This window comes from Sphingomonas faeni (assembly GCF_040407565.1).
In the GTDB taxonomy this organism is placed as follows: Bacteria; Pseudomonadota; Alphaproteobacteria; order Sphingomonadales; family Sphingomonadaceae; genus Sphingomonas; species Sphingomonas faeni_F.
Genome location: NZ_JAPZPR010000006.1, coordinates 169,301 through 280,568, shown reverse-complemented (window position 1 = coordinate 280,568; position 111,268 = coordinate 169,301). Strand labels below are relative to the sequence as shown.

General features: G+C 66.2%; 112 protein-coding genes, 2 tRNA genes, 1 pseudogene and 1 riboswitch (2 of these 116 cut by a window edge). Of the genes and pseudogenes, 54 read left to right on the top strand and 61 right to left on the bottom strand.

The window, feature by feature from the left end; all coding sequences use genetic code 11:
* The 8 genes from O6Y00_RS14425 to O6Y00_RS14390 form a co-directional block, all read left to right on the top strand.
* Positions 1-425 carry the 3' portion of a division plane positioning ATPase MipZ gene (locus O6Y00_RS14425; protein ID WP_353443270.1) on the top strand. It extends 391 nt beyond the left edge of the window, so the window shows 425 of its 816 coding nt (coding positions 392-816); its start codon lies off the left edge, out of view; it ends in the stop codon at positions 423-425.
* On the top strand, positions 422-676 hold the full coding sequence (locus O6Y00_RS14420; RefSeq protein WP_353443269.1) for a DnaJ domain-containing protein: 255 nt from the start codon (positions 422-424) through the stop codon (positions 674-676). Before O6Y00_RS14425 ends, O6Y00_RS14420 begins: the two co-directional genes overlap by 4 nt.
* Positions 677-787: 111 nt before the next feature.
* A complete protein-coding gene (gene pgmG / locus O6Y00_RS14415) occupies positions 788-2,167 on the top strand; it encodes a phosphoglucomutase/phosphomannomutase PgmG (protein WP_353443268.1) in 1,380 nt (459 codons plus the stop codon).
* A 209-nt stretch (positions 2,168-2,376) separates the two neighbouring features.
* A complete protein-coding gene (locus O6Y00_RS14410; protein ID WP_353443267.1) occupies positions 2,377-2,826 on the top strand; it encodes a PH domain-containing protein in 450 nt (149 codons plus the stop codon).
* Between the two features lie 81 nt (positions 2,827-2,907).
* Positions 2,908-3,648: an exonuclease domain-containing protein gene (locus O6Y00_RS14405; protein WP_254784341.1), complete on the top strand. Its 741-nt coding sequence runs from the start codon at positions 2,908-2,910 to the stop codon at positions 3,646-3,648.
* Between the two features lie 156 nt (positions 3,649-3,804).
* Positions 3,805-5,292 carry a sensor histidine kinase gene (locus O6Y00_RS14400; RefSeq protein ID WP_353443266.1) on the top strand — a complete coding sequence of 496 codons (1,488 nt, stop codon included), beginning with the start codon at positions 3,805-3,807 and terminating at the stop codon, positions 5,290-5,292.
* Positions 5,289-5,729: a response regulator gene (locus tag O6Y00_RS14395; protein WP_353443265.1), complete on the top strand. Its 441-nt coding sequence runs from the start codon at positions 5,289-5,291 to the stop codon at positions 5,727-5,729. The genes O6Y00_RS14400 and O6Y00_RS14395 overlap by 4 nt, the downstream gene beginning before the upstream one ends.
* Entirely contained in the window at positions 5,726-6,757 is a 1,032-nt protein-coding gene (locus O6Y00_RS14390) for a sensor histidine kinase (RefSeq protein WP_353443264.1), read from the top strand. Before O6Y00_RS14395 ends, O6Y00_RS14390 begins: the two co-directional genes overlap by 4 nt.
* A 137-nt stretch (positions 6,758-6,894) precedes the next feature.
* Here O6Y00_RS14390 and O6Y00_RS14385 read toward each other — a convergent pair whose 3' ends face one another.
* Positions 6,895-7,386, bottom strand: a complete 492-nt coding sequence (locus O6Y00_RS14385; protein WP_243650215.1) for a TetR family transcriptional regulator — start codon at positions 7,384-7,386, stop codon at positions 6,895-6,897.
* 213 nt (positions 7,387-7,599) lie between these two features.
* Between O6Y00_RS14385 and O6Y00_RS14380 the strand changes: the two genes are divergently transcribed.
* Genes O6Y00_RS14380 through O6Y00_RS14370 form a run of 3 tightly spaced genes read left to right on the top strand, consistent with a single transcriptional unit; the run spans position 7,600 to position 13,565 of the window.
* Positions 7,600-8,808, top strand: coding sequence for an efflux RND transporter periplasmic adaptor subunit (locus O6Y00_RS14380; RefSeq protein ID WP_353443263.1), 1,209 nt, complete (start codon positions 7,600-7,602; stop codon positions 8,806-8,808).
* Between the two features lie 6 nt (positions 8,809-8,814).
* Positions 8,815-12,024, top strand: a complete 3,210-nt coding sequence (locus tag O6Y00_RS14375) for an efflux RND transporter permease subunit (protein WP_353443262.1) — start codon at positions 8,815-8,817, stop codon at positions 12,022-12,024.
* 5 nt (positions 12,025-12,029) lie between these two features.
* Positions 12,030-13,565 carry an efflux transporter outer membrane subunit gene (locus O6Y00_RS14370; RefSeq protein WP_353443261.1) on the top strand — a complete coding sequence of 512 codons (1,536 nt, stop codon included), beginning with the start codon at positions 12,030-12,032 and terminating at the stop codon, positions 13,563-13,565.
* Between the two features lie 138 nt (positions 13,566-13,703).
* Here the strand turns inward: O6Y00_RS14370 and O6Y00_RS14365 are convergent, their stop codons facing one another.
* Positions 13,704-14,324, bottom strand: a complete 621-nt coding sequence (locus O6Y00_RS14365) for an NADPH-dependent FMN reductase (protein WP_353443260.1) — start codon at positions 14,322-14,324, stop codon at positions 13,704-13,706.
* Between the two features lie 202 nt (positions 14,325-14,526).
* Between O6Y00_RS14365 and O6Y00_RS14360 the strand changes: the two genes are divergently transcribed.
* From O6Y00_RS14360 to O6Y00_RS14350, 3 genes are all read left to right on the top strand, one after another.
* Positions 14,527-16,680 (top strand): transglycosylase domain-containing protein, encoded by a 2,154-nt coding sequence (locus tag O6Y00_RS14360; RefSeq protein ID WP_353443259.1) that lies wholly within the window; start codon positions 14,527-14,529, stop codon positions 16,678-16,680.
* Positions 16,681-17,025: 345 nt separating this feature from the next.
* A complete protein-coding gene (locus O6Y00_RS14355) occupies positions 17,026-18,027 on the top strand; it encodes a threonine aldolase family protein (protein WP_353443258.1) in 1,002 nt (333 codons plus the stop codon).
* On the top strand, positions 18,024-18,947 hold the full coding sequence (locus tag O6Y00_RS14350; protein WP_353443257.1) for a DMT family transporter: 924 nt from the start codon (positions 18,024-18,026) through the stop codon (positions 18,945-18,947). Before O6Y00_RS14355 ends, O6Y00_RS14350 begins: the two co-directional genes overlap by 4 nt.
* Here the strand turns inward: O6Y00_RS14350 and O6Y00_RS14345 are convergent.
* Together O6Y00_RS14345 and O6Y00_RS14340 are read right to left on the bottom strand one after the other, a co-directional pair.
* On the bottom strand, positions 18,860-19,696 hold the full coding sequence (locus O6Y00_RS14345; RefSeq protein WP_353443256.1) for an NAD(P)-dependent oxidoreductase: 837 nt from the start codon (positions 19,694-19,696) through the stop codon (positions 18,860-18,862). The genes O6Y00_RS14350 and O6Y00_RS14345 overlap by 88 nt on opposite strands.
* Positions 19,693-21,399 (bottom strand): M28 family metallopeptidase, encoded by a 1,707-nt coding sequence (locus O6Y00_RS14340; RefSeq protein WP_353443255.1) that lies wholly within the window; start codon positions 21,397-21,399, stop codon positions 19,693-19,695. The genes O6Y00_RS14345 and O6Y00_RS14340 overlap by 4 nt, the downstream gene beginning before the upstream one ends.
* Before the next feature lie 106 nt (positions 21,400-21,505).
* Here O6Y00_RS14340 and pepN point away from each other — a divergent pair, with 106 nt between their 5' ends.
* Positions 21,506-24,094, top strand: coding sequence for an aminopeptidase N (gene pepN / locus O6Y00_RS14335; RefSeq protein WP_353443254.1), 2,589 nt, complete (start codon positions 21,506-21,508; stop codon positions 24,092-24,094).
* 253 nt (positions 24,095-24,347) lie between these two features.
* Here pepN and O6Y00_RS14330 read toward each other — a convergent pair whose 3' ends face one another.
* Both O6Y00_RS14330 and O6Y00_RS14325 read right to left on the bottom strand, forming a co-directional pair.
* Entirely contained in the window at positions 24,348-24,797 is a 450-nt protein-coding gene (locus tag O6Y00_RS14330; RefSeq protein ID WP_353443253.1) for a nucleoside deaminase, read from the bottom strand.
* A gap of 39 nt (positions 24,798-24,836) precedes the next feature.
* The gene (locus O6Y00_RS14325; RefSeq protein WP_056487387.1) at positions 24,837-25,055 is read right to left on the bottom strand and encodes a hypothetical protein; all 219 of its coding nucleotides are present in this window, start codon (positions 25,053-25,055) and stop codon (positions 24,837-24,839) included.
* Between the two features lie 182 nt (positions 25,056-25,237).
* Here O6Y00_RS14325 and rpmB point away from each other — a divergent pair, with 182 nt between their 5' ends.
* The gene (rpmB, locus tag O6Y00_RS14320) at positions 25,238-25,537 is read left to right on the top strand and encodes a 50S ribosomal protein L28 (RefSeq protein WP_056053386.1); all 300 of its coding nucleotides are present in this window, start codon (positions 25,238-25,240) and stop codon (positions 25,535-25,537) included.
* A 71-nt stretch (positions 25,538-25,608) separates the two neighbouring features.
* Here rpmB and O6Y00_RS14315 read toward each other — a convergent pair whose 3' ends face one another.
* Complete coding sequence (locus tag O6Y00_RS14315) at positions 25,609-26,634, bottom strand: esterase-like activity of phytase family protein (protein ID WP_353443252.1); 1,026 nt, start codon at positions 26,632-26,634, stop codon at positions 25,609-25,611.
* A gap of 156 nt (positions 26,635-26,790) precedes the next feature.
* Between O6Y00_RS14315 and O6Y00_RS14310 the strand changes: the two genes are divergently transcribed.
* Complete coding sequence (locus tag O6Y00_RS14310; RefSeq protein WP_353443251.1) at positions 26,791-27,180, top strand: glycine zipper 2TM domain-containing protein; 390 nt, start codon at positions 26,791-26,793, stop codon at positions 27,178-27,180.
* Positions 27,181-27,393: 213 nt separating this feature from the next.
* On the opposite strand, the gene O6Y00_RS14305 is transcribed toward O6Y00_RS14310, so the two are convergent.
* From O6Y00_RS14305 to lgt, 6 genes are all read right to left on the bottom strand, one after another.
* Positions 27,394-27,912 carry a phosphoribosyltransferase gene (locus O6Y00_RS14305; protein ID WP_353443250.1) on the bottom strand — a complete coding sequence of 173 codons (519 nt, stop codon included), beginning with the start codon at positions 27,910-27,912 and terminating at the stop codon, positions 27,394-27,396.
* A gap of 164 nt (positions 27,913-28,076) precedes the next feature.
* A complete protein-coding gene (locus tag O6Y00_RS14300; protein ID WP_353443249.1) occupies positions 28,077-29,423 on the bottom strand; it encodes a cystathionine gamma-synthase family protein in 1,347 nt (448 codons plus the stop codon).
* 90 nt (positions 29,424-29,513) lie between these two features.
* Positions 29,514-30,287, bottom strand: a complete 774-nt coding sequence (gene pgeF, locus O6Y00_RS14295; RefSeq protein ID WP_353443248.1) for a peptidoglycan editing factor PgeF — start codon at positions 30,285-30,287, stop codon at positions 29,514-29,516.
* 155 nt (positions 30,288-30,442) lie between these two features.
* Positions 30,443-30,955, bottom strand: a complete 513-nt coding sequence (locus O6Y00_RS14290) for a GNAT family N-acetyltransferase (protein ID WP_353443247.1) — start codon at positions 30,953-30,955, stop codon at positions 30,443-30,445.
* Positions 30,952-32,040: a class I SAM-dependent methyltransferase gene (locus O6Y00_RS14285; protein ID WP_435368635.1), complete on the bottom strand. Its 1,089-nt coding sequence runs from the start codon at positions 32,038-32,040 to the stop codon at positions 30,952-30,954. The genes O6Y00_RS14290 and O6Y00_RS14285 overlap by 4 nt, the downstream gene beginning before the upstream one ends.
* Positions 32,041-32,091: 51 nt before the next feature.
* Positions 32,092-33,027, bottom strand: a complete 936-nt coding sequence (gene lgt, locus O6Y00_RS14280) for a prolipoprotein diacylglyceryl transferase (protein WP_056053401.1) — start codon at positions 33,025-33,027, stop codon at positions 32,092-32,094.
* A gap of 53 nt (positions 33,028-33,080) precedes the next feature.
* Between lgt and O6Y00_RS14275 the strand changes: the two genes are divergently transcribed.
* The 4 genes from O6Y00_RS14275 (at position 33,081) to phbB (ending at position 38,869) form a co-directional block, all read left to right on the top strand.
* Positions 33,081-34,769 carry a class I adenylate-forming enzyme family protein gene (locus O6Y00_RS14275; protein WP_353443245.1) on the top strand — a complete coding sequence of 563 codons (1,689 nt, stop codon included), beginning with the start codon at positions 33,081-33,083 and terminating at the stop codon, positions 34,767-34,769.
* A 156-nt stretch (positions 34,770-34,925) separates the two neighbouring features.
* Positions 34,926-37,112, top strand: a complete 2,187-nt coding sequence (locus tag O6Y00_RS14270) for a xanthine dehydrogenase family protein molybdopterin-binding subunit (RefSeq protein WP_353443244.1) — start codon at positions 34,926-34,928, stop codon at positions 37,110-37,112.
* Positions 37,109-38,116 (top strand): ferrochelatase, encoded by a 1,008-nt coding sequence (hemH, locus tag O6Y00_RS14265; protein ID WP_353443243.1) that lies wholly within the window; start codon positions 37,109-37,111, stop codon positions 38,114-38,116. Before O6Y00_RS14270 ends, hemH begins: the two co-directional genes overlap by 4 nt.
* Before the next feature lie 30 nt (positions 38,117-38,146).
* Positions 38,147-38,869: an acetoacetyl-CoA reductase gene (gene phbB, locus O6Y00_RS14260; protein WP_056066403.1), complete on the top strand. Its 723-nt coding sequence runs from the start codon at positions 38,147-38,149 to the stop codon at positions 38,867-38,869.
* A 400-nt stretch (positions 38,870-39,269) separates the two neighbouring features.
* Here phbB and murA read toward each other — a convergent pair whose 3' ends face one another.
* Positions 39,270-40,553 (bottom strand): UDP-N-acetylglucosamine 1-carboxyvinyltransferase, encoded by a 1,284-nt coding sequence (gene murA / locus O6Y00_RS14255; RefSeq protein WP_307087686.1) that lies wholly within the window; start codon positions 40,551-40,553, stop codon positions 39,270-39,272.
* A gap of 251 nt (positions 40,554-40,804) precedes the next feature.
* On the opposite strand from murA, the gene O6Y00_RS14250 reads away from it, so the two are divergent.
* Complete coding sequence (locus tag O6Y00_RS14250) at positions 40,805-41,488, top strand: Crp/Fnr family transcriptional regulator (protein ID WP_353443346.1); 684 nt, start codon at positions 40,805-40,807, stop codon at positions 41,486-41,488.
* Positions 41,489-41,646: 158 nt separating this feature from the next.
* On the opposite strand, the gene clpS is transcribed toward O6Y00_RS14250, so the two are convergent.
* The 3 genes from clpS to O6Y00_RS14235 form a co-directional block, all read right to left on the bottom strand.
* Positions 41,647-41,982 (bottom strand): ATP-dependent Clp protease adapter ClpS, encoded by a 336-nt coding sequence (clpS, locus tag O6Y00_RS14245; RefSeq protein WP_353443345.1) that lies wholly within the window; start codon positions 41,980-41,982, stop codon positions 41,647-41,649.
* Between the two features lie 192 nt (positions 41,983-42,174).
* Positions 42,175-42,888: a phasin family protein gene (locus O6Y00_RS14240; RefSeq protein WP_353443242.1), complete on the bottom strand. Its 714-nt coding sequence runs from the start codon at positions 42,886-42,888 to the stop codon at positions 42,175-42,177.
* A gap of 105 nt (positions 42,889-42,993) precedes the next feature.
* Entirely contained in the window at positions 42,994-44,712 is a 1,719-nt protein-coding gene (locus O6Y00_RS14235) for a PHA/PHB synthase family protein (protein WP_353443241.1), read from the bottom strand.
* A 315-nt stretch (positions 44,713-45,027) separates the two neighbouring features.
* Here O6Y00_RS14235 and O6Y00_RS14230 point away from each other — a divergent pair, with 315 nt between their 5' ends.
* From O6Y00_RS14230 to O6Y00_RS14220, 3 genes are read left to right on the top strand one after another with little or no spacing between them, the layout of a single operon-like run.
* Positions 45,028-46,236: an LL-diaminopimelate aminotransferase gene (locus O6Y00_RS14230; protein ID WP_093398371.1), complete on the top strand. Its 1,209-nt coding sequence runs from the start codon at positions 45,028-45,030 to the stop codon at positions 46,234-46,236.
* Between the two features lie 11 nt (positions 46,237-46,247).
* Complete coding sequence (locus tag O6Y00_RS14225; RefSeq protein WP_353443240.1) at positions 46,248-47,024, top strand: sulfite exporter TauE/SafE family protein; 777 nt, start codon at positions 46,248-46,250, stop codon at positions 47,022-47,024.
* A 17-nt stretch (positions 47,025-47,041) separates the two neighbouring features.
* Complete coding sequence (locus O6Y00_RS14220) at positions 47,042-47,467, top strand: acyl-CoA thioesterase (protein ID WP_353443239.1); 426 nt, start codon at positions 47,042-47,044, stop codon at positions 47,465-47,467.
* 139 nt (positions 47,468-47,606) lie between these two features.
* On the opposite strand, the gene O6Y00_RS14215 is transcribed toward O6Y00_RS14220, so the two are convergent.
* Entirely contained in the window at positions 47,607-48,029 is a 423-nt protein-coding gene (locus O6Y00_RS14215) for a winged helix-turn-helix transcriptional regulator (protein ID WP_353443344.1), read from the bottom strand.
* 184 nt (positions 48,030-48,213) lie between these two features.
* On the opposite strand from O6Y00_RS14215, the gene O6Y00_RS14210 reads away from it, so the two are divergent.
* Genes O6Y00_RS14210 through O6Y00_RS14200 form a run of 3 tightly spaced genes read left to right on the top strand, consistent with a single transcriptional unit; the run spans position 48,214 to position 51,766 of the window.
* Complete coding sequence (locus O6Y00_RS14210; RefSeq protein ID WP_353443238.1) at positions 48,214-48,543, top strand: CC_3452 family protein; 330 nt, start codon at positions 48,214-48,216, stop codon at positions 48,541-48,543.
* A 47-nt stretch (positions 48,544-48,590) separates the two neighbouring features.
* Positions 48,591-50,696, top strand: a complete 2,106-nt coding sequence (locus tag O6Y00_RS14205) for a RelA/SpoT family protein (protein ID WP_353443237.1) — start codon at positions 48,591-48,593, stop codon at positions 50,694-50,696.
* 47 nt (positions 50,697-50,743) lie between these two features.
* Positions 50,744-51,766, top strand: coding sequence for a glycosyltransferase family 2 protein (locus tag O6Y00_RS14200; protein ID WP_353443236.1), 1,023 nt, complete (start codon positions 50,744-50,746; stop codon positions 51,764-51,766).
* 360 nt (positions 51,767-52,126) lie between these two features.
* Here the strand turns inward: O6Y00_RS14200 and O6Y00_RS14195 are convergent, their stop codons facing one another.
* Both O6Y00_RS14195 and O6Y00_RS14190 read right to left on the bottom strand, forming a co-directional pair.
* The gene (locus tag O6Y00_RS14195; RefSeq protein ID WP_353443235.1) at positions 52,127-52,855 is read right to left on the bottom strand and encodes a class I SAM-dependent methyltransferase; all 729 of its coding nucleotides are present in this window, start codon (positions 52,853-52,855) and stop codon (positions 52,127-52,129) included.
* A gap of 30 nt (positions 52,856-52,885) precedes the next feature.
* Positions 52,886-53,311: a GtrA family protein gene (locus tag O6Y00_RS14190; protein ID WP_353443234.1), complete on the bottom strand. Its 426-nt coding sequence runs from the start codon at positions 53,309-53,311 to the stop codon at positions 52,886-52,888.
* Between the two features lie 124 nt (positions 53,312-53,435).
* On the opposite strand from O6Y00_RS14190, the gene O6Y00_RS14185 reads away from it, so the two are divergent.
* The gene (locus O6Y00_RS14185; protein WP_353443233.1) at positions 53,436-55,223 is read left to right on the top strand and encodes an AcrB/AcrD/AcrF family protein; all 1,788 of its coding nucleotides are present in this window, start codon (positions 53,436-53,438) and stop codon (positions 55,221-55,223) included.
* 96 nt (positions 55,224-55,319) lie between these two features.
* Here the strand turns inward: O6Y00_RS14185 and O6Y00_RS14180 are convergent, their stop codons facing one another.
* The 6 genes from O6Y00_RS14180 to O6Y00_RS14155 all read right to left on the bottom strand — a co-directional run bounded on the left by O6Y00_RS14180 (position 55,320) and on the right by O6Y00_RS14155 (position 59,337).
* Positions 55,320-55,940, bottom strand: a complete 621-nt coding sequence (locus O6Y00_RS14180; protein WP_056053460.1) for a MarC family protein — start codon at positions 55,938-55,940, stop codon at positions 55,320-55,322.
* Entirely contained in the window at positions 55,937-56,827 is an 891-nt protein-coding gene (folD, locus tag O6Y00_RS14175) for a bifunctional methylenetetrahydrofolate dehydrogenase/methenyltetrahydrofolate cyclohydrolase FolD (protein ID WP_353443232.1), read from the bottom strand. Before folD ends, O6Y00_RS14180 begins: the two co-directional genes overlap by 4 nt.
* Positions 56,824-57,135, bottom strand: a complete 312-nt coding sequence (locus tag O6Y00_RS14170; RefSeq protein ID WP_353443231.1) for a DUF167 domain-containing protein — start codon at positions 57,133-57,135, stop codon at positions 56,824-56,826. The genes folD and O6Y00_RS14170 overlap by 4 nt, the downstream gene beginning before the upstream one ends.
* Positions 57,132-57,434, bottom strand: a complete 303-nt coding sequence (locus O6Y00_RS14165; protein ID WP_353443230.1) for a YggT family protein — start codon at positions 57,432-57,434, stop codon at positions 57,132-57,134. The genes O6Y00_RS14170 and O6Y00_RS14165 overlap by 4 nt, the downstream gene beginning before the upstream one ends.
* Positions 57,435-57,650: 216 nt before the next feature.
* Positions 57,651-58,568: an acetylglutamate kinase gene (gene argB, locus O6Y00_RS14160; protein WP_056053472.1), complete on the bottom strand. Its 918-nt coding sequence runs from the start codon at positions 58,566-58,568 to the stop codon at positions 57,651-57,653.
* Positions 58,569-58,689: 121 nt separating this feature from the next.
* Entirely contained in the window at positions 58,690-59,337 is a 648-nt protein-coding gene (locus tag O6Y00_RS14155; protein ID WP_353443229.1) for a queuosine precursor transporter, read from the bottom strand.
* 145 nt (positions 59,338-59,482) lie between these two features.
* Between O6Y00_RS14155 and O6Y00_RS14150 the strand changes: the two genes are divergently transcribed.
* Complete coding sequence (locus tag O6Y00_RS14150) at positions 59,483-60,748, top strand: NupC/NupG family nucleoside CNT transporter (RefSeq protein WP_353443228.1); 1,266 nt, start codon at positions 59,483-59,485, stop codon at positions 60,746-60,748.
* Between the two features lie 224 nt (positions 60,749-60,972).
* Here O6Y00_RS14150 and O6Y00_RS14145 read toward each other — a convergent pair whose 3' ends face one another.
* The 3 genes from O6Y00_RS14145 to O6Y00_RS14135 all read right to left on the bottom strand — a co-directional run bounded on the left by O6Y00_RS14145 (position 60,973) and on the right by O6Y00_RS14135 (position 63,053).
* On the bottom strand, positions 60,973-61,527 hold the full coding sequence (locus O6Y00_RS14145; protein WP_353443227.1) for a fasciclin domain-containing protein: 555 nt from the start codon (positions 61,525-61,527) through the stop codon (positions 60,973-60,975).
* A gap of 83 nt (positions 61,528-61,610) precedes the next feature.
* Complete coding sequence (gene dapF / locus O6Y00_RS14140) at positions 61,611-62,549, bottom strand: diaminopimelate epimerase (RefSeq protein ID WP_353443226.1); 939 nt, start codon at positions 62,547-62,549, stop codon at positions 61,611-61,613.
* A gap of 39 nt (positions 62,550-62,588) precedes the next feature.
* A complete protein-coding gene (locus tag O6Y00_RS14135; RefSeq protein WP_353443225.1) occupies positions 62,589-63,053 on the bottom strand; it encodes a DUF6456 domain-containing protein in 465 nt (154 codons plus the stop codon).
* A gap of 85 nt (positions 63,054-63,138) precedes the next feature.
* Here O6Y00_RS14135 and O6Y00_RS14130 point away from each other — a divergent pair, with 85 nt between their 5' ends.
* Positions 63,139-63,699 (top strand): helix-turn-helix domain-containing protein, encoded by a 561-nt coding sequence (locus O6Y00_RS14130; protein ID WP_353443224.1) that lies wholly within the window; start codon positions 63,139-63,141, stop codon positions 63,697-63,699.
* Positions 63,700-63,702: 3 nt separating this feature from the next.
* Here the strand turns inward: O6Y00_RS14130 and O6Y00_RS14125 are convergent.
* From O6Y00_RS14125 to O6Y00_RS14090, 8 genes are all read right to left on the bottom strand, one after another.
* Positions 63,703-63,778 (bottom strand) — tRNA-Val (locus O6Y00_RS14125).
* 63 nt (positions 63,779-63,841) lie between these two features.
* Positions 63,842-64,783 carry a MarR family winged helix-turn-helix transcriptional regulator gene (locus O6Y00_RS14120; RefSeq protein ID WP_353443223.1) on the bottom strand — a complete coding sequence of 314 codons (942 nt, stop codon included), beginning with the start codon at positions 64,781-64,783 and terminating at the stop codon, positions 63,842-63,844.
* A 103-nt stretch (positions 64,784-64,886) separates the two neighbouring features.
* Positions 64,887-66,389, bottom strand: a complete 1,503-nt coding sequence (locus O6Y00_RS14115) for an NAD(P)(+) transhydrogenase (Re/Si-specific) subunit beta (RefSeq protein WP_353443222.1) — start codon at positions 66,387-66,389, stop codon at positions 64,887-64,889.
* A 28-nt stretch (positions 66,390-66,417) separates the two neighbouring features.
* Positions 66,418-66,735, bottom strand: coding sequence for an NAD(P) transhydrogenase subunit alpha (locus O6Y00_RS14110; protein WP_056487475.1), 318 nt, complete (start codon positions 66,733-66,735; stop codon positions 66,418-66,420).
* Between the two features lie 19 nt (positions 66,736-66,754).
* Positions 66,755-66,970: a type II toxin-antitoxin system HicB family antitoxin gene (locus tag O6Y00_RS14105; protein WP_353443221.1), complete on the bottom strand. Its 216-nt coding sequence runs from the start codon at positions 66,968-66,970 to the stop codon at positions 66,755-66,757.
* Positions 66,967-67,215 (bottom strand): type II toxin-antitoxin system HicA family toxin, encoded by a 249-nt coding sequence (locus O6Y00_RS14100; RefSeq protein WP_353443220.1) that lies wholly within the window; start codon positions 67,213-67,215, stop codon positions 66,967-66,969. The genes O6Y00_RS14105 and O6Y00_RS14100 overlap by 4 nt, the downstream gene beginning before the upstream one ends.
* A 10-nt stretch (positions 67,216-67,225) precedes the next feature.
* Complete coding sequence (locus O6Y00_RS14095; protein WP_353443219.1) at positions 67,226-68,347, bottom strand: NAD(P) transhydrogenase subunit alpha; 1,122 nt, start codon at positions 68,345-68,347, stop codon at positions 67,226-67,228.
* Positions 68,348-68,351: 4 nt separating this feature from the next.
* The gene (locus O6Y00_RS14090) at positions 68,352-68,474 is read right to left on the bottom strand and encodes an aa3-type cytochrome c oxidase subunit IV (protein WP_082441508.1); all 123 of its coding nucleotides are present in this window, start codon (positions 68,472-68,474) and stop codon (positions 68,352-68,354) included.
* Positions 68,475-68,613: 139 nt separating this feature from the next.
* On the opposite strand from O6Y00_RS14090, the gene O6Y00_RS14085 reads away from it, so the two are divergent.
* Positions 68,614-70,029, top strand: coding sequence for a sigma-54-dependent transcriptional regulator (locus tag O6Y00_RS14085; protein ID WP_353443218.1), 1,416 nt, complete (start codon positions 68,614-68,616; stop codon positions 70,027-70,029).
* Positions 70,030-70,090: 61 nt separating this feature from the next.
* On the opposite strand, the gene O6Y00_RS14080 is transcribed toward O6Y00_RS14085, so the two are convergent.
* The 7 genes from O6Y00_RS14080 to glmM all read right to left on the bottom strand — a co-directional run bounded on the left by O6Y00_RS14080 (position 70,091) and on the right by glmM (position 76,950).
* The gene (locus tag O6Y00_RS14080) at positions 70,091-70,975 is read right to left on the bottom strand and encodes a bestrophin family protein (RefSeq protein ID WP_353443217.1); all 885 of its coding nucleotides are present in this window, start codon (positions 70,973-70,975) and stop codon (positions 70,091-70,093) included.
* Positions 70,976-71,055: 80 nt separating this feature from the next.
* Positions 71,056-72,108, bottom strand: a complete 1,053-nt coding sequence (folP, locus tag O6Y00_RS14075; protein ID WP_353443216.1) for a dihydropteroate synthase — start codon at positions 72,106-72,108, stop codon at positions 71,056-71,058.
* Between the two features lie 125 nt (positions 72,109-72,233).
* Complete coding sequence (locus O6Y00_RS14070) at positions 72,234-73,373, bottom strand: site-specific DNA-methyltransferase (protein ID WP_353443215.1); 1,140 nt, start codon at positions 73,371-73,373, stop codon at positions 72,234-72,236.
* Between the two features lie 176 nt (positions 73,374-73,549).
* Positions 73,550-74,188 (bottom strand): ribonuclease HII, encoded by a 639-nt coding sequence (locus O6Y00_RS14065; protein WP_353443214.1) that lies wholly within the window; start codon positions 74,186-74,188, stop codon positions 73,550-73,552.
* On the bottom strand, positions 74,176-75,063 hold the full coding sequence (gene thiD / locus O6Y00_RS14060; protein ID WP_353443213.1) for a bifunctional hydroxymethylpyrimidine kinase/phosphomethylpyrimidine kinase: 888 nt from the start codon (positions 75,061-75,063) through the stop codon (positions 74,176-74,178). The genes O6Y00_RS14065 and thiD overlap by 13 nt, the downstream gene beginning before the upstream one ends.
* Positions 75,064-75,394: 331 nt before the next feature.
* Positions 75,395-75,610 carry a DUF1272 domain-containing protein gene (locus O6Y00_RS14055; protein ID WP_353443212.1) on the bottom strand — a complete coding sequence of 72 codons (216 nt, stop codon included), beginning with the start codon at positions 75,608-75,610 and terminating at the stop codon, positions 75,395-75,397.
* Entirely contained in the window at positions 75,610-76,950 is a 1,341-nt protein-coding gene (gene glmM, locus O6Y00_RS14050) for a phosphoglucosamine mutase (protein ID WP_353443211.1), read from the bottom strand. Before glmM ends, O6Y00_RS14055 begins: the two co-directional genes overlap by 1 nt.
* A 67-nt stretch (positions 76,951-77,017) precedes the next feature.
* On the opposite strand from glmM, the gene O6Y00_RS14045 reads away from it, so the two are divergent.
* Positions 77,018-78,289: a dicarboxylate/amino acid:cation symporter gene (locus O6Y00_RS14045; protein ID WP_353443210.1), complete on the top strand. Its 1,272-nt coding sequence runs from the start codon at positions 77,018-77,020 to the stop codon at positions 78,287-78,289.
* Complete coding sequence (locus O6Y00_RS14040) at positions 78,264-79,256, top strand: aldo/keto reductase (RefSeq protein ID WP_353443209.1); 993 nt, start codon at positions 78,264-78,266, stop codon at positions 79,254-79,256. The genes O6Y00_RS14045 and O6Y00_RS14040 overlap by 26 nt, the downstream gene beginning before the upstream one ends.
* A 147-nt stretch (positions 79,257-79,403) precedes the next feature.
* Here the strand turns inward: O6Y00_RS14040 and O6Y00_RS14035 are convergent, their stop codons facing one another.
* Complete coding sequence (locus tag O6Y00_RS14035; RefSeq protein WP_353443208.1) at positions 79,404-81,197, bottom strand: peptide MFS transporter; 1,794 nt, start codon at positions 81,195-81,197, stop codon at positions 79,404-79,406.
* A gap of 117 nt (positions 81,198-81,314) precedes the next feature.
* On the opposite strand from O6Y00_RS14035, the gene O6Y00_RS14030 reads away from it, so the two are divergent.
* Positions 81,315-81,890, top strand: coding sequence for a nitroreductase family protein (locus O6Y00_RS14030; protein ID WP_353443207.1), 576 nt, complete (start codon positions 81,315-81,317; stop codon positions 81,888-81,890).
* Positions 81,891-81,927: 37 nt separating this feature from the next.
* Complete coding sequence (locus O6Y00_RS14025) at positions 81,928-82,284, top strand: GntR family transcriptional regulator (protein ID WP_056053547.1); 357 nt, start codon at positions 81,928-81,930, stop codon at positions 82,282-82,284.
* A gap of 268 nt (positions 82,285-82,552) precedes the next feature.
* Here O6Y00_RS14025 and O6Y00_RS14020 read toward each other — a convergent pair whose 3' ends face one another.
* Positions 82,553-83,368, bottom strand: coding sequence for an arylamine N-acetyltransferase family protein (locus tag O6Y00_RS14020; RefSeq protein WP_353443206.1), 816 nt, complete (start codon positions 83,366-83,368; stop codon positions 82,553-82,555).
* A gap of 642 nt (positions 83,369-84,010) precedes the next feature.
* On the bottom strand, positions 84,011-85,723 hold the full coding sequence (locus tag O6Y00_RS14015; RefSeq protein WP_353443205.1) for an acyl-CoA dehydrogenase: 1,713 nt from the start codon (positions 85,721-85,723) through the stop codon (positions 84,011-84,013).
* A gap of 46 nt (positions 85,724-85,769) precedes the next feature.
* On the opposite strand from O6Y00_RS14015, the gene O6Y00_RS14010 reads away from it, so the two are divergent.
* Entirely contained in the window at positions 85,770-86,789 is a 1,020-nt protein-coding gene (locus O6Y00_RS14010) for an L-threonylcarbamoyladenylate synthase (RefSeq protein ID WP_353443204.1), read from the top strand.
* 96 nt (positions 86,790-86,885) lie between these two features.
* On the opposite strand, the gene msrA is transcribed toward O6Y00_RS14010, so the two are convergent.
* A complete protein-coding gene (gene msrA / locus O6Y00_RS14005; protein ID WP_353443203.1) occupies positions 86,886-87,428 on the bottom strand; it encodes a peptide-methionine (S)-S-oxide reductase MsrA in 543 nt (180 codons plus the stop codon).
* 59 nt (positions 87,429-87,487) lie between these two features.
* Between msrA and galE the strand changes: the two genes are divergently transcribed.
* Both galE and O6Y00_RS13995 read left to right on the top strand, forming a co-directional pair.
* Positions 87,488-88,486: a UDP-glucose 4-epimerase GalE gene (gene galE, locus O6Y00_RS14000; RefSeq protein ID WP_353443202.1), complete on the top strand. Its 999-nt coding sequence runs from the start codon at positions 87,488-87,490 to the stop codon at positions 88,484-88,486.
* On the top strand, positions 88,483-89,316 hold the full coding sequence (locus O6Y00_RS13995) for an HpcH/HpaI aldolase/citrate lyase family protein (RefSeq protein ID WP_353443201.1): 834 nt from the start codon (positions 88,483-88,485) through the stop codon (positions 89,314-89,316). The genes galE and O6Y00_RS13995 overlap by 4 nt, the downstream gene beginning before the upstream one ends.
* On the opposite strand, the gene O6Y00_RS13990 is transcribed toward O6Y00_RS13995, so the two are convergent.
* The 3 genes from O6Y00_RS13990 to folK form a co-directional block, all read right to left on the bottom strand.
* Positions 89,296-89,730, bottom strand: a complete 435-nt coding sequence (locus O6Y00_RS13990; protein WP_353443200.1) for a phosphatase PAP2 family protein — start codon at positions 89,728-89,730, stop codon at positions 89,296-89,298. The two genes, O6Y00_RS13995 and O6Y00_RS13990, sit on opposite strands and share 21 nt — an antisense overlap.
* Before the next feature lie 242 nt (positions 89,731-89,972).
* Positions 89,973-90,048 (bottom strand) — tRNA-Lys (locus O6Y00_RS13985).
* Between the two features lie 21 nt (positions 90,049-90,069).
* Positions 90,070-90,579, bottom strand: a complete 510-nt coding sequence (gene folK / locus O6Y00_RS13980) for a 2-amino-4-hydroxy-6-hydroxymethyldihydropteridine diphosphokinase (RefSeq protein ID WP_353443199.1) — start codon at positions 90,577-90,579, stop codon at positions 90,070-90,072.
* 22 nt (positions 90,580-90,601) lie between these two features.
* Between folK and O6Y00_RS13975 the strand changes: the two genes are divergently transcribed.
* Entirely contained in the window at positions 90,602-91,336 is a 735-nt protein-coding gene (locus tag O6Y00_RS13975; RefSeq protein ID WP_353443198.1) for a uracil-DNA glycosylase, read from the top strand.
* Between the two features lie 253 nt (positions 91,337-91,589).
* Here O6Y00_RS13975 and O6Y00_RS13970 read toward each other — a convergent pair whose 3' ends face one another.
* Positions 91,590-92,564: an MBL fold metallo-hydrolase gene (locus tag O6Y00_RS13970; protein WP_353443197.1), complete on the bottom strand. Its 975-nt coding sequence runs from the start codon at positions 92,562-92,564 to the stop codon at positions 91,590-91,592.
* Between the two features lie 131 nt (positions 92,565-92,695).
* Here O6Y00_RS13970 and O6Y00_RS13965 point away from each other — a divergent pair, with 131 nt between their 5' ends.
* Positions 92,696-93,271, top strand: coding sequence for a DUF4337 domain-containing protein (locus tag O6Y00_RS13965; RefSeq protein ID WP_060526044.1), 576 nt, complete (start codon positions 92,696-92,698; stop codon positions 93,269-93,271).
* Positions 93,272-93,379: 108 nt separating this feature from the next.
* Here the strand turns inward: O6Y00_RS13965 and aguB are convergent, their stop codons facing one another.
* On the bottom strand, positions 93,380-94,240 hold the full coding sequence (gene aguB, locus O6Y00_RS13960) for an N-carbamoylputrescine amidase (protein WP_353443196.1): 861 nt from the start codon (positions 94,238-94,240) through the stop codon (positions 93,380-93,382).
* Positions 94,241-94,413: 173 nt separating this feature from the next.
* On the opposite strand from aguB, the gene ung reads away from it, so the two are divergent.
* Both ung and O6Y00_RS13950 read left to right on the top strand, forming a co-directional pair.
* Complete coding sequence (ung, locus tag O6Y00_RS13955) at positions 94,414-95,112, top strand: uracil-DNA glycosylase (RefSeq protein ID WP_353443195.1); 699 nt, start codon at positions 94,414-94,416, stop codon at positions 95,110-95,112.
* Positions 95,109-95,408, top strand: coding sequence for an alkylphosphonate utilization protein (locus O6Y00_RS13950; RefSeq protein ID WP_353443194.1), 300 nt, complete (start codon positions 95,109-95,111; stop codon positions 95,406-95,408). Before ung ends, O6Y00_RS13950 begins: the two co-directional genes overlap by 4 nt.
* Positions 95,409-95,439: 31 nt before the next feature.
* Here the strand turns inward: O6Y00_RS13950 and O6Y00_RS13945 are convergent, their stop codons facing one another.
* Complete coding sequence (locus O6Y00_RS13945) at positions 95,440-96,315, bottom strand: hypothetical protein (protein WP_353443193.1); 876 nt, start codon at positions 96,313-96,315, stop codon at positions 95,440-95,442.
* Between the two features lie 145 nt (positions 96,316-96,460).
* Here O6Y00_RS13945 and O6Y00_RS13940 point away from each other — a divergent pair, with 145 nt between their 5' ends.
* From O6Y00_RS13940 to O6Y00_RS13925, 4 genes are all read left to right on the top strand, one after another.
* Positions 96,461-96,715 (top strand): type II toxin-antitoxin system Phd/YefM family antitoxin, encoded by a 255-nt coding sequence (locus O6Y00_RS13940; protein ID WP_353443192.1) that lies wholly within the window; start codon positions 96,461-96,463, stop codon positions 96,713-96,715.
* Positions 96,712-96,978, top strand: coding sequence for a Txe/YoeB family addiction module toxin (locus O6Y00_RS13935; protein WP_353443191.1), 267 nt, complete (start codon positions 96,712-96,714; stop codon positions 96,976-96,978). The genes O6Y00_RS13940 and O6Y00_RS13935 overlap by 4 nt, the downstream gene beginning before the upstream one ends.
* A gap of 311 nt (positions 96,979-97,289) precedes the next feature.
* Positions 97,290-97,796, top strand: coding sequence for a hypothetical protein (locus O6Y00_RS13930; RefSeq protein WP_353443190.1), 507 nt, complete (start codon positions 97,290-97,292; stop codon positions 97,794-97,796).
* 2 nt (positions 97,797-97,798) lie between these two features.
* A complete protein-coding gene (locus O6Y00_RS13925) occupies positions 97,799-98,353 on the top strand; it encodes a hypothetical protein (RefSeq protein WP_353443189.1) in 555 nt (184 codons plus the stop codon).
* Here O6Y00_RS13925 and thiC read toward each other — a convergent pair.
* From thiC to O6Y00_RS13895, 6 genes and pseudogenes are all read right to left on the bottom strand, one after another.
* On the bottom strand, positions 98,332-100,248 hold the full coding sequence (gene thiC / locus O6Y00_RS13920) for a phosphomethylpyrimidine synthase ThiC (RefSeq protein WP_353443188.1): 1,917 nt from the start codon (positions 100,246-100,248) through the stop codon (positions 98,332-98,334). The two genes, O6Y00_RS13925 and thiC, sit on opposite strands and share 22 nt — an antisense overlap.
* A gap of 39 nt (positions 100,249-100,287) precedes the next feature.
* A riboswitch (TPP riboswitch) is annotated at positions 100,288-100,397 on the bottom strand.
* 371 nt (positions 100,398-100,768) lie between these two features.
* Positions 100,769-101,839 (bottom strand): ferritin-like domain-containing protein, encoded by a 1,071-nt coding sequence (locus O6Y00_RS13915; protein ID WP_353443187.1) that lies wholly within the window; start codon positions 101,837-101,839, stop codon positions 100,769-100,771.
* Between the two features lie 70 nt (positions 101,840-101,909).
* Entirely contained in the window at positions 101,910-102,905 is a 996-nt protein-coding gene (locus O6Y00_RS13910) for a ferritin-like domain-containing protein (RefSeq protein ID WP_353443186.1), read from the bottom strand.
* 212 nt (positions 102,906-103,117) lie between these two features.
* On the bottom strand, positions 103,118-103,981 hold the full coding sequence (locus O6Y00_RS13905; RefSeq protein ID WP_353443185.1) for a MipA/OmpV family protein: 864 nt from the start codon (positions 103,979-103,981) through the stop codon (positions 103,118-103,120).
* 72 nt (positions 103,982-104,053) lie between these two features.
* A complete protein-coding gene (locus tag O6Y00_RS13900) occupies positions 104,054-104,470 on the bottom strand; it encodes a DUF2141 domain-containing protein (protein ID WP_435368632.1) in 417 nt (138 codons plus the stop codon).
* Positions 104,409-104,810: pseudogene (locus O6Y00_RS13895) on the bottom strand (sterol desaturase family protein); the annotation flags it as partial. The gene O6Y00_RS13900 and the pseudogene O6Y00_RS13895, both read right to left, overlap by 62 nt.
* A gap of 65 nt (positions 104,811-104,875) precedes the next feature.
* On the opposite strand from O6Y00_RS13895, the gene O6Y00_RS13890 reads away from it, so the two are divergent.
* The 4 genes from O6Y00_RS13890 to O6Y00_RS13875 all read left to right on the top strand — a co-directional run bounded on the left by O6Y00_RS13890 (position 104,876) and on the right by O6Y00_RS13875 (position 106,882).
* Positions 104,876-105,181: a hypothetical protein gene (locus O6Y00_RS13890; protein WP_353443184.1), complete on the top strand. Its 306-nt coding sequence runs from the start codon at positions 104,876-104,878 to the stop codon at positions 105,179-105,181.
* Between the two features lie 27 nt (positions 105,182-105,208).
* The gene (locus tag O6Y00_RS13885) at positions 105,209-105,910 is read left to right on the top strand and encodes an N-acetylmuramidase family protein (protein WP_353443183.1); all 702 of its coding nucleotides are present in this window, start codon (positions 105,209-105,211) and stop codon (positions 105,908-105,910) included.
* Complete coding sequence (locus tag O6Y00_RS13880; RefSeq protein WP_353443182.1) at positions 105,910-106,521, top strand: hypothetical protein; 612 nt, start codon at positions 105,910-105,912, stop codon at positions 106,519-106,521. Before O6Y00_RS13885 ends, O6Y00_RS13880 begins: the two co-directional genes overlap by 1 nt.
* 160 nt (positions 106,522-106,681) lie before the next feature.
* Entirely contained in the window at positions 106,682-106,882 is a 201-nt protein-coding gene (locus tag O6Y00_RS13875; protein ID WP_353443181.1) for a hypothetical protein, read from the top strand.
* Positions 106,883-106,891: 9 nt separating this feature from the next.
* On the opposite strand, the gene O6Y00_RS13870 is transcribed toward O6Y00_RS13875, so the two are convergent.
* Positions 106,892-107,425 (bottom strand): GNAT family N-acetyltransferase, encoded by a 534-nt coding sequence (locus tag O6Y00_RS13870; protein ID WP_353443180.1) that lies wholly within the window; start codon positions 107,423-107,425, stop codon positions 106,892-106,894.
* A gap of 472 nt (positions 107,426-107,897) precedes the next feature.
* On the opposite strand from O6Y00_RS13870, the gene crtY reads away from it, so the two are divergent.
* The 3 genes from crtY to O6Y00_RS13855 form a co-directional block, all read left to right on the top strand.
* The gene (gene crtY / locus O6Y00_RS13865) at positions 107,898-109,064 is read left to right on the top strand and encodes a lycopene beta-cyclase CrtY (protein ID WP_353443179.1); all 1,167 of its coding nucleotides are present in this window, start codon (positions 107,898-107,900) and stop codon (positions 109,062-109,064) included.
* Positions 109,061-110,539 (top strand): phytoene desaturase, encoded by a 1,479-nt coding sequence (locus tag O6Y00_RS13860; RefSeq protein ID WP_353443178.1) that lies wholly within the window; start codon positions 109,061-109,063, stop codon positions 110,537-110,539. The genes crtY and O6Y00_RS13860 overlap by 4 nt, the downstream gene beginning before the upstream one ends.
* Before the next feature lie 196 nt (positions 110,540-110,735).
* Positions 110,736-111,268: the 5' portion of a TIGR00730 family Rossman fold protein gene (locus O6Y00_RS13855; RefSeq protein WP_353443177.1), read on the top strand. It continues 49 nt past the right edge of the window; the window shows 533 of its 582 coding nt (coding positions 1-533); the start codon lies at positions 110,736-110,738; its stop codon lies off the right edge, out of view.

The following is a 111,268-nucleotide window of genomic DNA, read 5'->3' as shown; positions in this document are numbered from 1 at the left end:
ACGACAGCTTCGTCGACTTCGACCTGATCGGCCAGGTCGATCCCGAGACCTATCAGGTGACCCGCCCAAGCTTCTATTCCGAACTCATCTGGGACGCGCGGAAGCAGCGCGCACGCGCCGACGGCACGACGATCGACTGGGTCGTGCTGCGCAACCGCCTCCAGCATATCGAGGCGCGCAACATGCGCCGCGTGTCGGACGCGCTCGCGCAACTGGCGAAGCGCGTCGGCTTCCGGATCATTCCCGGGCTCGGTGAGCGCGTCATTTACCGCGAGATGTTCCCCGCGGGGCTGACGATGATCGATTCGAAGGCGTTCGGTAGCATGGGCCTCGCGCATGTCGCCGCGCGTCAGGAACTGCGCGAGATGATGGCAGCGTTGCAACTGCCCGAAGTTGTCGAGCAAGCGCCGGACGTCGCTGCGTGAAGTGGATCGTCGCCGCGCTGTTTATTTGGGCGGCGTGGCATTATCTCCGCCCCAAGCCGAAGCAACGCGTCGTAACGGATGAAGCCGAAGCGCGCTCGATCCTCGGCGTCGACAGCAGCGCGAACGCCGACGCGATCCGCAGCGCGCACCGCCGCCTGATCGCCTCGGTCCACCCCGACCGCGGCGGCTCGACCGAGCTGACCCGGCGCGTAAACGCCGCGCGCGACCTGCTGCTGAAGCGCACGCGCTAAGCCGTTCTCCTGCGAACGCAGGAGCCCAGGGTTACGAACGCTGTCGCTCTTGGCGCCTGGGCCCCCGCTTTCGCGGGGGAACAGCAGTGAGACATAATCGGAGAGAGGCCCATGACCCACCAGTTCGACCCGACCTCGCTCCGCGAATACGACATCCGCGGGATCGTCGGCAAAGCGCTGGGCCCCGCCGATGCCACCGCGATCGGCCGAGGCTTCGCCACCCGCATCCGCGCCGCCGGCGGCACCCGCGTGGCGGTCGGCTATGACGGCCGCAACTCCTCGCGCGAACTCGAAGCCGCGCTAGTCTCCGGCCTCGTCGCAGGCGGCGTAGACGTCGTCCGCATCGGCCTCAGCACCTCGCCGATGCTCTATTACGCCGAGGCCACGCTAGAGGTGGACGGCGGCATCCAGGTAACCGGCAGCCACAATCCCCCCGAGTATAACGGCTTCAAGATGGTGCACGCCCACGCGCCATTTTTCGGCGACGACATCCAAGACCTGGCCGCGCTCGCCGCGTCGGGTGCCTGGAGCGAAGGCGCGGGCGAAGTGACGACCGCGGACGTGCTCGACGCCTATGTCGGCCGGCTGATGGCGGGCTATGCGGGCGGCGCGTTCCGGATCGGCTGGGACACCGGCAACGGCGCCGCTGGCCCGGTGATCGAGAAGCTCGTCCAGCTCCTGCCGGGTGAGCATCATGTGATCTTCGCCGAAGTCGACGGCAATTTTCCCAACCATCATCCCGATCCTACCGAAGAGTCGAACCTTGCCGATCTGAAACGCCTGGTCGCGGAGAAGCAGCTCGATTTCGGACTGGCGTTCGACGGCGATGGCGACCGGATCGGTGCGGTCGACGGGTTAGGCCGGGTAATCTGGGGCGATCAAATTCTCTCCATTCTGGTCGAACCTGCGCTGCGCGAACACCCCGGCGCGCCGATCGTCGCCGACGTGAAGTCGTCGCAGGCGTTGTTCGACCGAATCGCCGAACTGGGCGGGGAACCGGTGATGGCCGCCACCGGTCACAGCCTGATGAAGACCGCGATGACGCGCACCGGCGCGCCGATCGGGGGGGAGTTGAGCGGGCACCTGTTCTTCGCGGGCGAATATTACGGGTTCGACGACGCGCACTACGCGGCGGTGCGGCTGATCCGCGCGGTGCATCTGTCGGGGCGGTCGCTGACCGAGTTGCGCGATGCGATGCCGGCGCTGGTGGCGACGCCGGACCTGCGGTTTCCGGTCGAGGATGTGCGGAAGTTCGCGGTGGTGGACGAGGTGATCGCGCGGCTGAAGTCGGAGGGCGCGGAGATGGACCTCACCGATGGCGCGCGGGTGACGACCGCCAACGGATGGTGGCTGTTGCGAGCCTCGAACACGCAGGCGATGCTGACGGTGCGGGCTGAGGCAAAGGACCAGGCGGCGCTGGATACCTTGCTCGGGGAAGTCGACGCGCACCTCGCGACGAGTGGCGTGACCCGCACCACGTCGGCACGATAGAATACCACCCCGGCGAAGGCCGGGGCCCAGTTGGAAAGGTGGATATAACGAAGCACTTCACTACGTTAGCGACGTCCCCCAACTGGGCCCCGGCCTTCGCCGGGGTGGTGCAGGTGGATAGGGGATCGCTCCACTTGCATCCGCTGCCGAGCCGATTGACTCACCACCACTCCAGCCTACCGTCCCGCCACCACCCAAGGAGTCCCCACGTGGAGCGCCCAGTCGACGAATTCCGCTCCAGCACGCGCCGCTGGCTGCTCGGCAGCTTTGCCGGTTGGGGCACGCTGCTCACCTGCCTCGCCGGCATCGGCTTCGTCATCATCGGCGTCCGCTGGCTCAAGAACCGCAGCGCCAGCTATGAGATCACCGACCAGCGCCTCATCATCAAGCGCGGCATCCTGTTCAAGACGATCGACGAGATCGAACTCTACCGGATCAAGGACGTTCGCCTCGGTTACTCGCTGCTCAACCAGATGACCGACATCGGCACGATCATCCTCACCTCGAGCGATCGCACCACCAGCGGCGGCGAGTTCACGCTCCGCGACATCCCGATGGCGCGCGACCGCCGCGAAGGCCTGCGCAAGCTGGTCGACCGCGCCCGCCAGCGCCGCGGCGTTCGCGAACTCGACGTGGATGACGCATACGCGCTGGATTAAGCGCGCTTTTGTCCCCACATGGCGGGCATGGCGCCCCCCTATCCCAAGCCCGCATATTCCAAGCCTAGGCCGCAACCCCAGATGATCCGGGTCGTCGACCTCGAGACCACCGGTTCGGCCCCGCCCGCGCACGGCGTTTGCGAAATCGGCTGGCAGGACGTCGCGCTCGGCGAGGATGGTCGCTGGGAGATCTATGGCGAAGGCGGCAGCCTGCTCGTCAATCCCGGCCGGCTGATCCCGCCGGTGACGCAGGCGATCCACCACATCCTCGACGAGCATGTCGCCGACGCGCCGTATTGGCATGATTGCGCGCGCCAAGTGCTCGACCCGTGGCCACGCCGGCTCGCGCTCGCCGCGCACCGCGCGGATTTCGAGCAGAAATTCTGCACCCCCGCGCTCACCCGCGATGCCGAGTGGATCTGCACGTGGAAATGCGCGCTGCGGCTCTGGCCCGACTCGCCGAGCTTCTCCAACCAGGTGCTGCGCTACTGGCGCAAGCCGCACGGCATGGAGCACGAGCGCGGTCTGCCCGCACACCGCGCGTTCCCCGACGCCTACGTCACCGCATTCCACCTCCGCGACATGCTCAACGAGGCGAGCCTTGCGCAACTGCTCGAATGGTCGCGCGATCCCGGGCTCATCCCGCGCGTCCGCTACGGCCCCGATCGCGGCAAGGAATGGTCCGAACTCGATCACGAGACGCTGATGGCGTTCATGACCGATCGCGATCCCGATATCCGCTTCACCGCGAACCACGAGATGGACCGGCGCAGCGGCGGTGGGCGCGTCGGCAAGGCGAGCGCGCAGGACTTGCTGCTTTAATCGAAATCAATACCGAGCGACCTAGCGTTTCGCGCGAACCGCGCCTACGCGCGACGAATGGACGTTGAGCCTCCGCAACGATCGGTTTTGCCGGGGACGGCTTTGCCGGGATCGCATTCTCCAGAGTTGGCCTCCAAGCCGCTTGCTGTTCTTGGATTGCGCGTCCGGGAGGACAAGATCGGCCGCGTACTGGTCGGATTCATGGCGCTGGGCTTCGTGGCGCTACTCGCTGCAGCATTGGCGATCGGCGGGATCACCGTCCGCAACCAAGGCTATACCGCCGCAGTGATCCACACGCTCGACGTCCGCCAGGCGATCGCCGACACGCAGATCAAGTTCGAACAGTCCGAAACGGCCCGCCGCGGCTATGTGCTCAACGGCAAGCCGCTATTCCGCGAGGCATATGACCGAAGCGCGCGCGCGATCGAGCCCGGGCTGGCACGGCTGCGCAGGATGACGCGCGACAACGCGACACAGACGGCGCGGCTCGACACGATCGAGACCCGGTTTGCGCAACTGCGGGCGCTGCGCACGATATCGATGGCGCTGGTCGACACCGGCCGGATCGCCGAGGCGCAGCAGCGGTTTCGCGACGACGCGAGCGTCCCGCTGATGCGCGCGATCCGCTATCGCATGCAAGCGATGACCGACCAGGAGAGCGCGCTGCTCGCGGTCCGCACCGATGTCCAGTCCCGCGCGACCGGCCTGTTCGTCGCGGTTGCGGGTGTGGCGGCGACGCTTCTCGTTCTGGTCGCGCTGCTCTCGCTGGTCGTCGTACGCCGCTACACGGGCGATCTGAGCCGCTCGCGCGACGATCTCCGCGCATTCAACGACCATCTCGAAGAACAGGTCGTGATCCGTACCGCCGACCTCAGTCGCGCGAACGAGGAGATCCAGCGCTTCGCCTATATCGTCAGCCATGATCTGCGCAGCCCGTTGGTGAACGTGATGGGCTTCACCGCCGAACTCGCCGCCGCCGCGGTGCCGCTCGCCGAGCTGATTGACCGGGTCGAGGCGGATGCGCCGCATCTGCTCACCGAAGACGCACGGCTGGCGGCACGCGAAGACCTGCCCGAGGCGATCGGCTTCATCCGCACCTCGACGCAGAAGATGGATCGTCTGATCAACGCCATCTTGAAACTGTCGCGCGAGGGACGGCGGACGATTGCGCCCGAGCATATCGATCCTGCCCAACTCGTCGATACGATCATCGGCTCGATCCAGCACGTCATCGACGATCGCGGCGCGCTGATCCGAGTCGTGCGGCCGATGCCGGCGATCGTCACGGATCGGCTTGCGCTCGAACAGATCCTGTCCAACCTGATCGAGAACGCCACCAAATATCTGCAGTCCGGCCGTCCCGGCGAGATCACGGTAAGCGGCGAGATCGCGCGCGGCCGAGTCGTCCTGTCGGTCGCCGACAACGGACGTGGCATCGAACCGCGCGATCACCAGCGCATCTTCGACCTGTTTCGGCGCTCGGGCCCGCAGGATCAGCCAGGCGAAGGGATTGGCCTCGCGCATGTCCGCGCGCTGGCCTATCGTCTCGGTGGCACGATCGACGTGCAATCGACGCTCGGCGAAGGCGCGACCTTCAGCCTCAACCTACCCACAGAATTGACGACGCAGGATATCAAGGCATGAACCAGCATCAGACCGTCGGTATCGTCATGATCGAGGACGACGAAGGCCATGCCCGGCTGATCGAGAAGAACATCCGGCGCGCCGGTATCCTCAACGACATCAAGCATTTTACCGACGGCACGAGCGCACTCGACTTCCTGTTCAACGCCGCCGATGGCCCTGCGAAGAGCGGCCCGGCGATGATCCTGCTCGATCTCAACCTCCCCGACATGAGCGGCACCGATATCCTGGCGAAGATCAAGGCGGAGGGCAGCGCGCTACGTCGTACGCCGGTGGTCGTGCTCACCACCACCGACGACAAGGTCGAGATCGAACGCTGCTACGATCTGGGCTGCAACGTCTACATCACCAAGCCCGTCAACTATGAGAGTTTCGCCCAGGCGATTCGACAGCTCGGGCTGTTCCTGTCGGTGATCCAGGTGCCCGAAGCCGAGTGAGCGAAACGCGCGTCCTCTACATCGACGACGACGCCGGGATCCGGCGGCTGGCAGCGCGTGCGCTCGAACGCCGCGGCTACCGGATGACCGTTGCCGAGACGGGGGCCGAGGGGGTCGTCAAGGCCGCTGCCGATCGCTTCGACCTGATCGCGGTCGACCATTACATGCCCGGCATGGACGGTCTCGAAACGCTCGAAGCACTCCGCCGCCTGCCCGATCCGCCGCCCGTGGTGTACGTCACCGGCTCCGAGGAAGGCCGCATTGCGGTCGCGGCGCTGAAGGCGGGCGCCGCCGATTACGTCGTGAAGACGGTCGGCGAGGATTTCTTCGACCTGCTCGCGGCGTCGTTTGCGCAGGTGCGTGCACGCGCGCTGCTGGAACAGGCCAAAGCGTCGGCCGAGGCCGATCTGCGCGCCAGCAACGCGCGGCTCGAGGCATTGCTCGGCGAAGTCAACCACCGCGTGGCCAATTCGCTGCAACTCGTCTCGGCGATGGTCCGCCTCCAGGCGACTGCATTGACCGATCCGTCCGCCCGCGAAGCGCTTGAGGATACACAACGCCGCATCCAGGCGATCGCGCAGGTCCACCGCCGACTCTACACCAGCAACGACGTCGAGAATGTCGACATGCGGGAATATCTCGGCGCGCTAGTCGACGAACTTGCCGAAACGTGGTCGACCGATGCTCTGCCGCGCGCGCTCAGCCTCGCCGCCGAGCCGATCCACCTCCCCACCGACCGGGCGGTGTCGCTCGGCGTGATCGTCACCGAACTCGTCACCAACGCTTGCAAATACGCCTATCCCACCGGCGGCGGCGAAGTCCGCGTGGCGCTGCGCCGGATCGACGACGATATCTTTATACTCGCGGTCGAGGATGATGGCTGCGGCATACCCGAAGACGCCGTCCCGCGCGGCACCGGCCTCGGCACGAAGCTGATCCGCGCGATGGCGCAGAGCCTGCAGTCGATCGTCGAATACGACCCCACCCATTCCGGCGTCCGCGCCACCCTTCGCGCGGCGGTACGCTAGCCTTCTAATCCTCCCCCGCCAGGGGGAGGTGGCGCCGTAGGCGGCGGAGGGGGAGGCACACGCAACAAGGGTTTCCCCTTACCTCCCCCTCCGTCTGGCAAGTGCCAGCCACCTCCCCCTGGCGGGGGAGGATTATCTCAGAGCGCGCGGACCGCCGCAAGGATCATCCGCCCGGTCAACCGCGCCGTCTCATCCTCCGACAACCGCGGCCGCGACAGCGTACGGTGGCCCAGCCCGAACATGAAGGCGAGGATCAGCTCCTCCGCGCCCTCCAGTTCGTTCTCCTGCAAATCGGGATTGGCGACGCAGGCGAGTTCGCGGATCATCCGCCGGAAATCGCGGCACAGGTCGGCGATCGTGTCGGCGACATCCGCATTGCGATGCGCCTCCGCCATGATCTCGAACGACAGCGCCTCGTCACCCTTCGACAGGGCACGCCGTGCGAGTTCGACGAACCCTTCCTCGATCGAGAACCGTTCCGATTTGACCGAGTCGTTCATCGTCTGCAGCTCGCCCATCTTGGCCGCTGCATCCTCCATCACGATCGCCTGGATCACCGCGTTCTTGCCGGTGAACAGGCGATAGATCTGGCCGACGGACACGCCCGCCGCCACGGCCAGTTCGGACATCGGAGTCTGGTGAAACCCTTGTGTCGCAAACAGATGTCGGGCCGACGAGACGATACGCTCTCGACTTCCCATTTCATGCTGCACTGCACTCAAAATCATATTCCCGACGCGTTTTTTGGTTGACCGGCCGCTCGCACAATCCTAGCGGGCAAGCAAGCGGAATGAACGTTCATTCCGGTGAACCTAATCTGCACGGACGTCGGGATGCTTAACATGCAGCAATTGAACCTCAAGGGATCGGTGGCGCTCTTCGCGCTCGCCCTGCTGTCGGCTTGCGGCAAGGAGCAGGCTCCGCCGCCTCCGCCGACACCGACCGTCGGCGTCGTCACCGTCGGCGAGGAAGCGGTCGTCCTCACCTCCGAGCTTCCCGGTCGTATCGCCGCGGTAGAGACCTCCGAAGTTCGTCCGCAGGTCAGCGGCGTGGTCCGCGATCGCCTGTTCACCGAGGGTGCGATGGTCAGCAAGGGCCAGGTGCTCTACGCGATCGAGGACGCCCCCTACCGCGCGGCGCTCGCCAGCGCGCAGGGCCAACTCGGCGCCGCCCAGTCGCAGATCAACGCGACCCGCCTCCAGGCGCAGCGCTACGGCCAGCTCGTGCAGCTGAACGCGGTCAGCAAGCAGGAGGCGGACAACGCAAACGCTTCCGCCCAACAGGCTCGCGCTAATGTTGCAGCGCAACAGGCGGCGGTCCAGGCGGCGCGCGTCAACCTCGGCTTCACGCGCATCAAGGCACCGATCTCGGGCCGCATCGGTCGATCGCTCGTGACCGTCGGCGCGCTGGTCCAGACCGGCCAGACCGATCCGCTCGCGACGATCCAGCGCACCAACACCGTCTATGTCGACGTCGTCCAGTCGGCGGCGCAGCTGCTCGATCTCAAGCAGGCGATGGCAAGCGGCGGCGTGACCCGCGGCGACGGCAGCGCGCGCGTCCAGCTGATCCTGCCGAACGGCACGACCTATCCGATCGAGGGCCGCCTGCAGTTCGCCGAAGTCACGGTCGACCAGACCACCGGCGCGGTGACACTGCGCGCGAGCTTCCCCAACCCCAACGGCCTCTTGCTGCCCGGCATGTATGTCCGTGCCAAGCTGGTCGAGGGCACCCGTCGCCAAGCGATCATGGCGCCCACCGCGGGCATCACGCGCGATCCGCGCGGCGGTGCGACCGCTCTGGTCGTCAACGCGCAGAACAAGGTCGAGCAGCGTAATGTCACCACCGATCGCGTGATCGGAGACAAGTGGATCGTTACCAGCGGCCTGAAGCCCGGCGACAAGCTGATCGTCGAGGGGCTGCTCAACCTGCGCCCTGGCGCGACCGTCAAGCCGGCCGCCCCGCAGCAGGTTGCCAAGCCCGCCGGCGCGGCACCCGGAGGCGGCGACGCGTCCGGTGCGACCAGCAACAGTTCCGCGCAGGCCGGGAAGTAACCGCCCATGTCACGCTATTTCATCGATCGACCCATCTTCGCGTGGGTCATCGCCATCATCCTGATGCTGGCGGGTATCCTCGCGATCCGGTCGCTGCCGATCGCGCAGTTCCCTGAGATCGCCGCCCCCAAGGTGACCGTCGCGACGTCCTATCCGGGCGCCGACGCACAGACGCTCGAGAACACGACGACGCAGATCATCGAGCAGCAGATGAAGGGCATTGACAACCTTCGCTACTTCGCCTCGACCTCGGATGGCTCGGGCAACCTCGCGATCACGCTCACCTTCGAGCAGGGGACCGACCCAGACATCGCGCAGGTCCAGGTGCAGAACAAGCTGCAGCAGGCGACGCCGCTCCTGCCGCAGGAAGTGCAGCAGGCCGGTCTCCGCGTGACCAAGGCAACCGCCAACTTCCTGCTGATCATCGCGGCCTATTCGGAAAACGGCGACCACGACCAGGTCGATCTCGGCGACATGATCGCCTCGAAGCTTCAGGATCCGCTCAGCCGCATCAAGGGCGTCGGCGACACGCAGGTGTTTGGCGCGCAATATTCGATGCGGATCTGGGTCGATCCGTTCAAGATGTCGAACCTTGGCGTCACCGTCACCGACATCACTTCGGCGCTGACCGCACAGAACGCACAGGTTTCGGCGGGGCAAGTCGGCAGTCTGCCCGCCGTGAAGGGCCAGTCGCTCAACGCAACCGTGACCGCACAGTCGCGTCTCCAGACGCCGGAACAGTTCCGCGCGATCATCGTCCGCTCGGCGACCAGCGGCGCGACCGTGCGCCTGTCGGACGTCGCCCGCGTCGAGATGGGTTCGGAAAACTACAGCTTCCAGGCCCGCTATAACGGCAAGCAGGCGGCAGGCTTCGGCGTGAAGCTGGCACCGGGTGCGAACGCGCTCGATACCGTCAAGCTGGTCAAGGCCGAGGTCAACCGGATCGCCAAGCAGTTCCCGCCCGACGTCAAGGTCGCGTTCCCGATCGACAACTCGACGTTCGTGCGGCTGTCGGTCGAGCAGGTCATCCACACGCTGATCGAGGCGATCGTCCTCGTCTTCCTCGTGATGTTCCTGTTCCTCCAGAACTTCCGCGCCACGCTGATCCCGACGATCGCAGTCCCGGTCGTGCTGCTCGGCTCGCTGGCCGTGCTCCAGGTCGCGGGGTTCACGATCAACACGCTGACGTTGTTCGGCATGGTGCTGGCGATCGGCCTGCTCGTCGATGACGCGATCGTCGTCGTCGAGAACGTGGAGCGCCTGATCCAGGAGGAAGGGCTAAGTCCGAAGGAAGCCGCCAAGAAGTCGATGGACGAGATCAGCGGCGCGCTGGTCGGCATCGGCCTGGTGCTGTCGGCGGTGTTCCTGCCGATGGCGTTCTTCAGCGGCTCGACCGGCGTGATCTTCCGCCAGTTCTCGATCACCATCGTGTCGTCGATGGCGCTGTCGGTGCTGGTCGCGTTGATCCTGACGCCCGCGCTCTGCGCGACGATCCTCAAGCCCGCCAAGGACGGCCATAGCGAGAAGAAGGGCTTCTTCGGCTGGTTCAACCGCACCTTCGACAAGGGCGTCGGCAAGTATGGCAACGGCCTGCGCCGCGTCGAGAAGGGCTGGGTCCGCACAATGCTGGTCTATGCCGTGATCGTCGTCGCGATGGCCTTCATCTTCCTGCGCCTGCCGTCGGGCTTCCTTCCCGAGGAAGATCAGGGCGTGATGTTCGCGCAGGTCTCGATGCCGTCGGGTACGCCGATGGAGGAGACCGCCCGGACGATGGACAAGGTTCGCGATCACTTCATGATCGACGAGAAGGCCAACACCGCGGGTATCTTCACGATCAGCGGCTTCGGCTTCGTCGGCCAGGGCCAGAATGTCGGCATCGCCTTCATCCAGCTGAAGCCCTGGGAAGATCGTAGCGGCAAGGAGAACGGCGTCGCCGCGGTTGCCGCCCGTGCCAACCAGGCGCTTGCCGGGATCCGTGCCGGCATGGTGATCGGCTTCGTGCCGCCCGCCGTGCAGGAACTGGGTAACGCCAACGGCTTCGACTTCATGCTGAAGGACAATGCCGGCGTCGGTCACGAGAAATTGCTCGAAGCGCGCAACATGCTGCTTGGCATGGCCAGCCAGGACAAGCGCCTGATGCAGGTCCGTCCGAACGGGCTCGAGGATGCGCCACAGCTGAAACTGAACGTCGACCAGGCGCAGGCGGGGGCACTCGGCCTCAGCCAGCAGGACATCAACACCACCGTCAGCACCGCGTTCGGTGGCGCGTACATCAACGACTTCATCGACCGCGGTCGCGTGAAGAAGGTGTTCGTGCAGGCCGACGCACCGTTCCGCACGACGCCCGCCGATCTCGGCAACTTCTACGTCCGCGGCACGACCAGCAACGCGATGGCGCCGTTCTCGTCCTTCTCGACGACGAGCTGGAACTACGGTCCGTCGCGCCTCGAACGCTATAACGGCGTAGCCTCGTTCGAGATCATGGGTTCGCCGGCGCCGGGCGTCAGCAGCGGCACCGCGATCAAGGCGATGGAGGAGATGGCGGCCAAGCTGCCCCCCGGCATCGGCTATGAGTGGACCGGCCTCAGCTATGAGGAAAACCTGTCGGGCGGCCAGTCGACCACGGTCTATGCGCTGTCGCTGCTGATAGTGTTCCTCTGCCTCGCGGCACTGTACGAGAGCTGGTCGATCCCGATCGCCGTCCTGCTGGTGGTGCCGCTCGGCGTCCTCGGCGCGGTCGGCGCGGCGATGATCTTCGGGCTGAACAACGACATCTACCTCCAGGTCGGGCTGATCACGACGATCGGCGTGGCGGCGAAGAACGCGATCCTGATCGTGGAATTCGCCGAGGAGAAGATGGGCGAAGGAATGAACGCGGCCGATGCCGCGGTCGAGGCGGCGAAGCTTCGCCTTCGCCCGATCCTGATGACGTCGTTCGCGTTCATCTTCGGCGTGTTGCCGCTCGCATTGTCGACCGGTGCAGGCGCCGGTGGCCAGAACGCGATCGGCTGGGCGGTGGTCGGCGGCATGCTGTCCGCGACCGTCCTCGCGATCTTCTTCGTGCCGCTGTTCTTCCTGCTCGTGAAGCGCGTCTTCAAGCAGGACAAGGCCGGCTCGGGGCAAGACCGCGACCAGGTGCCTGACCACGACGGCAACCGTGACGATAACCGTGACGGCGGCCATCCGCCCCACGACCAGCGGCCGCAGGAGGCCTGATCCAGATGTTCTCGACCAAGATCTCCAGCCGCACCGCGCTCACGTTCGCCGCTGGGCTCACGCTCGCCGGGTGCAACCTCGCCCCCAAATACGTCCGCCCGGACCTTCCGGTGGCACCGAGCGGACCGATCGGGCCCGCCTATGCGGCCGGCAGCGCCGCGAGCGCGATCGTACCCGCGGACACCGCGTGGGAGGCGTTCTTCACGGATGATCGGTTGCGCGGCGTGATCCGCCTTGCGCTCGATAACAACCGCGACGTCCGCATCGCGGTCGCCAACGTCGCGCAGGCGCGCGCGCAATACCGCGTCCAGCGCGCGGACCTGTTCCCAACGATCGGCGCGACCGGCAGCGCGACCTACCAGAAGTCGCCGTTCGGTGCGGTTGGCGGCGGCGTAGGCGGTGTCGGCGGCGGCACGGGCGGCGGCACGGGTGGCGTCGGCGGCGGTACCGGAACGGGCGGCGGTACCGGTGGTGGTACCGGCGGCGCGGGTACGGCCGTCACGGGCAGCGGACGCGCCGACATCTACTCGGCCAATGTCGGTATCTCGGCTTGGGAAATCGATCTCTTCGGCCGCATCCGCAACCTGACCCAGGCACAGCAGGAAGCGTATTTCGCGGCGGAGGAAAACCGCAACGCAGCCCAGGTGTCGCTGATCTCGGAAACCGCGACCGCGTGGCTGACGATGGCTGCGGACCAAGACCGTCTCAAGATCGCGCAGGATACGGAGCGTGCGTTCGGCCAGACGCTGAAGCTTACGCAGGATCGTTTCCGGATCGGCATCGCGTCCGAGCTCGAAGTGCGTCAGGCGCGCACCACCTATGACCAGGCGCGCTCGGACATTGCCGACGCGACCACGCTGATCGCGCAGGACCAGAACGCGCTCAACCTGCTTGCCGGGACGACCGTGACGCAGGACCTGCTGCCCGCAAGGATGCCGGACAAGACACCGACGCTGGAGAATCTGCCCGCCAACCTGTCGTCGGAGGTGCTGTTGCGCCGTCCGGACGTCGCCGCGGCCGAGCACAATTTGATCGCCGCCAACGCGAACATCGGTGCGGCGCGCGCGGCGTTCTTCCCGAACATCTCGCTCACCGCGGCGTTCGGTACGCTCAGCCTCGGCCTGTCGAACCTGTTCGGCAGCGGCAGCCAGCAATGGTCGGTCGCGCCGTCGATCACGCAGCCGATCTTCGATTTCGGCCGCAACAAGGGTAACCTGCAATACGCCAAGGCGACGCGCGACGCGATGCTGGCGACGTATGAGAAGAGCATCCAGACCGGCTTCCGCGAGGTCGCCGACGCGCTGGCACGTCGTGGCACGATCAACAGCCAGCTCGAGGCGCAGACGTCGCTCCGCGACAACGCGGCGGGGGCGTACAAGCTCTCGCAGCTCCGTTTTCGTGCAGGAATCGACCCGTTCCTCAACACGCTCGATTCGCAGCGCGCGCTGTACACTGCGCAACAGAGCCTGCTCGCGACACGCCTCGTCCGCGACAGCAACGCGGTCGAACTCTACCGCTCGCTCGGTGGTGGCCTGAAGTAAACTAATCCTCCCCCGCCAGGGGGAGGTGGCTGGCGCTTGCCAGACGGAGGGGGAGGAAAGGGCAACGGTCGTTGCGTGTTCCTCCCCCTCCGTCTCCTACGGCGACACCTCCCCCTTGCGGGGGAGGATTGCAGCGCCTTAGTTCGCCGGCTCGGACAAAGGCGCGAACCGAGCAACCTGCCGCCCCACCAGCCGCAACTGCTCGAGCACCGCAGGATCGCTCGCCCCGCCCTCATCGTCGAACTTCGTCACCTGCGTATTGATCGCGGCGGCAAACGGCGTCGGCCAGCCGCGCAACGCATGGACGATCGACCGCAACGCCGCGATCGTGCTCCCCGTCGCCTGCCAACCATACGCCGTCGCGATCAGCCCGACCGGCATGTCCGCCAGATACGGGCGTTCGTCGCGCGACGTCTCCTCCAGCAGGTCGAGCGCGTTCTTCACCACGCCCGAAATGCTGCCGTGGTAGCCGGGGCTTGCGATGATCACCGCGGATGCACCGCGCACCGCCTCGACGAACGCGCGTTCGTCCGCGGTCCGCGTCGTCGCCTTCGGATCGTACAGCGGCAGCCGCGCCATGTCGGCACCGCCGAACATCTGCGTGCGATAGCCCTGCTTCTCGACCGCATCGAGCGCGATCCGAAGTGCACGCTCGGTCGACGAGACGCCGCCGATCGTGCCGCCGATGCCGACGACCAGCGGCAGGACGGCGGGAGGAGTGTCGGAAGCGGCCACGGTTTCATCCTGTTCGAACGTCATGCGATGCTCTTTCCCGTTTCGTGGCGCGATGACAACAGCTTCGGTCGGTTCGCGTCACGCGGACGTCGTGCCGCTGTCGCTAAGCCCCTGTACACGTTAAGCATGCGCAGGAACGGACGGCGTAAGCGCAGGCTTGCCCGAGCTGTCATAGAACGATAATACACCTGACGTCCGCCGCTTGGCCGACCCGCTGGAACGACCGATGCGCCCCGATCCCTTCGACACCAACCGTTCCAGCCCAAGCAGCGATCGCGAGCCCTACGCCTATGAGCGCGAGCGGTTGATCACCGAGCGCGAGCGCCTGCGCCAGAAATACGAAGCGGAGCGCGACGGCGCAGACCCGGAACCCTATGATCGCGACTTCGGCGCGGCCTACGCACCCCCCAGCGCGCCACGACGCAAGCGCCCGATCGGTCGCTGGATCCTGCGCGGCTTCGGCATCGGCATCGTGCTGCTGGTGATCGCGATCATCTGGCTGGCGATCACCGCGCCGCTGTCGAAGTCGCTCCAGCCGCCGACGCCGCCCTCGATCACGCTGACCGCGGACGACGGCACGCCGATCGCGCGACGCGGCGCGATCATCGGCAAGTCGGTCGATGCCTCGAAGCTTCCGGCGCACGTCACGCAGGCGTTCCTCGCAATCGAGGACCGGCGCTTCTATTCGCACTGGGGCGTCGATCCCCGCGGGATCGCGCGCGCGGCGTGGGCGAACATGGGCTCTGGCGACGTCCGCCAGGGCGGCTCGACGATCACGCAGCAGCTCGCGAAGAACGCCTTCCTCGATTCGGATCGCACCGCGACGCGTAAAATTCGCGAGGCGATGATCGCCTTCTGGCTCGAGGCATGGCTGTCGAAGAACGAGATCCTCTCGCGTTATCTGTCGAACGTCTATTTCGGCGACAACACCTACGGGATCAGCGCGGCGGCCAAGCATTATTTCGGCCGCACGCCGGACAAGCTGAACGTGGGCCAAGCAGCAATGCTCGCCGGTCTGGTAAAGGCACCCTCGCGCCTCGCCCCCACCTCCAACCTCGAAGGCGCGCGCAAGCGAGAGGCCGTAGTGGTCGGCGCGATGGTCGACGCGGGCTTCCTCACCAAGGCTGAGGGCGAGGCGGTCCAGCCGCAGCGCGTGCTCGGCAGCCGCCCGTCGCAGCTCCCTAACGGCACCTATTTCGCCGATTGGATCCTCCCCGAAGCGCGCGACCAGGCTGGCGAGATCAAGACCGAGGCGACCGTCCAGACGACACTCGACCCGCGGTTACAGCGCGCGGCAGAACGCACCGTAGCGCGCGCGGGTCTGCGTCAGGCGCAGGTCGCGCTGGTGGCGATGCGTCCCGATGGTCGCGTTGTCGCGATGATCGGCGGCAAGAACTACGCGAAAAGCCCGTTCAACCGCGCCACGCAGGCACGCCGCCAGCCCGGCTCGACCTTCAAGCTGTTCGTCTACCTCGCCGCGATGCGCCAGGGCCTCACCCCCGATTCGACGATCGAGGACCGCCCGGTGACGATCGGCGACTGGACGCCAAAGAACAGCGACGGCCGCTATCAGGGGACGATCACGCTGCGCCAGGCGTTCGCGCGCTCGTCCAACGTCGCTGCAGCCCGGCTCACGCAACAGGTCGGCGTCAAGGCGGTGATCAAGGCGGCACGCGACCTCGGCATCTCGACGCCGATCCCCAGCGAGGCGACGATCGGCCTCGGCACCTCGACCGTGTCGTTGCTCGAACTGACCGCCGCCTATGCCGCGATCGCGCGCGAGCAATATCCGGTCCAGCCGCGCGGGCTCGCCGACGTGCGCGAGAAGGGCTGGTACCAGTCGCTGACCGGCGGCGCGACCGAGATGCCGAGCAAGATTCACGACGAAATGCTCGACCTGCTGGCGGCCTCGATCCGCACCGGCACCGGCCGCGGCGCGAACCTGACGGTCGACGCGTTCGGCAAGACGGGCACGACGTCCGACAACAAGGACGCACTGTTCGTCGGCTTCGCGCGCGATCTGGTGGTCGGCGTGTGGGTCGGCAACGACGACAATTCTTCGAACCCCGGTTTGTCGGGCGGCGGCATCCCCGCGCGGATCTGGCGCGACTTCATGCAGAGCGCGCTGGGAATCGCCCCGATCGCCGCGCCTGCTCCGGTGGTGGAGGAAGTCGATCCTGACGCACTGCCGGCAGACGAGCAGGAGAATTCGGTGTTGCCGCTGGGGGGCGAGATCGAGGGCCTCGGCTTCAACCTGAAGATGGGCGAGGACGGCACCATCTCGGTCGGCCCCTCCCGCCGCGACCGCCAGGAAGGCCCGCCCCCCCGCGACGATCGCCGGGCGCCGGAGGAAGAGCCGGGACCCGACGAGGGGCAATAGTTCGCTAGTCGACGGCACCCGCCCACTCAGCATCACCCCGGTTATCGGCACCACCCCGGCGGAGGCCGGGGCCCAATTGGAAAGGTTGCAGTAACGACACGCAGCCCTTCGCCACCCACCGCCCCCATTTGGGCCCCGGCCTTCGCCGGGGTGGAAGAGTAGAAACTTGGCCTGACGAGGGCAGTAACCTCACCCCCCGTCATCCTGACGAAAGTCAGGACCCAGAGCCACGAATGATACGTCTCGTGGCTCTGGGTCCTGGGTCGAGCCCAGGATGACGAAGTAGCGCGGGAACCTGTCGACGCCCCCGTTGACGCCACCACCGCATCGCAGCATGTCTCTCCGATGCGCTTCTTCTCCGACAACGCCGCGACGATCCACCCGCAGGTCATGGCCGCGATCGCCGCCGCCGACACGCTCGACACTGCCTATGCCGGCGACGCGTGGAGCCAGCAGCTCGACGGCCGCCTGTCCGCGCTTTTCGAGACCGACGTCGCCGTCCTCTGGGTCCCCACCGGCACCGCCGCCAACTGCCTCGCGCTCGCAGCACTCTGCCCTCCGCACGGCGGCATCGTCTGCCACCGCGACGCGCACATCCAGAACGACGAGGGCGGCGGGCCCGAATTCTACACTCACGGCGCCAAGCTGTTCCTCGCCGACGGCGAGGCTGCAAAGCTCACCCCCGACACCATCCGCACCGTCATCGACGCGATCCCCGACGACGTCCACCGCGTCCAGCCGCACGCGATCTCAATCACCAACGCCACCGAATATGGCCGCGTTTACCCGCCTCATGAGGTCGCGGAGATCGGCGCGCTGGCGAAGGCGCGCGGGCTCGGCTTCCACATGGACGGCGCACGCTTCGCCAACGCGATGGCACGCGTCGGCTGCTCGCCCGCCGAGATGACGTGGCGCGCGGGCGTCGACGCGCTGAGCTTCGGCTTCGTCAAGAACGGCGCGATGAGCGCGGAGGCGCTGGTCTTCTTCAAGCCCGAACTCGCCGCCGTCACGCAATATCGCCGCAAGCGCGCCGGGCTGTTGTTGTCAAAGGGGCGGTATCTCGCCGCGCAGATCCTCGCCATGCTCGACGACGACCTCTGGCTCGCCAACGCCAAGGCCGCCAACGACGGCGCGACGAAGCTCGCCGCCGCTGCCGGTGACCGCCTCGTCCACCCGGTCGAGGCGAACGAAGTCTTCCTCCGCGCCACCCCCGAAGAAGCCGCAGCTCTCCGCGCGAAGGGCTTCGACTTCTACGACTGGGCCGCCGGCGAAATCCGGCTCGTCACCGCCTGGGACAGCCCGGCGGACGCGGTCGGCCTGCTCGCCGACGCGATCCGGGAGTTATGACCCCCGGCCCCACCGACCCACCACAGTCGACCCGCGCGGCCGTGCTGATCCCGTTCGGCATCGTCACGCTGATCTGGGGCTCGACCTGGCTCGTCATCCGCGACCAGATCGCGGTGGTGCCGCCGAGCTGGTCGATCAGCTACCGCTTCCTCGTCGCCGGCATCGCGATGGCGATCTACGCAGGCATCAAGCGCGAGAGCTTCAGGTTCGACGCGCGCGGCTACGCGTTCGCAGCCGTGATCGGCATCGCGCTGTTCACGTTCAACTTCAACTTCGTCTACCGCGCCGAGCATTACGTCACCTCCGGGCTCGTCGCGGTGGTGTTCGCGCTGCTGCTCGTCCCCAACGCGATCTTCGGCCGTATCTTCCTCAAGCAGCGCCTCGGACGGCAGCTGATGATCGGGTGCGCGGTGGCGATGGCGGGGGTCGCGTTGTTGTTCGTCAACGAGGCGCGGGTCGATCCGCACGGGCCGCGCTCGGCGACGATCGGCATCGTCCTGACGCTGTGCGGCGTGATGGCCGCGTCGGTCGCCAACGTCATCCAGGGCAGCGCGTTCGCCAAACGCTATCCGATGGCCCCGACGCTGGCGATGGCGATGCTGATCGGCGCGAGCCTCGATGCCGCGTTCGCCTGGATCACCACCGGGCCGCCGGTGTTCGAGCCGCGCTTCGGCTATGTCGCGGGCATCCTCTATCTCGGCGTGTTCGCGTCGGCGCTCGCCTTCCCGCTCTATTTCAACGTCATCCGCGCGATCGGCCCGGCCAAGGCGGCCTATTCGGGCGTCATCGTGCCGGTCATCGCGATGCTGCTATCGACGATCTTCGAGCGCTATCACTGGTCGACGCTGGCGGTCGCCGGCGCGATCCTGTCGGGCATCGGCCTCGTCATCGCACTCAGCGCACGCAGGCCGGCACGATAGTCGGGCCAGGCGGGCGTCCAGCCGAGCACCCGCTTCGCCTTGCCGTTCGCGACCCGCCGGTTCTCGTTATAAAACCCGCGCCCCATCGCCGAGAGTTCCTCGAGCGTCACGAACGGCGGCGCGGGCATCCCGAGCAGCATCGCCGCGAACGCCACCACGTCGTTCTGCGACGCGGGCACGTCGTCCGCGAGGTTATACGCCCCCGCCGGCGCATCGAACCCGGCGATCACGCCCGAGACGATGTCGTCGACATGCGCGCGGCTGAACACCTGGCCGGGTTGCTCGATCCGGTGCGCCTTGCCCTGCCGCACCCGGTCGAGCGGCGAGCGGCCCGGACCATAGATTCCCGGCAACCGGAACGTCCGCGCACCAATCGCCAGCCAGTCCGCATCCGCCGCCGCCCGCGCGCTCCGACGGCCACTACCGATCGGCGCCGTCTCGTCCACCCACGCGCCCTGCGCATCGCCGTACACGCCCGTCGACGACAGATAGCCTATCCACGCCCTAGTCCGCAGCAACAGCGAACCGTAGCGCCCGAGCACCGGGTCCGCCTCATGCTCGGGCGGCACCGACGACAGGATATGCGTCGCCGCCGCGATCTCCGCCGTCACCGCGTCCACATCGTCGAACCGGAGCGTACCACCCCGCCCATCCCGCGTCGTGCCGACGACATGCCAGCCATCCGCCGCGAGCCGCTCGGCAAGCCGCGACGCGGTGTAGCCGAGACCGAAGACCAGCAGCCGGCTCATGGCGCCACCGCCGCGCCAGACATCGGCCCCTTGTACAACGTCCCGAAATAATCGCCCGCATTCCACACTGGTCGCTGCGCGCCATCGGCGATCTCGCACGCGATCCGGTAGTTCGCATCGACGAACCGCACGCCCTGATCCCACAGGATCGGCTGCGTCAGGTCGTCCGACGGCTTGTGATAATTGTTCGCCATGAAATACGCGACCGCGGCCTTGCCCGGCCCCTTCTGACCCGGCCACAGGAACACCGACGGGATACCCTTCTGGACGAAGCGGAAATGATCCGAGCGGACGAAGATGCCCTCCTCCGGCATCGGATCGGGCGACAGGCCGACGCCGATCGCCGCCACCGCCTTCTGCACAATCGGGCCGATCGTCGAACGCTCGGCGCCGAACACCACCATGTCCTCGAACTTGTAGGTCAGAATCGGCATGTCGAGGTTCACGTCCGCGACGATCGAGGTCAGCGGCACCGTCGGGTGGTTGGTGAAGTAATCGCTGCCGACCAGCCCCTTCTCCTCGCCGGTGACCGCCAGGAACATGATCGTGCGCTTGGGCGCCTGCCCGCTGGCCGTGAAGCGCTTGGCCTCCTCGATCAGGCTGGCGATGCCGATCGCGTTGTCGAGCGCGCCGTTGTTGAGCGCGTCGCCCTTCACGGGCTTGGTGATGCCGATGTGATCGAGATGCGCGGAGAGCACGACGACCTCCTTGCCGACCACCGGATCGCTGCCGGGGATCACACCGACGACGTTGCTGCTCGCCGCGGCCACGAAGCTCGTCTTGGTCGCGACGGTCAGCGTACCAGTCAGCGGCACCGCCTTGAACTTCGCGTTGTCGCGGTCCGCCTGCTTCACGATCCGGCTCCACGGCGTCTTCGCACCCGCGAACAGCTTGGCCGCGCCGACCATGCTGACCGTGCCGAGCGACGGCGCGCCGGGCGCTTCGACCTTGCCGGTGCCGTCGGGGTTCGCCCACGTCATCCGCGGCGTGGCATAGGAGTCGGCCAGCTTGGCGAAGGTCCGCACCTTGGCCGAGCGCGGGCTCTCCAGCGTGATCACGCCGACCGCGCCCTTGGCCTGCGCGATCGCAGCCTTGGTCCCGCCCGACCCGAAGAACGCGCGCTCCTCGCCGCCGAACCGCGCGGGCGAGCCGCCGAAATAGGCGACGATCTTGCCGCGCACGTCGACGCCCTTGTAATCGTCCTGGCCGTATTGCGGCGCGTCGATCCCGTAACCGACGAACACGACGGGCGCCGAAACGCTGGTCTCCGCCTTCGCGCCGTTCGCGGCGGGCACGTAATCCTCACCGAACACGAGCGGCTGCGCAGGCCCGCGACCGGTCCAGATGAAATCGCCCTTGCTCGCCGCCCTGTACGACACGAGCGGCACGGTCTGAAGATAGCCGCCCTGATCGCCACCGGGACGAAGCCCCGCGGCATAGAATTGCGCAGCGACATATTGCGCGGCGATGTCGAACTCGGGGCTGCCAGCCTCGCGACCCTTCATCGCATCCGACGCGAGAAACAGCACATGCGCCTTCATCGCCGCCTGGTCCGCCGGCAGCGGAGCGGCGAGCTTGGCGTTCAACTCGGCCGTATTCGGAGCGGTCACCGGAGCCGGTGCGGGGGCAGCTTGGGGCGCAGTCTGAGCAAGGGCAGAGGTAGAAAGCGCGAGCACCGCGAGCGCGCCGAGAGGACGATACATCCGGAAATCCTTGCGAAGGGAACGTGTTGCAGCGGCGTAGCATCCACCGTCACCCGCGCAAGCTTTGGCTGGCGATAGGCGGCCACGGCCCTATATTCGCAAACATATGCTCGATATCCAGAACAGTCTCGCCCACCCGCTCGTCATTCGCCGCGAGGACTATACCCCGCCCGAGTGGCTGGTCCCCGAGACGAAACTGGATTTCGACCTCGATCCCGCCACCACCCGCGTAACGGCAACATTGTCGGTGACGCGCAACGGCGATCACGCCGCACCTCTGCGGCTCGACGGCGCAGGCCAGAAGCCGATGTCGGTCACGGTCGACGGCGTCGCGATCAACGACTGGCGGATCGACGGCGAACAGCTCGTCATCCCCCTCACTGGCGCAGCACATATCGTCGAGACGCAGGTCGAGATCGCCCCCGATCGCAACACGCAGTTGATGGGGCTCTATGCCTCGGGCGGCAATCTCTGCACCCAGTGCGAGGCCGAAGGCTTCCGCCGCATCACCTATTTCCCCGACCGCCCCGACGTGCTCAGCGTCTATTCGGTCCGCATGACCGCGGACAAAAAGCACTTCCCCGTGCTACTCGCGAACGGCGACCCGGTCGCACAGGGCGATCTCGAAGACGGTCGCCACTGGGCAACTTGGCACGACCCTTTCCCGAAACCCTCCTACCTGTTCGCACTGGTCGCCGGCGACCTCGCGGTAAACCGCAGCAGCTTCACGACGATGTCGGGCCGCGAGGTGTCGCTCGGCATCTGGGTGCGCGAGGCCGACCTCCCCAAGACCGACCATGCGTTGAAGGCGCTCGAGCTCGCGATGGCGTGGGACGAGACGACCTATGGCCGCGAATACGACCTCGACGTGTTCAACATCGTCGCGGTCGACGATTTCAACTTCGGCGCGATGGAGAACAAGGGCCTCAACATCTTCAACTCGCGCTACATCCTCGCCGACCCGGATACCGCGACCGACTACGATTACGACGCGATCGCCGCGGTCGTCGCGCACGAATATTTCCACAACTGGTCGGGCAACCGGATCACGTGCCGCGACTGGTTCCAGCTGTCGCTGAAGGAAGGCTTCACGGTTTACCGCGACCAGGGCTTCTCCGCCGACCAGGGCTCGCGCGCGGTCAAGCGGATCGAGGACGTCCGCGGCCTGCGCGCGTCGCAATTTCCCGAGGATGCCGGCCCGCTCGCGCACCCCGTGCGGCCTGAATCCTACCAGGAGATCTCGAACTTCTACACCGCGACGATCTACAACAAGGGCGCCGAGCTGATCCGGATGATGGCCGCGATCCTCGGACCGCAGGGCTTCCGCGCCGGCACCGACCTGTATTTCGACCGGTACGACGGCACGGCCGCGACCTGCGAGGATTTCGTCACCTCGATGGAGGAAGGGGGGAAGGTCGACCTCACCCAGTTCCGCCTCTGGTATTCGCAGGCGGGCACGCCGCGCGTTTCGGCGAGCCTGTCGCACGACGGCGACCGCGCGACGCTACGCTTAGCGCAGCAGGTACCCGCGACGCCCGGCCAGCCGGTAAAGTCGCCGATGGTGCTGCCGTTGCGGGTAAAGTTGTTCGGTGCCGAATCGGGCGCGGCGCTGACCGACGAGCGCCTCGTCCTGTTCGACGACACGCTCGACTCGATCGAATTCGAAGGCCTCGCCGAGCGCCCGGTGCTGTCGATCAACCGCGGTTTCTCCGCCCCCGTGGTGGTCGAGAGCGACCGCACGGCCGCTGATCTCGCCTTCCTCAGCGCGCACGACGACGATCCGTTCGCACGCTACGAGGCGATGCAGCAATTGATGCTCGACACGCTGGTCGCCTCGGCGGGTGGGCATGCGGATCATGAGGGCGTCATCGCCGCGGTCGCGAACACGCTCGCCGCTACCGATCTCGATCTGGCGTTCGTCGCGGAGGCGGTATTGCTGCCGTCGGAGAGCTTCATCGGCGACCAGATGGCCGTCGTCGATCCCGACGCGATCTTCCGCGCGCGCGAGGCACTGCGCCGCGATCTCGGCACGCGGCTGGAGGCGCAATGGCGGCAGGCGTATGCGCAGGGTGAGGGTCAGCCCTACGCCTATACCCCGGAGGGCAAGGGCCTGCGTCGCCTGCGAACCGTCGCGCTCGGCTATATAGCGGCGAGCGGCGCGGCGGATGCGGCGGACCTCGCCTTCGCGCAGTTCGATTCGGCGGACAACATGACCGACCGGATGGGGGCGCTGACGACGCTGGTGAGCAGCGAGTCCGAGATCCGCACCACCGCGCTCGACATCTTCTACAGCCAATATTGCGACAACGCGCTGGTGCTCGACAAATGGTTCCAGGCACAGGCGCAGTCGTCGCGCGACGATACCGGCGCGATCGTCGCGGGGCTCGCCGAGCATGCCGACTTCACCCTCACGAACCCCAACCGCGCCCGTTCACTGATCGGCGCGTTCGGCGCGAACCAGCGGGCGTTCAATAATGCCGACGGCAGTGGATACCGGTTCCTCGCGGACCAGTTGATCGCGCTGGACCGGTTGAACCCGCAGACCGCGGCGAAACTCCTACCGCCGCTCGGCCGCTGGCGCCGGTTCGATTCGGCGCGCGCCGGGTTGATGCGCGCGGAACTGGAACGGATCGTGCGGACGCCGGGGCTATCGAAGGACCTGTTTGAGCAGGCGTCGAAGAGCCTGGAAGGCTGAACCGATTTCATCCTCCCCCGCCAGGGGGAGGTGTCTGGCCCTTGCCAGACGGAGGGGGAGGAAAGTGATTACGGCTGTTGCGGCGTCCTCCCCCTCCGTCGCCTTCGGCGCCACCTCCCCCTTGCGGGGGAGGATCACGCGATCACCCTCCCCGTTCGTGCTGAGCGAAGTCGAAGCACCCTCTCTTGGGGCATGCCCTTCGACTGCGCTCAGGGCGAACGGAAGTAGGTAGGGGCGCGCCGAGTCCGGAATCTTACCTCCGACTAGCAAAGAACTCGCGCAGGATCCCCGCCGCCTCGGTCTCTGCAATCCCCGCGTAAATGTCAGGCCGATGATGACACGTCGGCTGCCCAAAAAACCGCGGTCCATGCTCCACCGCCCCGCCCTTCGCATCCGCCGCCCCATAATAGAGCCGCGAGATCCGAGCATGCGCGATCGCCCCGGCACACATCGCGCAAGGCTCCAGCGTCACCCAGAGATCGCATCCCTCAAGCCTGTCACTCCCCAACGCCAAAGCAGCCGCGCGAATCGCTTGGATCTCGGCATGCGCAGTCGGATCGCACAACGCCCGCGGCGCATTGGCGCCGACAGCGATAATCACGCCGTCCTTAACGACAACGGCGCCAACCGGGACTTCCCCAGCCAGCGCCGCATCGCGTGCCGCGTCGAGCGCGCGGCGCATGGGTTCGGGGACCGGGAACATGGCCTCAGGCCCTGCCCCGCCGCCTGCCCCGCGTAAAGATCAGTTCGGTGCCTGGCTGTTGCCCGGCTTCTCGACGTTGATAGTCGGGACGGCGACCGTCTTGTTCTCGGTGCCGAGCGTGACCTTGGCGACGTCCGCCTGGAACTTCGGCGCCTGGACGACGCCCTGCCGGGTCTGGTCGATGTTGATGATCCCGAAATACATCAGGCCGACCACGACCAGCACGACGATCGCGACCAGTGACAAGAGCGTACGCATGAGACATCCCCTTTTATTGAACAGTTCGATAGCGTAACAACGTCGTTGATCGCCGTGGGTTGCACAATGCTCATTGCGGACGACCGTAGCCACGTTTGACGTGAATCGGTTGACGAAAGCCGGCGTGCCAGCTATCCGCGCGCCTTTCCGGGGTTCCTCCCGACACTTGAATAGGTAATCACATGTCGCGCATCTGCGAACTGACCGGCAAGGGCCGGATGGTCGGGAACAACGTCTCCCACGCCAACAACAAGACCAAGCGCACGTTTCTGCCGAACCTGCAGAACGTCACGCTGCTGTCCGATTCGCTCGAGAAGGGCGTCAAGCTGCGCGTCTCGACGCATGGCCTGCGTACCGTCGAGCACAATGGCGGCCTCGACAACTGGCTGGTGAAGGTCTCGGACGACAAGCTGTCGCTCCGCGTTCGTCGCCTGAAGCGCGAAGTCGTCAAGAAGATCGCCGCTTCGGCCGTCGCCGCCTAACAGCGACGTCGTATTGCGATCACCGCGGCCCGCCCTGCACCTAGCAGGGCGGGCCGTCGGCGTTTGTAAGGCTAGCGATCCAATCGGAACTTCAACAGCAGCGTACGCTGGAGAAACATCTGGTTGTCGTCCGACACGATCCACACGATCGTCGCGCCGTTCTCGACCGTCGTGTCGATCCCCTCGAAATTGTCGTGGATCAACGGCGCATCGATCGTCGCGATCAACTGGCCGCGTACGATCCGCCCCACTGCCACATCCCCTGCGCGAACTCGCGATATCCGGTTGGACCAGCGGAACGGCAGGCGGAAACCCCGGTCGAGCACCAGCAGGTCGCCGTTCGGCAACGCGGTGACGTCGGAGGGATCATAGCGACCATAGGGTTCGTAGGCGAAACGTCGTGGCGAGCCGCCCTGAGTCGGATCGCCCGAAAAGATCAGCGACTGTCTCGTGTGCAGGCGCTCGTCCTCGGGACCGGTCCAGTCGGGTCGACGCACATGCGCCTCCTCGCTGATGACGACGAATCGGCCATCGGGCAGACGCGCCATCGATTCAGGACCACCGTTCCCCGGCCACTTCCGCATAGCGTCAGGGCTTGCCCGAGCCTCGTACCGCGCGAACCCGGGCGCATAGCGCCAGACCGAATTGCTGTCCTCGAACCCGACCCAGATCTGCCCCGTCGCCGGATCGATCGCCATCGATTCGCTATCGCGGTCGCGTTTCTCCCAACCGATACCGGGCCCCGCAGGAAGGTTCGCGAAAGCGATGCGGTGGGGTTGCCAGTCTTCGCCCATGTCGAACTGGACGATATTGCCACCATCGCTGAGCAACGTGAAACGATCGCCTGCACGCAAGCGAGTCACATCGAGCGACGAGAAGCCACCGAATGCCCGATCACGACTGTCGAGCGCGACACCCCCTATATACGTGAGCCCGCCGACCCGGATATGCCGGGGGTTGCTGCGATCCAGCATGACCCGGGTTGCGCTCATCTGTGCACGCTTGCCGAGCAGGTCGAGCCGCGCTTCGCCCGACCAGGTCGGCACGATCGCACAGACGCTCACGGCGACGAACAGGACAGTGATCAGGCGCCGCATCGCATCCCTCATAGGGTGTCCGGCGATCCGCGGAAGCATGAACAGCGGATAACGGAGGCATTCAGGCTTAGCTCAATGCGAATCACCCATAAGCGTCTCATCGAGGATGGAAGCACGGCCCCCGCCGCCGCCGAAATCCCCAACGGGAGACGCACGATGTTCAAGACTTTTACACTCGCCGCCAGTGCCCTCGCATTGGGTGCGACCGCCCTCGTTCCCGCCGCCGCCGATGCGCAGCGCTGGGGCTCGCGCTACGAGCGTGGCTACGATGGCTATCAGGGTGGTGGCTACCGCGACGGTGGCTACGACCGTGGCTACCGCGAGTATCGCGGCAACGATCGCCGCTACAATTACAACGCACGCAGCCGTCGCGGGTGCGACAACACCGGCGGCACGATCATCGGCGCCCTCGCCGGCGGCCTGCTCGGTCACACCATCGCCGGTCGTGGTGACCGGACGCTTGGCGCAGTCCTCGGCGCGGCCGGTGGCGGCCTGGCCGGCAACGCGATCGATAAGTCGGATAATCCGCGGTATTGCCGGCGGTAAGTTCGGCAACGGTCGGGCCGGTGCTCGTCGCGAAAGCGGTCGAGCAACCGCCGGCGCGGACGGCGGGCAGGCGCCTAGCCTGACCCGACTGACGACGGCTTTGCCGACGTCCTTCCCGTTCGAGCCACACCAGTTTCCCAGTTCCCTCGCGTAGCGTATCGAGGGCGAGGGCCGGCTTCCCGTTTGGAAGCCGGCCCTTTGTTCGTCCGCCACCTAAGCGATCCGCTCTGGCACTGCCGCTGCATCCTCGGCGATCGCCGCATCGGGCGCCACCGCTTCCCAGGGAAACACGAACCAGTCCTTCGTCACCCCTCGGTCAATCGTCCGCGCACAATACTCGATCCGCTCGGCCGAACTGACGTTATCGATCAACGTCGCAAACCGCACCGATCCTTGGACAGCCCCCGCTGCTGCCAGCGCACCACGCAGATGCGTGATCGTCCGCCCCGAATCATTGATGTCGTCGACAAACAGCAGCCGCTCACCCTCTCGCGTCCGCGCGGCCAGCTTCACCAGCGGTTCGTCGGCAAAGTCCTTCACCTGGCTCGAATAATCGACCGACAGCGTCGGCAACCCGATCGCATGGCTGAGGAACACCGCCGGCACGAGTCCACCACGGCCGATGCCGATGATGTAATCGGGGTTCCACGCGGTATCCTCGACCAGCTTGGCGGCGAGGATGTGGATTGCAGCGACGAACTCGTGCTGCGGGATAGGGGTAAAGATCGGCATCGGCCGGATGCTAGCGGGTCACGGCGAAGACTTCACCCTAAACCCGCCAACCTAGGGCCGCAAAACTCAGTTCCCACTCCTGTTCTCCCGCGAAGGCGGGGACCCAGACTGGGCTCCCGCCTTCGCGGGAGAACAAGGAAGTAGGAACTATGATCGGTATCTAGTCAGATCGTGTCCAACGCCTGCTCGAAATCGGCGATCAGATCGTCCGGATCCTCCACCCCGATCGAGATTCGGACGAGATTATCCGTGATTCCTAGCGCCTGTTTCCGCGCATCGGGCACCGACAGATGCGTCATGCCCGCAGGATGGCTAGCCAACGTCTCCGTCCCCCCCAGCGACACCGCCAGCTTGGCGATCTTCAGCGCATCGAGGAACGCGAAGCTCTCGCGCTCGCCGCCCTTGAGATACAGCGAGAAGGTCGAACCGCCGCCGGTGCAATGGCGCCGATAGATGTCCGCCTGCCGCTCCATGCCCGGCTCGTCCTCGAGGAAGCCGAGATACGCGACCCGCTCGACCTTCGGATGGTGACGAAGGAAAGCGCAGACCTTGGCCGCATTCTCGCCCGCACGGCTCATCCGCAGTTCAAGAGTCTCCAGCGATCGCAACAACATCCACGCGGTATTCGGATCGGTGATCGTCCCGATCGTATTCCGCATCGTCCGGATCGTGTTGATATGCTCCTTCGACCCCAGCACGCCGCCCGCGACCAGATCCGAATGCCCGCCGACATACTTGGTCAGCGAGTAGACGACGATATCCGCGCCATGCTTGAGCGGCTGGAACCACAGCGGCCCGAGGAAGGTGTTGTCGATCGCGATCGGTGGCTTCTCACCCTTGAAGATCGCGTCACGGCTGGCCGCGACCGCTTCGACATCGACCAGCGCATTCGTGGGGTTCGCCGGGCTTTCGAGATAGATCAGCGCGACGTTGCCGGTCGCCGCCTCGGTCATCACCGCATCGATCTCTTCACGAGTCGCACCCGCCGGAAAGTCGAGCCACTTCACGCCGAACTTGCCGAGCACGCGGCCGATCAGCGTCTCGGTCGCCGCGTACAACGGCCCCGAATGGACGATCGTGTCGCCCGGCTTGACCATCGCGAGGAACAGGGTCGCGATCGCCGACATGCCCGACGAGAAGGCGAGCGCGTCCTCCGCCTCTTCCCAGACGCCGAGGCGATCTTCGAGAATCTCCTGGTTCGGCCCGTTGAAGCGCGAATAGACGAGGCCCTCGGCACCGCCCGGACGCTTGCCGGTCACGCCTTCGAAGTGACGCTTGCCGGCGGCCGCGTTGGGAAACACGAAGGTCGAGGTAAGGAAGATCGGCGGCTTCAGCGAGCCTTCCGACAGCGCGGGGTCGTAACCATGGCCCATCATCAGCGTCGACGGCTTCAGCTTGCGCCCGCCGATCTTCTCGACCTCGGGCTTCGGCGCGACGCGTGCCGCTACGCCGGTCAGGTCGGCTTCGGTTTCGGCGGGTACTGCGCCGGCGTTATTCGGGGTATCGGACATCAATAAGCTCCTGCGTGGCCCGTCTGGCGCGGGCCGATGTGCGGAGCCTAAACGAGCGGTGCGGGATTTGGGACCCGCTATAGGCCCCTATTACAGACCGATTATGCTGATCTGGCGCCCATAGGAGGGCTCGCCGCGATGGGTCGCGCGGCGATAGCTGAAGAAGCGATCGTCATCGGTGTAGGTGTCGAGCCCGAGCGCCTCGATCCGACCGATCCCAGCGACCGCCAACCGGCTGACGACATAGGCCTCCAGATCGAACTGGTAATGATCGCCCCTGTTCTCGACGGCGCGACCGTCCGCGAAGAAGCGCTCGTTCTCCGGATCCGCCTCGCAGAACCGGCGGATAAAGCCGTCGTCGACCTCATAGCTGGCGCGCGCGATGCACGGCCCGACCGCGGCGACGATCCGGTCGCGGTGCGCACCGATCGCCTCCATCGCGAGGATCGTCGCATCGGTGACGCCGCCGAGCGCGCCTTTCCAGCCGGCATGTGCCGCCGCGACGACACCGGCTTGGCCGTCGGCGAACAGCACGGGTGCGCAGTCCGCGGTGAGGATGCCGAGCGCGAGGCCGGGACGGTTGGTGACCAGCGCATCGGCATGCGGACGGATCGCGTCGTCGAACGGCTCGATCACGGTGACCGCGTCGGCGGAATGGACTTGATACAAACCGACAAGTTTCGCACCTGGGAGGACGGCTTCGGTCGCACGACGACGGTTCTCGCCGATGACGGCGGGATCGTCGTCAGAACCGATACCGACGTTAAGGCTCGCATACGCGCCGGTCGAGACGCCGCCACGCCGGCCGAAAAAGCCATGCGGGATCTTGCCAAATGCTTTCGCGCGGATCACGTCGATAGTCATATCAGATCACCCAACATCAAACAGTGCCCCCACCCCGGCGCAGGCCGGGGCCCAGTTGGGGGACGATGCTGACGACGGGCAACGCGCCGTTACCAAGACCTTGCCAACTGGGCCCCGGCCTCCGCCGGGGTGGCGCTCCTCAAAGGTAACGACCCTCACAACTTCAGCCGCATGATCCGGGCATCATCAGGCTGCTCGCCGACCATGAACACATACCGCCCGATCTCGACGAAGCCGTAACGCTGGTAGAACCGGTGCGCCCGGTGATTATCCACATACACGCTGAGGATCATCTCCGTCCGCCCCGCGGCGCGCGCAACATCGATCGCCCAGTCCATCAACGCAGGGCCGACACCCGCGCCATGCTGGTCTCCGCGCACGTAGAGCTGGTGCAGCTCGATCGCCGTCGCCGGCCAGTCGCCAGGGAATGCGACGGGTCCGATCTTGGCAAACCCGACGATCTCACCCGATTCGTCCACCGCTACGCGTACCGTGAAGGCAGGGTCGGAGAGTTGCGCCGGCAACCCCGTGTCGCCGAACGCCTGGTCGAGGAAGGCGGCGAGGTCTTCGGGCCGATACAGCGTACCGAACGTGTCGGTGAAAGACCGCTTCGCCATCGCGGCGAGTTCTGCGCCATCAGCGGTCACGGCATCGCGATAGGCGATCATGCAAACGCCGCCGGGGTCGGCCAAGTCGGCGCGGTGATCGCGAGCGCTTTGAAGAGCGTACCCATGTCGTCCATCAACCTCCTCCGATCCGCCGCCAGTGCTTCCGCCCGCGCAGGCGACGCCTTGGCGAGTGCCGACGTCCGCGAATCGATGCCGAGCGCACCGAGCAGGTCGCGCTGCGTCACCGGCCCCCACGCGACCGCGCCCTCCGTTTGGGCAGCCGCAGCGAGCGTGGTGAAGTCGACATGCGCGGTCAGATCATGCTCGCCCGGCGCCTCGAACGGATTGGCGAACGCATGCCCGCGCACCGCCTGCAACGTGTCGCCGAGCGCCGGCCCCTCATAGCCATAGTCGATCGCGATCAGCGCACCGCCCTGCGCGGCGATTCGCTTGGCGAGACCACGGATGATCGTCACGGCAGCAGGCGAGGTTTCGAGGATCGAGCCTGCAGGCGCGTCCCGAAACGGCTCGGGGATCACCGCGTCGGGGAGCGGCTTGCCCGCGATCGGCAGGAACAGCAGGTCCTGCGCCGCGACGAGCCGTTCGTGCCACTGCTCGCGCTTCACGAGTTGCCGAATCGGCAGCGCGTCGAAGAACTCGTTGGCGACGACGATCAGCGGGCGATCCGTCGGCAGGGTGTCGACCGCGTCGTGCCACGTCGCGTCCGCCACGCGCTCGGCCTGCGCGGCACGTAGCGCCGGGCTGGTCTCGACGAAATGCACTGGAGGCTCCAGTCCAGCCTTCGCCATCGCCCGCGCGGCATCGGCAGCAAGCGTCCCGCGGCCAGGCCCGAGCTCGACCCACGCCACATCCGGGCGGCCAGCGCGATCCCAAAGATCCGCGCACCACAAACCGACAAGCTCGCCGAACATCTGGCTGATCTCGGGCGCGGTGGTGAAGTCGCCCCCCGCCCCCAACGGGTCGCGCGTCGCATAATAGTGCGCGTTCGCCGCCGCCATATACTGCGCAACGGGGATCGGACCCGCAAGCGCAATCGCGCGGGCGAGGCGTTCCGGGAGGGCGGTATCTATCCCCCTTCCGCTTGCGGGAGGGGTTAGGGGAGGGGCTGGATTATCGTTGGCCATGACATTTGCGGCCATGCCCTCCCCCACCCCCTCCCGCAAGCGGGAGGGGAGTCAGGCGACGCTCGCCGTCCCCGCGATCGACTCGACCCGCACGCGCCGCTTGGCCGACGTCGCGACCAGATACGCGCCACCGACGATCATCGGCACGCACAGCCACTGCCCCATGTGCAGCCCGGTATGCTCGGCAAACGCCCGCAGCTGCGAATCCGGCTCGCGGAAGAACTCGACGGTAAACCGCGCGATCCCGTACCCCAGCACGAACAACCCGACGAGCTTGCCCGGATCGTACCGCGCCTTGGTCTTCCAGAACGCGAACCACAGCAGCGCGAACAGGACGATGCCCTCCAGCCCCGCCTCGTACAGCTGACTCGGATGCCGCGCCGGCTCGACCATACCGAACGGCACGGTGCGCTCGAAGATGATACCCCACGCGACGTCGGTCGGCTTGCCCCACAGCTCGCCATTCACGAAGTTCGCCAGTCGCCCGAAGAACAGTCCGAAGGGCACGCAGCACGCGATATAATCGTGCACGCGCAACCAGTTGAGCTGGTGCTTCCGCGCAAACAGGATCAACCCGATCGACGTGCCGATCACCCCGCCGTGGAACGACATGCCGCCGTCCCACAGCCGGAAGATCCGCAACGGATGCAGGAACATCTCCGGCGCGTAGAAGATCACATAGCCGAGCCGCCCGCCGAGGATGATCCCGAGCGTCGCGTAGAATACGAGGTCGTCGGCATGCCGCCGCGCCATCGGTGCGCCGGGCTGGGCGAGCAGCTTCAGCAGATACCACCAGCCGAGCAGGATCCCGCCGATATAGGCGAGGCTGTACCAGCGCAGCGTGAAGAACCCGATCGAGAAGACGTCGGGATGCAACCCGAGATCCTCGAAGCGGATGTGACTGCCGACGGCAGGCGCTACGGCGCCCGCAGCGGCGGTGATGGTCGACAGGATCAAAGGCTTTTCCCCACGCGTTCGCCCCTGCATAAAGGCCGGACTTGATAAGACCAAGGGCGATAAGCCCACAGTAGGAGAGCGATATGCGGACCGAGCTAGACCTAGCTATGGATTCGACGATGGCCGCGCTGACCGCGCCCGACGGGATGCTCGCGCTCGGATCGGTCGAGCGGTTCGGCGTCACGCTGCCGACGATCGCCGCCGCCCCGCCCGCGCTCAGCTACTATTTCGCGCACTACGCCAACGAGCATCGCGACGCCGTCTTCCTCGTCTCGGGCGATGAACGCCTGACGTTCGGCGAGGTCTACGCCGCCGCCGAACGCACTGCCCGCGCCCTCGTCGGCGGATATAGGATCGCGCAAGGCGACCGAGTCGGCATCGCGATGCGCAATTCGCCGTCGTGGATCATACTTTACATGGGCATCGTCATGGCGGGCGGCGTCGCGACCTTGCTCAATGGCTGGTGGCAGTCGGAAGAGCTGGAGGCGGCGATCGGCGAGGTCGATTGCACGCTCGTCTTCGCCGATCCGCCCCGCGTGAAGCGGCTCGCGCAGATCGCCGGACTGACTGCGCCGGTGGTCGAGATCGACGACTCGCGCGCTCTCGATGCGGCGCTCGCGCCGGTGTTCGCGAAGGACGACCGCACCGCTGGCCTGCCGCCGCTCGGGCCCGAGGATCACGCGACGATCCTGTTCACGAGCGGATCGACCGGCCAGTCGAAGGGCGCGCTTTCCGAACACCGATCGGTCGTGCAGGGTATCTTCAACTATCTCGGCCAAGCGATGATGATGGTCGGAATCGCCACCGCGCAAGGCAATCCGCCGGTCGGGCAACCGGTCACGCTGCTGACGATCCCGCTGTTCCACGTCACCGCCGAGGTTCCCGTGTTCCTCCAGAGTTTCGCAATGGGGCGCAAACTCGTGCTGATGCCGAAATGGGATGCGGGCGAGGCGATGCGGCTGATCGAGGCGGAGGGCGTTACCTATTTCGTCGGCGTGCCGTTGATGAGCTTCGAGATCCTCAACCACGCCGACCGCGCCAATTACGACCTGTCGACCGTCACCGATTTCGCCGCGGGGGGCGCACCCCGCCCGGTCGATCACGTCCGCCGCATCGGCGAGGAGATGGGCGGCAGCGCGCCGCTGATCGGATACGGCCTGACCGAGACGAACGCGGTCGGCACCGGCAACTGGCGCGGCAATTATCTCGCCAAACCCAATTCCGCGGGACGCGCCAGCGCACCGTTGGTCGACCTTGCGATCCTCGATGATGCCGGCCCCCCGGTCGACCAGGGCCAGCGCGGCGAGGTCTGCATCCGTACGATCTGTAACTTCAAGGAATATTGGAACCGCCCCGACGCGACCGCCGCGGCGTTCACGTCGGACGGCTATTTCCGCACCGGCGACATCGGTTACCTCGACGAAGACGGCTACCTGTTCATCGTCGACCGCAAGAAGGACATCATCATCCGCGGCGGCGAGAACATCTCGTGCCAGGAGGTAGAGGCGGCGTTGTACGAGCATCCAGCCGTCGCCGAGGCCGCCGTGTTCGGGCTGGCGGACGAGCGCTTCGGCGAGGTCCCCGGCGCAGTGGTCGTGCCACAGGACGGCGAAACGCTGACCCCGGGCGACCTGACCGCGTTCCTCCATCAGCACATCGCCGCATTCAAGATACCGCAGCGGATCTGGATTTCGGAAGAGCCGCTGCCGAGGTTGGGGACGGAGAAGATCGACAAGGTTTCGCTCAAGGCAACATACCGAGCGTTGGCGTAATTCCCTCGCCCCGCCGGGGAGAGGGAGGGAGGAGCCGAAGGCGACGGAAGGGTGAGGGGCAGTGAGACTCCCGGCGCCATCCCGGAGACCCACTCCCCCTCATCCGACGCTTCGCGCCACCTTCTCCCCGTGGGAGAGAAAGATTAGAGCGCACCGATGATCAACAGGCGCAGCATACTTGTCGGCGGCGGCGCGGGGATCGGGCTCGTCGTCGCTTGGGGTCTCTGGCCGCGCAGCTACGCCCCAAACCTCGTCGCCAACCCCGGCGAAACCCCATTCGGCGGGTGGCTCAAAATCGGCACCGACGGGCACGTCACCGTTGCCGTCCCGCAGGTCGAGCACGGCCAGGGCGTCTACACCACCCTCCCCCAGATCGTCGCGGACGAGCTCGGCGCGGACTGGCGCACGATCGGCGTCGAGCCCGCCCCGCTCAATCCGCTCTACGCCAACCCAATCGGCACGCACGACCTGTTCGAAGGCCTGTTCGACCGCCTCCCAGACGGCACCCCGCAGCCACCGATGCTCACCGGCGGATCGAGCTCGATCCGGGTGTTCGAGCAAGCCTGCCGAGCGGCCGGCGCAGGCGCCCGCGCGCTGCTCTGCATGGCGGCGGCCAAGCGATGGGACGCCGACTGGACGCAGGTCAACGTCGACGCCGGCTTCTGCACGTACCAAGCCAAGCGCATCCGCTTCGCCGAACTTGCCGAGGAGGCCGCGAAGTTCACCCTTCCCGATCCGCTACCGCTCGGCATCCAGGGTGCCGGCAAGCTTGTTGGCAAATCGGTCCCCCGCCTCGACACCCCCTCGAAAGTTGACGGCTCGGCCAATTTCGCAGGCGACATCCGTCTCGCCGACATGGTCCACGCCGCGATCCGCCAGGGCCCGGTCGGCGGTCGCCTGACTAGGGTCGACCGCGCCGCCGCCGACCGCATCCGTGGCGTTCTGTCGGTGGTCGAGAACCCGCGCTGGGTCGCGGCCGTCGCGACGACAGGGTGGGCCGCACAAAAGGCGCTCGACGCACTCGCACCGCGATTCGAGAACGACGCCCCGCTCCCCGATACCAGGTCGATCGACGCAGCACTCGCCGCCGCGCTAGCCCGTCCCGGCACACAGATGGCGTCCGCGGGCGATGTCGCCGCAACCTTCCAGGGCGCCAAGCTCGTCACCGCAACCTATCGCGCCGGCCTCGGCCTGCACGCGGCGATCGAAACCCGCAGCGCAACCGCGTCCTTCTCCAACGGCCGCCTCGAACTCTGGCTCGCGACGCAAGCGCCAGGGCTCGCGCGATCGGCAGCAGCGCGCGCGGCGGGCCTCAGCGAAGACGCCGTTATCGTCCATCCGATGCTGATCGGCGGATCGTTCGGCGCCGCGCTCGAACACGACGTCGCCGAACAAGCGGCGGTGCTGGCGGTAAAGCTAAGACGCCCGGTCAGCCTCGTCTGGTCGCGCGGCGAAGATTCGCTCCACGATCACTACCGCCCACCCGCCGTCGCGAAGATGGCCGCACGGCTCGCCCCCAACGGCGCGATCATGGGCTGGTCCGCCAACATCGCAGCCCCCTCGACCGGCGCCGAGATGGCACGCCGGATGATGCCGGGCCTCGCCACCGAAGCCGCGCTGATCGGCGTCAAGGGCGATCGCTACGCCGTCGCGGGCGCGACGCCCGTCTATCGCATTCCCGCCTACGCGATCGAGCACCACCCCGCCGAGATCGGCGTCCCGACCGGCTACCTCCGCGGCGGCGCGCATGGCTACACCGCGTTCTTCACCGAATGCTTCCTCGACGAACTCGCGCGCGCCACTCAGTCCGAACCGATGTCGTTCCGCATCGCCATGCTTGGCGGCGAACCGCGGCTCGCACGCTGCCTCTCGACCGCTGCGGCGCTCGGCGGCTGGGACGGCGGCGTCGCCGGCAGCGGCCAAGGCATCGCAGCCCACGCCTTCCGCGGGAGCTACATCGCCGTCATGGCGGAGGCGCACTTGGGCGCGGACCAGCGCCCGGTGGTCGACCGCCTCGTCGCCGCGGTCGATTGCGGTGCGCAGATCAATCCCGACATCGTCCGCCAGCAGATCGAGGGCGGTCTGATCTTCGGCATGGCCGCCGCGCTCGGCGCTTCGACCGGTTTCACCCGCGGCCTCGCCGACGCGCGCGGGTTCGACACGATCGGCCTGCCCCGCCTCGCCGACACGCCCGACATCACCGTCGAGGTCATCCGCAGCGACGAGGTCCCCGGCGGCGTCGGCGAACTCGGCGTCCCCGCGGTCGCGCCGGCGATCGCAAACGCGCTCTATGCGTCAACGGGCTTCCGCATCCGCAATTTGCCTTTAAGACCAGCGCCATGACCCTGCCCCCCGATCACCCCCCGATTCCGAAACCCAAGATCGGCGTGCTGCTCATGAACCTCGGCACGCCCGATGGCCCCGATGCGAAATCGGTGAAGCGCTATCTCGGCGAGTTCCTGTCCGATACGCGCGTCGTCGAAATCCCGCAGATCGCGTGGCAGCCGATCCTGCGTGGCATCATCCTCAACACCCGCCCTAAGAAGTCCGCGCACGCCTATTCGCAGGTCTGGCGCGAGGACGGCTCGCCGCTCGCCGCGATCACCCGGTTGCAGGCAGCCGCGCTGAAGGATTCGTTCGGGCCGGAGGTGCTGGTCGACTGGGCGATGCGCTACGGCAATCCGTCGATCTCGGACCGGCTGACCGCGATGAAGGCGGCGGGCTGCGAACGCATCCTGCTCGCGCCACTCTACCCGCAATATTGCGCAGCAACGACTGCGACCGCGAACGACAAGGCGTTCAAGCATCTCGCCGGTCTGCGCTGGCAGCCGGCGATCCGCACGCTGCCGCCCTATTACGACGACGCGCTCTATATCGACGCGCTGAAGGACTCGCTTGAAGAGGGGCTCTCCGCGCTCGATTTTACGCCGGACGCGATCGTCGCCAGCTTCCACGGGATGCCGAAGCGGACGTTGCAGCAGGGCGATCCGTATCACTGCCATTGCCAGAAGACCGCGCGACTGCTCGGCGAGCGCATGGAGCGCGAGCTGACGATCGCGTTCCAGTCGCGGTTCGGGCCGCAGAAGTGGCTGGGGCCGGCGACCGACGAGACGCTCGTCGCGCTCGCCAAGGCGGGTAAGACCAAGGTGGCGATCTTCGCGCCGGGCTTCTCCGCCGATTGCCTGGAGACGCTCGAGGAACTGTCGATCCGCGGGCGCGAGAGCTTCGAGGAAGCCGGCGGGACGCACTTCGCCTATCTCCCCTGCCTCAACGACAGCCCGGTCGGCGTGGAAATGTTGCGCAGCATTTTGGCGCGCGAGCTTGAAGGATGGGTGCGGGCTGGCTAGCCTTCGGCAAAACACTGAGGAGAGAGACTGATGGCACGCGTCGCAATTGTAACCGGTGGTACGCGCGGAATCGGCGAAGCGATCAGTCTCGCATTGCAGGACATGGGCCTGACCGTCGCTGCGACCTATGCCGGCAACGATGACCGCGCGCGCGAATTCACCGAGCGCACCGGGATCAAGGCGTACAAGTGGGACGTCGCCGATTACGACGCGTGCCAGGCCGGCTGCGCGCAGGTCGCCGCCGATCTGGGCGACGTCGACATCGTCGTGAACAACGCCGGCATCACCCGCGACGGCACCATCCTGAAGATGACGTACCAAGATTGGAAAGAGGTGATGGACACCAATCTTGGCGGTTGTTTCAACATGGCCAAGGCGGTGTTCCCCGGCATGCGCACGCGCAAATGGGGGCGGATCGTCAACATCGGCTCGATCAACGGACAAGCCGGGCAGTACGGCCAGGTGAACTATGCTGCGGCCAAGTCCGGCATCCACGGCTTCACGAAAGCCCTCGCCCAGGAAGGCGCGCGCGCGGGCGTGACGGTCAACGCGATCGCGCCGGGGTATATCGATACGGACATGGTGGCGGCGGTGCCTGCCGACGTGCTGGAGAAGATCGTGGCCAAGATCCCGGTTGGGCGGCTGGGCCAGGCTACCGAGATCGCGCGCGGCGTGGCGTTCCTGTGCTCTGAGGAAGGTGGGTTCGTTACCGGGTCTACGCTGAGCATCAATGGTGGTCAGCACATGTACTGACAGGCGCAGGCGGCGCAAAGCGCGGCCGTTGCCCGCAGCGGAGCGAGCGGGCAGCGCCCGGCACGGCCGGCGGGTCGGTTCACCGAACCCGTCCGACGGCGGCTTTGCCGGCGGCGCTGAGTAGATGTCTACCGGACTACCGACGACGGTCTTGCTTGATCCTGGGCCCCCGCCTTCGCGGGGGAACGAGAAACGGTAGCGCCGCCTAGACCGAACCCCACAGCGTCCGCGGCGAGCAAGGATGCCACCGCAAAAGCCTGGCATCCTACTCCCTCTCCCCTCCGGGGAGAGGGTCGGGGTGAGGGGCAGTTCCAAACGCTGTCGCCCCTGGCGCCCCTCACCCAACCCTCTCCCCGGAGGGGAGAGGGCTACCCCCGTTCCACCGACGCCCCCGCCACAATCACCCGTCGCTGGCGCGCTCGATATCCGCACCCACCGCGCTCAGCTTTTCCTCCAACCGCTCATACCCACGATCGAGGTGGTACACCCGGCCCACCGACGTCTCGCCATCCGCCGCAAGCCCGGCCAAGATCAAGCTCATCGAAGCCCGCAGATCCGTCGCCATAACCGGCGCGCCAACCAGCTTGTCGACGCCGCGCACCACCGCGGTCCGCCCGCGCACCTGGATATCCGCGCCCATCCGCGCCAGTTCCGGCACGTGCATGTAGCGATTCTCGAAGATCGTCTCGGTCAGCACGCTGGCGCCATCCGCCTTGCACAGCATCGCCATGAACTGCGCCTGCATGTCCGTCGCGAAACCCGGGTAAGGCGCGGTCGACAGCGTCAGCGGCTTCAGCTTGCCGTCCGACGCAATCCGCACGCCGTCCTTGGTCGGCGTCACGGAAACGCCCGCCTCGACCAGCGCATCGATCGTCGCGCCCATGTCCGGGATCGCCACGCCGACCAGTTCCAGGTCGCCACCGGTGATAGCCGCCGCGCACGCATAGCTACCCGCCTCGATCCGGTCGGGCATCACCGCATAGGTCGCGCCGTGCAGCCGATCGCGGCCTTCGATCGTCAGCGTCTCGGTGCCGATCCCGTCGATCGACGCGCCCATCGCGACCAGACAGTTGCAGAGGTCGACGATCTCGGGCTCGCGCGCGGCGTTCTCGATTACCGACGTGCCCTTGGCGAGCACTGCCGCCATCACGACGTTCTCGGTCGCGCCGACCGACACGATCGGGAAGCGGAAACGTCCGCCCGGCAGGCGCCCACCCGGCGCAATCGCCTTCACGTAGCCCGCCGCCATCTCCAGCTCGGCACCGATCGCTTCCAAAGCGCGCAGATGAAGATCGATCGGGCGATTGCCGATCGCGCAGCCGCCCGGCAGCGATACCGTCGCCTCGCCGCCACGCCCGAGCAACGGCCCGAGCACGAGGATCGAGGCGCGCATTTTCCGCACGATGTCGTACGGCGCCTCGGTCGAGGTGAGGTTGCCCGCGCGGATCGTCATTACCCGGCCGAAATCCTCCGGCCGCGTGCCCTGGATCGCGGTCGACGCACCCAACTGGTTGAGCAGGTGACCAAAGCCATCGACGTCCGCCAGTCGCGGCAGATTGCGCAGCGTCAGCGGCTCTTCGGTCAGCAGCGCGCACGGCATCAGCGTGAGCGCGGCGTTCTTCGCGCCGGAGATGGGCAAGCGCCCGGACAGGCGATTGCCGCCGCGAATGAGAATACGGTCCATCCCGGGTGTCTATCGCGGCTGGCGTTCTGCGCAAGGGCCGCGCACCGATCGGGCGACAGGCGGACGCTGGCCGGGGGTCGAGTCCCGCGTCGGGACCGGGCGCGCCTTCCAAAGCGCTAACACACCCCGCTTGATCGACTTTAATGCGCGGAAATCCTAGCTTTGCTCTGTGGTTCTCGAACATTGGGGACCATTACAGAGTGCCGGACAGCTGCTTCGCCGACCGCGTCGGCGATCTCATCGACCTGTCGATGACCGAAAAGGCTGCGCTAGCGCGGTTGGAGGACCGCCCGCGCGATTTGCGTCGCGGTGCCGTCCTCGTGCGCGAAAACGATCCGCAGGCCGAACTCTTCATCCTGCAACGCGGCATGGCGATGAGCTATGTGCTGCTTGACGACGGCAGCCGCCAGATCCTCCGTTTCCTTTATGCTGGCGACATGCTGGCTGTCTCGGCGCTGGTGTATCGCGATTCGCCCGAGACGGTGGTCGCGCTGACCGACTGCACGGTGTGCGCGTTCGATCGCTCGGCGATGACCGCGCTCGTCACCGATCATCCGCGGCTGTCGGCGCTGATCATGGTCATGAACCAGATGGAGAAGGTCGCGCTGACCGACCGGCTCGCCGCACTCGGCCGGACCTCGGCCAAGGCGCGGATCGCGGCGTTGCTGCTCGAAATGCGTAACCGACTGCGGATGCGCGATCGCGCGATGGGCAACAGCTTCACGCTCGGCCTGACGCAGGAGGAAATCGGCGACGCCACCGGGCTCACCGCGGTCCACGTGAACCGGATGCTGCGGCAGTTGGAAGAGGACGGCCTGATCCGCCGCGAGATGGGCCGTGTGACGTTGCTCAACGAGGTGCAACTCGCGCAGGCCGCGAACTATATCGACCGGTTCGAAGGGCTGGACCTACGCTGGCTGCCCCCAGCGCGGTAACTCTCAATCCTCCCCCGCCAGGGGGAGGTGGCTGGCTCTTGCCAGACGGAGGGGGAGGATACGAAACAGGGGTGGCGTTTGCCTCCCCCTCCGTCACCTTCGGTGCCACCTCCCCCTTGCGGGGGAGGATCAACAAGGCTCACCTCAAGGCGTAAGGCTCAAGCCTTCTCCAGCGTGCACTGCAACGGGTGCTGGTTCTGCTTGGCGAAATCCATCACCTGCGACACCTTGGTCTCCGCTACCTCATAGCTGAACGTACCGCACACCCCGACACCCTTCTGGTGAACGTGCAGCATCACGCGAGTCGCGGCCTCCATGTCCATGCGGAAGAAGCGCTGGAGACACAGCACGACGAATTCCATCGGCGTATAGTCGTCGTTGAGCATCAGCACGCGGTACGGCGTGGGCTGCTTGGTCTTCGCGCGCGTCTTGGTCGCGATACCGGCGCCGGTGCCGTTACCGTCCTCGCCACCATCGTCGCGGCGCTCGGCCATCTGCTCGCCCGTCCGCTGGGGAGTCGTCATTTCAGGGGTCAAAAGCATGCTGCCAAAATATGGCATGCCGGGGGGCAAGAGCAAGGGGGCGGCCGCAAACCTCGCGCGAAAACCGCAAACGCAAACGGGGCGACCGTCGCGTGACGGCCGCCCCTTTCGTAACGCACTGCCCGAAGGCGGCGCGCTGTCGACTTACGCCGAGATCTTCATCTTGTCGGTCGCGACCGCAACGCGGTTCGAGATCGGCTGTGCGAACTCGCCGAACATCTTGAGCATCCGCTCGGTCGAGCGCGAGCCCTCGGCGACCATCGTGTCGAACGCGGTGCGCGCATAATCGCCCTGGAGCTTCATGAACTCGGTCGGCGACTTGGCGGCGGCGAGCGTCTTGGCGGCTTCGGTCGCGCTCTCGAACGAGGTCTTGGCGTACTCAGCGGCTTCCTGGCCGAGCGCCTCGACGTTCTTCGCGGCGATCTTCGACGACTCGACAAGCGCCTCGATGTTGCCCTTGCCGAAGGCGACGAAATCTTCCGCCATCTTCGCCGACTTCTCCATCGCGCCCTTGGCCTGCTCGTTAAATTCGGCAGTGTTCGAGCCGCTGAACAGGGCCTTGGTCTTCTCGGTGATGCTCTGGATCGTGTCCATCGTGGCGTCCTTTGTTTCGCTAGCAGGGATCCCCAACGGCGCGGCGGCCTGAATCGGGGCGGGAATGTCCGTGTGCGGCGATACAAAAGCAGCCGCGAGAGGTTGAGATGCCGGCGTCTTGGCGATCGGCTCAGGTGCCGGTTTCGCCGGCTTGGCGACAGTCCGGGCGGAGGCTTTGGCAGGCGCGGCCTTGACGGCAGCGACCGGCTTCGCAGCGGCGGCAAGCTTCGAACCGGCCTTGGCCGTCCGTTTCACGATATCCACCATCCACGCACCTCTCTTCGGAGTTATGTCGCGGTCTTCATACACGAATTTTCGCAGCGCACAATTTAATTGTGCAGCGCACCATGACGTTCATGTAAGGTAGCGCTACCTGCTTTTCACATACTCGCCGGGCGCGTCGCCGATCGCTTCGAGCGCCCCCTCACCCGGCAGCCGCGCACCGTCCGCCGCCACCGTCTCGGCACCAAGCGCGCGCAACCATTCGACCCAATCCGGCCACCAGCTGCCCTTCGTCTCCGTCGCACCGGCAACGAAGTCGGCGAGCGTCGTGCGCGCCCCCGGATTGGTCCAGTATTGATACTTCCCCGCAGCCGGCGGATTGACCACGCCCGCGATGTGCCCCGATCCCGCCAGTACGAACTTCAGCGGCCCGGCAAATAATTGCGTGAGTTTCCAGACGCTTTCGGCCGGCGCGATATGATCCTCGCGCCCCGCCTGGACATAGCTCGGCGTCGAAACCTTGGTCAGGTCGATCGGGGTACCGTCCACCGTCATCGTGCCCGTCACCAGCAGATTGTCGCGGTAGAGGTCGGTCAGATAGCTCAGATGCCATTTCGCCGGCAGGTTGGTGGTGTCGCCGTTCCAGTGGAGCAGGTCGAACGGCACGTAATCCTGCCCCAGCAGGTAATTCTGCGTGACGTAATTCCAGATCAGGTCGCGCCCGCGCAACAGATTGAACGTCGTCGCCATGTACCGCCCGTCGAGGAAGCCCTCGGGCGACAGCGACGCGACCATCTTAAGCTGTTCGTCATCGATGAAATGCTGCAGTTCGCCCGCCTGCGCGAAATCGACCTGCGCGGTGAAAAACGTCGCGCTGGCCACTTTCGCCGCCTCGTTACGCGCCGCCAGCAGCGCCAGCGTCGTGGCCAGCGTCGTTCCTGCCACGCAATATCCGATCGTATGCACCGCCGGCACGTCGAGCGCGGCGCGAACCGTGTCGATCGCCTCGACCTGCGCGCCGACATAATCGTCCCAGACGACGTCCTTCATGCTCGAATCGGCGGACTTCCACGACACCATGAACACGGTGATGCCCTGCTCGACCGCCCAGCGGATGAAGCTCTTCTCCGGCGTCAGGTCGAGGATGTAGAACCGGTTGATCCACGGAGGAAAAATCACGAGCGGCGTCGCCAGCACGCTCTCGGTGGTCGGAGTGTACTGGATCAGTTCGTAGAGCGGCGTGCGTTTCACCACCTTGCCTGGCGTCATCGCCAGGTTGCGCCCGAGTTCGAACGCGCCGTCGGGCGTATGCGTCACCTGCCCGCGGGCAAGATCCGCCATCATGTTCTTGAGGCCCTTCAGCAGATTCTCGCCGCGCGTCTCGATCGTCTTCTCGATCACCTGCGGGTTGGTCAGCGCGAAATTGGTCGGGCTCATCGCATCGACGAACCCCTTAGTCGCGAACCGCAACTGCTCCTTCTGCTTCGAGTCGAGCCCGTCCACCGCCTCGACGCCGCGCAGCATATGGTCGCCGATCAGCTCATAACTCTGCCGGATCAGGTCGAACACCGGCTCGCGCCATTGCGGCGCCTTGAAGCGCTTGTCGGTAACGGGGGCAGGCTCGGGCGCCTTGCCGGGATCGAGGAAGCGCTGCCACAGTGTCAGGCTCTCGGCCCAGAAATCGCGCGCACGTTCCAGCGTGGCGGGGTCGGTGAAGCCGGGGATCGCCGGGATCCCCTCGGGCTTGGCCTGCATCGCCGCGAGCCCCTGCTCCATCATCATCTGCTGCGCACGCCCCATCACCCACGTCCAGTGCTGGAGTTCGGGGAGGGTCGGCGTCGAGGCGTCGGGAGGAGTATCGGCCATGGCATCCTCTGCTTTTTCGGGAGCTTAACGCAGACGCCGGCTCGGCGGAAGCATGGTCGCATCGACGATTGTTGGTCGCAGGAAACTCAACGATCCTCCCCCGCCAGGGGGAGGTGGCTGGCCCTTGCCAGACGGAGGGGGAGGACACGGAGCAGAGGTTACGCCTGCCTCCCCCTCCGTCACCTTCGGTGCCACCTCCCCCTTGCGGGGGAGGATAGACTGAATACCCAAGCTTTCGCCCGCGCGACGAATGAGGCGGATGACGCCCCTGCTCACCTGCGGTACAGCACCCGCTCCTCCAGCTAGAGGCTGATCATGTCCGAAGACTTCTACCGCATCAAACGCCTGCCCCCCTATGTCATCGCCGAAGTGAACGCGATGCGGGCGGCGGCGCGCGCGGGCGGGGAGGACATCATCGATCTCGGCATGGGCAACCCCGACCTGCCGCCCCCCGAGCACGTCATCGAGAAGCTCGTCGAAGTCGCGCGCAAGCCTAGCGCGCACGGCTATTCGCAGTCGAAGGGCATCCCCGGCCTGAGGAAAGCGCAGGCGAACTATTACGGCCGCCGCTTCGGCGTCGACGTCGATCCTGAGACCGAGGTCGTCGTCACGATGGGCTCGAAGGAAGGCCTCGCCAGCCTGGCCACCGCGATCACCGCGCCCGGCGACGTCGTGCTCGCGCCCAACCCGTCCTATCCGATCCATACCTTCGGCTTCATCATCGCCGGCGCGACGATCCGCGCGGTGCCGACCACGCCGGACGAGGCGTATTTCGAGAGCCTCGAGCGCGCGATGGCGTTCACCGTCCCCGCGCCGTCGGTGCTGGTGATGGGCTATCCGTCGAACCCGACCGCCGAAGTCGTCGACCTCGCCTTCTACGAGCGCGTCGTTGCGTTCGCGAAGAAGCACAAGCTGTGGGTGATCTCCGATCTCGCCTATTCGGAGCTGTATTTCGACGGCAAGCCGACCCCCTCGATCCTCCAGGTGCCGGGCGCGAAGGACGTCGCGATCGAGTTTACCTCGCTCAGCAAGACCTATTCGATGGCGGGCTGGCGGATGGGCTTCGGGGTCGGCAACAAGACGTTGATCGCGGCGATGACGCGCGTGAAGTCGTACCTCGATTATGGCGCGTTCACGCCGATCCAGGCCGCCGCCTGCGCCGCGCTCAATGGCCCGCAGGACATCGTCGAACGCAACCGCCAGCTATACCACAAGCGCCGCGACGTACTGGTCGAGAGCTTCGGCCGCGCCGGCTGGGATATCCCGAGCCCCCGTGCGAGCATGTTCGCCTGGGCGCCTTTGCCACCCGCGCTCGCGCACTTAGGTAGCCTTGAGTTCACCAAACAATTGCTGACTCACGCGCACGTCGCGGTGGCTCCAGGGGTGGGCTACGGCGAAAACGGCGAGGGCTATGTGAGAATCGCGATGGTCGAGAACGAACAGCGGCTCCGCCAGGCGGCGCGCAACGTGAAGAAATATCTCCAGTCGATGGGCGTCAACACGCCCGCGCGTGGCGCCGGCTGACCTTCGCCAGCGTGGATATCAACCTGTTGTATTCGGTGGCCGGCGTGCTCGTCGGCCTCATCGTCGGGCTGACGGGTGTCGGCGGCGGGTCGCTGATGACGCCGTTGCTGGTGCTCGTCTTCGGCTTCCACCCCGCCACCGCGGTCGGCACCGACCTGCTCTACGCGTCGGCGACCAAGACGGTCGGGACGACAGTGCATGGCTGGCGCGGCACGGTCGACTGGCAGGTCGTGCGCCGGCTCGCGACCGGCAGCGTCCCCGCGGCGATCGCGACGTTGCTGGTGCTCAACCATCTCGGCGAGAAATCGTCCGACACCGGCCACGCGATAACCGCGGTGCTCGGCGTGACGCTGATCCTGTCGGCGGCCGCGACCTTTTTCCGCGGCAAGATCGTCGCTTGGCTGACGCCTCGCGTGGGTACGGTCGGCGGCGAGCGCCAGGCGATGCTGACCATCCTGCTCGGCGCAATCCTCGGCGTGCTCGTCTCGCTCACCTCGGTCGGTGCTGGCGCGCTGGGCATGACCGCTCTCCTCATCCTCTATCCGACCCTCCCGATCAACCGATTGGTAGGCTCCGACATCGCCCACGCGGTACCGCTGACGCTGCTCGGCGGGATCGGCCACTGGATCCTCGGCTCGGTCGACGTCGACCTGCTGGTGTCGCTGCTGATCGGGTCGATCCCCGGCATCATCGTCGGCAGCCTGATCGCGACGCGCGTCTCCGACCGCGTGCTGGTCCCCGTCCTCGCGACCGTGCTGGCGCTGGTCGGCGTGAAGCTGATCTTCTGACATGCGGCAATTTTGAAATGAGGCCGGGCTTCGCCTTCTCGACCAGGTTCCGTGTGCGCTACGCCGAGATCGACGGCCAGCGCATCGTCTTCAACTCGCGCTATCTCGAATATGCCGACGTCGCGGTCACCGAATTCTGGGAATGGACCGGAATCGCGGAGGCTCTGCCGGACGTCTGGCCGACCACCGAGTTCAACGTCCGGCGGACCGAGATCGATTACCTCAAGCCGTTCCGCCTGGGGGATACGGTGGAAGCGTTCGTGCGGATCGAGAAGCTCGGCACGACGAGCCTGACGAAGCGGTTCGAGCTCGCGCATGCAGAGACGGGGGGATTGCACACCGTCATCACCATGGTCAGCGTCCACGTCGATCTGGAGACCGGCCGCCCGGTGACCCTACCGGATGCGATCCGCACGGTGCTGGCGGAGTTGCCTAACTCCTGAACCACATGGCACCTCCCCGGCGTAGGCCGGGGCCCAGTTGGAAAGGTCGCGGTAACGACGCGCAACGCTTACCAGCGCCGTCCCCCAACTGGACCCCGGCCTCCGCCGGGGAGGTGCCTGTTGGCACGTTAGCCGCGGATTACTCCGCCGCCTCAGCCTCCACCCCATCACCGGCAACTTCCCCCGGAAGCGCCCAGATCAGGTCCCCCTTGCCCAGCACGCGCCCATCATGCGACCGCACCGACACCGGCTGCAACGGCCGCCGATCACGCGCGTCGACCAGGATCGGGAACGCCGGCACACACGTCTCCCACCGCTCGCCCCATTGCCGCAGCGCGATCATCGTCGGCAGCAGCGCGAAGCCCTTGTCGGTCAGCCCATACGCGATCTTGCGCCGATCCTCCGGAATAGTCTGTCGCTCCAGGATCCCATGCTCGACCAGCCGCGCCAGTCGGTTCGCCAGGATATTCCGCGCGATGCCGAGCTCCGACTGGAACTCCTCGAAATGATGCAGGCCGTTGAACGACGCGCGCAGAATGAGGAACGACCAGCGCTCGCCCATCGCCTCCAGCGCGGCGGGCAGGCTGCATTCGAGCAGGGGTTCGCGCAATTTTCCCACGGCGTCTTCCTTATTGGACAGCAACGGTACCGCATAAAAGGCCGAAGCGAAATGCTCCTCCGATTTCAGTTGCAACTCGCAACTAATCGGAATAGGTCTCGATTAGAAACCTTTTAGGAGTCTACCGATGTCCGTCATCCCCCGCGCCCTTCTGACCGCCGTTCCCGCCCTGACGACGGGGTTCGCCGCACTGGTCGCGACACCGGCATCGGCCCAGACCCCGATCAACTATTACATTGCCGTCCCTGCCGCCGCGCCCACCTCCACCCGGCTGATCACCAACGGCACGCCGTGGCGCTGGGAAAATGCGGCGTTCGTCTCCAGCAAGGCACCGCAACGCGACGTGATCCTCTGTGCCGCGGTCGCCAAGCGCGTCGGGCCGCTCGCCAGTTTCACGGTCGCGGGCAAGGCCTATGATGCCGACGCGCTCGCCACGTGCAACAACCACGCGAAATAACGAGGAAATTGTTGCAATGCATCGCAACCCGGCCCCATCTATGGCCGGTGCTGCGCCAATATGAACTGGTCGATCGCGTCCTCGACTACGATCCCGATGCCGACGAGGCGCTGCTGAACCGCGCCTATGTCTTCTCGATGCAGGCGCACGGGAGCCAGAAGCGCGCGTCCGGCGACCCGTATTTCAGCCACCCGATCGAGGTGGCGGGCATTCTCACCGATCTGCACCTCGATGCCGAGACGATCGCCACCGCGATCCTCCACGACACGATCGAGGATACGGTCGCGACGCCGGAGGAGATCGAGCGGTTGTTCGGCCCCTCGGTCGCGCGCCTCGTCGACGGCGTCACGAAGCTTTCGAAGATCGAAGCGCAGACCGAAAACGAGCGCGCCGCGGAGAACCTGCGCAAATTCCTCCTCGCGATGTCCGACGACATCCGCGTGTTGCTGGTCAAGCTCGCCGACCGCCTGCACAACATGCGGACGCTGCATCACATCGCCAAGCCCGAAAAGCGCCGTCGCATCGCCAAGGAGACGATGGACATCTACGCGCCGCTCGCCGAGCGGATCGGCATGTACGAGTTCATGCGCGAGATGCAGTCGCTGGCGTTCGAACAGCTCGAACCCGAAGCCTCCGAATCGATCAACCGCCGCCTCGAACAGCTGAAGAAGGGCGACGGCGACCGCATCGCCAAGATCGCGTCCGGGCTCAAGCTGGTCCTGTCGCGCGCCGGGGTCGAGGCGGATATTTCGGGGCGCGAAAAGCATCCCTATTCGATCTTCCGGAAGATGTCGGAGCGGCACATCAGCTTCGAGCAGCTGTCCGACGTGATGGCGTTCCGCGCGATCGTGCCGACCGAGGAGGATTGCTACCGGGTGCTCGGGATCATCCACCAGCGCTGGCCGATGGTGCCGGGTCGGTTCAAGGACTACATCTCGACGCCCAAGCGCAACGGCTATCGCTCGCTGCACACGTCGGTGATCCACGCGGACAGCGCGCGGATCGAGATCCAGATCCGCACGGCGGACATGCACGCACAGGCCGAGTTCGGGCTGGCGGCACACTGGGCCTACAAGCAGCAGATCAACGGCAGCGACCGGCAGGTCAGCTGGATTCGTGACCTCGTCGAGATCCTCGATACCGCCGAGAGCCCCGAGGAGCTGCTCGAACACACGCGTATGGCGATGTATACCGATCGGATCTTCGCGTTCACGCCGAAGGGCGAGCTGATCCAGCTGCCCAAGGGCGCGACCTCGATCGACTTCGCGTACGCGGTGCACACCGATCTCGGCGACCAGGCAGTCGGCGCGAAGGTCAACGGCCGCGTCGTGCCGCTGTCGACGGTGATCGAGAACGGGGATCAAGTGCAGATCCTGCGCTCGAAGGGCCAGTCGCCGCAACCGCAATGGCTCAACGTCGCGACCACCGGCAAGGCGCTCGCCGCGATCCGCCGGCACCTGCGTCAGAAGGAGCGTGTGGAGCAGATCGCACTGGGCCGCACGCTGTACGACGACATCGTTACGCGGCTGCCTGCGCAGATCGGCACCGATGCGCTGAGCCACGCGCTGAAGCGTCTGAAGCTGCCCGATGATTCGTCACTGATGGTTGCGATAGCGCGGCGAACGCTGTCCGATGCGGCGGTCATGGAAGCGTTGATGCCGGGTTCGGCCGGCGCGGACGTCACGCATGCACTCGCGCCGCAATCGAGCGCGATCTCTATCAAGGGGCTGACCCCCGGCGTCGCCTACGACCTCGCGACCTGCTGCCATCCGGTACCGGGCGACCGGATCGTCGGCTTGCGCCGGCCCGATGCCGGGATCGAGGTCCATGCGATCGACTGCCGCGTGCTGGGTGAGCTCGCCGAGCGCTCGGAAAACGAAACCGATTGGGTCGACGTGGCATGGGGCGATGCGACCGAGGGCGCGGTCGCACGCATATCTGTCATGGTGAAGAACGAGCCGGGTTCGCTCGGCATCGTCTCGTCGATCATCGGCGGGCACAAGGCGAACATCATCAATCTGCGGCTCGATACGCGCGACAAGAGCTTCCACACCAATGAGATCGACGTCGAGGTGCACGACGTGCAGCAGTTGATGCGACTTATGGCAGGGCTGCGCGCGGCCGATGCGGTGCACACCGTGGAGCGCGTGTAGAAACATCCGACGATGACGGCGGGCGCGACGGACGCTAGACGGGGGCGATGAACCGTCCGTCCCTTTCGATAGTCGTCCCCTGCTACAACGAGGCAGCGTGCCTCGACATCCTGCACGCGCGCATTTCCGGCGCGGCCAAGGTCGCGGTCGGCGACGATTACGAGATCGTCCTGATCAACGACGGCTCGCGCGACGACAGCTGGGGCGTGATGCAACGCCTCGCCGCCGCCGACCCGCGGCTGGTCGCGATCAACCTGTCGCGCAACCATGGTCATCAGTTGGCACTCACCGCCGGCCTCGATCTGTGCGCCGGCGAGCAGATCCTGATCATCGACGCCGATCTCCAGGACCCGCCCGAACTGCTGTCCGACATGCGCGCGGCGATGGCGGCGAGCCAGGCCGACGTGGTCTACGCGGTGCGCCGTCAGCGCGCGGGCGAGACCGTCTTCAAGAAGGCCACCGCTGCCGCGTTCTACCGCCTGCTGACGCGGATGACCGAGACGCCGATCCCGCTCGATACCGGCGATTTCCGCCTGATGAGCCGGCGCGCGCTCGACGCCTTCCTGTCGCTGCCGGAGCAGGCGCGCTTCATCCGCGGGATGGTCGCGTGGATCGGCTTCCGCCAGGTGCCGTTCCCCTATGACCGCGCCGAGCGGCTGGCGGGCGAGACGAACTACCCGCTGGCGAAGATGATCCGGCTGGCGTTCGACGCCGTCACCGGGTTCTCGACCGCGCCGTTGCGCTTCGCTAGCCACGCAGGGCTTGCGCTGACCGGCGTGTCGCTGCTGCTGTTCGTCTACATCGCGATCGGCTGGCTCTCGGGCAGCGCGGTGCAGGGCTGGACCTCGACGATGCTCGTCACGGTGTTTCTCGGCGCGGTGCAGATGTTCGTACTGGGGATGATTGGGGAGTATCTCGGGCGGCTGTACGTGGAGTCGAAGCGGCGGCCGCTGTATATCGTCGCGGATGTGGCGGGACCGATCCAGGGGAAGGCGACGTTGGGGTTTCGTGCGGAGCCGGTGGACGTGGTGCGGTTGCCTGACACGTCCCTACCAATCCGCGTAGACTGACGAACACCGCCTAACCCGATCCTCACAACACCCCGGCGAAGGCCGGGGCCCAATTGGAAAGGTCGCAGTAACGGAGCGCGGACCTCCGTTGGCCACGTCCCCCAATTGGGCCCCGGCCTTCGCCGGGGTGGTGGTTGCGTGGTGCTTGCTTGCCAATTCGGGGAGGTGCACCACGCCCCTATTCCGTTCGTGCCGAGTAGAGACCGAGTAGCTCCGTAAGGAGCGTGTCGAGCGCTCGTATCGAGGTATGGGGCTCGCGCGCCAACTTATCCCTCGATACGCCATCTCGATACGTGGCTTCGCCACTACTCGACGGCTACTCGGGACGAACGGAAGTAGGACGCGCAGGTCCCTTGTTCGTTACCGCGGCACCGCCAGCGTCACGATCGAAACCCCCGGCGTCATCGGCACGCGCCCGACCAGATGCCGCTCAAGCCGAAAGATCTTCTCGAACAGCGCATTCACCAGCTTCGGCGGCGGTGAGTCGTCGCTGTCGTCGCGCCCGGTCATCCGCCCGGCGATCCGCGCCGCCGCCGCCAGCGGGAAGAGCAGCGAGTTGAAATAGCCGAGCTTTTCGGGCTTCAGGCCCGCTGTCTCGATCGCTGTCTTGAGCGTGGCCTTCGAGTAGCGGCGGTGGTGGTGGTTCACGGTGTCGTGTGCGCTCCACATCCATTGGTGCGCCGGCACCGCGATCAGGATCTTGCCGCCGGGCGCGAGGCAATCCGCCATCGCTTTCAGCGCAGCGACGTCGTCCTCGATATGCTCGACCACATCGAGCACCGCGATCAGGTCGTAATGGCCCCGCGGGACGCCGGGCAGTTCGGGCAACGGTGCCGCGCCGACCGGCTTGCCGAGCCGCTCGCTGGCGATCTCGCGCGCGGCCGGGTCGATCTCGATCGCGTCGATGCTGCCGAACGCGGCGAGCATCGGCAAATTGTGGCCGGTGCCGCAGCCGATCTCGAGGATCTTCGCATCCTTCGGCAACGCGCCGTAGCGGGTCAGGTAATCGGCGAGGATGTCGCGGCGCGCGCGGTACCACCAGTGGGTGGAATCGTGGGCGGCCATCCGGTCGTAGACGATGCGGTCCATTACTTGTCGACCCTGCGATTGGAATTCATGTCAGTTGAAAACCCAGAAACGGTTGAGCACGAACGTCACGATCGCGGCAAGGAAGACGGCGGGGATCAGCGGGATCCACGGGTGCAGATGGAGCAGCGCGGTGCCGATCCAAGTGATGACCGCGTTGAGACTCAGCCCCGCGGCCTGGACGATCACGAACTTGAAATGCCGCCCTGCCCCCGCTTCCTTGGCATGCCCCTTGAAGCTCCACCGGCTGTGCAGGAAGAACCCGACCACCACTGCGACGGCGAACGCGAACGGCACCGCGGCCACCGCCTGGCGGGGCGGGAACACGTAGGCGGTCAGTGGCAGGTAGACGAGCGAGTACACGACGCTGGAAATCCCGCCGGCGATCCCGAAGCGCACGAGCTGGCCAAGCATACCGCTCGCCCGCATCTGCTCCACCTGTCGCCAAATCGCCTGCATGCCCGCCTTGTTCTTTACCCTCCGGCGATCGCGCCGGTGCCTTGTTCTTTACGGGCACCGCGATAGAGCGACGCTTGAGATACGCCCGCGCATCTAGAGTGCGTGCGGGCTGGAGGAAAGCGTTTTGGATCAGGCACCACTTCAGCGGCGGACGTTGCTGGACGAACTCGACCGGCATTGGATCGCGCTGACTTTGCTCGCCTGGGTGGCGGTGGCGGCGTGGTCGATGTTCGATCGCTGGGGCCAGATCCGCTGGCTGTCGCTCGGCGATACCGACGACAACATGCGGCTGATGCAGGTCCGTGCGCTGCTCGACGGCCAGGGCTGGTACGATCTGCGCAACTACCGGATGAACCCGCCGGTCGGGTTCGACATCCACTGGAGCCGGATCGTCGACCTGCCGATCGCGGGGCTGATCCTGTTCTTCCGCCTGTTCACCAGCAACAGCTGGGCCGAGCGGCTGGCGTGCGGGATCGCGCCGTTGCTGCCGCTGTCGATCGCGATGCTTGGCATCGGCGCGACCGTACGGCGACTGATCAGCCCTTATGCGTGGCCGCTGGCCGTCGTGATCATGGTCGGCGCGACCGGCACGATGCTGATGTTCATGCCCGAGCGGATCGATCATCATGGCTGGCAGCTCGCCATGCTGAGCCTGACGGTGGCGGGGCTGTGCGATACGAACGGCCGTCGTGGTGGTGCGATGGTGGGGCTTGCGAGCGCGGTGTCGCTGTCGATCGGGCTCGAACTGCTGCCGTATGCGGCGATGGCGGGGGCGATCATCGCCTTGCGCTGGGTGTGGGACCGGTCGGAGGCCGAGCGGTTGTCGATCTACGCGCTGACGCTTGGTGGTGGCAGCACGCTGGGGTTCGCGCTGTTCGCCTCGAACGCCAACCAAGCGATGCGGTGCGATGCGTTGACGCCGGTGTGGTTGAGCGTGATGATCGCGGCGGGGATGCTGCTGTTCCTGCTGGCGCGGTTCGGTCCGGCTTCGCGGGGCGCTCGGCTGGCGCTGGCGGTGGTCGCGGGTGCGGCGATCGTTGCGGGCTTTGCGCTGGTGTTCCCGCAGTGTCTGGGGCGGCCCGAGGGGATCTCGCCCGAGCTGCAGCGCAACTGGCTGGACAATGTCCGCGAGGCCAAGCCGATCTACAAACATAGTTTCCGGGTGGGGTTCGCGCTGGCGACGCTGCCGATCATCGGGCTGATCGGGGCGATCCTTGCCGCTTGGCGCGCACGTCGTAATCCGAGCGCGGTTGGCTGGGCTGCGGTCGCGCTGTTCACCGCGTTCGCGTGTGCGATGCTGTTGTGGCAGGTCCGTGCGGGGCCGGCGGCGCAGTTGCTGGCGATTCCGGGGGCGACGGCGCTCGGATGGTTGATCCTGCCGCGGCTACTCGGCAACCGATCGATGGCGGTGCGCGTGCTGGGGACGGTCGGTGCGTTCCTGATCGTGTCGGGGCTGTTTGCCGGGATGGTGATCCAGTATTTCCCGATCGACCGGCCGAAGCCTTATGAAAAGCGCGTCAACATGGCGACGGGCAACTGCCTGCGGACGACCGTGCTGCTCGCTCTGAACAAATATCCGGCGCAGACGATCTTCACCTTCGTCGACATGGGGCCGCGGTTGATCACGATCACGCATCACGACGCGGTGGCGGGGCCGTATCACCGCAACGGCGACGCGATCCTCGACGTCCAGCATGCGTTCGGCGGCACGCCGGACCAAGCGCATGCGATCATCAAGCGGCACGGCGCGACGATGCTGCTGTTGTGCCCGAACGCGGCGGAATCGACCAACTACAAGGCGCGCAGTCCCAAGGGGTTCTATGCGCAGATGGCGAATAACGAGGTGCCGGCGTGGCTGACGCCGCTGCCGCTGCCGGCGAAGTCGCCGTTGCGGCTGTTCAAGGTGGACTGACCTTAGCCCGTCATCCTGACGAAAGTCAGGATCCAGAGCCATTGGCGATACCGTTCTTGGCTCTGGATCCTGGGTCGAGCCCAGGATGACGTGGAGTTAGCGCAGCACCTCGGTCAGGCCGTCGATAACGAACTGCACCGCCAGCGCCGCGAGCAGCACCCCTAGCAACCGCGTGATCACGGCCTCGATCTTCGCGCCGAGGATCCGCATGATCGGCCCCGCCGCGAGCAACGCGACCAGCGTCAGCAGCAGGATCGTCACCATCGCGCCGAGCACCACGGCCGAGCGCTCGAGCCCGCTGTTGCGGCTCATCAACAGCATCACCGACGCGATCGAGCCCGGCCCGGCGATCATCGGCATCGCCATCGGGAAGATCGAGACGTCCTCGACCTCGGGATCGCTGGCCACCTTGGCGGCACGGTCCTCGCGGCGCTCGGTGCGCTTTTCGAACACCATTTCGAGCGCGATCAGGAACAGCATGATGCCGCCGGCGATGCGGAAGCTGGCGAGGCTGATCCCGAGTCCCTTCAGCAACGCCTCGCCGAACAGCGCGAACACGAACAGGATCGCCGCCGCCACGCCGACCGCGCGCATCGCCATCGCGCGCTTCTGCACGGTCGAGGCACCTGCCGACAGACCGGCGTAGATCGGTGCACAACCGGGCGGATCGATGACGACGAAGAACGTGATCAGCGACGAGATGTAGAGCTCGATCACAGGCCCGTCCGATCGAGGGTTGCCTCGTCCATAGCAATACCTTCGCGACGGCCTGCGGAGACCAGCGTGTTGCGGAGCAGGCAGGCGATCGTCATCGGCCCGACGCCGCCCGGCACCGGCGTGATCGCGCCCGCGACCTCGACCGCGCTCGCGAAATCGACGTCGCCGACCAGGCCGGCATCGGTGCGGTTGATGCCGACGTCGATGACGGTCGCGCCGGGTTTCAGCCAATCGCCCTTGATCATCTCCGGGATACCGACTGCGGCGACGAGGATGTCCGCGCGGCGGATGTGCGCGGGGACGTCCTGCGTGCGGCTATGGACGACGGTGACGGTGCAGCTCTCGCGGAGCAGCAGTTGCGCCATCGGCTTGCCGACGATGTTCGAGCGGCCGACGACGACGGCTTCGAGCCCGCTGAGGGTCGGCAGCACGCTCTTCAACAGCATTACGCAGCCGAACGGCGTGCAGGGGACGAAGCCGGGCAGCCCGGTTGCGAGGCGGCCAGCGTTGATTGGGTGGAAGCCGTCCACGTCCTTGTCGGGGTCGATCGCGGCGATGACCGCCTGCTCGTCGATATGCTTCGGCAAGGGTAGCTGGACGAGGATGCCGTCGATCGTGGGGTCGGCGTTGAGCGTAGCGACCAGGGCGAGCAGCTTTTCGGCGGGGACGTCGGCGGGGAGGCGGTGCTCGATGCTTTCCATCCCGGCTTCGCGCGTCGCCTTGCCCTTCGATCGGACGTAGACGTTCGAGGCGGGGTCCTCGCCGACCAGGACGACGGCAAGCCCGGGCGCGCGGCCCGCCTTTGCCTTAAAGGCGGTGACGCCGTCTGCGATACGGGCCCGGAGGCCGGCGGCGAAGGCCTTGCCGTCGATGATGGTCGCGCTCATGCCCGCGGCCCATAGAGCGCGGACGCGATTTCCGCCAGCGTAGTGAAATCGCCGATGATGTGCAGACGCTTCAGGCGCGCGGTTTCGCCGGACGTTATCGTTACGGCGCGCTTGGGTACGCCGAAGGTTTTGGCGACGAGAGCGACCAGCCCGGCGTTCGCCGCTCCGTCTACAGGGGCGGCAGCCAATCGCGCGGCGAAATGCTCGAAAGTTCCGGCGGCGAGTGCGTCGCGACCGCCGCGCGGCGTTACCCGGACGGCGATCGCGAGGCCGTCATCGACCGCGCGCCAGGCTGCCGGCCCGATCAATAGGCTGCGACGAGGTAGTTCTGCGCGATGTTCGGGATGACGATGTTGGTCAGGATGTAGAGGATCAGCAGCACGACCAGCGGCGACAGGTCGAGCGCACCGAAATCGGGGAGCACGCGGCGGATCGGGCGATAGAGCGGCTCGGTGATCTTCTGCAGCGCGTTCCACACGGTCCGGACGAAATCGCTGTGCGTATTGATGACGTTGAACGCGATCAGCCACGACAGGATCGCCTGGATGACGATGACCCACCAGACGAGGTTAAGCAGCAACTGGACGATCTGAAGAAGGGCGATCAAGGCAAGGGTCTCCGCTGGTGTGGTCGGATATAAGGCGGCGGGGAGAGAACGAGAAGGCCTGTGATGTCGCTGGCCTGCGCGCGAGGATTTGAGCCGCGTTGGACGCCCTCCGCCCCCGTCATTCTGGGCTTGACCCAGGATCCAGAGCCGCAAACGTTACCCTGGTGGCTCTGGATCCTGACTTTCGTCAGGATGACGGGCGTGAGAGGCGACCTCCTACCGCGAGCGCCCGTTGGCGCTGACCAGCGTGCCTGCACCCTGCTTCGTAAAGATCTCCAGCAGCATCGCGTGCGGCACGCGGCCGTCGATGATCACTGCGGCGTCGACGCCCGATTCGACCGCCGCGACGCAGGTGTCGAGCTTCGGGATCATGCCGCCGGTCACCGTCCCGTCGGCGCGCAGCTCGGCGATCCGCGCAGGGTCAAGGTCGGTCAGCAACTCACCCTCCTTGTCGAGCACACCGACGATGTCGGTCAGCAGGAAGAAGCGCGCGGCGCCCATCGCGGCGGCGATCGCGCCGGCCATCGTGTCGGCGTTGATATTGTAGGTGTGGCCGTCCGCGCCGATGCCGATCGGGGCGATCACCGGGATGATGTCGGCGGCGATCAGCGTGTCGAGGATCGTCCGGTCTACCGCGATCGGTTCGCCCACGAAGCCCAGATCGACGTGCCGCTCGATGCCCTGGAGCTTGTCGGGTTCGCGGCCGTGGCCGACTTTCTGCGCGAGGACGAGGCCGGCGTCCTTGCCCGAGATTCCGACCGCGCGGCCGCCCGCCTGGCCGATCCAGCCGACGATTTCCTTGTTGATCGAGCCCGCCAGGACCATCTCGGCGATCTGCGCGGTTTCCGCATCGGTGACGCGCAGGCCGTCGACGAAGCGCGATTCGACGCCGAGCCGCTTGAGCATCGCGCCGATCTGTGGCCCGCCGCCGTGGACGACGACCGGGTTGATGCCGACCGCCTTGAGTAGCACCATGTCCTCGGCGAAGTCGCGCTGCAGTTCGGGGTCGCCCATCGCGTGGCCGCCGTACTTCACGACGAACGTCTTGCCGGCATAGCGCTGCAGATACGGCAGCGCCTCGGTGAGCGTTTCCGCCTTGGCGAGCAGGGCGGGATCGGGCGTGTGATCGGTCATGCCGATCCCTTAGCCAGTCGATGGAGGGAACGAAAGCCGCGGACGTCGCTCTCGCTTCCTTGTTCTCCCGCGAAGGCGGGAGCCCAGACTGGGTCCCCGCCTTCGCGGGGAAACAACGAGGTCAGACTCGGTCCAACCGCCGTCCCAGCTTCACGAAGAAGGTGATCATGAAGGGCACCAGCACGATCGACAGTATGACCTTGGTGAGCATCTGCCCCTCCATCAACGCGACGATCGGCCGCTCGCCGAGGAACGAGATGGTGATGAACAGGATCGTGTCGATGATCTGCGAGATGATGCTCGCGATCATACCCCGGAGCCACACCAGCTTGCCCTCGCCGCTGCCGACCTGTCCCGACAGCTTCGAGAAGATCAGCACGTTGAGCGTCTGCGAGATGCCGTAGGAGATCAGCCCGGCGATCATCATCCGCGAGCTCTGGCCGACGACGATCGGGAACGCGTCGACCGCGGGCGGGTACATTCCCGGATCATGCGGCAGCGCCAGCACAAGGTGGATCAGCGCCGCGGACACCAGCAGCGGGATGAAGCCCAGGCGGACCAGGAACGTCGCGGTCTTCTGGCCGTGCAGTTCGGAAATCGCGCTGCTCAATACCACCAGCAGCAGGAAGCCGAAGATCCCCGCCTCGACCGCGAGCGGGCCGAGCGCGACCTGCTTCACCCCCAACACGCCGGCGATGCACACCATGCCGCCGTACAGGACCGAGAAAACGAAGAGCGAACGCGGGAACGTGGGAAGTGGTTTGTCCATCGCGCGGGACGCTAGCGAAAACGCGCGCGCCGTCAAATGACTAGCGCGCTTCAAATAACTGGCGAGCGCGGCGCTCGCGTGTCATGTCGGTCGCTTGCGCAGCCGGGGGGCGGCGCGTGTCATCGCAAGAAAACGCAGGGCGTCCATGGAAAGACTCTTCATCGGTTTGGCGGGCATCGCCGTCATCCTGGGCATTGCCGTGCTGTTGTCGAGCGACCGCCGTGCGATCCGCCTGCGTATCGTCGGCGCCGCGTTCGCGTTGCAGGCCGGGATCGCCGTCCTCGTACTGTACTCGAGCTTCGGCAAGGTCGTGCTCGGCGAGATGTCGGGCGGGGTCGCCAATTTGCTCGGCTATTCGCAGAAGGGCACCGAGTTCCTGTTCGGCAAGATGGCGACGCCCGAGATCGGCGGGCAAAGTTTCGCGATCGCCGCGTTGCCGGTCATCATCTTCTTCGCCAGCCTGGTCTCGATCCTCTATTATCTCGGCATCATGCAGTTCGTGGTGCGCTGGGTCGGCGGCGGGATCGAGAAGGTGATCGGCGTCTCTAAGGTCGAATCGCTGTGCGCGGCCGCGAACATCTTCGTCGGCCAGAGCGAATCGCCGCTCGTCATCCGGCCGTATCTGGCGGGCCTCACCCCGGCGCAGCTGTTTACGGTGATGACCAGCGGGATGGCCGGCGTCGCTGGCACCATTCTCGCCGCGTATGCGTCGATGGGTATCCGCATCGATTATCTGCTCGCGGCGAGCTTCATGGCGGCGCCGGGCGGCATCCTGATGGCGAAGATCATCATGCCCGACCGCGTGATGCCGCCAGAGGGCGAACTCGCGCTTGGCGACCTGCCGGGTGAATCATCGGCGGGCGAGCCGATGCCGCAGGCAACGCATGACGAGGAAAAGCCCGCCAATCTGATCATGGCCGCAGCCCAGGGCGCGCAGACCGGCGTGCGCCTGGCCGTCGCGGTCGGCGCGATGGTGCTGGCGTTCGTCGCGCTGGTGGCGCTCGCGAATGGCCTGCTTGGCGGGCTCGGCAACATAATCGGTTTGCCGGGGCTGAGCTTCCAGGGGCTGCTCGGCTATGTCTTCGCGCCGATCATGTTCCTGCTCAACGTGCCGTGGAGCGAGGCGGGGATCGCCGGCGGGCTGTTCGGCCAGAAGATCGTGTTGAACGAGTTCGTAGCCTACATCTCGCTCGGCACGCAGACCGGGCTCAGTCCACGGACGATCGCGGTCATCACCTTCTCGCTGTGCGGGTTCGCCAACTTCTCGTCGATCGCGATCCAGATGGCGGTGACCGGCAGCCTTGCGCCGAACCAGCGCCCGATGATCGCCAAGCTCGGCCTGCGCGCACTGGCGGCGGGGAGTTTGGCGAACCTGATGTCGGCCGCGCTCGCGGGCCTGCTGATCGGCTGAACCCTCCGTTATCCTGACGAAAGTCAGGATCCAGAGCCACGAAGGGCAGCGCTTGTTACCCTGGGTCCTGACTTTCGTCAGGATGACGGAGGGGTTGAGATGACGGGATTGGGACGACGGCGCCCCAAAACGCAATCGGGCCCGCCACCTTTCGGCAACGGGCCCGACGCAAACCACCTCGCAGGGGGGGGAGAAGCGAGGCAGCTATCTCGCGGAAACGCCGATTACGGCAGCATCACCGTGTCGATGACGTGGATCACGCCGTTCGACTGCATGACGTTGGCGATCGTGATCCTGCCCTTGTGGCCCTTGCCGTCCATGATGCCCCAGCCGGCGCCGACCTTCTTGAACATCAGCGGCTCGCCCTGCACGGTCGTGTAGGTCGCGGTGCCGCCGTTCGCCTTCGCCTTGCCGGCGATGTCGGCGGCGGTGATCGTGCCGGGGACGACGTGATAGGTCAGGACGCTAGCGAGCTGCGCCTTGTTCTCGGGCTTGAGCAGCGTGTCGACGGTGCCGGCGGGCAGCTTCTTGAACGCGGCGTTGGTCGGCGCGAACACGGTGAACGGACCCGGGCCCGACAGCGTCTCGACCAGGCCGGCGGCCTTGACCGCGGCGACCAGCGTCGTGTGATCCTTCGAATTGACCGCGTTCTCGACGATCGTCTTGGTCGGGTACATCGCGGCGCCGCCGACCATCGGGTTGGTCTGGGCTGCGACGATGGCGCTGCCGCTGACGGCAACGGCGGCCGCGACGATCGCGGTACGAATGAAGTGGTTCATGGCTTCTCTCCTGCGTGCGGAGCCGGTGTGCGGCGCCACTGCGGGGAGATACGGACGCGCCCGGATAAGGACGCAGCCGGTGTTCAGATCGTCGCGAGAAGTCCCGCCCAGGCCGCGATCTCATCGTCGTGCCGCCGCGTGACGACCAGGTCGCTCGCGGTCGCCGTGTCGAGTTCGACCTCGATCGTGCCGGTCCACTCGAACGTCGCATTCCCCGAGAGCGTGACCATCGCCGTCTCGCTCGCCTCGGCGCGAACCAGCCCGCCCTTGTTGAAGACGGTGGTCGGCGTGTCGTACGCGATCCGCCCGGTCAGGCACGCGGCATAGGTCGACGCCGCCATCGCGCTGCCGCAACTGTCGGTCAGGCCGACACCGCGTTCGAACGTCCGCACGAACAGGTCGTGGCCACGCACCTCGACGAAACTGACGTTCGCGCGATTGGGAAGCCACGCGGGCGCCGCCTCGCACGCTTCGCCAACGCGGACGAGCTCGGCTTCGTCGACGGCATCCACGAACGTCACGAGGTGGGGGTTCGGCATCGCCACCGCCGTGAAGGCGCGGTCCGTCGGCAAGGGCGCGATAGGCGTGTCGACGATGCGATCGCTCTCGACATGCATCGGCCCCGCTGCGACGTCCAGAGACGCGGGGCCAGCGATCTCGCGCACGGTGAACACGCCATCGGCGATATCAGCATCGCGCTCGACGGCCGCGTCGCTGGTTTTCAGCAGCGCCATAGCAGTCTCGGTACCCGTGGCCGCGAATCCCGCGCGCGCAACGCAGCGCAGGCCGTTGAGGCACGTCTCCGACTCGCTACCATCCGAATTGAACATTCGCATCCCGAACGCGTGGGTCGCGTCGCCGCCCGTAAGCAGCAGGAGCCCGTCGCCACCAACCGGCCCAACGCGATCCGCCAGCGCCCGCGCAACGGCCGCCCAAGCCGCATCGCCAAGCGTCGACGCGCGCGCGTCGATCAGCGGAAAGTCGTTACCGGAGCCGTGGCATTTGATGAGGTCGAAGCGCATGCCAGCCACTTAGTCACGCCCGCGCACCAATGCGAGCGCCTAACCAATCCCGTAATGCGCAGCCAGCCGATCGAGCGCGAGCGTCAGCACGACCCGCCCCGCGCGTGCCGGCCACTGCAACGCCTTCTCCGCGACCGGCAGCCCCTCCCCCGCACAGACCACGCGCCACAGAATATCCGCTAGCCCGGGCCCCGCCGCCGCTAGCGCCACGTCGAACCGACGCTTCGCCGCGATCTGCGCCGATGTCGGATCGAGCCCGTCGCCACCTCCCCCATCGACCCGCTCGACCCAGCGCATCGTCACGCTCGGCGCGATCGACGCGCGTTCGTAATCCGCCCGCAGCCGCTCCCCCGCCTCGAACTGTCTCACGTCGATCAACGCGCGCGATCGCAGCCAGCCGAGCGGCGACTCCGCGAGGTTCACGGTGACCATACGACCGCGACGCATGCCGGCCGCTTGGGAAACACCCTCCGAATCGACCGTCCGCTCTACCAGTACGCGCATCCGCCATCTCCCGCTGCGCTTGACGGTTGCCATATTCGCCTAGTTGTAGGACAGAAGAATAACCTATCTGGTTTGGAGTCGTCCGATGATCACCGCGATCCGCGAAGTTCGGCGCGCCAAAGGGCTGACGCTGCAAGACGTTGCCCGCCGCTGCGATCCGAAGACGACCGCGCAGACGATCGGTCGGTTGGAAACCGGCACGCGCACGGTGTCGATCGGTTGGCTCAACCGGATCGCGGCAGCGCTAGGGGTCGAAGCATCGGATCTGGTGAGCTTACCCGACCGGACCGACCTGCCTGTCACAGCGATCCTCGACGGCTCTGGCGTCCACGCCCCTCGCCGCACGACGATCGTGCCCGCACCTCGGGTGGCAGCCGGTCAGATCGCGGTCACCGTCGCTGGCGGAGTCGGCGACTACCGCGCCGGCGACGTAATCTGGTGCGCGATGCTGCCGCCCGGAGGGTTCGCGACTGCGCTCAACCGAGACGTACTCGTTCCGCAACCGGGGGGGCGGTTCGCGTTCGGCAGGCTGACTGCCAGCGACGGCGTGGTAACGCTCGTTCCGCTCAACGCCGGCTCGCAATCCACCGAGATAGACGACCCGGCGTGGCTCGCGGTCACGGTGCGACTGATACGCGATCTATAGGGATGGTGGGCGATGACGGGCTCGAACCGCCGACATTCTCGGTGTAAACGAGACGCTCTACCAACTGAGCTAATCGCCCCCTCTCGGGTGAATGTGCGATGCCAAAGCGCGGGAGCCGGGGCAAGCTAAAAGGACGGGACCGTCATGGAATCCGTAGATCGGCGCCTCTGGTAGCCACGATATACCCGCGCATCGCCTCGCTCGCGCGGTCCGACAGCACCATGAACGCGCGGCGACGATCGTGCATGTCGGGGCGGCGTTCGAACAAGCCGGTGTCGGTCATCCGCGCGATCCAGCGCAGCGCGGTGGTCGGCGCGACCGCCGCGGCGATGCACAGGCTCGACACCGACACGCGGCCGCGCTCCAGTTCGGCGGCGTAGAGATCGAGCAGCATGTCCCAACCCGGATCCTCGAACAGCGTCGCACCAAAGAACTGGTCGCGCAGCCGGCGAGCACGGATCGCGCGGCGGACATCGGCCGCGCTGGGTTCGCTCATCGCAGGCGAGGCGCCGTAACGGTTGGTCCGATCGCCGACGATAGGTGGCGCGACCGCATCGTCGTCGATCTCCGCACGCGTAAGACGCGCCAGCACCTCGGCGATCCGCGCGACCTCGCTATTCAACCGTTCGAGCCGGGTACCATCGGTTTCGCGCGATACGTCGAAGACGCCCGCGGGGCTGCGCGCCTGTTCGGCGGCGACGACGATCGCGCCGACGCAATCGCCGACGGTCGGATCGACCAGCAGGATCGTCCCGCCACCCAGCGTCGCAGCCGCAACCGCATCGATCTGATCGCCGTTTAGCGCGACGACCAAGCCGGCCTCCAGCGTGGTGACCCACGCCAAGATTTGCGGCAGGCGCTCGGCGAGCAATGCCGCATCGACCCCTGCCGCTTCGACGATGATGACACGCGGCACGGCCTGCACGTCGGGCGCCATGTCCCAATCGAGACGCATTACGATCCGCCCCCCTGCCGCAGCCAGTGCTGCCGCCAACCGATCCGGCGCATCGTCCGCCGCGACCAGGATCGCATCGATCCGGGTATCGTAGCGTATCTCGGCAGGCTGCCCATTCATTGTCGTCATGCCGGTCTCCGCGGTGTCGCGAAGCCTAACCTCGATCATGCCGATCGTTACACTCGAACTAGATCGACTTCCGTTCGAGTTCGTCGGCGACCCGGCAGCACGACTAGTCGAGCGCCTTGACGATATCCTCGACCATCTTCTTCGCATCCGCCAGCAGCATCATCGTATTGTCGCGGTAGAACAACTCGTTATCGACGCCTGCATAGCCGACGCCGCCCATCGAGCGCTTGATGAACAATACCGTCTTGGCCTTTTCGACGTCGAGCACGGGCATGCCGTAGATCGGCGAGGACTTGTCGGTCTTGGCGGCGGGGTTGGTCACGTCGTTCGCGCCGATCACGAACGCGACGTCGGTCTGTGCGAACTCGCTGTTGATGTCCTCGAGCTCGAACACGTCGTCATACGGCACGTTCGCTTCGGCCAGCAGCACGTTCATGTGCCCCGGCATGCGCCCCGCGACGGGGTGGATCGCGTATTTCACGCGGACGCCCTCGGCCTTCAGCTTGTCGCCCATCTCGCGCAGGACGTGCTGCGCCTGCGCGACCGCCATGCCGTAGCCGGGGACGATGATGACCTGTTCCGCCTGGCTCATGAGGAACGCGGCGTCCTCCGCCGAGCCGCGCTTCCACGGCCGATCGCTCGCGACCGCGCCGCCGCTGGTGTCCGCGACCGCGCCGAAGCCGCCCGCGATCACGCTGATGAAGCTGCGGTTCATCGCGCGGCACATGATGTAGCTGAGGATCGCGCCCGAACTGCCGACCAGCGCGCCGGTGATGATCATCGCACTGTTGTGCAGCGTGAAGCCCATCGCGGCGGCCGCCCAGCCCGAATAGGAATTGAGCATGCTGACCACCACCGGCATGTCCGCGCCGCCGATCGGCACGATCAGCAGGAAGCCGATGACGAAGCTCAGGATCACGACCGTCCAGAAGATCCACGGTGCCTGGTCGGTGACGAAATAGGCGATCAGGCCGAGGATGCCGGCGAGCAGCGCGATGTTGATGACGTGGCGGCCGGGCAGCATGATCGGCTTGCCGCCCATGTTGCCGTTGAGCTTCAGGAACGCGATGACCGAGCCCGAGAAGGTGATCGCACCGATCGCCACGCCTAGCCCGAGTTCGATGCGGCTGACCGGGTGGATGACCGCGAACGGCTCGCCGATCAGCGGGATGACGAGGTCGGAAATCCCGAACGCCTGCGGGTTGAGATACGCGGCGACGCCGACCAGCACCGCGGCGAGACCGACGAGCGAATGGAACGCGGCAACGAGCTGCGGCATCGCGGTCATCGCGATCCGTCGCGCGGTGACGAGGCCGATGACGGCGCCCACGCCGATGGCGACGAGGATTTCGACGACTGTTATCCAATCCACCACGGGACGGTCCAGAATTGCACAACGACCGATACCGAGCGGGCAGCCGTTCATCCGCATCGGCACATGCGTCACCAGCGTCGTCACGACGGCGATCGTCATGCCGATGATGCCGAAGCGGTTGCCGCGCTGGCTCGACGCCGGGCTCGACAGCCCGCGCAACGCGAGGATGAAGCACACCCCCGCCACCAGATAGGCGAGCGAAGCCCAGGGGCTGACCGTCAGTTCATGCATCGCGCGTTCCCCTTCACGTCCGTATCGCTCACTTGCTCGTGGCAGGCGCGACCGGCCGTTCCTTTTTCTTGTACATCGCCAGCATCCGCGCGGTGACCGCGAAACCGCCAAAGATATTGATGCTCGCGAGCACCACCGCGAGCAGCCCGAGCGCCTTGGCGACGCCCGATCCGGCGCCGATGCCTGCCGCAGCGGCGGCGATCAGCGCGCCGACGATGATGACCGAGGAGATCGCATTGGTCACCGCCATCAACGGCGTGTGCAGCGCCGGCGTCACCGCCCAGACGACGAAATACCCGACGAAACACGCCAGCACGAAGATCGACAAAATCGCGATAAAGTCCATTGTTCGGTCTCCGATTTTCTCAGGCTGCCGCGCGCGCAGCGGCGGGGACGGTGCGTCCCATGTCTTCGGCAGCTTCGATCCAGCAGGCGATCGCATCATAGGCGTTGGCAAGCGCGTCCTGCGGCGTGTCGCCGTCGGACTTGCAGCCAGGGAGTGCCGGAACAACCGCAAGATATCCCCCACCATCCGAAGGCGACAGCGGCCGGATCATGACTTCATAATCTAGCGGGTTCATCGTTCCGTTCTCCGCACCGCATCGATGAACCTGACGAGATCGCGAATATAGGCCGGCTTGATCGGCCGGTGCGCCGGGATCTTCAGGATTTCGATCTGGCTTGCATGCTTCACCTTGTAGTGTGAGCCGTTGCGAGGCGGGCTGCAAGATATCCCCTCCTCCGAACACGCGGCGACGACATCCTGGATCCGCCAGTCCCGCGGGTTGGCCCGCATCGCATCGAGAAGCCGATCGCCACGGGTCACGCTCCCCGGATCATGCCAGCAGCCTTGGGTTCACGATCCTGCCGCCTTGCGTCAGGCGGATCGCGTCGCCGATCTCGGCGTCGAGCACGGGTCGCCCAGCCTCCTTGTCCCAGAAGGCGTTGAGGAAGTTGTACAGGTTGCGCGAGAACAAGGCGCTGGCGTCTGCCGCCAACCGAGACGGCACGTTGCGATGGCCGACGATCTTCACGCCGTTCACCACGACCACTTGATCCGCGACCGAGCCCTCGACGTTGCCGCCCTGTTCGACCGCGAGATCGACGATCACCGAGCCCGGCTTCATGCTCGCCACCTGCGCCGCCGAGATCAGTCGTGGCGCCGGACGCCCCGGGATCAACGCAGTCGTGATGACGATATCCTGCTTGGCGATGTGCCCCGACACGAGTGCCGCCTGCGCCGCCTGGTATTCGGGCGACATCTCGCCGGCGTACCCGCCCGTTCCCTCGCCCTCGATCCCGGCGACGTTCTCGACGAAGATCGGTTTCGCACCGAGCGACTGGATCTGCTCGCGGGTCGCGGCGCGCACGTCGGTCGCCGACACCTGAGCGCCGAGCCGCCGTGCGGTCGCGATTGCCTGGAGTCCGGCGACGCCAACGCCCATCACGAACGCCTTGGCCGCACTGATCGTACCTGCCGCAGTCATCATCATCGGGAACGCGCGGCCATATTCGGCGGCGGCGTCGAGCACCGCCTTGTACCCCGACAGGTTCGACTGCGACGACAGGATGTCCATCGACTGCGCGCGCGTGATGCGCGGCATGAACTCCATCGCCAGCGCCTCGTAGCCCGCCGCGGCATAGGCATCGACCCGCGCACGTTCTGCAAAGGGATTGAGGCTGGCGACAATCCATGCCCCCGGCGTCACGCCACTAAGCCCGGCAGGGTCGGGCCCCTGCACGCCGAGCACGATGTCCGCCCCCGCCAGCGTGTCAGCACGGTCGCCCACCGAAGCGCCTGCATCCGAATAGGCGGCATCGGAGATCGAAGCCGTCTCCCCCGCACCTGCTTCCACGGCCAGCGTCGCACCCAGCGCAACGAATTTCTTCACCGTTTCCGGCGTCGCGGAAACCCGCCGCTCGCCGTCCGCTTGCTCTTTCAGGACGGCGATCTTCATGCCGTTACGAGATCAACCAGATGACGAGAGCGACGACCAGCGCGCATCCGACCGCACCCCATTTCATCATCCCGGTCACGCTCGAATACGTCGCGACGTGCGCCTTCATGTCTCCGTTGCCGGCCATGGTTCGTACCCCAATCTTTTCGGTGTCATCCTCTATGGCCACGACCTTACCGCGCACTTGCAGGATCGCAAGCCCGGCACTTAAGTCGCCCTTTACTTAACCCCGCTATTGCACGTGCCGGAACGGGACAGGATTCGCCATGACGCGCAATGGGCAGCGCCTTCTATTGCTGATCGACGACGAGCCCGCGCAGCGACGGCTGGTAGCCGCGCTCGCCGCGCGTGGCGGGTGGCGCGCGGTCTTCGCGGCGGACGCCGAAATGGCGATCGCGACGCTCGGTACGCAGGACGGCATGCAGCTCGATGCGATCGTGCTCGACCACTGCACACCCGATGCCGACGCGACCATGCTGATCGCTGCGCTGCGCGAACGCCGGCCGGCGCTGCCGATCCTGATGCTGACCGCGAACGGGTCGGTTTCGCACGCAGTGAGCGCGATGCGCGCGGGGGCGACGGATTTCCTGGTCAAGCCGCTCGCGCCCGATCGGTTTCTTGCCGCGCTCGATGCCGCCGTCGTCGGCACGTCGGCGGGCGAGTTGCGCCCACTGACCGAAAAAATTCCCGCGCTGCTTGCCTTCGACGAGATCGTCGGATCGTCGCCCGATTTTCGCGCCGCGCTGGCGATCGCCGCAAAGGCTGCGCGCACGCGGGTGTCGATCCTGCTGGAAGGCGAAATAGGCGTCGGCAAGGACGTCATCGCCGAGGCGATCCACGCGGCCAGCCCTCGCGCCAAGAAACCGATGACAAGCGTCAATTGCGGCGCGATCCCTGCCAATCTCGTCGAATCGGAGTTGTTCGGGCACGAGAAAGGCGCGTTCACCGGCGCCTTCGAGCGCAAGATCGGTCGATTCCAGGATGCAGATGGCGGTACGCTGTTCCTCGACGAGGTCGGCGAGATGCCGATCGAGGCTCAGATCAAGCTGCTGCACTTCCTGCACACCGGCGAGATGCAGGCGATCGGCGCACGCCATCCGCGCGAGGTGGACGTCCGGGTGATCGCCGCCAGCAACAATCGACTGCTCGACGAGGTCGAGGCCGGCCGTTTTCGCGAAGATTTGTACTACCGATTGAACATGGTGCAGGTGACGATACCGCCGTTGCGCGAGCGGACCGGCGACATCCCCTCCCTTGCCCGTCACCTGCTCGCGCGCATCGCCCAGCAGCCGGGGCTTCGATCGCTTGGCATCACCGACGACGCGCTCGAATTGCTGGTGCAGTATGATTGGCCGGGCAACGTCCGCCAGTTGCAGAACGCGCTCTTCCGCGCAGCCGTGCTGTGCGAAGACGCCGCACTGACACGCGACGACTTCCCGCAGATCGCAGCCCTCGGTAATCGCCAGCGTGGCCCGGCCGCAGCGGTCGCCGGCGGCGGCGGCGTCACGCTGTTCCGCTCCGACGGCAATCTGCGGGCGCTGGAAGAGATCGAGGCGGACGTCATCCGCCTCGCGATCGGCCATTACCGCGGCCGCATGACCGAGGTTGCGCGGCGCCTCGGGATCGGCCGCTCGACGCTGTACCGCAAACTCGGCGAACTGGGCATCGACAACGCTGCTTAGTTTAGCGGGTTATGTCCGATCAGATCAGGTTGACGAAGTATCGCAAGCGGTCAGACGGGGCTTACCACAGCACGCCGTGGACGGGCTGCACCGGCTCGGGTGCGGGATCGCCGATCGCCTGGAGAAGGTCGATCTCGATCGTCCGGCACATCGCGTTGAGCGGCACGTCGTGGATCGTGTCCGCGAACGGATCGACCAGGTCATCGCCGATCTGCAGGACGGCGAGGAACATCAGCCCGGCGATCGTCGAGCCAACCGGCGTCGCATAGCCCAGCGTCTCGACCAGACCGATCGGCAGCAGCACGCAGAACAGCCGCGTGAACAGGCTTGGGAAGAACCGGTACTGATTGGGTAGCGGCGTGTTCTTGATCCGCTCCATGCCGCCCTGTGCGTTGGCGATGTCGACCAGGATCGCCTCGAACTGCGTCTGCTGGATGGTGTCGATCCAGCCGTTGCGTCGCGCGATGTCGATCCGGCGGCCGGTGCCATCGAGAAGGCCGTTGGCGATATTGGTACGCTCGAGTGCGAACGATGCCTCTTCCTTCGACAGGAAGCGCAACACTTCGGGCGGCACCGGCTGCTTGCGCAACTGACAGCGCAGCGCGTTCACGTAAGCGATCTGGCGGAGCACGATCGTCCGCTTCATGTCGTGGCCCTCGGGCTCGGGCAGCATGTTGCGGGCCATACGCGCGAGGTTGCGCGAGGCGTTGATCATCAGGCCCCAGAGGCCGCGGCTTTCCCACCAGCGCTGATAGGCGGAATTGTCGCGGAAGCCGAGGAACAGCGCGAGCGCGGTACCGAAGAGAGTCAGGGGGAGCGCGGGCGCGTGGAACGGCAGGACGTAATAGGTGATCGTGACGATCACGTCCCAGACGAACAAGCCGAGCAGCGGGCGCCAGACTTCGCTCAGGATCTGACTGAAGCGCGGTGTTGCAGTGACGATCAAACGAAAGCTCCCTTGTTTACAAGGCTTTTAATGCGCGAAGTAGCGTTTCGCTGCAATGCAGCGACGATCAGCGGCCCCGCTTAGCCGCCAACGAGCGACTGATCGCGCAGGCCGCGCCATATCTTGATCGCTTGGACCGTCTCGGCGACGTCGTGGACGCGGAGGATCTGGACACCTGCCTCGACACCTTTCAGCGCCAGCGCGAGCGAACCGGCGAGGCGCTGGTCGACCGATGCTTCGTTCGAGAGCGCGCCGATCAGCCGCTTGCGGCTCGCGCCGAGCATGATCGGGCAGCCGAGACCGTGGAAGATCGCCAGGCCGTTTAGCAACGCGAGGTTCTCGGCGAGCGTCTTGCCGAAGCCGATGCCGGGATCGACCATGATTCGCGACCGGTCGACGCCGCCCGCGACGACCGCGGCGATGCGCGCTTCGAGCCAATCGACGACGTCGGTCAGGACGTTGGCGTAGCCGCCGTCGCCGTGACCGCCCTTTTTCGGATCGGGCGAGTGCATCAAGACGACCGGGCAGCCGCTTTTCGCGACCACGTCCAGCGCGCGATCGTCCCAGAGGAGCGCGGCGACGTCGTTGACGATGTGCGCGCCGGCAGCGAGCGTCGCCTCCATGACCGCGGCCTTGCGGGTGTCGACCGAGACGATCGCGCCGGCGCGCGCGAGGCGTTCGACGACGGGCACGAGCCGCGCGATCTCGTCGCCTTCCCATACCGCGGGAGCGCCGGGGCGGGTCGATTCACCGCCGACGTCGATCATCGTCGCGCCGGCGGCGGCCATGTCGATCCCGGCGGCTGCGGCGGCGGCGGGGTCGTCGACGTGCTTGCCGCCGTCGGAGAAGCTGTCGGGGGTTACGTTGAGGATGCCGGCGACGATCGGCTGGTCGAAACGTAGCGTGCGTTCGCCGAGCTGGATCGGCGCTCTGGGGGCGGTGATGGCGGCGTGAAGGTGGGTCGCGCGCTCGCCTAGCGTCGCGACATCGGCGACGGGTATCGTCCGGCGGGCGCGGCCTTCGATCACTTCGTAGGCGGCGAACCATTGCAGGCCGCCGGCGAGGCGCGCGACGCTGTTGTCTTCGTGGCCGATCGGGGTGTCGACGAACTGGACGGGGCGGAGGTGGATCATCGGTCTCCTGCTCCCCTCCCTGAAAGGGAGGGGGTGGGGGTGGGTCGGCCGGTTGGTTTACGTATCGGCCGCCAAGCAGCCAACCCACCCCCAGCCCCTCCCTTTCAGGGAGGGGGGCAAGAAGGTCAGACCGTGGTTGCGAGCAGGTACGTCTGGCGGAGGTCGTCGATCGGTTTCAGCCCCTTCTCGGTTTCGTAGTGCCAGAAGCTCCAGCCGTTGCAGGCGGGAGCGTTCTGGAGCGTCGAGCCGAGCTTGTGGATCGAGCCGATCGTGCCGCAGTCGCTGAGCAGCGAGCCGTCGGCGCGGATCGTCGCGCGCCACCGCCGCTTAGAGTCGGTGAGCAGCGCGCCGGGGGCGAGGTACGCGTTCTCGACGAGGACGCCGAACGCGACCTTGGGCTGCGTTCGCGGGCTCATCATCGTGGCGAGTGCCGATTCGTCGAGCGGCAGTGCGGCCTCGATCCGCTCCTGCGCGGCTTCGATGTAGTCGCCTTCGCGGTCGATGCCGATCCAGCTGCGACCGAGACGCTTGGCGACCGCGCCGGTCGTGCCGGTGCCGAAGAACGGGTCGAGCACGACGTCGCCGGGCTTCGTGCACGCGAGCAGGATGCGGTAGAGCAGCGCCTCGGGCTTTTGCGTCGGATGCACCTTGGTACCGTTCTTCTTCAGCCGCTCGGCGCCGCCGCAGGTGGGGAATTCCCAGTCGCTGCGCATCTGGAGTTCGTCGTTGAGCGTCTTCATCGCGCGGTAGTTGAAGTGGTATTTCGCCTTCTCGCCCTTCGACGCCCAGATCAGCGTCTCGTGCGCGTTGGTGAAGCGGGTGCCGCGGAAATTGGGCATCGGGTTGGTCTTGCGCCAGACGATGTCGTTGAGGATCCAGTAGCCAAGATCCTGCACCGCCGCGCCGACGCGGAAGATGTTGTGATAGCTGCCGATGACCCAGAGCGCGCCGTCGTCCTTGAGGATGCGGCGTGCCTCCTTGAGCCAGGCGCGGGTGAAGCGGTCATAGGCGGCGAAGGTGTCGAACTTGTCCCAGTCGTCGGTGACGGCGTCGACGTGCGATCCGTCGGGACGATAGAGTTCACCGCCGAGCTGGAGGTTGTAGGGCGGGTCCGCGAAGATCATGTCGATGGAATTCGACGGGAGCGCCTTCATGTGCTCGATGCAGTCGCCGCGCAGGATCTGGTCGAGCGGGAGTACGGCTTGAACCGTCGGTTCCGCTACTTTCTTCGCACGCGGCCGTGCGATCGTGTCGATCAAACCCATGTTTTCCGCCCCTTATCGACGCCCATAGCGGCGGAATTGTCCGACTCCGTCAAGCAAACATTCGTTAACGGCGTTTCGGTGCGATTCCGCCGCTGCGACCAATCGAGTCGGCTTCATCCAGATGTTGAGTCGTGGGAGACTCGCGGCTCAAGCCCTTGGGGTGTGGCGCGAAAGACTCAGCCCGTCGTTTCCTGTGCGAAAAGTCCCTCGCGGGCGAGATAGGCGGCGGCGACGGGGGCGAAACTGCGGCGGTGAATCGGCGTGGGACCGTGATCGCGGAGTGCCTTCATGTGGTGCGCGCAGCCATAGCCCTTGTTCGAATGCCAGTTATATTCGGGATGCACGTCGGCTGCGGCGATCATGATGAGGTCGCGCGTGTGCTTGGCGACGATGGAGGCAGCGGCGATCGACAGCGATTTCGCGTCGCCGCCGACCAGCGGCGTGGCGGGGTAGGTCCAGCGCGGCAGGCGGTTGCCGTCGACCAGGACGTGGCCGGGGGCCTGGCCGAGTTCGACCGCCAGCGCGTCGACCGCGAGCGTCATCGCCTTCATCGTCGCCCAGTAGATGTTGAGCGTGTCGATCTCGTCAGGCTGGACGATGCCGATGCCGACGATCGCGCAGCCTTTGAGGCGGGCGCAGAGCCGTTCGCGCTCGGAGGCGGAGAGCTTCTTCGAATCGTCGATGCCGCGGGGGACGCCTTTTGCGGGGAGGATGACGGCGGCAGCTACGACTGGCCCGGCGAGTGGACCGCGACCGGCTTCGTCGACACCGGCGACGGGGCCGATGCAGAGCTTTTCGTGTTTCATGCCGGGCATTGGCGGTCTTTCCACTGGTCGAACGGACTGGTGCCGAGGGCGTGCCCCATCGGGCCGTGCCCTGCGCCAAGCCCTGGCGCGCTGGCAAGTGCGGCGCGGACGAACGCGATGGCGCGCGCGATTGCGGCGTCGAGCGGCAGGCCTTGGGCGAGCCCGGTGGCGATGCCGCTGGCGAGCGTGCAGCCGGTGCCATGCGCGTGGCGGGTTTCGATGCGGGGGTTGGTCCAGCGGGTTTCGCTGGCGTCGGTGACGAGGCGGTCGGTGATGTGGGGGCCTTCGGCGTGGCCGCCTTTGACGAGGACGGCTGGGCCTAGGGCGCGGATTGGGGCTTCCCCGCCGAGCGCTGCGAGTTCGGGGAGGTTGGGGGTTACGAGCGTGGCGAGCCGCATGAGGCGGGTGAAGGCGGCGATGGTGTTGCTGTCCGCGAGAACGGAGCCGGAGGTTGCGATCATTACCGGGTCGAAGATGATCGGGAGTCTGCTCCCCGCCCTGGAAGGGAGGGGTTGGGGGTGGGTTGGCTTGGGGCTGGTGTCGCGCTCGCCCAGCGGCCTACCCACCCCCGGCCCCTCCCTTCCAGGGAGGGGGGAAAGGCGTTCGAGATATGCGGCGACCGCGTGCGCGGTGTCTGCCGAGCCGATCATGCCGATCTTGATTGCGTCTACGCCAATGTCCGAGACGACCGAGTCTATCTGCGCGAGGACCATGTCGGTTGGGATCTGGTAAACGGCCTGCACGCCGAGCGTGTTCTGCGCGGTGATTGCCGTCACAGCCGTCATGGCGTGGCCGCCGAGCATCGTGACGGTCTTGATATCTGCCTGGATGCCTGCGCCGCCGCCGGAGTCGGAGCCGGCTATTATGAGGATTCTGGCGGTCATTGGAGGTCGGCCGGGAAAGTGAAGTATAGAAAGTATAGACGCTCGCACGGTTTCGGGGCGGAGCCGTTTGGGGTGGCTGAGCGGGGTTTGGCGCGGTTGGCGGTCATACGCTGGGCTATGTCATACCTAGTGATATGTAGGACAGGGGTATGCCCCCACTAACCACCCCGGCGGAGGCCGGGGCCCAATTGGATGGCGTTGCTAACTGAGGGTAGCGTTCCGTTACCTCGACCTTGCCAATTGGGCCCCGGCCTTCGCCGGGGTGGTAGAAGTGACCGGACTGGTAGAAGCGGCCGGGGTGGCGAATTGGGGTGGGCTGCTTCGGTGGCCCCTAGTGCCGCCTGCCCGCTGCCGGCTTTTGCGGTGGCGCTTCACCTAGCCTTGTCGGCCGGTCGAGCAATTCGCCGCCGCAGTTCGGACACCGCTCGTCGAGTGCCTCGGCGCACTCCGCGCAGAAGGTGCACTCGAACGAGCAGATGAACGCGCCCGGCGCATCGGCGGGCAAGTCGGTGGTGCAGCGTTCGCAGGTGGGGCGCATCTCTAGCATCAGGCGGCAGCCTTCCGCACGGCGTCGCAGATCCGGTCGACGACCTGTTCGACCTGGGCGAGATCGTCGCCCTCCGCCATCACGCGGATCACCGGTTCGGTGCCCGACGGGCGGATGACGAGCCGTCCCCTGCCGGCGAGTTCGGCTTCCGCCTCGGCGATCACCGCCTTCACCGCGTCGTGGTCGAGCGGCTTGCCGCCGGCGAAGCGGACGTTCTTGAGCAACTGCGGCAGGGGCTCGAAGCGGTGGAGCACTTCGCTGGCGGGGGCGCCCGAGCGCTTGACCTCGGCGAGGATCTGCAACGCCGCGACCAGGCCGTCGCCGGTCGTCGCATAGTCGCTGAGGATGATGTGGCCCGACTGTTCGCCGCCGACATTATAGCCGCTCGACCGCATCTTCTCGAGCACGTGGCGATCGCCGACCGCGGTGCGGACGAGACCCAGCCCTTGCGCGGCGAGATGGCGTTCGAGGCCGAGGTTGGACATCACTGTCGCGACCAGACCGCCGCCGGCGAGCCGCCCCTGGCGCGCCCAGCTGGCGGCGATCGTCGCCATCAGCTGGTCGCCGTCGACGATCGTGCCGGTCTCGTCGACGACGATCAGCCGGTCGGCGTCGCCGTCAAGTGCGATGCCGATGTCGGCGCCGCTCGCGACCACCGTTTCGGCAAGCGCCTGCGGTGCGGTCGAGCCGACGCCGTCGTTGATGTTGGTGCCGTTGGGGGTGACGCCGATTGCGACGACATCGGCGCCGAGTTCCCACAAGGCCGAGGGTGCGACCTTGTATGCGGCGCCGTTCGCGCAATCGAGCACCACGCGCATGCCGTCGAGGCGGAGATTCTCGGGGAAGGTCGACTTGGCGAAATGGATGTAGCGGCCCTGCGCATCCTCGATCCGGCGCGCGCGGCCGATCTGGTCGGAGGGGACGAGCGGGATGTCACCGTCGATCAGCGCCTCGATCGCCGCCTCGGCCTCGTCGGACAGCTTGTAGCCGTCGGGGCCGAACAGCTTGATGCCGTTGTCCGCGTACGGGTTGTGGCTGGCGGAGATCATCACACCGATATCCGCGCGCATCGACTGGGTCAGCATCGCCACTGCGGGCGTCGGCATCGGCCCGACCATGACGACGTCCATGCCAACGCTGGTGAAACCCGCGACCAAGGCCGATTCGAGCATGTAGCCCGACAGCCGCGTGTCCTTGCCGATGACGACGCGATGGCGGTGATCGCCGCGCTGGAAATACGCGCCGGCGGCCATGCCGACCTTCATCGCCATTGCCGCGGTCATCGGCGAGACGTTGGTGGCACCACGAATGCCGTCGGTGCCGAAATATTTTCTTGCCATCGCGCGCTTTCCGTCCGGTATCGGGGTTCTATGCCGTTGATAGCGCGGTAGACCACGAAGGGCGAGCATGTCGCAGACTACACGGATTCTCGCCGCGCTGATCGGCGGCATCGCGATGGGAATCGCCGCGGCGGCGTGGTCGCCGGCGAACGCGATCGCGGCGACGGCGGTGACCCAGCCGATCGGGTCGGCGTGGCTGCACGGGTTGCAGATGGTGATCGTGCCGCTGGTCGTCGGGCTGCTCGTGACCGGCATCGGCGCGACCACCGAGGCGGCGCGCGCCGGGCGGATCACCGTTCGCGCGATGGTGATGATCGTCGTCATCCTGTGGAGCACGACGATCATGTCCGCGCTGGTCATGCCGTTGATCTTGGATACCTTTCCACTGCCGCACGCGTTAGGCGCCGCGTTGCGTGCCGCACTGACGGGTGCTGCGCCGGTCGGGCCGGTGCCGGGGATCGGTGCGTTCTTCGATACGATCGTGCCGACCAACATCGTCGCGGCCGCGTCCAGCGACTCGTTCCTGCCGCTCACCGTGTTCGCTCTGACCTTCGCCTTTGCCGTGACGAAACTGCCCGACGATCGCCGCCGCGTGCTGACCGGCTTCTTCCAGGCAGTCGTCGACGCGCTGCTGATCATCATCACATGGGTGCTGAAGCTCGCACCGATCGGCATCTTCGCGCTCGCCTACGGGGTCGGCGCGCGGACCGGGTCGGCTGCGTTCGGCGCGCTCCTGCACTATATCGTCTGCGTCTCGGCGATCGGCTTCATCGTCCTGCTGTCCGCCTATCCGATCGGGATGATTGGCGGGCGGGTCGGCTTTGGCCGGTTCGCGCGTGCGGTCGCGCCGGCGCAGGCGGTGGCGATCAGCACGCAATCGTCGCTCGCCTCGCTGCCGGCGATGTTGAAGGCCTCGACCGACCTCGGTGCGTCGCCCGCCACCGCCGGGATCGTCCTGCCGCTGTCGGTCGCGGTATTCCGGGCGACCAGCCCGGCGATGAACCTGGCGGTCGCGCTGTACGTCGCGCACTGGCTGGGGCTGCCGATCGGGCCGGGGCAGATGGCGGCGGGCGTGGCGACCGCGGCGATCACGACGATGGGGTCGATCTCGCTGCCGGGCACGATCAGCTTCGTCGCTTCGGTCGCGCCTGTGGCGCTGGCGATGGGCATCCCGCTTGAGGTGCTGGGTCTGCTCATCGCGGTCGAGACCATACCCGACCTGTTTCGCACCGTCGGGAACGTGACGATGGACACCGCCGTTACCATCTCCGTCGCAGCGCGGTCCGATCGCGTCGGCGCTCAGGAGAACACCCATGAAGTATCGCACGCTCGGCCCTGATTTCGAGGTTTCCGCGCTGGGCTTAGGTTGCATGCCGATGGCCGGGATCGGCAAGGGCATGTACGGCGAGGCGAACGCCGATGAGAGCATCGCGACGATCCACCGCGCGATCGAGCTTGGCGTGACGCTGTTCGACACCGCCGAGATCTATGGCCCGCTGGTCAACGAGGAACTGATCGGCAAGGCGATCCGCGGCAAGCGCGACGGCGTCGTGATCGCGACCAAGTTCGGCTTCCGCTATGACGAGAACGGGATGACGGGGGTGGATTCCACACCGGCCAATGTGCGGCGTGCCTGCGAGGGATCGCTGAAGCGGCTGGGCGTCGAGACGATCGACCTGCTGTACCAGCATCGCGTCGATCCGGGGGTGCCGATCGAGGATACGGTCGGCGCGATGGGCGACCTCGTACGCGAGGGCAAGGTGCGGCATCTCGGGTTGTCGGAGGCGGGGCTCGACACCATTCGCCGGGCGGCGGCGACGCATCCGATCGCGGCGTTGCAGAGCGAATATTCGCTGTGGGAGCGCGATGTCGAGGACGCGATCCTGCCGTTGTGCCGCGAGTTGGGGATCGGGTTCGTGCCCTATTCGCCGCTGGGACGTGGGTTTTTGACGGGGCAGATTACTGCTCGGTCGGATCTGCCCGAGGGCGATTATCGGCGGAACGATCCGCGGTATTCGGAAGAGAACTTCGCCAAGAACATGGAGATGGTCGCGGTGGTGAAGTCGATCGCCGATACGCATGGTGCCTCGCCTGCGCAAGTCGCGCTCGCGTGGTTGCTGGCGCAGGGCGACGACATCGTGCCGATCCCGGGATCGAAGCGCCGGGTTACGCTGGAGGACAGCATGAAGGCGGCGGATATCACGCTGACCGCGGACGATCTGACGAAGCTGGATGCGGCCGCGCCTAGGGGTGGGACGGCCGGGCCGCGGTATGGTGAGAAGGCGCTGTCGATGACGCGGATCTGAGCTGCCGTATCAATCCTCCCCCGCCAGGGGGAGGTGTCGCCGAAGGTGACGGAGGGGGAGGACACGGAACCGCGGTTATCCCTTTCCTCCCCCTCCGTCTGGCAAGCGCCAGCCACCCCCCCCTGGCGGGGGAGGATTTGCGAAGTACTACTGGACGCCGTGCATCCACTTCTTGATCAGCGGCGAGATCAGCAGCAGCACGACGCCGATGCCGGCCGAAACCAGGCCGATCGTCCAGAACACGCCGGCATAGGTATCCAGGCTGACCTTCAAATTGGTCACCTGTCCCCCGACCGTCTCGACGCTCGCGACCTGCGCGACGACGCCGGCCACATACTGCGCGACCGAGATCGACAGGAACCAGACGCCCATCATCAGCCCGACGACGCGCGCGATCGACAGCTTGGTGATCATGCTGAGACCGACCGGCGAGATGCAGAGCTCGGCGAACGAGTGGATGAAATACAACCCTGCCAGCCACCAGATCGCGACCTTGAACGAGGGTCCGACCATGCTTGCGCCCCAGACGAGGAACAGGAAGCCGACACCGACGCCGATCAGCGCGATGCCGAACTTGACGGGGATCGACGGCTCCAGGCCCTTGGCGGCGAGCTTGGTCCACAGGATCGACATGATCGGCGCCAACGCGACGATGAAGAACGCGTTGAAGAACTGCGTCTGGCCGGCCGAGATGCTGAAAAGGCCGAACACGCTGAGATCGGTGTTGCGATCCGCGAACAGCGTCAGCGAGGAGCCGGCCTGCTCGAACAGCGTCCAGAACACGACGTTGAACACTATCAGCACCATCGCCGCGAGCATCATCTGGAACTCGCGACGCTCGCCGTTGACGAACGACCAGATCAGGATGCCCGGCACCGCGATCAGGAACGTGCCGAACAGCAATTTGCCCATCAGCGACAGCGAGGCGATGTAGCCGAGGATCCCCGACCCCGGCACCGGCGGCACGGCGTTCATGAGATTGACGAACAGCAGGTAGAAGATCGGGATACCGAGCAGTGCGAGCGCATAGATGCCGAGCGCGCGGTCGGGGCCGGTGCGGACCGGGGGCTCGCCGTAGCCGTTTAGCTTGCCGCCATCGAATTGGATCAGCGTCCACGAGGCGAGCATGCCGATCGCGGCAAGGCCAAAGCCGGCCCACCAGCCGACCGCGACCGCGAGGAACGGGCAGAGCAGCTGCGAGAACAGCGAGCCGAGGTTGATGCCCATGTAGAAGATCGTGAACCCGGCATCGCGGCGCTTGTCGCCCTGCGCGTAGAGTTCGCCGACCATCGTCGAGATGTTGGGCTTGAAGAAGCCGTTGCCGACCGAGATCATGCAGAGCGCGAGCAGCATGATCGTGACGTAGAAGCTGCTGCGTTCGGCGCCCGATTCGAAGCCGCCCTTCTCCACCGTGCGCGCGGTCGAGCCGTCGGGGGCGAGCAGCGAGACGGTGCCGTCGTCGTTGCCCTTGATCTTCAGCTTGTTCGCGCCATCGACGAGATAGCGGACTTCGCTGTCGGCCTGGTCGACGACTTCGATCGCGTAACGCTGGTTGGCGATCGTCGCATACGGCTTGGCGGTCTCGCCGCCGAAGCAGAGCAGCAGATAGCCGAGCGCCATGATGATCGCGCCGAATTTTACGGCACGCTTGGAGCCTAAATACTGATCCGCGAGATAGCCGCCGACCAGCGGGGTCAGGTACACTAGCGCGGTATAGCCGCCGTAGAGCCCGGTCGCCTCGCGGTCGCCGAACACGAAATGCTTGGTGAGGTACAGCGTGAGGAGCGCGCGCATGCCGTAATAGCCGAACCGCTCCCACGCTTCGGTGGTGAACAGCCGTGCGAGCTGGCGGGGATGCCCGAACCAGGTTTCGCCGGACGCCGGGTTGATATGGGTGATATCCGGCTCTCGCGGGGTATCCGCGGTCGGGGTGTCCACCATTCTTACGCTCCCTGATACTCGTCTTGGCCGCCGTCGAACGCGGGGCCGTTATGGCGCGCAACCTAGCGGCAAAGCTCGGCCTGTAAATATCGCACATCAGGGCTTATCTGCCGGAACATGCTCAACGACCGCTCCACGCCGCTCTCGCTGCTCGCCACCCGCCGCTCGGGAAAGCCACGCGACCTGATCGCGCCCGGCCCCGATTCCTACCAGCTGGCGACGATCCTCGAGATCGCGGCGCGGACACCCGATCACGGCAAGCTCGCGCCGTGGCGGTTCGTCGTCGTGGGTGACGAACACCGCGCGGCGCTGTCGACGCTGATTGCGGACGCGTATCTGGCGGAGCGGCCTGCGGCATCGCGGACCGAACTCGAGTCGCTCGACCAGTTCGCGCATCAGGCGCCGACGCTTGTGGTCGTGCTGTCGTCGCCGAAGGAGAGCAAGATTCCGCTTTGGGAACAGGAGCTTTCAGCGGGGGCGGCGTGCATGAACCTGCTTCATGCGGTGCATGCGGAGGGGTTTGCGGGTGGCTGGCTGACGGGGTGGCCGGCCTATTCGGACTTGGTGCGCGATGCGTTCGGGACGGCGGCGGAGCGGATCGCCGGGTTCATGTTCATCGGAACGCCGTCGCGCGCGCTCGACGAACGGCCCCGCCCGGATATGGCACGGCTCGTAAGCCATTGGGAATCCTGAGCCTCGACTTTCCGCCAGATTGCTGTATTAGAACAGCATGACAGCGCTCAGCAGCGACGACAGCCCCGTATATATCCGCCTTCGCAGCACGATCGCCGCGGGGATTTTGCGAGGCGACTATCGCGCGGGCGACCAGTTGCCGTCGGTGCGCGCGTTTGCCGCCGAGCAGGGGGCTAATCCGCTGACGGTCGCCAAGGCGTATCAAAGCTTTCAGGACGATGGCTATGTCGAGGTGCGGCGCGGCGTCGGGATGTTCGTGATGCCGGGTGCGGCCGAGGCGTTGCGGGTGGCGGAGCGCGAGAACTTCGTGACGACGCAGTGGCCCAGGATCTTGGGGCATATCGACCTGTTGGGGTTGGATGCGCACGATCTTTTGGAGCGCGAGCGGGCTTAAGAGCCCTCACCTGCCGTTCGTCGTGCTTACCCAGCTCGTCCTACGTCCTGCCCCCCTTCCGTTCGTCCTGAGTAGTCATCGAGTAGTGGCGAAGCCGCGTATCGAGAGGACGTATCGAAGGACAGGTTGGCGCGTGGAACCCATGCTTCGATACGCACCCTCGATACGCTCCTGACGGAGCTACTCGGTCGCTACTCAGCACGAACGGAAGTGGGGGATGGCGCGGCGGTACGAGGTGCGAAATCCGAGATTCGGTTCTGCGCGACGTCTAGAACAACCCCAGCGCCGCGACATCCTCGACGCTCAGGTCGATCCCGAACAACAGGCTCGTGCGGATGCGGTACACGCGCGGGTCTGTGATCTCGCCGACCGTCGTGTCGGTGCCCGAGCGCCGGCGGTAGTTGCGGCCGATCAGCGACGCGAAGCCGTTCGGGAGGACGATGCTGGCGATCGGGGTGTGGGTGAAGCGGCTCGACGGCGCGGTCGAGGTCCAGTGGTTCGACAGCGCGAGGTCCGCATCGAACACCGGCGCGAGCGTGAAGCTGTATTGCGGCTGGAATCCTCCCGTCTCGCCGCGACCATCGGTGGTCATCGGATCGCCGTCGCGGAGTAGCATCCAGCCTTGCTCGGTCGCTTCGAGGCGGAAGCGTGCGCCGTCGGGAGCGGTTGCCTCGGCGCCGTCGGCGAGCGGGAGGACGGGCGTGTAGCTGCCGCCGAAGCCGGTGTCAGCGATCCAGTCCTGGCCGTCGATCGTTACCAGCGCGAAGGTGTGGGTGAGCGGCGGTACGTCGGTCGCGGCGATCCACACGCGGGCTAGCAACGGGCGTGCGGTGAAGCCGAGTTCCGCGAGGGCGTCGAGGAAGAGGCGGTTGTGCTCGAAGCAATAGCCGCCGCGGCGCGCGGTGACTAGCTTGGCGAAGACTGAAGCGGTGTCGATCGCGATGCCGCGGCCGAGGACGACGTCGAGGTCCTCGAACGGGATCGAGAGACGGTGCGCGTGCTGGAGGCGGCCGAGACCGATCGAGTCGAGCGTGGGCCGCGCGGGCATCGCGACACGGAGGAGATAGGCTTCGAGGTCGAACATCGGTCGGGCTTTCAGAGATTTGCTGTTTCCCCATACCGTCCGTTGGGCGGGGGCGTCGAGTGCGGGGACCCGATGTTGCACGTGACGCAGCGCCCCCTCCCCCCGTTCATGCTGAGCGAAGTCGAAGCACCTGCGTGTTGGGCATGCCCTTCGACTACGCTCAGGGCGAACGGGATGTGTGGCGACATCCCTGCTTGCTCCGTCACCCCGGGCTTGTTCCGGGGACCACCGTTCCACGTTCCCATTCCCCCGGATCTGCGGAACGGTGGACGCCGGAACGAGTCCGCCATGGCGGCGTGGTTTGGGCTGTCGCGACCAGTGGCGTCCCTCTCGATCCTCCCCCGCAAGGGGGAGGTGGCTGGCGCTTGCCAGACGGAGGGGGCGGTAACGGTTTACCGTCGTTGCGTGTCCTCCCCCTCCGTCACCTTCGGTACCACCTCCCCCTTGCGGGGGAGGATAAAAGCGGCCGCCCGGGTGCCACTCCGCGACAGCCTGTACCGCCGTCCCATCAGCTACCTCCCCGCCGGAGGCCAGGGCCCAATTGGAACGTCGGATGTAACCGAGCACCGCGCGGATCACCACCGTCCCCCAATTGGACCCCGGCCTCCGCCGGGGAGGGGCGGACGACGATGTCGCGTTCGATCAGGCCGCGAACAGGTCCGCTTCGATCGAGTACAGCACCGCCGCGCTGGCGTTCGCGGCGGCGTTGAGGCCCATTGCCTCGGGGACGATCTGGTCGAGGTAGAAGCGCACTGCCGCCGCCTTCATCCGGCCGAAATCGTCGCTGCCGGCCACCCCGCCCTGCCGCTCCATCAGCCAGCCGCAGGTTGCGACCGACAGCATCGTGAGGAACGGGTAGCTCGCCGCCAGCTTGTCGTCGGCGTCCGCGGTGGCGAGTTTACGTCCGATCGCTTCGCACGCGTCGACCAGCGACAGGAGGCGTTCGTCCTTCGCCTCCGCGCGAATGTCGGCGATCAGCGTGGCGAACGCGCCGCCATTGTCGAGACCGAGTTTGCGACCGACCAGATCCGCCGCCTGGATGCCGTTGGTGCCCTCGTAGATCGGCGTGATGCGGGCATCGCGGAAATACTGCGCGGCGCCGGTTTCCTCGACATAGCCCATGCCGCCGTGCACCTGGATGCCGAGCGACGCGACTTCGTTGCCGAGATCGGTGCCGTGGGCCTTCGCCAATGGCGTGACGAGTTCAAGGCGGTTGCGCGCGGCGTGGTCGCCGAGATTGGCACGATCAACCTGCCCTGCCGCGTAGTAGACGAGTGCGCGCGCCGCCTGCGTCTGCGCCTTCATCCGCATCAGCATGCGGCGGACGTCGGGATGTTCGACGATCTTGACCGACTCCTTGTTCGGCGAGCCAGCGCGCGCCGACTGGACGCGGTCCAAAGCATAGGCAACCGCGCCCTGCGTCGCGCCCTCGGCGACCTGGACGCCCTGGAGGCCGACGTTGAGGCGCGCGTTGTTCATCATCGTGAACATCGCGCGGATGCCGCCGAGCTCCGCGCCGATCAGCTCGCCGATGCAGTCGTCGTTGTCGCCGAAGCTCAGCACGCAGGTCGGCGACGCGTGGAGGCCCATCTTGTGCTCGATCGAGACGACGCGGACATCGTTGAACTCGCCTGGCGTGCCGTCTTCGTTGAGGCGGTACTTGGGGACGAGGAACAGCGAGATGCCCTTGGTCCCAACCGGTGCGCCCGGTGTCCGTGCGAGGACGAGGTGGACGATGTTTGGCGCCATGTCGTGATCGCCGAACGAGATATAGATCTTGGTGCCCTTGATCGACCACTTGCCGTCGCCAAGCGGAGTGGCGGTCGCGCGGAGAGCGCCGACATCGGAGCCCGCCTGCGGCTCGGTGAGGTTCATCGTGCCAGTCCATTCGCCGGTCGCGAGATGGGGGAGGTAGAGCGCCTGCTGCTCCGGCGAGCCGTGATGCTGGAGCGCCTCGATCGCGCCGACGGTCAGCGTCGGGCAGAGCGCGAAGCCCATGTTCGCCGAGCCAAGCGTGTCGAGCACCGCGGTCTGGATCGCGAAAGGCAGGCCCTGCCCGCCCCATTCCTCGTCGACGCCGATCGTGCCCCAGCCGCCCTCGACATAATCCTTGTACGCCTGCGCGAAACCGTCGGGCATGACCACGCCGTCGGGGGTCCATTTGGCTCCGACCGTATCGCCTGCGCGGTTGAGCGGGGCCCATTCGCCGGCCGCGAGTTGCCCGACGCCTTCGAGGACCGCGTCGACCACGTCGTCGCTGGCGGCGGCATAGCGTTCAGTGTCGGCAAGCTCGCCGATCCGCACGATATGATCGAGCACGAAACGCTGTTCGGTGGTTGCTGGAGTGAAGGCCATCGCATCCTCTTATCGCTACGGTTTGGACCCGCTATACGCCTGTGGAATGACCCGTCCACACCCTCGGATTTTACCCTACGGCACGGCCGCGATCGCCGAAGCCGCCGTGCTGATTCGCGACGGGGGGATCGTCGCGGTGCCGACCGAGACGGTGTACGGACTCGCCGCGGACGCTACGAATGCGGCGGCGGTGGCGCGGATTTATGCGGCCAAGGGGCGGCCGAGTTTCAATCCGCTGATCGTGCATGTGGCGAATCTGGCGGCGGCGGAGCGCATCGCGGTGTTCGATGCGGATGCTCGGGCGTTGGCCGAGGCGTTCTGGCCGGGGCCTTTGACGTTGGTGCTGCCGGTGCGGGGGGATTCGGGGATCGCTTCGCTGGTGACCGCGGGGTTGGATACGATCGCGATCCGAGTGCCGCGGCATCGGGCGATGCAGGGGCTGATCGCGGCGTCGGGGCGGCCTTTGGCGGCGCCTTCGGCCAATGCGAGCGGGGGGATTTCACCGACTACCGCGGCGCATGTTGCGGGAAGTCTGGGGGGGAACGTACCGCTGATCCTCAATGACGGAGCTACCGAGGCGGGATTGGAGTCGACGATCGTGGCCGGGCGGACGGTGCTGCGGCCGGGGCCGGTTACCGCGGAGGCTATCCGCCAGCACCTCGAACACCACCCCGGCGAAGGCCGGGGCCCAGTTGGAACGTCGGAAGTAACTACGCGCAACGCCGATCATGACAGTCCCCCAACTGGGCCCCGGCCTTCGCCGGGGGGGCGTGAGGGTGGGGTGACAGCGCCGGGGCAACTGGAGAGCCACTATGCTCCCAAGAAGCTTCTGCGGTTAAATGCTATCGAGGCAGCGTCGAACGAATGGCTGATCGGATTTGGCGAAGTGGCGGGCGACGTAACCCTCTCCGCATCAGGGGACGTGGTCGAAGCGGCCGCGAAGCTGTTCGACCTGCTCTACGCTGCCGATGCGAATGAACGTCCAACGATCGCCATCGCGCCGATCCCGTCTGAAGGCATTGGTGAAGCGATCAACGACCGCTTGCGCCGTGCCGCACATCGATAGTCCGTTCCCCTGCGCACGCAGAGGTCCAGGAGTCAGGTCGGATGACGGTATTTAGCTGGGCCCCCGCTTCCGCGGGGGAACAGCATTGGTCCGATCTTACGCGTTCACCGCCGCCTTCGACCGTGCGGCGAAGCTCTTGCGCAGCTTCTGCAGCTTGGGCGGGATCACCGCCATGCAATACGGGTTCGAGCGGCCCGAGGTTTCCCAGTAATCCTGGTGATAGCCCTCGGCCTCGTACCACGTGTCCATCGGCTCGATGGTGGTAACGATCGGCTTGGGCGAGTCGGCCTGTGCGCGGGCCAACGCCGCTTCCATCTCCGCCTTCTGCGCGTCGTCCGCCGGGAACATCGCCGAGCGGTACTGAGTCCCCACGTCGTTGCCCTGCCGGTTCAGCGTCGTCGCGTCGTGCGTCGCGAAAAAGATGTCGAGCAGGTCGCCGAGCTTCAGCTGCTCCGGATCGAAGCCGATGCGGATCGCCTCGGCATGGCCGGTGTCGCCGCCGCAAACCTGTTTGTACGTCGGATCAGGGACATGCCCGCCGATATACCCGCTCTCGACCGACTCCACGCCGATCACGTCCTTGAACACAGCTTCGGTGCACCAGAAGCAGCCGCCGGCCAGCGTTACATAATCCGTCATAACGATCTCCTTTCCGCCAATGTAGGAAGTCGCTACCCCGCAACAAAGAGGAGACGCGCATGATCGACGGTAAGGTTATGGTGACTGGCGGGGCCGGCTATATCGGCAGCCACGCGGTGCTGGCGTTGCTCGATGCGGGGTATGACGTCGTCGTGCTCGACAATCTCGTCACGGGATTCGACTGGGCAGTCGATCCCCGCGCCGCGTTGGTCGAGGCGAACGTCGCCGACGACGCGAAGGTCCGCGCGGCGATCCGCGAGCATAACGTCCGGGCGATCATGCACTTCGCCGGCTCCGTCGTGGTCCCCGAGTCAGTCAGCGATCCGCTCAAATATTACCGCAACAACACCGCCGCCAGCCGTGCGCTGATCGAGAGCGCGGTCGTCGAGGGCGTGCCGCACTTCATCTTTTCGTCGACCGCCGCAACCTATGGCACGCCCGAAAAGGTGCCCGTCGCGGAGGGCGATCCGACCGTGCCGATCAACCCCTACGGCATGTCGAAGCTGATGACCGAGGCGATGCTGCGCGACGTCGCCGCGGCGCATCCGATGAACTACGCGGCGCTGCGCTACTTCAACGTCGCCGGCGCCGATCCGCAGGGGCGCAGCGGGCAATCGACCATCGGCGCGACGCATCTGATCAAGATCGCGGTCGAGGCCGCGACCGGCAAGCGCAACGCGGTCGGCGTCTACGGCACGGATTTCGACACGCCCGACGGCACCGGCGTGCGCGACTATATCCACGTCACCGACCTTGCCGCCGCGCATGTCGCTGCGCTGGACGTGCTGATCGCCGAACCGGCCAAGAGCCACACGCTCAACGCGGGCTATGGCAAGGGCTTCTCGGTGCTCGAGGTGCTCGATGCGGTCGACAAGGTTACCAACCGGACGATCGAGCGTCGCCTGGAAGGACGTCGCGCGGGCGATCCGGCGATGCTGATCTCGGACAATCGCGCGATCCTGGAAACGCTCGACTGGACGCCGCGCCATGCCGATCTCGCCGGCATCGTCCGCGATGCGCTGGCGTGGGAGCGGGCTCTGGCGGAGAAGGGCCGGTGAGGCTCCGCTCGCTGCTGTTCGTGCCGGGCGATCGTCCCGAGCGGATGGTCAAGGCCCTCGGGCTGGGGGCGGACGCGCTGATCCTCGACCTGGAGGATTCGGTCGCGCCGGCAGCCAAGGCGGCGGCGCGCGAACACGTCGCGACGTTCCTTGACCAGCCTCGGACGGTGCCGTTGTTCGTGCGGATCAACCCGCTCGACTCCGGCCTGGCGGATGATGACCTCGCGGCGGTGCTCCCCGGCAAGCCTGACGGGATCATGCTGCCCAAGGCAGAGGGCGGCGCATCGCTGGCGGCGCTCGACGCCAAGCTGGGCGGTAACGTCGCCATCCTGCCGATCGCGACCGAGACGCCCGCCGCGATGTTCGCGCTAGGGACCTATGGCGGTGTAACGGATCGGCTGGTCGGGCTGACCTGGGGTGCGGAGGACCTGCCCGCGGCGATCGGTGCGGCGACGTCGCGCGAGGCGGACGGATCGTACACCACGCCGTACCAGCTTGCCCGGTCGCTGACCTTGTTCGGCGCGCATGCCGCGGGGGTGGCCGCGATCGAAACGGTCTATCCCGATTTCCGCGATCTGGACGGGCTGGCCGCCTATGCCGCGCGCGGGCGGCGCGATGGGTTCACAGGGATGATGGCGATCCACCCGAGCCAGGTCGCGGTGATCAACGCGGCCTTCACGCCGTCAGCCGAGGAACGCGCCAAGGCGCAGGCGATCGTCGACCTGTTCGCCGCCAATCCGGGTGCGGGCGCACTCCAGTTGGAGGGCAGGATGGTCGACGCGCCGCACCTGAAGGCGGCGAAGGCGCTGCTAGCGCTCGCCGCCGATTGAGTCGCGCACGCGCGCGGTGGCGAGCCACCAGGCGAGCGCCCAGAGCGTGCCGAAGCTCCATCCGGCCAGCACGTCGCTCGGCCAGTGGACGCCGAGATAGACGCGGCTGCAGCCGATCGCGCCGACCAGCAGGATCGCGACGACCAGCAGATACGCTCGGATCGCGCGGTCGCGGGTCACCTGCGATGCGAGGCCGGCGAGCGTGAGATAGACGATCGCGCTGTTCGCCGAATGCCCGCTCGGGAAGCTCATATGCGTGACGGTGACGAGGTGCGCGACGATGTCGGGGCGCGGGCGGGCGACCTGCAGCTTGACGAGCTCGACCACGATATTGCCGGTGACGCTGGCCGCGACCATCGCGGCGGCGGTCAGCCAGAGGCGCTGGACGATCAGCAGGCCGGCGGCGACCACCACGACGATCGTCAGGACGATGCCGCCGCCAAGTGCGGTGACGTCGGCTGCGACCTTGGGCAGCCATGACGGTCCGCCCCACGCGCGCAGACCGAGGATGATCGACCGGTCAAACGCGAACGGCCAGTGATCGACCGCGAGACCGACGAGGAGGATGAGGGCTAGCCCAATCGCCGCGACCGACGCGCCCGCTAGAATCGCCGGGACATGCCTCCGCCTGCTCGGCGCATCGCCCGAGGCATCGATGGTGGGTCCGCCGGGGCTCGAACCCGGGACCTCTCGATTAAAAGTCGCTTGCTCTACCAACTGAGCTACGGACCCCCGCCATCGTGGACCGCGCACCTAATCGCGTGGCCGCTTTCGGTCAACCGATTGCGCCAATTGCCGGATCGTTCGCCCGGTCAATGGATCGCGCCATTGTGGGATCAGGCCGGCGAGGGGGGTGAGGACGAAGCTGCGGGTGCGGAAAGCGGCGTGAGGGACGGTGAGCCCGCGTGACGACCACGCGCCGCCGGACCAGAGTACGATGTCGAGGTCGAGGACGCGGCTTCCCCAGCGGCGGCCGGGGCGGCGGCCGAACGCGCGCTCGATCCGTTTGAGGCGGACGAGCAGCGCGGCGGGGTCTTCGGGCGTCTCAATCAGTGCGACGGCGTTGGCGTAGCGGCGGTTCGAGGGACCGAGGGGTGCGCTGGCGACCGTCGGCGAGCGTGCCACGACAGCGCCGAGCGTCTCCAAAGCGGCGGCGATCTCGCGCTCGGGGCTCCCGTGACGGCCGCGGCGGTTGGAGCCGAGCGCGATCGCGTAGGTGGTCGCGGCCTGCGCGATCGGCGGGAGCGGGGTTGCAGGCGACATTTGGTCCGCCTAGCGCAATCCCATGGATTCCACACCTTACACCTCCGAGCTTCCCGAAACCGTCGACGAGACCGGCGAAGTCGACGTCACGACCGTCTTCGCGCCTGTCTCCGCGCTGCCTGAGACCGAGCCGCCGCATGACTGCCCGCTCTGCCCTCGCCTCGTCGCCGTGCGCGAGCAGTTGCGGGCCGAGTTCCCGACCTGGTGGAACGCGCCCGTCCCTGCGTTCGGGGATCCCGCGGCGTGGCTCGGCATCATCGGCCTCGCGCCGGGGAAGCATGGCGCGAACCGCACGGGCCGCGCGTTCACTGGCGATTATGCAGGGCAGTTCCTGTACGAGACGCTCGGGCGGTTCGGGCTCGCAACCGGGACATATGGTGCCAAGGCCGAGGATGGGCTGGCGCTCGATGGCGCGATCATCCTCAACGCGGTGAAGTGCCTGCCACCCGAGAACAAGCCGACGCCCGAGGAGATTCGCACCTGCCGGCCGTTCCTCGAGACGCAGGCGGATGCGGTGCCAACCGCGCGGGTGTTCGTGGCACTGGGGCATATCGCGCATCAGTCGGCGGTGAAGATGCTGGGTGGGCGGCTGCCCAAGGCGCGGTTCGCACACGGCGCTGAGCATGTGATGCCCGATGGCCGCGTGCTGATCGATAGCTTCCATTGCTCGCGGTACAACGTGAATACGGGTGTGCTGACCGCGGATATGTTCGATGCAGTGTTCACGCGGGCGCTGGAGCTGCGCGGGGCGGACTAACATCTCTCTCCGTCATCCTGACGAAAGTCAGGACCCAGGGTAACGAGACGCGGTTCTGTTTGGCTCTGGGTCCTGACGTTCGTCAGGATGACGGGAGGGCGGTATTCGACCGCTCGATCCTCCCCCGCAAGGGGGAGGTGGCTGGCCCTTGCCAGACGGAGGGGCGGTACGCGATCACGTTTGCTCCGGGTCCGCCCCCTCCGTCACCTTCGGCGACACCTCCCCCTGGCGGGGGAGGATCGTGTGGTTTCTGCTACTTGATCACCCAGGCCTCACCGGCCTCTGGCGTGCGGAAGCGGTTCGCGGGGATGTGTTCGCGGATCAGCGCGGCGCGGAGATGCTCGGGCGGTTCGTTGATACCCTCGGACGTCAGCTCGAACGTGCCCCAGTGAACGCCGAGCGCATAGGCCGCGCCGAGTTGTTCGAACGCGGTCACCGCCTGGTCCGGGCCGATGTGGTTGTCGGTTTCGTGGCCTGCGAAATGATAGGCGCCGATCGGCAGGATGGCGAGGCGGACCGGTCCTGCTCGGCGCGCTTCGGTTGCCCAGCGCATGTCGCCGGGGCCGGTGTCGCCTGCGAAATACAGGTTGCCGCCGGGTAGCGTCACGGTGAAGCCTGCCCATAACGTCTTGTCGAGATCGCCGGGATCGTATTCGCTCCAGTGATGCGCGCGGTCGACGATCACATCGACGCCGGGACGCAACGTCACCCGCCCGCCCCAGTCGCGCGCGACCGCACGGACGCCGCTGCGCGCGAGGATCTGGTCGTTGCCGAGGCAGGTCACGATCAGCGGCTTGTCGCGGTGCCAGAGCCGTCTCATCGTGGTCATGTCGAGGTGATCGCGGTGGTTGTGGCTGAGCAGGATCAGGTCGATCTTCGGAAGGTCCGCGATACGTACGCCGGGTTCGCGGACTCGCTTCACGCCGAGGAACTGGACCGGGGACGAGCGCTGCTGCCACATCGGATCGGTCAGGATGTTGAGCCCCTGGCTCTGCACCAGCACGGTCGAATGGCCGATCCAGGTTACGCGCATCGTCTGGCCCTCGACGCGAGCAGGGGGCCGCGTCGGGGTGACGGGCACTTCGGGCCATGTGCGGTAGGGTGGCTTTACGAGATTGCGGAGCAGCGCGACCGGGCCCTGCTTTTGCTCGCCGGTGCTGCCCTGCACGCCGTCGGGGTTGAAGAAGCGTTCGCCGTTGAAGTGATCACTCAGGGGAAATGTCCTCACGGACGGCGTTGCGCAGCCGGCGAGGAGCGCGAAAGCGAGCAGTATCAAACGAGTATGGATCATGGCGCGCTGACGGATATGTCACTCGATCATCAGGGTCCAGTCACGCGCGAGCTGCCAAAGCGACTAGCATGGACGATGATTTCGAAGTGCGCGGGTTGCATGAGCAACTGTCGGAGGAGCGCGCTGCTGGCGGTGAGGCGTTCGACCAGCGGATCGCGTTGTTTACTGCGATCCTGGCGACGCTGGCGGCAGTGACCAGCTTCCTCGGTGGGCATACGCAGAACGAGGCGTTGCTCCACAAGAACGAAGCGGTGCTGATCAAGGCTCAAGCGTCCGATGCGTGGGGCTATTACCAGGCGGAAGACTTGAAGCGGCATATCGCGCAGATGGAGGTCGACCTCGCGCCGCCCGGGTTCGGTGCGACGCAGATGGCGACGCACCGGGCGGATATCGCGCGGTACAAGGCGCGGGGGACGGCGCTGAAGCGGGAGGCGGAGACGCTCGATCGGCGCTCGGCGGCGGCGGACGGGGAGTCGGACGAGGCGCTGCGGCCGCATACGAAGCTGGCGCTGGCGGTGACCGCGATCCAGGTGGCGATCGCGCTGGCTTCGATTACCGCGCTGACCGGGCGGCGGTGGTTGCTGTGGGTTGCGGGGGCGGCTGCGCTGGTGGGGGCGTTGCTGGCTGGGCTGGCTTGGTTCTGACGGCCGCCCCCAATACCCCGTCATCCTGGGTTCGGCCCAGGATCCAGAGCCACCTTCGCTGCGCGCTGTAACTCTGGATTCCAGCTTTCGCTGGAACGACGGGGCGGGTCAGATGTCCTGGACCAGCCTTCCGTACAGATCCGGCCGGCGATCGCGGAAGAAGCCGAAGGCGGCGCGGTGGCGCTTGACGATGTCGAGGTCGATCGTCGCGGTGATCACGCCTTCGTCGTCGCGGCCTAGCTCCGCCAGGATGTCGCCGCGCTCGTCGGCGATGAAGCTGGTGCCGTAGAAGGTCTGGCCGTGCTCGACGCCGACTCGGTTGGCGGCAACGATCGGGACGACGTTGCTGACCGCGTGGCCGACCATGGCGCGGCGCCATAGCCTCGCGGTGTCTAGCGACGTGTCATGCGGCTCGCTACCGATCGCGGTCGGGTAGAACAGCACTTCGGCACCCATCAGCATCATAGCGCGCGCCGTTTCCGGGTACCATTGGTCCCAGCAGACGCCGACGCCTAGCGTCGTCCGTCCGGCGTCCGACGCATGCGGCCAGACCTTGAAGCCGGTGTTGCCGGGGCGGAAGTAGAATTTCTCCTCGTAGCCGGGGCCGTCGGGGATGTGGCTTTTTCGATAGACGCCCTGCACGTTGCCGTCGGGGCCGATCATCGCGAGGCTGTTGTAATGGTGCGGGCCGTCCGCCTCGAAGAAGCTGGTCGGGATGGTGACCTTGAGCGCCTCGGCGAGCGCCTGCATCGCGAGGACCGCCTTGTGCTCGCCGACGGGTGCGGCGTTGGCGAACAGGCCTTCGTCCTCGACGCGGCAGAAATACTCGCCCTCGAACAGTTCGGGCGGCAGGATGACCTGCGCGCCTTTCGCGGCGGCCTCGTGGACGAGGCGCGACACGTTGGCGATGTTGCGGTCGATGTTGGGCGTGAAGCCCAGCTGCAGCGCGGCGACGGTGATCTCGGTCATGGCGGCGCATATAAGGTGACGCGCCATGGAGTGCGAGCCTTCTTGCTGTTCCCCGCGGAGGCGGGGGTCCAGGGTAACGGGGGGCATCGTTTGTGATCCTGGGCCCCCGCCTTCGCGGGGGAACTAGGAGCGGCGATTGACACTGCCCTGCCCTGTCCGACATGCGACCGGAGATGATGACACCCCACCTCCCCGCAAGCTGGCAATCGCTGGAAGCCGAGTTCGACGCGCCGTACATGCGCGCGCTCGATGCGTATCTGGAGGGCGAGCGGGCGGCGGGAGCTCGGGTGTTTCCGGCAGATGCGGACCGGTTTCGGGCGTTGGAGTTGACGCCGTTGGATCAGGTCAGGTGCGTGATCCTTGGGCAGGATCCGTATCACGGCGAGGGGCAGGCGCATGGGCTGAGCTTCTCGGTGCGGGAGGGCGTGCGGACGCCGCCTAGCCTGGTGAACATCTACAAGGAGCTGGAGGCGGATCTGGGGATCCCGCGGGCACGCCACGGCATGCTCGATCATTGGGCGGCGCAGGGCGTGCTGTTGCTCAACGCGGTGTTGAGCGTGCGGACGGGCGAGGCTGCGTCGCACCAGAAGCGCGGGTGGGAGCGGTTTACCGATGCGGTGATCGCGGCGGTGAACGCGCAGGACAAACCGGTCGTGTTCCTGCTGTGGGGGGCGTATGCGCAGAAGAAGGCGGCGTTCGTCGACGATGTGAGCAAGGGCGGGCGGCATCTGGTGATCGCGTCCGCGCATCCTTCGCCGCTGGCCGCGCGGACCGGGTTCTTCGGATCGCGGCCGTTCAGCCGGGCCAACGCCTTTCTCGAAACCAACGGGCGCGCTCCGATCGACTGGGCGCTGCCGGAGACTGACCGATGAGCGACGAATACACTTACGACGAAGCGACCGGCGAGTGGGTCGCGGGCGGCGCGGCGACGGCGGTGGCGGCGGACGACGGCGCGGTCGTGGTGCGGGATTCGGTCGGCAACGTGCTGGCGGACGGCGACCAGGTGACGCTGATCAAGGACCTGACCGTGAAGGGTGCGGGGCAGACTCTCAAGCGCGGGACGGTGATCAAGTCGATCCGGCTGACCGGCGACGCGCAGGAGATCGACTGCCGGTACGAGGGGATCAAGGGACTGGTCCTGCGCGCGGAGTTCGTTCGGAAACGGTAGGTTTCGGGCCGCATTCGAGGAGGGGCCGGCTTCAAAGGTCACGATAAAGTTGCGCTCGCAAACGGCTGCGGCGGCCGCGTTCATGATCACCCTCACCTTCGTCCTGGGTGCGGACCCTGTCGGGATATTTGGGTGGGATCGTCGCCTTGGCGGCGGCGAGCAGCGCCTCGAACGTGTCCCCAAGCGGTGATGGCTGGGCTGGCGCAGGACCCTGCTCAGCCACGGGTTCGGCGCGGATATCGGCGACTTCGAGCGCTGTCGCCAGCGCCTCGGGGGCCATCAGGCGGTGCGGGTCGGCGGGCATCGGCGGCGCGAGCGCGGCGAGCGTGGTCTCGACCGGCGGTACCGGGATGGGCGCGGGCGCCGGCGACTGGCCGGGGGTGCGATAGCGATCCGGTTGGTGCGCGCGCAGGAGGAACATCAGCAGGCGATCGTTGTAGCGGATGCGCTGGCCGACGCGGTTGCCCTCGCGGTCGAACACCGGCTCGGGCGATCCGTTGATCGCGCGGTCGAAGGCGAGATCGACCAGCCGCAGCGACGCGGTCTGCACCGCCGCATCCCACGCCGCCGCGAACGCCGCGCCATCGGCCGCGCGGCGCAGGCGGTAGCACGAGGTCGCCGACATGTTCACCTCGCGCGCGGCCTGCGTGACCGAGCCGGTATCCGCGAGCACGCCGATGAACGCCTGCTGCGTCGCGACCGTCCAGCCATCATGCCGTACCTTCCGGCGGACCGGCACCCAGTCGTACTCGGCGAGGTCGAAATCCTCGACCGTCGGGAGATGCTCGGCCTCGATGATGGTCATCGCGGTGGTCCGTGCGGTCGGCTCGGGAGCGGCCGGTTCGAGAGCGGGGGCGATGTCGGGCATGACATCGCGACGAGCGCGCGTGCGCGTGGGTTTGGTCATGGCCGGAGCGGATCAGGCGGGCGGCGTGTAGGACAGCGTTTGCGGGGGATGTTGGACTTTTTGTGGGCGGAGTGTGGCGCGGGGGCATCCTTCACGACAGCCGCGCATGATTGACATTGGACAAGATAGTGTCCATCTTTCACCGATGCAGACTGTCACATATTCTGAAGCGCGCGAGAACCTGAAGTCCGTGATCGACAAGGTCGCGGCGGATCGGGCCCCTGTGATGATCACGCGTCAGCGTGGCGAGAATGTCGTGCTGATCTCGGCGAGCGAATGGGCCGGGATGGAGGAGACGCTCTATCTGTTGCGCTCGCCCGCCAATGCGAAGCGGTTACTGGAGAGCATCGCCGAACTGGATGCCGGCGATGGCGAAGTCCACGCGCTAGTCGATTCTTGAACGTCCAGTTCTCATCGCGCTCCTGGGCCGAATATGTCGACCTCAGGACGAGCGATGCCAAGCTGTTCGACAAGCTGAACGCGTTGATCGAGGAATGCCGCCGCCATCCGTTCAAGGGCACTGGCAAACCCGAACCGCTTGGCGGCAATCTGTCGGGCTGGTGGTCGCGCCGGATCAACCATGAGCATCGGCTGGTTTACCGCGTGATGGGAAGTGGTGACGCTCAGACGGTGCAGGTTGCGCAGTGCCGGTATCATTATTGATCCGAGCAGCACTTTGGTTGTCTGCATCGTCGGGTACCGCTACGATCAGTCATCAGATGACGGACGACACATTATCCAAGGCAGGAGATTCGTATGCCTGGAGTGAACCAGAAGACCCAGGTTCTGTTAAGAAACCTTTGTGCAATTTTCGGTATACCGCGACACCTGATCCAGGCGAATCCTGAAGCGGGCGCACGCTTGTTGCTGGCGACTTATGCCATGCCGCTCCAGAGAACTCAGGCGCAACGTCGATCCTATGCGAACAATATCCTTGCGGCGACGCAAGGTCATTTCGATCATGGTCACCCTTTGTGGTTACACTCGGCCGCATCCTGATTACGATGCAGGAACTGCCTTTTCATTTTAATAATGTCGGTCGGTCCACGGCTGCGCTTGTCCAGCGCTACGAGAACCTGTCGCGCATCATATGGTGGATCAAGGCGTCGGGGCTTGCTGCCGGTGCGAGTAGCGTGGGTGCTGCAAACGCCGGCGTGGCTGAGGCGGTCAAGACTGGCAGCGTGCGCGCCGCTGCCAAAAAGGCGGGTGCTCGTGTAGCCGGCTATGGCGCGGTTCCAGAAGCCGTCGCACAACGGTTCGGCGCACGCCTGCCGAAAGGCGCCGGCGGAGGCCTGGCTCTCGTCGTTATCGGCGGCGTCACTATTTCCTACTACAGCGCCGAGCGCGAGATGCAGGAGATCAGATCCCTGGTACAGCACCGGTTTCAGGCAGGACAGGCGACGGACGCCGAGTATCGGGCGATATTCGCAGGGCAAGTCGATCCTGTGTCGATCAAGAAATATTGGGAGATCCGCTCGTGAACATGGCTGATCTTCCGAAGCGTCATGGCATTGGTGCACTGGTGGTTCCCATACCAACATTACCCTTTGCCATTCTCGCAGGGGCGGTCGACCTTTTCCTACTCGGTGGCGTAGCCATGGCCTTAAACCTTGATCTTGGCTCACCGATCGTCTTGGCTATCAACGTCGCAGGTAGCATAGCGATCTACACAGCCCTGCTTTACCTGTTCGCCAAGGGCGACCCGCGCTTGTGGCGTAACCCGGCGCGGCTTCGGCAGTTCATGACGCCTGATCTCCCGATTGGTGATGACGCGTTCAACGTCACACGTGCATTTCTTTGGCAGAATGGCAGCGTCGCGATCGGACGACAGATGGGGTGTCTTGCCGGGCTGACCGCAGGCGCGAGCCTGTCCTTTCGGTCGGAGGCGCTGGCTATTCTCGCATTTGTGATCGTGGGCGGCACGATCTGGTTGCTCGCCTCGATGCTGCTGAGTGCGCCCGACCGCGCGGAGTTGGCTCCGTGGATCGACCGGGCGGACGGCACAGCCGCGCCCGGTCAGCCAGACGCAGGCAAATAAACCTCACTCCCCTTCTCCCGGAACCGGTTGCTCATTTCGGCCATGCCGGCTTCGGCATCGGCGACCGAACGCTTGCAGTTGGCGAACAGGGCACGATCGGCATCCGTAGCATCGGCGGCGATAAAAGTGTCCGCAGGCGCGTTCTGCTTGCCCGCGAAGTCCCTCACCTCTTGCGTGATCTTCATCGAGCAGAATTTGGGGCCGCACATCGAGCAGAAATGCGCGGTCTTGGCGCCTTCTGCGGGCAACGTCTGGTCGTGGTATTGTTCGGCGGTGTCGGGATCGAGGGAGAGGTTGAACTGGTCTCTCCAGCGGAACTCGAAGCGCGCGCGGGACAGGGCGTCGTCGCGCATCTGGGCGGCGGGGTGGCCTTTGGCGAGGTCGGCGGCGTGGGCGGCTAGTTTGTAGGTGACGACGCCGACCTTGACGTCGTCGCGGTCGGGGAGGCCTAGATGCTCCTTTGGCGTGACGTAGCAGAGCATCGCGGTGCCGTACCAGCCGATCATCGCGGCGCCGATGCCGCTGGTGATGTGGTCGTAGCCGGGGGCTATGTCCGTCGTGAGCGGCCCCAGCGTGTAGAAGGGCGCTTCGCCGCAGACTTCGAGTTGCTTGTCCATGTTCTCCTTGATCTTGTGCATCGGGACGTGGCCGGGGCCTTCGATCATGACCTGGACGTCGCTCTTCCACGCGCGGTGGGTGAGTTCGCCGAGCGTGTAGAGTTCGCTGAATTGCGCTTCGTCGTTGGCGTCGGCGATGCTGCCGGGGCGCAGGCCGTCGCCGAGGCTGTAGGCGATGTCGTACGCCTTCATGATCTCGGTGATCTCGTCGAAGCGCTCGTAGAGGAAGCTCTCCTTGTGGTGGCTGAGGCACCATTTCGCCATGATCGAGCCGCCGCGCGAGACGATGCCGGTGACGCGTTTCGCGGTCATCGGGATGTAGGCGAGGCGCACGCCGGCGTGGATCGTGAAGTAATCGACGCCCTGCTCGGCCTGCTCGATGAGGGTGTCGCGGAAGATCTCCCAGGTGAGGTCTTCGGCGACGCCGCCGACCTTTTCGAGCGCCTGGTAGATCGGGACGGTGCCGATCGGTACGGGCGAGTTGCGCAGGATCCATTCGCGGGTGTCGTGGATGTTGCGGCCGGTGCTGAGGTCCATGACCGTGTCGGCGCCCCAGCGGATCGACCAGACGAGCTTGTCGACTTCGGCGGCGACGTTGCTGGCGACCGCGCTGTTGCCGATATTGGCGTTGATCTTGACGAGGAAGTTGCGGCCGATCGCCATCGGTTCGGATTCGGGGTGGTTGATGTTGTTGGGGATGATCGCGCGGCCGCGGGCGATCTCGTCGCGGACGAATTCGGGGGTTACGTAGTCGGGGATCTGGGCGCCGAAGGATTCGCCGTCTCTCGCGTAGTCTTTCAGCATGGCGCGGCCGAGGTTTTCTCGGGTGGCGACGTATTCCATTTCCGGGGTGATGATGCCGCGGCGGGCGTAGTGCATCTGGCTGACGTTGGCGCCGGCGCGCGCGCGGAGGGGGCGCTTGATGGTGGCAGGGAACTGGGGGACGCCGCCGGAGCGGTCGGGGCCGAGCTGGCCGTTGTCTTCGGGGCGGAGTTCGCGGGCTTCGTAGGATTCCACGTCGCCTCTAGCCTCGATCCAGGCGCGGCGGAGTTGGGGGAGGCCGGCGTTGATGTCGATCGTCGCGCGGGGGTCCGTGTAGGGGCCGCTGGTGTCGTAGACGCGTAACGGGGGTTCGCTGCAGCTTGGGTCGAGGACGATTTCGCGCATGGCGACGCGGACGTCGGTGCTGGTCGGGACCGCGACGTGGATTTTGCGCGAGCCTCGGATCGGGCCGGTGGTTACGCCGATGTCAGTCTTGGATTGCGTATCGATGGCCATGCGCTTGCTCCTACGGGTCTCGGAGCAAGGCTTGCGGTTCTGTGGCGACCGCTCCCTCCCTCCGCCGGTATCAACCGGATCAGGTTCAGCGGGTCGAAGGCTCCTGCCTTCCTCTCAAGCGCGGATCAGCGCTCCCCCGGGGTGGGGCGAGCATAGGCGGCTGGGGGTGGGGTGCAATGGGGAATTTGCCCTTCGACTTTGCTCAGAGCCGAAGGGGGCGCTGCCCCTGCGATCCTCCCTCGCAAGGGGGAGGTGGCTGGCCCTTGCCAGACGGAGGGGGCGGTAAAGGGAAAAACCGCTGTTGCGTGTCCTCCCCCTCCGACGCCTGCGGCGCCACCTCCCCCTGGCGGGGGAGGATCGCGAGTATGCACACAGTAGAAAGGCCGCTGCCCTGGGTGGGGCAACGGCCTTTTCTGTTACGCCGCGCGCCGTCAGTCGCAGCAAAGCTACGCCTTGTGGCGTGCTGTGCTGCGCTGGCCGCGCCTGGGCGAGTCTTGCGCCTGGTTGGCGCAAGCCGCCCTTAGGCGTTGGCGGCCGAGACGCGCAGGCTGCCGTTGACGCCGGCGGGGAAGAACCCGCCGAGCGAGACCGCGGCCTTGCTGAGGTAGACGATGTTGAGCACCTGGCCGGTCGAGCGGCTGAAGGCGAGGCCGTTGGCGTCGGTCGGCACGATGTTCGACATCGTCGCATCGCTGCCGGTGATGCCCTGGTCGTCGTCGCCGATGACGTTGATCGTCGCGTTGGTGACGGTGCCGTCGAGGCTGTCGCGCGCGTCGCTGATCTTGTTCGCCCCGGTGATGAGCGCGGTGATCGGGTTCGGCGTCTGCAGACCCTTGCGATAGAGCAACGTGCGGATCAGGCCGGCGTGATACGCCTCCGCCGCGAGGATGCCCGCCGCAGCCTCCAGATACAGCTTGTTGCCGATCAGCGGCGCGGCGCCCTTATAGGCCGAAACGCCGACGTCCTCGAAGATGTACGCGCCGAGCAGGAAGCTGTTGTCGTCCGCATACGGATCGAACACGCCGTTGGTGGTGTCGACCACGCCCGCAGCACGTGCCGCGAGGCTGAAGGCGCCGGGTGCTGCCGCGGTGCCGCCCGAGATGTTGATCGCGGGCTGCGCGACGGCGGAGGTGCCGAGCGCGGACCGCAGAAAGGCGACGTGCGCGACTTCGTCGATCGCGATCTCGCGGGCATATTGCTGGACGACCGGATCGCTGAACGCGACCTGCCGCGGGAAGCCCGCGCCAGTGCCGGTGGCGACCGTGCCGGGAGCGCCCGTGCCGGTGAGCAGGCTGGCGTTCAGGCCGACGCCGAACGCGGCATAGGCGTAGAACTGCGCCTCGAGATATTCGAGGTTGAGCGCGAAGTTCAGCACGTCGGCATCGGTGACGCCGGTCGTCGCGGTCGGCGTGGGGGTGGGCGTCGGCGTGATCGTGCCGGTGTCGTTGTTGTCATCGCCGCACGCCGCGAGCAGCGAGGCGCCACCGAGCGCGACCGCGCTGCCGCCGGCGAAGCGGAGGAAACTGCGTCGCTGATCGCGACGGGTGGCGATGGCATCGAAGATTTCGAGATTGTTCTTGAGATCGGTCATTGGGGAATATCCCTTGAAAAGCGCAGAAAGACGAGAGCCGGAAGGACGGGTCGAAACCCGCACCGACCGATCAGGTGGCTGCGATGCTCGTCTTGACGTTGCCGTTCATGCCCGACGGGAAGAACCCGCCGGCCGATGCCGCGCCGCTGTTGAGATACACGATGTTGAGCACCTGGCTCGGCGTGCGGCTGTAGGCGATGCCGTTCGGATCGAGCGGGACGATGTTGGAGGTGGTGACCGCCGCCTGCGCGCTCGCCAGGTTGATCGGCGTCTGCGAGATCGGCGAGATGCCCTGATCGAGGTCGGTGGTGCCATCGAGCGAATCGCGTGCGTTCGAGATCGCGTCGGCCGAGGTGCGCAGCGACGGCGTCGCGATGCCCTTGCCGTACAGCGTCGTGCGGACGATCGCGGCGTGATACGCTTCGACCGCGAGCAGGCCGGCGGCGGCCTCGAGATACGCCTTGCTGGTCAGCAGCGGTGCCGCACCCTTGTAGGCGGTGACGCCGACGTCCTCGAAGATGAACGCGCCGAGCAGGAACGCCTCGTCCGAGGCATAGGGATCGAACGCGGTGCCGGCGGGGACGAGCCCGGCGGCCTGCGCGGCGACCGAGAAGGCGCTGGTCGGCGAGACGCTGACGTCGATCACCGGCTGCGCGACGGCGGCGGTGCCGAGCGCGGTGCGCAGGAACTTGACGTGGGCGATCTCGTCCTGCGCGATCTCACGCGCATATTGCTGCACGATCGGATCGGTGAAATTGACCTGACGACCGCCGCGGACCGCACCCGGGGTGCCAACGGTGCCGGTCAGCAGGCTGTTGTCGAGGCCGGTGCCGTACGCCGCATAGGAATAGAACTGCGCCTCGAGATATTCGAGGTTGAGCGCGAAATTCAGGACGTCCGCGTCGGTGATCTGCTGTGCGGCCGCGGAGGTGGAGAAGGACAGTGCCGTGGCGCCGGCCGCCGTGATGGCTGCCGCGCCGAGCGCGGTCTTGAAGAATTCCCGGCGCTCGCTGCGTCGTTCCACGCGGGCGTCGAGTGCTTCGATCAGATGCACGCTCTCGGTCATGTCAGGCTCCTCCGATTATAATGATACGTCGGTTATGGTATTGTTCTTGTTCGCTTAAATGCGAATTTCCGCACCTTAGACTACAATCTTGCAAAGTCGATACCCTGCGAGGTACGCACGAAAAACCCGCCCGGACGCACCGGACGGGTGATTTTATTCGGTTCGAAACAAAGCTTTCGGCGCTGCGTCGGACGGCTGGTCAAAACGGCGGGTCAGAAAGTGTAGGTCAGGCCGACCGCGCCAACCCACTGATCCGCCGAGCCGACATCGGCGACGATCGGGCTGTCCTTGTACTTGCCCAGCATGCGACCATAGACCACGCCCGCGCCGACGCCGAGACCGTGGCGCAGATCGCCCGACAGGCTCTGCACGACGAAGGCCGACGCGTTGATCTGGCGGAAACCGCTGTCGTTGATGTCGTAGGTGCGCAGGCCGCTGGCGAGCGTGCCGATCGGCGTCACCGCCGCATAGGTGCGGCCGAAGCCCTTGCCGGCATAATCCGCCGATGCGCCGATCGCGACGAGCGTGCGGACCGAGAGCGGCGTGGTGTAGTTCACCTGCGGGGTGATGACGTAGCTGTCATAGGTGTCCGACACGTCGTGGACATAGGCGACGCGCGCGGTGAGCGTGTCGTAGTCGCTGGTGATGACGCCGGTCTTGCCGACGCCGACGAAGCCGCCGATTTCATAGGCGGTGTCGATCTTGCCGAGCGCGCGGACCTGACGATTGTCGACCTTGCCGGTGCGATCGGTGCGGATCGCGGCGATGACGCCGACTTCGTAGTTGATGCCGACCTCGCCCGTGTTGGGGATCAGGTTGACGTACAGCTGGGTGCCGCGGGTGAAGAAATCATGACCGCGGACCGTGCCGACGATCGCGCCGGCGGGCGTGAAGGAATTGCTGTCGGCGCCCTGGTAATCGGGCAGCGTCGCGACGCCGACGGCGACCGTGATGCGATTGTTGTCGGCCGGGTTGGTGATCGGCGGCGACGGATTGGGATCGGTCTGGGCGAGCGCCGGGGTGGCGACGGCGAGCACCGCGATTGCGGCAGACGTGAAGAGAGTGACTACGCGCAAGGACTTGCTCCGGTCTTGAAAGGTTTGATCGCGCAACGCGGCCGATACTGTATTGGGTCCGTAACAAACGGATCAGAAGATGTAACGCATCTTCACCTGTTGCAATTCTGCATCACCGCCAAGCACGAACCGGGCAGCCGCAAACCGCGGCGGGCCGAACCGCACGACGGGGTTTCGCGAGAAGCCGAAACCTTCGCGCGGAATGCCGGCGAAGGTATCGAGCCTGGAGTTGCTGTTCTCGTCATGGATGATCGCGAGCGCGTACCCGCGCTGCGGCAGGCCGCCGAACGACAGCGAGCGAGTCGCGGCGGGAATGCTGCGGGTGAGCGCCTTGCCATCGTCGACACAGGCCGGAAAATTGTCCGGATCGGCGGTGAGGCAGATCCGGATCAGCCCCTTGGACGAGCGGAGATTCTCGACCGCGACATCAAGCCGCGTGACCGGGGCCGCGGCCGCCAAGGTCGCCCACACCAGCATGCCGGCGATCACGAGCCGCGGCTTTCGCCTGCGCACGGGCGAAATCGCCGATCCCTCGATCGATGCCGCAGAGCCGATCCCAGACCCGGAAATAAAGCCCATAAATGCATCCATATTGTTCGTGGTGACGCTGATGGTGGGTGGCCGTGATCAGCCATCCCCCCAATGCTCCCCTCCACATGAACCGGGGGAATATCTCCCACCCCATGTGATTGGTCACCCCCATAACCGTCATCACCGTCAGGACCAAATCCAGCGCGGCGACATTGATCGGAATCAACAGGACCAGTAGCGGAATTACCACAGCGCCGGTGATCGCCTCGATCGGATGGAACGTCATCTCCGCCGTTGCGGCCACCTAAAATCTTCTGCCACAGGCAACCAATTTCGATGACGCGCGCTGTCAGCGCGTAGGTCGTGCAGGCGGCTACAGCTGGGGGGGCGGGCGTTGTTCGCACCGTCCAGCATCTCTTCAACTTCGTGGATGGCGGCACCCAGACGCCCGAGAGCGGTCAATGCACGCCTGCGCTGATCGCGCGCATCACGCGATTCCAGCGCGATATACTGCGCTACCCCCATCCCGACGGGAGGGTCGATCCTTCCGGCCGCACGATCAAGGTCCTGTTGGCGAGCGCTGCCGAAAAAGCGCGCACCCGCCGCACCGCCGTCCAGCCGACCTCCCCCGATACGTCGTGGAGCCATTGGGCGTCGACGACCTGGTAATTTGCTCAGCACTGCCATGGCGGGCGCTTGGGCCTCGTTGTTCGCGGAGCGCTCGACGATACGGCGGGTCAACACACCCAAACCCGGCGGGAAAAAGGCCGGTTCGGGGGCCACCCGCACAAGGGCGGCCCTGCGCAGACCGGTGTCACCGAGCAGGATTACGCCAATGCCGCCGCACAATTGGGGCCCGGCATAGATCCGCTGTTCATCCGGGCATGCGCCGAAGTCGAATCCGGTGGCAAATCGGGGTTCGGGCCTGCGGGTTTGCCGATCATCGCCTATGAAGGCCACCAGTTCCACAAATTCACGCATCATAAATATGACGAGACGCACCCGCTATTGTCCTATCGCTACAAGACGAATGCAGGATCGCAGTGGCGCAAGAACAACAGGAACCAGACAGTCGCCTGGAAAACGCTCAACGATGCGATGGAACTTGACGCAGACGCCGCTCTGAAAGCGACGTCATGGGGAATGTGCCAGGTGATGGGATTCAATTACCCCTCTTGTGGCTACAAGGATGTATTCGCGTTTGTCGAGGCGATGAAAGCCGGTTCGCTTGGCCAGCTGCAGGCCTTTGTCGGGTATTGCAAGCACAGGCCGGGAATGATTTCTGCCCTTCGGCGCAAGAATTTTACCGCCATGGCACTGGCCTATAACGGCAAGGACTATGGCGATTACGACAAGAAATTTGAACGCGCTTATGGGCGCCTCGGAGGAAAAGTGTGATGCTGCGTAAGATTCTGGCTGCGGCCGTCGTCATGTCGGGTGCCTGGGGCTGCGCACAGCCGAGCGCGGCAGCGGCAGCGCCCGTGCGATCGGGCTTCTACGAAGGGCTGGTCCTGGCCGTATCGCCGACGGGCCGCGTGGTGGGCCATTTCAACATGGAACAGGGCGAGGGCGTGGTGAAGCGCTGCATCTTCGATTTTGCCGGTCAGATGCGCGGCAACCAGGCGATCATCCACAGTGCCGGATCGCCGCGCCTTACCGGACGGATCACCGCGACGTCCGCCGACGAGATCAGCTTCAGCATGGCGCACGTCAAGGATCTGCCCGGGTGCGGGCTGGTGTTGCCGCCTGAAGCCGAGACAGCCGGCGGCACGGAACTCGATCTGATCAAGCCGGGCGCCTGGACCGACCTGGCCACGGTGAAGAGCGCGCGTGTCGCATTCAAGGCTACGCCCGGGGGCGCGGGCGGTCGCGCATATATGGTGAAGGGCGACGTCGTCGGCATTCTCGGCCGGCAGGGAAACCAGGTGAAGGTCGTCTATCCGTCCGAACGCGACACCTGGGCGCAGGGATGGGTCGCGGCGGCGGATCTGGCAGCGTCGAGGCCCTAGCCCTTGGTCGCTGCGTTGGTGGACCCAAGCCCGATCCAGGATCCTGGGTTTGGCTGGTTCTCCCATTCCTGCAGCGCCGCGATAGCCTCTATGCAGTGCGGTGAAACCTGATAGCCTCCCTCTCCAGAGCAGGACGACCTGCCAATACGGAGAGAGATGCATGGCAAATCAAAACGCCGCGCGCGGGGATACCGGCACGAATACCAGCGCCCATTCCGGCAGGGATCACAAGAGCCTGATCTATGTGATCGCGGGCAGCATATTGGCGTTGGGGCTGGTGTTGATGGCGTTCTACGATCGGGCGGGCGATCCCATGCCGATCGCATCGGTGCAGACTCCGGTGGTTACTGCGCAGAAATAGCGCTGGGCTCTACGACGCCGCAGTTCGGTCGAAGATCAGGATCGGGGCGTCTCGGTAGGTGCCCGTGGTGCGCAGGCGGTAGCCTAGCCGTTCCGCGAGGCGGATCGAAGGGGCATTGGCGGGGTCTATGATGCACGTCGTCGCGGGGATGCGCGCGTCGGTCCAGGCGAGGATCGCGGCGAGCGCTTCGGAGGCGTAGCCTTGGCCTTGCGCGTCGCCGGTCAGCGTCCAGCCGACTTCTGGGGTCGCGTCGATCGAGGGGTCGATGGCTCTGCGCGCCTCGATCAGGCCGAGTTCGCCGATCAACGCGCCGGTGGCGGTATCGCGCGCGAGCCAGCTGCCGTAGCCGAACAGCGTCCATTGGCCGATCGAGCGGAGCAGGCGGATCCAGACGTCCTCGCGCGACCGCGGCTGGCCGCCGATCATCGCGTAGACGCGTGGGTCTGCCCACATCGCGGCGCAGTCTTCGAGGTCTGTGGCGGCGTGGGCGGTCAGGGTCAGGCGGGCGGTTGTTAGCGTGGGGGCGGATGTCGGGGCGGGCATTCTTACTGTCTAGGGCGGATTTGGATGGAGAGGTATCCGTCGCCGCGTATTCTCCCCTCCCTGAAAGGGAGGGGTCGGGGGTGGGTCGGCCCGCTTGAGTCGCTCGCGTTCCGGCATGCGGAAGCCGACCCACCCCCCAGCCCCTCCCTTTCAGGGAGGGAAGCAGGTTGGGCTTTTCCTCGTCGTACGGTTCGTACGGTTCAGGCGTCGCGATGCCCGATCGATTGATCCTCCCCCGCCAGGGGGAGGTGTCGCCGAAGGTGACGGAGGGGGAGGATACGGAACGGAGGTTTTCCCTTACCTCCCCCTCCGTCTGGCGAGGGCCAGCCACCTCCCCCTGGCGGGAGAGGATACTAAGGGAGTCCTGCCCCCTGCCCCCTGCCCCCTGCCCCCGACAACGCAGGTTGTCTTCGCGGGCGATTGGTTTGGAAAGTTTGTTTTCGAGGCTCTCGCTTTGCGCTAGTCCGGCCGGATGGCATCGACGATCTCCTGCGACGTCGCGATCGTTGGCGCGGGTTTGGCCGGCGGTATGATCGCGCTGGCGTTGAAAGCAAAGCATCCGGCGTTGGACGTGCGGCTGATCGACGCCGCGCCCGTCGTCGGCGGCAATCATCTCTGGTCGTTCTTCGGGAGCGACGTGGCGCAAGGCGATCGCTGGATCGTCGCGCCGCTCGTGGTGCATGCGTGGCGCGGGTACGACGTGCGGTTCCCGGCGCATGCGCGGACGATCGACGCGACCTATTATTCGATCGAGAGCGAACGGCTCGACCGCGAAGTGCGTCGCGTGCTGCCGCCGCATGCGCTGATGCTGGGGCGGAAAGTGTCGGGCGCGAGTCCGACGGCGGTGGTGCTGGCGAACGGCGACCGGATCGAAGCGACCGGGGTGATCGACGCGCGGGGGGCGGGGGACCTGTCGCTACTCGATCTGGCGTGGCAGAAGTTTCTCGGGCGCGAACTGGCGCTGAGCGTGCCGCACGAAAGCCCGCGGCCGATGGTGATGGACGCGACCATTCCGCAAATCGACGGGTATCGGTTCGTGTACTGCCTGCCGTTCAGCGCCGAGCGGATGTTCGTCGAGGACACCTATTACAGCGACACGCCCGATCTCGATATTCCGGTGATCGGCACGCGGATCGACGACTATGTCGCGGCGCGCGGCTGGTCGGTCGGGCGCGTCGTGCGCGAGGAGTCGGGCGTGCTGCCGGTCGCGATGGGGGGGGATTTCGAGGCGTATTGGCGGTCGGGTGGCGCGCATGTCGCCAAGGCCGGGATGCGCGCGGGGATGTTCCATCCGACCACGGGGTACTCGCTGCCCGATGCGGTGCGGACCGCTTCGATGCTGGCGGGCCTCAGCGATTTCTCGGGTGCGAAACTCCACGATGCGACCCACGCGATGGCGCGGGCGACGTGGAAATCGCGCGGCTTCTACCGGATGCTCGACACGATGTTGTTCCGCGCCGCCGAGCCGGAGGAACGCTACCGCATCCTCGAGCGCTTCTACCGCCTCTCCCCATCGCTGATAGGCCGTTTCTACGCCGGGCACTCGACCCTCGCCGACAAGGCCAGGGTCCTGACCGGCAAGCCCCCCGTCCCCATCGTGCGCGCCGTCCGCGCCATCGCAGGCAGTATGTCATCATGAAGACCGCAATCGTCATCGGCGCAGGATTTGGTGGGCTGGCGCTCGCGATCCGGCTGCAATCCGCGGGCGTGCAGACGACGATCGTCGAGAGCCGCGACAAGCCGGGCGGGCGCGGGTATTTCTGGGAGCGCGACGGGTTCACGTTCGATGCGGGCCCGACGGTCATCACCGATCCGGATTGCCTGCGCGAGCTGTGGGCGCTGACCGGGCGCGACATGAGCGAGGACGTGACGCTCGATCCGGTGCTGCCGTTCTACCGGCTGAACTGGCCCGATGGGACGAATTTCGATTACACCAACGACGACGTGCAGATGCGCGCCGAGATCGAGAAGCTGCATCCGGGCGACTGGGCGGGATACGAGAAGTTCCTGCAATATTCGGCAGGTGTCTTTCATGAAGGCTATGAGAAGCTCGGCCATGTCGCGTTCCTCGACTTCGGGTCGATGATCAAGGCGGCGCCGGCGCTGGCGAAATACCAGGCGTGGCGGTCGGTCTATTCGATCGTGTCGAGCTTCGTGAAGTCGGAGAAGTTGCGCGAGGCATTGAGCTTCCACACGCTGCTGGTCGGCGGCAACCCGATGACGACGAGCGCGATCTATGCGCTGATCCACAAGCTGGAGCGTGACGGCGGGGTATGGTTCGCGCGCGGCGGGACCAACCGTCTGGTGGCGGCGCTGGTGACGCAGTTCGAGCGGCTGGGCGGCGTGCTGCGGCTCGACGATCCGGTGACGTCGATCGAGACTCTCGGCGACCGCGCGACTGGCGTGACGACGGCGAGCGGCTGGTCGGGTCAGGCGGATGCGGTGGCGGCGAACAGCGACATCATGCACACCTATCGCGACCTGCTGGCGACCTCGCGGAGTGCGAAGCGGAAGACGGGGTCGCTCGAGCGGAAGAAATATTCGCCGTCGCTGTTCGTGGTGCATTTCGGGATCAAGGGTACGTGGCCGGGCATTCCGCACCACATGATCCTGTTCGGGCCGCGCTATAAGGGGCTGCTCGAGGACATTTACGACCACGGCGTGCTGTCGGAAGATTTCTCGCTGTACCTGCATCATCCGACCGTGACCGATCCTTCATTGGCGCCGGAGGGGCATTCGACGTTTTATGCACTGGCGCCGGTGCCGCATCTGGGCAAGTTCCCGGTCGACTGGGACGAGATCGCGCCGATTTTGGAGAAGCGCATCCTCGACGAGATCGGGCGGCGGTTGATACCGGATATCCACGAGCGGATCGTGACGAAGTTCTCGTATGCGCCGAAGGATTTCGCGCAGGATCTGAATGCGCATCTGGGTAGCGCGTTCTCGCTGGAGCCGGTGTTGACGCAGAGCGCGTATTTCCGCGTGCACAACCGCGACGAGCATATTCCGAATTTGTACTTCGTGGGGGCTGGCACGCATCCGGGCGCTGGGATTCCTGGGGTTGTGGGAAGTGCGAAGGCGACTGCTCGGTTGATGTTGGAAGGCGAGAAGTAAGGTTTGTTCACGCGGAGGCGCGGAGACGCGGAGGTGTTGCGCTTGTCGCCTAGCGACCATGTCTCCAACGATTTGCGGAACTTGAGCGAAGACAGCGCGAGCGCTGTCCGGAACGCAACACCTCCGCGTCTCCGCGTCTCCGCGTGAACCCATTCTTTCCTTGCGGCACCCAGCGCGCATCCCCTAGCGAGGTCATATGAAGAGACTTGCTGTATATTGCGGGTCGGCTACGCCGGCTGATCCCACCTATATCGAGGGCGCTCGGGCGCTGGGACTGGCCTTTGCCGCGCGGGGGATTGGGCTCGTTTATGGCGGCGGGCGGACCGGGCTGATGGGCGCGATCGCGGATGGCGCGCTTGAGGGTGGCGGCGAGGTTATTGGGGTTATCCCGCAGGCCTTGGTCGATGCGGAGGTGGCGCATCGGGGGCTGACTGAGTTGCACGTCGTCAGCGGCATGCATCAACGCAAGCAGATGTTTACCGACCTCTCCGACGGGTTCGTGACGATTCCGGGCGGAACGGGAACGATGGACGAGCTGTGGGAGGCGCTGAGCTGGGCGCAGCTTGGCTATCATGCGGATCCGGTTGGGTTGCTGAATACGGCTGGGTATTATGACCATTTGATCGCGTTCTGGGAGAAGATGGGCGAGGTTGGGTTTTTGCGGCCGCAGCACCGGGATCTGCTGATCGTGGCGGATACGCTGGACGTGCTGCTCGACCGGATGGCGGA

Coding starts and splice junctions, on each gene's coding strand:
- clpS (WP_353443345.1), bottom strand. CDS start 41,982: ATGGCCGAGCGCCGCGACGATGGTGGCGAGGACGGTAACGGCACCGGC.
- O6Y00_RS14090 (WP_082441508.1), bottom strand. CDS start 68,474: ATGGCCGGCAACGGAGACATGAAGGCGCACGTCGCGACGTATTCGAGC.
- O6Y00_RS14115 (WP_353443222.1), bottom strand. CDS start 66,389: ATGCATGAACTGACGGTCAGCCCCTGGGCTTCGCTCGCCTATCTGGTG.
- O6Y00_RS14065 (WP_353443214.1), bottom strand. CDS start 74,188: ATGCCCGGCATGAAACACGAAAAGCTCTGCATCGGCCCCGTCGCCGGT.
- pgeF (WP_353443248.1), bottom strand. CDS start 30,287: ATGACTATCGACGTGATCCGCGCGAAAGCATTTGGCAAGATCCCGCAT.
- O6Y00_RS14135 (WP_353443225.1), bottom strand. CDS start 63,053: ATGCGCGTACTGGTAGAGCGGACGGTCGATTCGGAGGGTGTTTCCCAA.
- hemH (WP_353443243.1), top strand. CDS start 37,109: ATGACCCTGCCCCCCGATCACCCCCCGATTCCGAAACCCAAGATCGGC.
- aguB (WP_353443196.1), bottom strand. CDS start 94,240: ATGACCGAGATCACCGTCGCCGCGCTGCAGCTGGGCTTCACGCCCAAC.
- O6Y00_RS14130 (WP_353443224.1), top strand. CDS start 63,139: ATGATCACCGCGATCCGCGAAGTTCGGCGCGCCAAAGGGCTGACGCTG.
- O6Y00_RS14105 (WP_353443221.1), bottom strand. CDS start 66,970: ATGAACCCGCTAGATTATGAAGTCATGATCCGGCCGCTGTCGCCTTCG.
- O6Y00_RS14310 (WP_353443251.1), top strand. CDS start 26,791: ATGTTCAAGACTTTTACACTCGCCGCCAGTGCCCTCGCATTGGGTGCG.
- O6Y00_RS14270 (WP_353443244.1), top strand. CDS start 34,926: ATGATCAACAGGCGCAGCATACTTGTCGGCGGCGGCGCGGGGATCGGG.
- O6Y00_RS13945 (WP_353443193.1), bottom strand. CDS start 96,315: ATGACCAAACCCACGCGCACGCGCGCTCGTCGCGATGTCATGCCCGAC.
- O6Y00_RS14365 (WP_353443260.1), bottom strand. CDS start 14,324: ATGACGTTCGAACAGGATGAAACCGTGGCCGCTTCCGACACTCCTCCC.
- rpmB (WP_056053386.1), top strand. CDS start 25,238: ATGTCGCGCATCTGCGAACTGACCGGCAAGGGCCGGATGGTCGGGAAC.
- crtY (WP_353443179.1), top strand. CDS start 107,898: ATGGCATCGACGATCTCCTGCGACGTCGCGATCGTTGGCGCGGGTTTG.
- O6Y00_RS14055 (WP_353443212.1), bottom strand. CDS start 75,610: ATGCTAGAGATGCGCCCCACCTGCGAACGCTGCACCACCGACTTGCCC.
- O6Y00_RS14110 (WP_056487475.1), bottom strand. CDS start 66,735: ATGGACTTTATCGCGATTTTGTCGATCTTCGTGCTGGCGTGTTTCGTC.
- O6Y00_RS14360 (WP_353443259.1), top strand. CDS start 14,527: ATGCGCCCCGATCCCTTCGACACCAACCGTTCCAGCCCAAGCAGCGAT.
- O6Y00_RS14010 (WP_353443204.1), top strand. CDS start 85,770: ATGACCCGTCCACACCCTCGGATTTTACCCTACGGCACGGCCGCGATC.
- O6Y00_RS13940 (WP_353443192.1), top strand. CDS start 96,461: ATGCAGACTGTCACATATTCTGAAGCGCGCGAGAACCTGAAGTCCGTG.
- folP (WP_353443216.1), bottom strand. CDS start 72,108: ATGATCCACCTCCGCCCCGTCCAGTTCGTCGACACCCCGATCGGCCAC.
- argB (WP_056053472.1), bottom strand. CDS start 58,568: ATGACCGATCACACGCCCGATCCCGCCCTGCTCGCCAAGGCGGAAACG.
- O6Y00_RS13965 (WP_060526044.1), top strand. CDS start 92,696: ATGGACGATGATTTCGAAGTGCGCGGGTTGCATGAGCAACTGTCGGAG.
- folD (WP_353443232.1), bottom strand. CDS start 56,827: ATGAGCGCGACCATCATCGACGGCAAGGCCTTCGCCGCCGGCCTCCGG.
- pepN (WP_353443254.1), top strand. CDS start 21,506: ATGCTCGATATCCAGAACAGTCTCGCCCACCCGCTCGTCATTCGCCGC.
- phbB (WP_056066403.1), top strand. CDS start 38,147: ATGGCACGCGTCGCAATTGTAACCGGTGGTACGCGCGGAATCGGCGAA.
- O6Y00_RS14070 (WP_353443215.1), bottom strand. CDS start 73,373: ATGGGTTTGATCGACACGATCGCACGGCCGCGTGCGAAGAAAGTAGCG.
- O6Y00_RS14305 (WP_353443250.1), bottom strand. CDS start 27,912: ATGCCGATCTTTACCCCTATCCCGCAGCACGAGTTCGTCGCTGCAATC.
- O6Y00_RS14120 (WP_353443223.1), bottom strand. CDS start 64,783: ATGACGACAATGAATGGGCAGCCTGCCGAGATACGCTACGATACCCGG.
- glmM (WP_353443211.1), bottom strand. CDS start 76,950: ATGGCAAGAAAATATTTCGGCACCGACGGCATTCGTGGTGCCACCAAC.
- O6Y00_RS14145 (WP_353443227.1), bottom strand. CDS start 61,527: ATGAACCACTTCATTCGTACCGCGATCGTCGCGGCCGCCGTTGCCGTC.
- ung (WP_353443195.1), top strand. CDS start 94,414: ATGATGACACCCCACCTCCCCGCAAGCTGGCAATCGCTGGAAGCCGAG.
- O6Y00_RS14355 (WP_353443258.1), top strand. CDS start 17,026: ATGCGCTTCTTCTCCGACAACGCCGCGACGATCCACCCGCAGGTCATG.
- O6Y00_RS14230 (WP_093398371.1), top strand. CDS start 45,028: ATGTCCGAAGACTTCTACCGCATCAAACGCCTGCCCCCCTATGTCATC.
- O6Y00_RS14250 (WP_353443346.1), top strand. CDS start 40,805: ATGACCGAAAAGGCTGCGCTAGCGCGGTTGGAGGACCGCCCGCGCGAT.
- O6Y00_RS14345 (WP_353443256.1), bottom strand. CDS start 19,696: ATGAGCCGGCTGCTGGTCTTCGGTCTCGGCTACACCGCGTCGCGGCTT.
- O6Y00_RS14395 (WP_353443265.1), top strand. CDS start 5,289: ATGAACCAGCATCAGACCGTCGGTATCGTCATGATCGAGGACGACGAA.
- O6Y00_RS14300 (WP_353443249.1), bottom strand. CDS start 29,423: ATGTCCGATACCCCGAATAACGCCGGCGCAGTACCCGCCGAAACCGAA.
- murA (WP_307087686.1), bottom strand. CDS start 40,553: ATGGACCGTATTCTCATTCGCGGCGGCAATCGCCTGTCCGGGCGCTTG.
- O6Y00_RS14220 (WP_353443239.1), top strand. CDS start 47,042: ATGAGGCCGGGCTTCGCCTTCTCGACCAGGTTCCGTGTGCGCTACGCC.
- O6Y00_RS14095 (WP_353443219.1), bottom strand. CDS start 68,347: ATGAAGATCGCCGTCCTGAAAGAGCAAGCGGACGGCGAGCGGCGGGTT.
- O6Y00_RS14215 (WP_353443344.1), bottom strand. CDS start 48,029: ATGGGCGAGCGCTGGTCGTTCCTCATTCTGCGCGCGTCGTTCAACGGC.
- O6Y00_RS14190 (WP_353443234.1), bottom strand. CDS start 53,311: ATGCAGGCGATTTGGCGACAGGTGGAGCAGATGCGGGCGAGCGGTATG.
- O6Y00_RS14200 (WP_353443236.1), top strand. CDS start 50,744: ATGAACCGTCCGTCCCTTTCGATAGTCGTCCCCTGCTACAACGAGGCA.
- O6Y00_RS13915 (WP_353443187.1), bottom strand. CDS start 101,839: ATGACCGATCTCAAGAACAATCTCGAAATCTTCGATGCCATCGCCACC.
- O6Y00_RS13870 (WP_353443180.1), bottom strand. CDS start 107,425: ATGCCCGCCCCGACATCCGCCCCCACGCTAACAACCGCCCGCCTGACC.
- O6Y00_RS14385 (WP_243650215.1), bottom strand. CDS start 7,386: ATGTCCGAACTGGCCGTGGCGGCGGGCGTGTCCGTCGGCCAGATCTAT.
- O6Y00_RS13860 (WP_353443178.1), top strand. CDS start 109,061: ATGAAGACCGCAATCGTCATCGGCGCAGGATTTGGTGGGCTGGCGCTC.
- O6Y00_RS14085 (WP_353443218.1), top strand. CDS start 68,614: ATGACGCGCAATGGGCAGCGCCTTCTATTGCTGATCGACGACGAGCCC.
- O6Y00_RS14025 (WP_056053547.1), top strand. CDS start 81,928: ATGACAGCGCTCAGCAGCGACGACAGCCCCGTATATATCCGCCTTCGC.
- O6Y00_RS13975 (WP_353443198.1), top strand. CDS start 90,602: ATGGATTCCACACCTTACACCTCCGAGCTTCCCGAAACCGTCGACGAG.
- O6Y00_RS14315 (WP_353443252.1), bottom strand. CDS start 26,634: ATGCGGCGCCTGATCACTGTCCTGTTCGTCGCCGTGAGCGTCTGTGCG.
- dapF (WP_353443226.1), bottom strand. CDS start 62,549: ATGCGCTTCGACCTCATCAAATGCCACGGCTCCGGTAACGACTTTCCG.
- thiD (WP_353443213.1), bottom strand. CDS start 75,063: ATGACCGCCAGAATCCTCATAATAGCCGGCTCCGACTCCGGCGGCGGC.
- O6Y00_RS14035 (WP_353443208.1), bottom strand. CDS start 81,197: ATGGTGGACACCCCGACCGCGGATACCCCGCGAGAGCCGGATATCACC.
- O6Y00_RS14370 (WP_353443261.1), top strand. CDS start 12,030: ATGTTCTCGACCAAGATCTCCAGCCGCACCGCGCTCACGTTCGCCGCT.
- O6Y00_RS14235 (WP_353443241.1), bottom strand. CDS start 44,712: ATGGCCGATACTCCTCCCGACGCCTCGACGCCGACCCTCCCCGAACTC.
- O6Y00_RS14150 (WP_353443228.1), top strand. CDS start 59,483: ATGGAAAGACTCTTCATCGGTTTGGCGGGCATCGCCGTCATCCTGGGC.
- O6Y00_RS14405 (WP_254784341.1), top strand. CDS start 2,908: ATGATCCGGGTCGTCGACCTCGAGACCACCGGTTCGGCCCCGCCCGCG.
- O6Y00_RS14275 (WP_353443245.1), top strand. CDS start 33,081: ATGCGGACCGAGCTAGACCTAGCTATGGATTCGACGATGGCCGCGCTG.
- msrA (WP_353443203.1), bottom strand. CDS start 87,428: ATGACGGATTATGTAACGCTGGCCGGCGGCTGCTTCTGGTGCACCGAA.
- O6Y00_RS14375 (WP_353443262.1), top strand. CDS start 8,815: ATGTCACGCTATTTCATCGATCGACCCATCTTCGCGTGGGTCATCGCC.
- galE (WP_353443202.1), top strand. CDS start 87,488: ATGATCGACGGTAAGGTTATGGTGACTGGCGGGGCCGGCTATATCGGC.
- O6Y00_RS14350 (WP_353443257.1), top strand. CDS start 18,024: ATGACCCCCGGCCCCACCGACCCACCACAGTCGACCCGCGCGGCCGTG.
- O6Y00_RS14040 (WP_353443209.1), top strand. CDS start 78,264: ATGAAGTATCGCACGCTCGGCCCTGATTTCGAGGTTTCCGCGCTGGGC.
- O6Y00_RS14045 (WP_353443210.1), top strand. CDS start 77,018: ATGTCGCAGACTACACGGATTCTCGCCGCGCTGATCGGCGGCATCGCG.
- pgmG (WP_353443268.1), top strand. CDS start 788: ATGACCCACCAGTTCGACCCGACCTCGCTCCGCGAATACGACATCCGC.
- O6Y00_RS14330 (WP_353443253.1), bottom strand. CDS start 24,797: ATGTTCCCGGTCCCCGAACCCATGCGCCGCGCGCTCGACGCGGCACGC.
- lgt (WP_056053401.1), bottom strand. CDS start 33,027: ATGCAGGGGCGAACGCGTGGGGAAAAGCCTTTGATCCTGTCGACCATC.
- O6Y00_RS14285 (WP_435368635.1), bottom strand. CDS start 32,040: ATGGCCAACGATAATCCAGCCCCTCCCCTAACCCCTCCCGCAAGCGGA.
- O6Y00_RS13925 (WP_353443189.1), top strand. CDS start 97,799: ATGGCTGATCTTCCGAAGCGTCATGGCATTGGTGCACTGGTGGTTCCC.
- O6Y00_RS13910 (WP_353443186.1), bottom strand. CDS start 102,905: ATGACCGAGAGCGTGCATCTGATCGAAGCACTCGACGCCCGCGTGGAA.
- O6Y00_RS14155 (WP_353443229.1), bottom strand. CDS start 59,337: ATGGACAAACCACTTCCCACGTTCCCGCGTTCGCTCTTCGTTTTCTCG.
- O6Y00_RS14020 (WP_353443206.1), bottom strand. CDS start 83,368: ATGTTCGACCTCGAAGCCTATCTCCTCCGTGTCGCGATGCCCGCGCGG.
- O6Y00_RS14325 (WP_056487387.1), bottom strand. CDS start 25,055: ATGCGTACGCTCTTGTCACTGGTCGCGATCGTCGTGCTGGTCGTGGTC.
- O6Y00_RS14015 (WP_353443205.1), bottom strand. CDS start 85,723: ATGGCCTTCACTCCAGCAACCACCGAACAGCGTTTCGTGCTCGATCAT.
- O6Y00_RS14340 (WP_353443255.1), bottom strand. CDS start 21,399: ATGTATCGTCCTCTCGGCGCGCTCGCGGTGCTCGCGCTTTCTACCTCT.
- O6Y00_RS14210 (WP_353443238.1), top strand. CDS start 48,214: ATGTCCGTCATCCCCCGCGCCCTTCTGACCGCCGTTCCCGCCCTGACG.
- O6Y00_RS14290 (WP_353443247.1), bottom strand. CDS start 30,955: ATGATCGCCTATCGCGATGCCGTGACCGCTGATGGCGCAGAACTCGCC.
- O6Y00_RS13875 (WP_353443181.1), top strand. CDS start 106,682: ATGGCAAATCAAAACGCCGCGCGCGGGGATACCGGCACGAATACCAGC.
- O6Y00_RS13880 (WP_353443182.1), top strand. CDS start 105,910: ATGCTGCGTAAGATTCTGGCTGCGGCCGTCGTCATGTCGGGTGCCTGG.
- folK (WP_353443199.1), bottom strand. CDS start 90,579: ATGTCGCCTGCAACCCCGCTCCCGCCGATCGCGCAGGCCGCGACCACC.
- O6Y00_RS14195 (WP_353443235.1), bottom strand. CDS start 52,855: ATGGACCGCATCGTCTACGACCGGATGGCCGCCCACGATTCCACCCAC.
- thiC (WP_353443188.1), bottom strand. CDS start 100,248: ATGGCCATCGATACGCAATCCAAGACTGACATCGGCGTAACCACCGGC.
- O6Y00_RS14030 (WP_353443207.1), top strand. CDS start 81,315: ATGCTCAACGACCGCTCCACGCCGCTCTCGCTGCTCGCCACCCGCCGC.
- O6Y00_RS14380 (WP_353443263.1), top strand. CDS start 7,600: ATGCAGCAATTGAACCTCAAGGGATCGGTGGCGCTCTTCGCGCTCGCC.
- O6Y00_RS13950 (WP_353443194.1), top strand. CDS start 95,109: ATGAGCGACGAATACACTTACGACGAAGCGACCGGCGAGTGGGTCGCG.